Genomic DNA, 115343 nt, shown 5'->3' on the forward strand with positions numbered 1-115343 from the left:
GATCTGGAGAAGGCCGAGCACACCCTGGCCCAGTACCAAACGCAGGCGCACACCGTCGACATCACCCTCGACGCCAAGTCGCTGCTCGACCAGATCGTCTCGCTCGACACCAGCATCTCGCAGCTGCGCCTGCAGCAGGCCGAGGTGACTCGCCGCTACACGCCCGCGCATCCGGCCTACAAGGCCTTGATGGCGCAGATCGGCGAGTTGGAAGCGAGCAAGCAGAAGATCAACGACCGCATCGGCACCCTGCCGCAGACCCAGCAGGAACTGATCGGGCTGACCCGCGAGGTGCAGGTGACCACGCTCACCTACACCAACATGCTCAATCAGGCCCAGCAGCTCGACATCGCCCGCGCCGGCACGGTCGGCAACGCGCGCGTGGTCGACCGCTCGGTGGTCGACACCAGCCAGCCGGTCAAGCCCAAGCGCGCGCTGGCCGTCGCCATCGGCACTTTCCTCGCCGGTTTCCTCGCCGTGGCCTACGTGTTCCTGCGGCAGATGCTCAACCGCGGCGTCGAGCACGTGCAGGAGATCGAGCAGATCGGCCTGCCGGTGCTGTCCTCGATTCCGATGAGCGCCTACCAGCGCGATCACGAGAAGGCCGGCCGCAAGCTGCGCGCCAACGGCAACAACGGCAAGCCGCATCTGCTGGCGCTCGACGCCCCCAACGATCTGGCCATCGAAGCCATGCGCAGCCTGCGCACCGCGCTGCACTTCGCGCGGCTGGAAGCGCAGAACAACGTGCTGATGATCTGCGGCTCCAGTCCCGGCGCCGGCAAGACCTTCGTCTCCACCAATCTGGCCGCGACCATCGCCCAGGGCGGCCAGCGCGTGCTGCTCATCGACGGCGACATGCGCCGCAGCACCTTGCACAAGGTGCTCGGCCAGGATCCGCGCAACGGCTTGTCCGACCTGCTCGCCAGCCGCATCGACGTGGCCACCGCGGTCCGGCGCACGCCGATCGAGAACCTGTTCTTCATTCCGCGCGGCGAAGCGCCGCCCAATCCGTCCGAGCTGCTGATGCGGCCGGAACTGGGCCTGCTGCTGAAAACCGCCGCGCTGCAATACGATCTGGTGATCGTCGACACGCCGCCGATCCTGGCGGTGACCGACTCGGCCATCATCGGCCGCCACGCCGGCACCGCGCTGATGGTGGTGCGCTTCGGCCTGAATCCGGCCAAGGAACTCGCCCTGGCCGTGCAGCGCTTCGAGCAGAACGGCATCGAGCTCAAGGGCGCGGTGTTCAACGCGGTGGAGCGCCGCCACGACACCCACTACGCCTACGGCTACGAGTACCGCTCCGGCGCCTGACCGCGCCGACGCACAAGCAAGTTTCGTTTTCGCGAGAGGAAAGCCGATGATCATTTCCATCGCAACCATCGCCGTCGAACGGAATCGACCGCTCCGCGCACGACGCGCGCGTTCTCGCGCGGGCGTCCGCGCGTCCGTATACGCACACGCGAAATCACGCAAATTAGCGGGAATTTTGCCTTCCGCGTCGAATGCGCAATGCGATGTCAACCGTTCGAGTCGACATCGGAAAATTTCCGATTCGTTGCAATCGCGCAACCACTCACGTTTCCTGAATCCCATCCGCAAACGACTTACGAGCGCACAGTATTTCGCAATCCAGGAGTGGCACGATGCCGTCCGCCGAGAGTGCGCAAGCGAAGCGAAGATTCCCGGCGAGAAACACCGCAATGTTTTTTCCGCGTTCGCAACGCAAGCGCGAACGCACAGGCGACGCACCGGATGACGGCGCATCGCGACGTCCGGCGGCCATCGCGGACCGGCGCCTGAGGGCGCCACAACACACGCATTGACCGAAGGGGGCGGTCGTCGGATGGGTCTACCGAAGACTTACCTTGGAAACAACGGTCATGATGAAAGAACAATTCGTCATTGCGGGCGCGCTCAGCGTCGCCGTCACCGCGTTGTCGATGAGCGCGCTGTATCCCAGCGCCGCCAGGCTCGGCCTGGTCGATCGTCCCAACGCGCGCAAGCAACATAAGGGCGAGATCCCCGTCGTCGGCGGGATCAGCTTCTTCCTCGGTCTGCTCGCAGGCGCGCTGTACCTGCAACTGGGCGACCGCTACACCATGAGCCTGCTGGCCAGTTCGGGACTCATCGTCGCGCTCGGCGCGTTCGACGACTCGCGCGATCTGAGCGTGCGCGTGCGCCTGCTGGTGCAGTCCATCGCGGTCGGATTGATGGTCACCGGCAGCGGCGTATGGCTCGACGACCTGGGCGATCTGTTCGGCACCGGCCCGATCCATCTGGGCTGGCTCGGCGTTCCGGTCACGGTGATCGCCGTGGTCGGCACGATCAACGCCTTCAACATGCTCGACGGCATCGACGGACTCGCCGCCAGCATCGCCCTGGTGTGCATCGGCGCGATCTTCCTGTTCGACCGCAGCAACGTGCTCGACAAGGGCGCGCTGCCGAGTCTGGCCCTGCTGTTCGTCGCGCTGCTGCCGTTCTTGTTCGTCAATCTCGGCGGCATCAACGGACGCAAGGTGTTCATGGGCGACGCCGGCAGCATGCTGATCGGCTACGTCATGGCCTGGAGCCTGATCTATCTGAGCCAGCGCGGCCCGACCCGCATCGACGCCGCCGACGCGGTGTGGTGCATCGCCCTGCCGTTGCTGGAAACCTTGAACTTGATGTACCGGCGCATGCGCCGCGGCCTGTCGCCGTTCAAGCCCGACCGCCAGCACCTGCATTACCTGCTGCTCGACCGCGAGCGTTCGCCCAAGACCGCGTTGCTGACCATCGTCGGGCTGGCCTGCGCCTTCGTCGCCATCGGCTACGCGCTGCGCCATCTGCCGATCCTGCTCGGCCTGATCGCGTTCTTCGCCATGCTCGGCCTGTACTCGCTGACCCTGAGCAGCGGCGACCGCAACAAGCTGCCGGACTGGCTGCCGCGCCCGCCGCGCCAGCTCGAGTTCGCGCCGCAAGCGCCGCTCGGCAGCGGCCGCGGCGCGCGCGATTCCGCACCGGCGGCAGCGGGCAACGCGGGCGGCGCCGCCTATGCGCGCAGCGCTCACGGCGAAGCGGCCGGCGCCGGCGGGTTCGCCCCGCTGCCGCCGCTGGCCGCGGCCTCGGCTCAGCTCGGCGGCCCGGCGATCAAGACCTTGTGCGTGTTCGGCACCCGTCCCGAAGCGATCAAGATGGCGCCGCTGGCCAAGATGCTCGCGCAAGACCCGCGCTTCGACGCGCGCGTGTGCGTGACCGGCCAGCACCGGCAGATGCTCGATCAGGTGCTGCAGCTGTTCGAGATCCAGCCGGACTTCGACCTCAACATCATGAAGCCCAAGCAAGACCTCACCGACGTCACCACGGCGATCCTGACCGGGATGAAGTCGGTGCTGGCCGAGCTCAAGCCCGATGTGGTGCTGGTCCACGGCGACACCTCGACCACGATGGCCGCGACCCTGGCCGCGTACTACCAGCAGATTCCGGTCGCCCACGTCGAAGCGGGCCTGCGCACCGGCAATCTCTACTCGCCGTGGCCGGAAGAAGCCAACCGCAAGCTCACCGGCGCGCTGGCGGCGATCCACTTCGCCCCGACCGAGCTGTCGCGCGGCAACCTGCGCGAGGAAGGCATCCCCGACGATCGCATCGCGATCACCGGCAACACCGTGATCGACGCGCTCAAGGACGTGCTGCTGCGGATCGAACGCACGCCGGAGCTGCGCCGCGACATCGACGCTAAGTTCGAATTCCTTCGGGAAGATCGCAAAGTGGTTTTGGTCACCGGCCACCGCCGCGAAAGCTTCGGCGGCGGCTTCGAGCGCATCTGCGAAGCGCTGCGCGACACCGCGCTGCGCCACCCGGAGATCGACATCGTCTACCCGGTGCATCTGAATCCGCAGGTGCGCGAGCCGGTCAACCGCGTGCTGCGCGGGATCGCCAACGTGCATCTGATCGAGCCGCTGGACTACCTGCCGTTCGTGTACCTGATGAACCGCGCGTACATCATCCTCACCGACTCCGGCGGCATCCAGGAAGAAGCGCCGTCGCTGGGCAAGCCGGTGCTGGTGATGCGCGACACCACCGAACGCCCGGAAGCGGTGGCCGCCGGCACGGTCAAGCTCGTCGGCACCGACCGCGAACTGATCTGCGACGGCATCAGCCGCCTGCTGACCGACCGCGCCGCGTACGAAGCGATGAGCTTCGCCCACAACCCCTACGGCGACGGGCTGGCGTGCCAGCGCATCGTCGCCGCGCTGGCGCAGTTCCGCCGCGAAGACTCGCTGCTGGCCGCTTGATCCCCCACCCGCGTCGCCTGCGCCCGACCCGGGCGCGGCGGCGCGGGTTCATGCATCCCTGAGCAATGCCTCCCCCACGGAGGACCACTGGAGCCTTTATGAGTTTCGACACCGTCTCGGTCATCGGCCTGGGTTACATCGGCCTTCCCACCGCCGCCGCCTTCGCCGCCGTGCGCAAGCGCGTGATCGGCATCGACGTGACCGCCTCGGTCGTGGACACCATCAACCGCGGCGAGATCCACATCGTCGAACCCGACCTCGACGTAGCCGTGCGCGCGGCGGTGGCCGGCGGTTTCCTGCGCGCCAGCACCACGCCCGAGCACGCCGACGCGTATCTGATCGCGGTGCCGACGCCGTTCAAGGGCGACCATCAGCCCGATCTGGCCTACATCGAGGCCGCCGCCAAGGCGATGGCGCCGGTGCTGCAAAAGGGCGATCTGGTGGTGTTGGAATCGACCTCGCCGGTCGGCGCCACCGAGCAGCTCGCGCAGTGGCTGGCCGACGCGCGTCCCGATCTGACCTTCCCGCAACACGCCGGCGAAGCCGCCGACGTCAACGTCGCCCACTGCCCCGAGCGCGTGCTGCCGGGCCAGGTGATGCGCGAACTGGTCGAGAACGACCGCGTCATCGGCGGCATGACCCCGCGTTGCTCGCAGCGCGCCGCCGAGCTGTACCAAAGCTTCGTGCGCGGCCAGTGCATCGTCACCAACGCGCGCACCGCCGAGATGTGCAAGCTCACCGAGAACGCGTTCCGCGACGTCAACATCGCCTTCGCCAACGAGCTGTCGATCATCTGCGACAAGCTCGGCATCAACGTGTGGGAGCTGGTCGGCCTCGCCAACCGCCATCCGCGCGTCAACATCCTGCAACCGGGCCCGGGCGTGGGCGGCCACTGCATCGCCGTGGACCCGTGGTTCATCGTCGACAGCGCGCCGGACGAAGCGCGCCTGATCCGCACCGCGCGCGAGGTCAACAACGGCAAGCCGGGCTGGGTGATGGACAAGATCGACGCCGCCATCGCCGAGGCCAAGGCCGCCGGCAAGCAAGACAAGGACCTGAAGATCGCGGTGTTCGGCCTCGCGTTCAAGCCCGACATCGACGACCTGCGCGAAAGCCCGGCGCTCGGCATCGCGGTCGAACTCGCGCAACGCCACGCCGGCCCGGTGCTGGCGGTGGAGCCGCACATCGAAGTCCTGCCGGCCAAGCTCAACGCGCCCAACGTGGTGCTCTCCGACCTGTCCACCGCCAGCCGCGAGGCCGACATCGCGGTGCTGCTGGTCGATCACAAACCTTTCAAGGAACACGCCATGCCCAAGCACATCAAGATCGTCGACACCAAGGGCATCTGGACCTGAGCGCGATCGCGCCCGGTTCCAGGCCCGACCACGGAAGCCCCGCACGATGATGCGGCGTCTGATCGGCACCGCCAGCCTGTCGGCGGTCAGCGCGATGGCCTCGCGCGGCGCGCTGTTCGCCGGCGTGCTCGCGGCCGCGCATTACCTCGGCCCGGCGGCGTTCGGCCAGTTCACCCTGATCCAGACCACCGCGCTGCTGTTCACCACGTTCTGCGCGCTGAGCCTGGGGCAGATGGCGACCAAGATCGTGGCCGAGGCGGTCGCATCCGGCGAGGGACGCGTGTCGGCCGCGCTGACCGTGTCCTACGGTTCGGCGCTGCTGGCCTCGCTGGTGTTCGCCGCGTTGCTGCTGGCGTGTTCGTACCCGCTCGCGGTCAAGCTCGGCGGCTCCGGCGATCTGGCCGTGGTCTACGCCAGTTCCTCGCTGCTGGTGCTGACCGGCTTCGTCGGCGCGATCCAGAACGGCGTCGCGCTGGCGCTGCACAAGGTCAAGCAGCAGGCCGTGGCGAATCTGCTGACCGCGCCGGTGGTGTTCGCGATCATGTGGGGCGCGTCGACCCAGCGCGACATCGGCTGGGCGGTGTACGGCTCGATCGCCGCGCAGTGGCTGATCGTGATCGGTCAGGAGCGCGTGCTGCGCCGCTACCGGCGCGAGCACGGCGAACGCTTGTCGTGGTCGGCGACCACGCGCGAGGATTGGTCCGTGGTCTGGCGCCTGGGCCTGCCGTCGTCGCTGTCGGGCCTGCTGACCATGCCGGCGATCTGGCTGTCGATGGCGATGCTCGCGCACAGCGCGCACGGCGACGAGGAACTGGGCCATTTCGCGCTCGGCAATCAGGCGCGCTCGATCCTGCTGTTCGGCATGGGCGTGGTCGCCAACGCGGCGCTGCCGATGCTGTCCTCGGCGATCGTGCGCGGCGCGCGCGACGAAGCGGCCTCCACCCTGCGCCAATCCATCGCGCTGCTGGTGATCGTCACCGCCTGCATCGCCGGCGTGCTGGCGATGGCCGCGCCGATCGCGGTGGCGCAGTTCGCGCCGGCCTATGCGCAAGCCATCGTGCCGCTGCAATGGCTGCTGCTGTCTGCGGTCGCGACCGCGCCGACGACGATCCTGATGCGCAAGGCCACCGCCGACGGCCGGCCCGGCGTGCTGCTGATCGGCAACGCCGCCTTCGCCGCCAGCCTGATCGGCGCGGCGGCGCTGGCGCTCAAGCTCGGCGCCGGCGCGACCGGCGTGGCCATCGCCTACGCCATCGCCTCGACCGTGCAACTCATCGTTTTCGCCACCTGCAACCGCCGCGAACTGCGTTGGTCCGCGGCGCAAAGCAATACTCGCTAGGAGCAAGCCCATGAAAGCCTTCCGCCTGCTCAAGAAAGCCGTCGTGCTGAGCCTCATCCGCCTGGGCTGGTTCATCAAGCCCGGTCTGGTCACGCGCCTGTACGCCTGGTTCCTGCGCTCCGAGGGCGCGCAGATCGAGGACCGGCCGAACTATCTGTCGGCCAAGATCTGGTTCGACGGCACCGACTATTCGCTGATCAGGCTCGGCAAGGGCTGCACGATCTCCAGCAACGTGCGCATCCTCACCCACGATTGGGCGATCCACACCGTGGCGAAGGAACTGGGGCTGAAGTTCGACAAGCCGCAAGGCCGGATCAAGCCGATCTCCATCGGCCGCCACGCCTTCATCGGCACCGGTTCGATCATCATGCCCGGCGCCGACATCGGCGCGGGCTGCATCGTCGGCGCCGGCGCGGTGGTGCGCGGCACGATTCCGCCGCTGAGCATCGTGGTCGGCAATCCGGGCCAAGTGGTCGGTTCGGTGGCCGAGTACGTCGAACGCGCGACCCGCGGCGCGGGCGTGAGCCCGGTCGAGCAAGCCGCGCTGAAGCAGGCCGCGCTCGCCCACGCGGCCGCCGCCGGCGCGCGCGCGGGCTGAGCGGACCCAGGCCGGAGCCGACGATGCGGATACCCGCGCCCAAGCTGTTGGCGGCCCCGGCGTGTCTGGGGCTGTTCCTGCTGTCGGGCTGGGCCTCGGTGTTCTTCGCCGTGGACACCGATCTGGTCCAGTACGCGGCCATCGCCGCGACCATCGTGCTCGGCGGTTTGTCGCTGTCCTACAGCGGGCTCAACCGTTTCGCCTGCCTGCTGCCGGTGATCGTGTGTCTGATCGCGTTCGCGCAGATCTCGTACCTGGACACCCACATCGGCCACCGGCCCAAGGAACTCAAGTTCTATCTGATCCTGGTGTTCTGCGCCTACTGCGCCTGCTTCGTGCTGCGCGGCGCGGCGGCCGAACAGTTCGTCAAGATCTACGTCGCGCTGTGCTTCGTGCTCAGCGTGGCCGCGCTGGCGATGAACAAGGGCGCCGACACCGGCGCGCAGCGCCTGATGCAGGGCGACGGCAATCCGATCTGGATCGCGCGCGCGGCCGGCACCACGATCATGTTCCTGGCCTGGCGCCTGCTCACCGACACCCATCGGCGCGGTCTGCGCATCGCCCTGATCCTGCCGTGCGTGGCGGCGCTGGTGCTGGCCGGCTCGCGCGGCCCGATCCTGTCGCTGCTGCTCGGCCTGGGCGTGCTGCTGGTGCTGACCAACCGCGGCGCGCTGCTGCTCTCGCGCAAGGTGTGGGCGGCCGGACTGGCCGTGGTGCTGCTCGGCGCGGCCGCGGCGGTGATGGCGCCGGACGGGATCAAGGACCGCCTGGCGAGCCTGGTGGTCAGCAACTACAGCGGCAGCGACGTGCTGCGCATGAATCTGTACGAAGTGTCGTTCGCAATGCTGCGCGACACCTTGTTCGGCAAAGGCTTCGGCGCGTTCGAGGCCAGCGGCGCGCTGCAGCCTTACCCGCACAACCTGCTGATCGAAACCCTGATCGAACCGGGCCTGATCTTCACCGTGTTCTTCTTCGCCCTGATCGTGTTCGCGATCGTGCGCCTGTACCGCAGCGCCAAGCGCAGCCAGGGCCGCGATCTGGTCGCGACCTTCCTGTGCGCGCTGTCGTTGTACTCGCTGGCCAACGCCATGTTCAGCGGCGACATCACCAGCCCCAAAGAACTCTACCTATGCGTGTTCTACGCCCTGTCCACCGCCTTCGTCCTGCGCACCGCTCCCCAAGCGCAGCGCCGCCCCGCCGCCCCGCAACCCCTCGCCCACTAACGCCCCCCATTCCCCAATCCCCTCATTCCCCTGAATCCCCTGCTCCCATGCAAGCCATCATCCTCGGCCAAGGCAATCCCTATCTGAAGAACCCGTACCTCGCCAAGCTGTCGAAGGTGCTCGACAGCGCGCAGGTGCCGTACGAGTTCTGGATCTGGAGCCGCGACAAGCAAGCCCGCGATCTGCCCAAGGTGCGCGTGCTGCTGAGCTTCGGCTCCTGGGGCGGCGGTGCGGTCAACGCGCTGGGCTACGCGCTGTGGGTGCTGTGGCTGAGCGTGCGCGTGTTCTTCCAGCCGCGCGCCGGCGTGTACTTCTGTTCGCGCCTCGATGCCGCCCTGCCCTGCGCGCTGGTGTCGTGCGTGCGCCGCTGCAGCTACGTGTTCCTCGACCGCGACAAGCTGTCCAAGAGCTACGCGTGGCCGGCGCCGGTCAAGCGCTTCATCGAAACCCTGGAACGCTTCGTCGGCCGCCGCGCCGCGCTGCACGTGGTGCCGGGCGCCTCGCGCGCCGACGGCAACGACGCCGACAACGTGCGCATCGTCCGCAACACCCCGCACACCGACACCATCGCCCGCGCGCGCGCCCTGGTCGCTGCGCAGCCGCCGCGCGACGGCCGCTTGCGCGTGCTGATCAGCGGCCTGATCTCGCCCGAGCGCGGCGCCAAGATGATGCGCGAAGCCATCGAGGCCTGCGCCGGCCGCGTCGATTTCGTCGGCGCCGGCCGCCTGCTCGGCGAGGACGCGCAGCGCTTGGCCGAACTGCTCGGCGAGCGCTATCGCGGCATCGTCAGCAACGAGGACGCGCTGGCGATGCTGCTCGGCGCCGACGTGGTGCTGGCGTTCTACGACCCGGCGCTGGAGATCAACCGCCTGGCCGAGCCGAACAAATGGTTCGACTGCGCGGCGCTGGAGATCCCGTTCTTCACCAACCCCGGTCTGTTCACCTCGGCGCCGTTCGAACAGCGCCAAGCCTGTTTCCTCGCCGATTACGGCGACGGCGCGCAGCTCGCACGCGAGTTGCTGCGCATCGACGCCGACCGTTCGCTGCTCGACGCGCGCCGCAACGGCCTGCGCCAGCTGCGCTACGAAGCCTGGGACACGGCGATGGCGCGGGTGATCGCCGAATGCGCGGAGCTGCGTCCATGAACATCCGTCATCTGACCCTCGCCCTCTCGCTGCTCGCGCTGGCCGCCTTGCCGCCCGCGCAGGCCGGCGACTTCAAGCTCTACAACAACACCAAGTACACCGACGGCAACGACGGCAATCTCGACATCGCCCGCTCCAACCTGCTCGGCGAGCCGCAGTTGCCGGAACTGGCCAAGGGCGTCATGCCCGACGAAAAGCGCTTCAAGGACGCGGTGCGCGCGAGCCTCGCCAATCCCGGCCCGCTGGTGCTGGATTTCGAGCACATCAATCTCTCGCGCGATCCGGAGCTGTCGGCGACCAACCTCGGCAAGCTGCAGACCCTGGCGCGCTGGGCGCGTCAGGCCGCGCCGGGCCGCCAGCTCGGCTACTACGGCTTCCCCGGCTCCATCGACAAGAACGACCCGGTGCGCGGCAAGGAACTGGCCAAATCGGTCGACGCGTTCTTCCCCTCGCTCTACACCGTCGACGACGACCAAGACCGCTGGCGCCGGCGCATGGACAACATGATCGCCGCCTCGCGCAAGCTCGATCCGTCCAAGCCGGTGCTGCCGTTCGTGTGGCCGCAGTACCACGACAAGACCCCGCGCGACGGCGAGTTCGTCGCCTCGGACTACTGGAAATTCCAGCTCGACCAGCTGCACCGCGCCGCCGACGGCGCGGTCATCTGGAGCAAGCGCGTCAGCGGCGGCGAACGCGACTGGGTGCCGGTCACCCGCAGCTTCATCCAGTCCAGCCGCGTGCGATCCGCGCCCAGCGCCCCCGCGCAGCAACGCCCCGCGTCGCGCCCTTGAGCGCTCCCCATCCCCCGCCTCGAAGCACCGGAACCGCCATGCAACAAGTCCTGCAAAACCTGCGCGACGGCAGCACCGAAGTCGCCGACGTCCCCGCCCCCGCGCTGCGCCGCGGGCATCTGCTGATCCGCAGCCACGTCACCCTGGTGTCCGCCGGCACCGAGCGCATGCTGGTGGAGTTCGGCAAGGCCAACATGCTGCAGAAGGCGCGCCAACAGCCGGACAAGGTGCGCATGGTGCTGGAGAAGGTCCGCACCGACGGCCTCGCCACCACCCTCGACGCGGTGCGCAGCAAGCTCGATCAACCGCTCGCGCTGGGCTACTGCAACGTCGGCACCGTCATCGGCGTCGGCCCCGGCGTCACCGGCTTCGAGATCGGCGACCGCGTCGCCAGCAACGGCAAGCACGCCGAAGTGGTCGCGGTGCCGGTCAATCTGTGCGCCAAGATTCCCGACGAAGTCGGCGACGAAGACGCCGCGTTCACCGTGCTCGCCGCCATCGGCCTGCAAGGGATCCGCCTGGTCCAGCCCACGCTCGGCGAAACCGTCGTGGTCACCGGCCTGGGCTTGATCGGCCTGATCACCGTGCAGTTGCTGCGCGCGCACGGCTGCCGCGTGCTCGGCATCGACTTCGATCCGGCCAAGCTGGCGCTGGCGCGCAGCTACGGCGCGGAAACCGTCGATCTGTCCAAGGGCGAGGACCCGGTCGCCGCCGCGCACGGCTTCTCGCGCGGACGCGGCGTCGACGCGGTCATCATCACCGCCTCGAGCAAGAGCAACGAACCGGTCTCGCAGGCCGCGCACATGTGCCGCAAGCGCGGCCGCATCGTCCTGGTCGGCGTCACCGGCCTGGAACTGTCGCGCGCGGATTTCTACGAGAAGGAACTGTCGTTCCAGGTTTCGTGCTCGTACGGCCCGGGCCGCTACGACCCGTCCTACGAGGAACGCGGCAACGATTACCCGGTCGGCTTCGTGCGCTGGACCGAGCAGCGCAACTTCGAGGCGGTGCTGGACATGATGGCCGCCGGCGCGGTGCAGGTGCAGCCGCTGGTCTCGCACCGCTACCCCATCGCCCAGGCCGAAGCCGCCTACGGCGTGCTCGGCGGCGGCGAGCCCTCGCTCGGCATCGTGCTCGACTACGGGCGCGGCGAGGAAATGGCCGATCATCTGATCCGCCGCCACATCCCGCTGCCGGTCGCGGCCGCGGTGCGCGAGAACAGCGAGGCGACCGACCGCAACGCGGTGGCCTTCATCGGCGCCGGCAACTACGCCGGCCGCGTGCTGATCCCGGCCTTCGCCAAGGCCGGCGCGCGCCTGCACACCGTGGTGACCAACAACGGCGTCGGCAGCGTCCATTTCGGCAAGAAATACGGCTTCACCCACGCCAGCACCGACACCAGCGCGGTGTTGCGCGATCCAGCGGTGGGTTCGGTGGTGATCGCCACCCAGCACGCCAGCCACGCCGAGCTGACCTTCAAGGCGCTGCGCCGCGGCAAGCACGTGTTCGTGGAAAAGCCGCTGTGCCTGACGATGGAAGAGCTGCAGACCATCGAGAAGGCGCACGGCGAACAATCCGTGTACGGCCCGCCGCCGGTGCTGATGGTCGGCTTCAACCGCCGCTTCGCGCCGCAGGTGCAGAAGATCCATCAACTGCTGGCCGGCGTGCGCGAGCCCAAGAGCTTCGTCATGACCGTCAACGCCGGCGCGATTCCGGCCGATCATTGGACCCAGGACCCGCAAGCCGGCGGCGGCCGCCTGATCGGCGAGGCCTGCCACTTCGTCGATCTGCTGCGCTTCCTCGCCGGCGCGCCGATCGTCGGCCATCAGCTCACCGCGGTCGGCAACGTGCCGGGCGTCGGCATCCGCAGCGACCGGGTCAGTTTCAATCTGAGCTTCGCCGACGGCTCGTTCGGCACCGTGCATTACCTCGCCAACGGCCACAAGAGCTTCCCCAAGGAGCGCCTGGAAGTGTTCGCCGCCGGCCGCGTGCTGGCGCTGGACAACTTCCGCAAGCTGCGCGGCTACGGCTGGCCGGGTTTCAACAAGATGAACTTGTGGAGCCAGGACAAGGGCCAGGCCGCGTGCGCGCAAGCCTTCATGCGCGCCGCGCGCGGCGAGGCCGCGGCGCCGATTCCGGCCGAGGAAATCTTCGAGGTCGCGCGCGTCACCATCGAACTGGACGCGTCGGTATGACGATGTCCCGCCGCCCGGAGCCGGTTGCATGAGTCTGGCCACGCGCCTGCCGCGGCTGTGGCATACCGTGCGCCATCTGCGCCCGGTGCAGATCTACGGCCGCGCCTGGCATCGCCTGCACCGGCCGCGGGTGGCGCACGCGCCGGCGCCGCAAATGGCTGCGTTCGAGCGCGGCTGGATCGCCTGCGAGCGCGCCGCTTCGATGCTGGGGCCGACGCGCTTCCGTTTCCTCAACGACGAGCACGAAGTCGGCGCCAACGATTGGAACAGCGTGCGGCTGCCGAAGCTGTGGCTGTACAACCTGCACTACTTCGACGATCTCAACGCGCAGGGCGCGGCCTCGCGCGAGCATTGGCACCGCGACTTGATCGCGCGCTGGATCGCCGACAATCCGCCGCCGGCCGGCAACGGTTGGGAGCCGTATTGCCTGTCGCTGCGCATCGTCAACTGGATCAAATGGCGCTGCGGCGGCCAGTTGTTCGGCGACGCCGCGCGCGCGCGGACCGCGCTCGACAGCCTCGCCACCCAGGTGCGGTTCCTGCGCGGCCGGCTGGAACGGCATCTGCTCGGCAACCATCTGTGGGCCAACTACAAGGCGCTGCTGTTCGCCGGCGCGTTCTTCGAGGGCTCCGAAGCGGTGCGTTGGCGCGAGTTGGGCCTGTTCGGCCTGCGCACCGAGATCGACGAGCAGATCCTCGCCGACGGCGGCCATTTCGAACGCAGCCCGATGTACCACGCGATCCTGCTCGAAGACTTGCTGGATCTGGCGCAGCTGGCCCTGGTCTATCCCGGCGCGTTCCCCGAACGCGACGTGCAGAACTGGCGCGACAAGGCGCGTTCGATGCTGGCGTGGCTGGCGGTGATGACCCATCCCGACGGCGAGATCGCCTTCTTCAACGACGCCGCGCACGGCATCGCGCCGACCCTCGCGCAGTTGCAGGACTATGCCCGCGCGCTCGGCATCGAGCCGCCGCCGGCCTCGCGCGAGCCACTGCAGTTGCTGCCGCAATCGGGTTACGCGCGGCTGCAGAACGGCGACGCGGTGCTGATTTGCGACGTCGGCGAAATCGGCCCGGACTACCTGCCCGGCCACGCCCACGCCGACACCCTGAGCTTCGAGCTGTCGCTGCGCGGCCGGCGCGTGCTGGTCAACGCCGGCATCTCGCGTTACGACATCGATCCCGAGCGGCTGTGGCAGCGCGGCACCGCCGCGCACAACACGGTCGAGATCGACGGCGAGGACTCCTCCGAGGTGTGGAGCAGCTTCCGCGTGGCCCGGCGCGCGCGCCCGCGCGCGGTCGCGCAGGGTCGCGAAGGCGAATCGCTGTGGCTCAGCGCCGCGCACAACGGTTATCGCCGGCTCAAGGGCCGGCCGCTGCACCGCCGGCGCTGGGTGCTGACGCCGCGCGGGCTGCGCATCGAGGACCGGATCGAAGGCCGCTTCGGCGAAGCGGTGGCGCGGCTGCGCGTGCATCCGGACTTCGGCGCCGAAGGCCACGAGGTTCGCAGCGACGACGGCCAAGTGAGCCTGCGCTGGCGCAGCGAAGCCGCCGGCGACGCGCTGGTGCCCAGCCGCTTTCATCCCGGCTTCGGCCTGAGCCGTGCTTGCACCGTGATCGAAACCGCGCTCGACCCGCGCGTGGGCACCGCCACGCTGGTGCTGGACTGGGGACATTGAGGCCATGCGCATTCTGTTTCTGACCGACAATTTCCCGCCCGAAGGCAACGCGCCCGCCACCCGCACCTACGAGCACGCGGTGCGCTGGGTGCGCGCCGGCCACGAGGTCACGGTGATCACCTGCGCGCCGAACTTCCCGGAAGGCAAGTTGTTCCCCGGCTATCGCAACGCGTGGCGCAGCGTGGAAACCCTGGACGGCATCCGCGTGGTGCGGGTCAAGACCTACATCACCGCGAACGAAGGCTTTCTCAAGCGCACCCTCGATTACTTGAGCTTCATGGCCGCGGGCACCTTCGCCGGGCTGTTCGAGCGCCGCCACGACGTGGTGGTGGCGACCTCGCCGCAGTTCTTCTGCGCGCTCGGCGGTTGGGCGCTGGCGCGGCTGAAGCGGCGGCCGTTCGTGTTCGAGCTGCGCGACTTGTGGCCCGCTTCGATCACCGCGGTCGGCGCGATGAAGCGCAGCGCGGCGATCCGGGTGTTGGAAAAGCTCGAAATGTTCCTGTACCGCAGCGCCGACGCGATCGTGCCGGTGACCCAGTCGTTCCGCGAGGAGCTCATCCATCGCGGCGTGGACGCCGACAAGATCCATGTCGTGCTCAACGGCGTGGACTTGCAGCGGTACCGGCCGGCGGCACGCGACGAGGCGATGGCCAAGCAGTACGACTTGGACGGCCGTTTCGTGGTCGGCTATCTCGGCACCCACGGCATGGCGCATGGCCTGGAAAAGGTGATCGAGGCGGCCGAACTGTTGCGCGAGGACCCGCGCATCGTGTTCTTCTTCGCCGGCAGCGGCGCCGAACGCGCGCGGGTCGAGCAGATGGCGGCCGAGCGCGCGCTGCCGAACGTGCGCATGATTCCGCGCCAGCCTAAGGAGATGATGCCCAAGCTGTGGAGCCTGTGCGATCTCTCGCTGATCCCGCTGCGCGACACCTCGGTGTTCGCCTCGGTGATTCCGTCCAAGCTGTTCGAAGGCATGGGCATGGGCATTCCGGCGCTGATGTCGCTGCCGCGCGGCGAAGCGGTGCGCATCGTCGAAAGCACCGGCTGCGGTGTGTGCGTTGCGCCGGAGAACGCGCAGGCGATGGCGGCGGAAATCGCCGCGCTCGCCGGCGATCCCGAACGCATGCGCCGCTTGCGCGAGGCCAGCCTCGCCGCCGCGCCGGCGTACTCGCGCGACCGGCAGGCGCGGCTGATGACCGACGCCTTGGCGCGCTTGGTCGACGACGACGGCGCGCACGGCTTGCTGCGTTCTTCGGAGTGACGCGCCCATGTCCGCCGCCCTCGCCGCTTCCTGGCTGACCCAACCGCTCAACGCCAGCGCCGTCGCGCTGGGCTTGGCCGCGCTGATCTGGCTGCTGCACTGGCGCCGCTGCGCGTTCGCGCTCGGCGCGCTGGCGCTGGCGTGGTCGCTGCTGTGGTCGATGCCGGCCGCCGCAGATGCGCTGCGCGATTCGCTGCAACGCGGCTATCTCGGCCAAAGCGCCGAAGGCCTGCCGCAGGCCGACGTGATCGTCGTGCTCGGCGGCGGCATCGGCCGCGTGAGCGGATTCGACGGCGGCGACGCGAACGCGCCGGAGCTGGCGGGCAACCGCGTCGCCGCGGCCGCGCGCGCGTGGCATGCGGGACGCGCGCCCATGATCCTGCTCAGCGGCGGGCCCAGCGCGAGCACGCGCGGGGTCAGCGAGGCGAAGATCATGGCCGAAAGCTTGCTCAAGCTCGGCGTGCCGCGCGAGGCGCTGGTGCTGGAAGACCTCAGCGGCGACACCCGCGGCAATGCCGACCGCTGCGCGCGCATCGCGCTCGATCATGGTTGGAAGCGCGCGATCCTGGTGACCTCGGCGCTGCACATGCCGCGCGCCTTGCAATGGTTCGAGCGCGCCGGACTGCCGGCGCTGCCGCTCGCGCCGGACGTGCCGGCGGCCTCCCCGGCGGGCGAGCCGTGGTCGCCTTCGCAGCGCGCGTTGGACGACAGCGCGCAGGCGTTGCGCGAGTACGCGGGGTTGTTGGCTGCGACGTTCGGCTGAAACCTCCGCCTGCTCAACACCCGCCATCGCCGGCGCGGAAGCAACAACAAAATGGGTTCCGGCTTTCGCCGGAATGACGGCGGGAAAGAGGATCGGCTACTCGTCGCCGCGGACCTCCCACCCCGTCATTCCGGCGAAAGCCGGAACCCATTTCGACGTTGCCTTCAACTAAAGCGCCAATGATGCAGGGAAAGAAGATCGGCTACTCATCGCCGACAACCTCCCACCCCGTCATTCCGGCGAAAGCCGGAACCCATTTTGACTTTGCCTTCAACCAAAGCGCCGCGAGCCATCGGCCCGCGGCGCCCAGCCGCTTACTCGACCGTCACCGCCTTGGCCAAATTGCGCGGCTTATCCACATCCGTCCCGCGCGCCAACGCCGCGTGGTACGCCAGCAACTGCACCGGAATCGCATGCACCACCGGCGACAGCACGCCGACATGGCGCGGGGTGCGGATCACGTGGACCTGATCGGATTCGCCGAAGTGGCTGTCCAGGTCGGCGAACACGAACATCTCGCCGCCGCGCGCGCGCACTTCCTGGATGTTCGACTTCACCTTCTCCAGCAGCTTGTCGTTCGGCGCGATCACCACCACCGGCATCGCCGCATCCACCAGCGCCAGCGGGCCGTGCTTGAGCTCGCCCGCCGGGTACGCCTCGGCGTGGATGTAGGAGATTTCCTTGAGCTTGAGCGCGCCTTCCAGCGCGATCGGGTAATGCACGCCGCGGCCCAGGAACAGCGCGTGGTGCTTGGGCGCGAAACGCTCGGCCCAGCCGGCCACTTGCGGCTCCAGGTTCAGCGCGTGCTGCACGCTGCCCGGCAGGTGGCGCAGCGCGTCGAGGTATTCGGCTTCCTGTTCGTCGCTGAGCGCGCCGCGCAGCTTGGCCAGGGTCGCGGTCAGGGTGAACAGCGCCACCAACTGGGTGGTGAACGCCTTGGTCGAGGCCACGCCGATCTCGGCGCCGGCGCGGGTGTAGTACACCAGCTGGCTCGCGCGCGGGATCGCGCTCTCGGGCACGTTGCAGATCGACAAGGTCTTCTGGTGGCCCAGCGACTTGGCGTACTTCAGCGCTTCCATCGTGTCCAGGGTTTCGCCGGACTGCGAAATCGTCACGATCAGCTGCTTCGGATTCGCCACCGCCGCGCGGTAGCGGTATTCGCTGGCGATCTCGACCTGGCACGGCAGGCCGGCGATGGCTTCGATCCAGTAGCGCGCGGTCAAACCGGCGTAATAGCTGGTGCCGCAGGCCAGGATCTGCACGCCTTCGACCTCGGCGAACACCTCTTCGGCCTTGGCGCCGAACAGCGACGCGCTGAAGCCGTTGTTGTCCATCACCGCCTCGATGGTGTCGGCGATGGCGCGCGGCTGCTCGTGGATTTCCTTCTGCATGAAGTGGCGGTACGGGCCCAGTTCCAGCGAGGCCAGCGACACGTCCGACAGATGCACCTCGCGCTCGATCTCGACGCCCTGCGCGTCGAACACCCGCACCGCGGCGCGGGTGATTTCGGCGGTGTCGCCTTCTTCCAGGAAGATCACCCGGCGCGTGGCCTGCACGATCGCCGACACGTCGCTGGCGACGAAGTTCTCGCCCTCGCCCAGGCCGACCAGCAGCGGGCAGCCCATGCGCGCGGCGATCAAGCGGCCGGGCTCCTTCAGGCTGACCACGGCGATCGCGTAAGCGCCGACCAGTTCGCGCACCGCCGATTGCACCGCCACCCGCAGGTCGTGGCCTTGCTTGAGGTACGAATGGATCAGGTGCGCGATCACTTCGGTGTCGGTCTGCGACTCGAAGCTGTAGCCGGCCGCGCGCAACCGCTCGCGCTGCTCGTCGTGGTTCTCGATGATGCCGTTATGCACCACCGCCAGTTCGCCGAAGCTGATGTGCGGGTGGGCATTGGCCTCGGTCACGCCGCCGTGCGTCGCCCAGCGCGTGTGGCCGATGCCGATCTGCGCGCTGAAGGCTTCCGCCTGCGCCGCCGCCTCCATCTCCGCCACGCGCCCGGTGCGGCGCACCCGGCGCAACGTCGAGCCGTCGAACACGGCGATGCCCGCCGAGTCGTAACCGCGGTATTCCAGACGCTTCAAGCCGTCGATCAGGACCGGCACCACATCGCGATCGGCGATCGCTCCTACGATTCCGCACATGCTGAAAAACTCCGGGGGAAGAGTGTCCGCCAGTCTATCCGGGCGCGCACGCGGCCGTCGCGACTTGCGTCGCGACGGCGCTACGCGCGTCAAGAATCGTTAGCCCACGGTTCAAAAATCCCCGCATTCACGCGCCGGGCGTGACCGGGCGGTTACAGGCGGCTAACTTGCGTTACAGCGCTTCGCGATGCACGACGATCAGCTGCACGGCTTCGCCGCCGCGATAATCGTCCGGCTCCAGGCGATAGGCGATGCGCACCCACGGCGGCGGCTTGTTGCCGTCCCAGCCGCCGAACTCGATGGCGTTGAGGCGCAGGCCGGCGCAGCCCAGTTCCAGCTTGAGGTGGCGCTCGCCGATCACCCGCCACGACAGCACCTCGAACTCGCCGTCGAACTGCGGCTCGGCGAAGCCCTGCCCCCACGGCCCGCCGTCGCGCAGCGATTCGGCGTGGCGGCGGTCGAACTCGGCCGGCGCCAGCGCGCCGTCGCTGAGCACGTCGGCCTGCAGCAGTTCCGGGGTCAGCGCGGCGCGCGCGACCGCGTCGAACGCGTCGCGGAACGGCTCGAACGCGTCGCGGTGCAGCGACAGGCCGGCGGCCATGGCGTGGCCGCCGAAGCGTTCGATCAACTCGGGATGGCGCGCGGCGACGTCGGCCAGCGCGTCGCGGATATGGAAACCGGGAATCGAGCGGGCCGATCCGCGCAACTGATCGCTGCCGGGCTCGGCCGGCGCGAACGCGATCACCGGGCGGTGCAGCCGCTCTTTCATTTTCGACGCGACCAAGCCGACCACGCCGGGATGCCAGTCGGGGTCGAACAGGCACGGCGCCAGCGGCGCGGCGGCCGGATCGAAGGCCACGCGCGCGAACGCGCGCTCGGCTTCGTCGGTCATCTGCTGCTGCACCGCGCGGCGTTCGGCGTTGATCTCGTTGAGCGTGGCGGCGATCTCGCGCGCCTGCCGCGAGTCTTCGGTGAGCAGGCACTCGATGCCCAGCGCCATGTCTTCCAGGCGCCCGGCGGCGTTGAGCCGCGGCGCGAGCGCGTAGCCGATGTCGGCGGCGGTGAGGCGGCGATGATCGCGCTGCGAAACTTCGATCAGCGCGCGCAAACCGGCGCCGCTCTGTCCCGCCCGCAAACGGCGCAGGCCGGCGGCGACCAGGGCGCGATTGTTGGCGTCGAGCGGAACCAAGTCGGCGACGGTGCCGACGGCGACGAGATCGAGCAACTGGCTCAAATCCGGGCCGTTTCCGGCGCCGAACGCGCCGGCCTCGCGCAAGCGCCGGCGCAGCGCCAGCAGCACGTAGAACATCACGCCGACGCCGGCGAGCATCTTGCTCGGGAAGGCGTCGCCCGGTTGATTCGGATCGACGATGGCGTCGGCTGGCGGCAACGCGTCGCCGGGCAGATGGTGATCGGTCACCAGCACTTGCCAGCCGCGCTCGCGCGCCGCCGCGATGCCGGCGTGGCAGGCGATGCCGTGATCGACCGTGACCAGCAGATCGGGTTGCAGCAGCGCCAGTTCTTCGACCAGCGCCGGCGACAACCCGTAGCCGTGCACGATGCGGTTGGGCACCGCATGCGACACCCGCTTCGCGCCGAGCATGCGCAGGCCGCGCACGCCGACCGCGCAAGCGGTGGCGCCGTCGCAGTCGAAATCGCCGACCACCAGGATGTGGCGATCCGCGGCGATGGCGTCGGCCAACAATTCGGTGGCCTTGTCCAGGCCGAGCATGCCGTCGAGCGGCAACAGTTGCGCGAGCTTGGGTTGCGCCTGCTCCAGGCAGGTCGCGCCGCGCGCGGCGTAGATGCGCTGCAGCAGCGGCGGGATCGACTCGGGCCATTGCCCTTCGAACGCCGGCTCGCGCCGGCGCAGGCGCGCGGCCGGCTTCAAGGCCGCGGCTCCGCGAACGCGAGGGGCGCGGTGGCGTTCAATCGAGCAGCGAACGCACGGGCTTGCGCCAGAACCGCCAGCGCTGCGAGCGCGCCAGCTCGAAACGCTCGCCGTCGGCGCATAGCGCGGCCACGCGCGCGAGCGCGCCGCGGTCGAGCGCTTGCGCGAGCGGTTGCAGCCAATCGCGCTGGATCAGCGCCAGATCGCGTTGCGCGCGCAGGTCGAACAAGCGCGCGCCCTCGCCCGCCGGCTCGTTCCAGTTCGCCGGCAAGGCGCCGGTGGCGATGCCGGCCTGTGCGCCGAACGCGGTCAGCGCTTCGTCGTCGCTGTAGACGCCGGCGTAATCGCAATGCACGCGGTCGGGCAGCAGGCCCGCACCCCAGAACCACAGCGAATTGATCGGCGCCAAGCCGGCGGCGGCGCGCGCGGCGCTGTGCGGATGGTTGTGCAGCACCACTTGCGCCTCGCTCAGCAGCGCGCGCCAGCGGCGGCCTTCGGCGCCTTCGCCGATGGGCAAGTGCTGGAACAGGTCTTCGCCGAGCGCTTGCTCGGGCGAAACGAAGCGCGGCAATTTGGTTTCGCGCGGCAACGCCACGTACCAGCGGTCCGGCGCGGGCGCGTCGATCGGAAAACCGGCATCGCCGAACAAGGGCTTGAGCGCGGGCAGCAGCGCCGCGCTGTCGCGTTCGCTCAACGACAGCGCGCGGCCGTAGGCGAGCAAGCGCGCGCCGTTGATGTCGGGCCGCACGTACACCGGATCGGCGCGCAGCCACGCGCCGTGCGCCGCGTCGCCGACATCGCGTTGGCGGGTCGCGGCGGCCACCGGCCAGCCGCGCGGCAGGATGTCGAACGCGCGCGCGGCGAAGTCGGCCGCCTCGACCGTGCGGTCGGCGCGGCCGAAGCGCTTGCCGAGTGCTTCGCCCAGGCGTTGGCCGCCGAAGCGTTCGCGCGCGGGCAGCAACAGGTCGACGCGGTTCATGGCGGCGAGCGCGGCTCAGCCGTCGTAGCTGACGCCGACGATTTCGTACTCGCGGGTGCCGCCCGGCGCTTCGATGACGACGGTGTCGCCCTCGTTCTTGCCGATCAGCGCGCGCGCGACCGGCGAGGAGATCGCGATCAGGCCTTGCTTGATGTCCGCTTCCAGGTCGCCGACGATCTGGTAGCTCTTCTCTTCGTCGGTCTCGGTGTCGGCCAGTTCGACCGTGGCGCCGAACACCACCTTGGAGCCGGCGTTGAGCGTGCTGGTGTCGATGATCTGCGCGTGCGAGAGCTCGGCTTCGAGCTGCTTGATGCGGCCTTCGATGAAGCCCTGCTGTTCGCGCGCGGCGTGGTACTCCGCGTTTTCCTTCAGATCGCCATGGGCGCGCGCTTCGGCGATCGCGTTGATCACGGCCGGGCGCTTGACCGACTTGAGTTCGTCCAGTTCGGCGCGCAGGCGCAGCGCGCCTTTGGCGGTAATGGGTGCTCTCATTCCTTGGTTCCTCTGCGGTGCGACGCCGGGCGGATCCGCTGGCCCGGCGCGAATGTTTCGAAGATGTGTCCAGGGGGCATTGTGCCGGGGAAGCCCGGCGGAAGACACCCCTTGAAAAGCCGCGGGAGGGCCTTCAGGCCCGAGGCGCTCGTCCCGGATCGACGACCCGGACCGAACGCATCGGGGCCGAAGCCCCTCCCTCGAAGACGCGCGGCGCGGCCGCGCCGGCGTCGATCAGCCGGCGCCGATCTGCGCGTGCAGTTCCTGCAGCGACCACACCGGCCCCTGGCCGCGGTAGTCGAGCGAGTTCACCAGCGCGCGCGCGCCCGACACCGTGGTCGAGTAGGTCACGCGCTGCTGCAGCGCTTCGCGGCGGATCGAGAACGAATCCGAGATCGCCTGACGGCCTTCGGTGGTGTTGATGATGTAGACGATTTCGCCGTTCTTGATCAGATCGACGATGTGCGGGCGACCCTCGGTGACCTTGTTGACCACTTCGCAGTCCACGCCGTGCTCGGCGAAGAAGGCCTGGGTGCCGCGGGTCGCGACCAGGGTGTAGCCGCGGCGCAGCAGTTCCTGCGCGACCGGCAGCACGCGCAGCTTGTCCGGATCGCGCACCGACACGAACACCTTGCCCACCGGCGGCGCCTTGATGCCGCCGGCTTCCTGCGCGCGCGCCATCGCCGCGCCGAAGTTCTGGCCCACGCCCATCACCTCGCCGGTGGAGCGCATTTCCGGCCCGAGGATCGGATCGACGCCCTGGAACTTGGCGAACGGGAAGATCGCTTCCTTGACCGAGTAGTAGTCCGGCACGATCTCGTCGACCGCGTCCTGCGAGGTCAGGGTCTGCCCGACCATGCAGCGCGCGGCGATCTTGGCCAGCGCCATGCCGGTGGCCTTGGACACGAACGGCACGGTGCGCGAGGCGCGCGGATTCACTTCGATCAGGTAGATGGTTTCGTTGCCTTCGGCGTCGGTCTGGATCGCGAACTGGGTGTTCATCAGGCCCACGACCTTGAGCGCCTTGGCCAGCGCGACGACCTGCGCGCGCAGCTTTTCCTGCGTCGCCGGCGACAGCGAGTACGGCGGCAGCGAGCACGACGAGTCGCCCGAGTGCACGCCGGCCTCTTCGATGTGCTCCATCACGCCGCCGATCAGCACCCGGCCTTCGCGGTCGGCGATGACGTCGACGTCGACTTCCACCGCGTTGTCGAGGAAGCGGTCGAGCAGCACCGGCGAATCGTTCGACACCTTGACCGCGTCGCGGATGTAGCGGGTCAGGTCGGCGTCGGAGTAGACGATTTCCATCGCCCGGCCGCCGAGCACGTAGCTCGGGCGCACCACCAGCGGATAGCCGATCTGGCCGGCCAAGGCCAGCGCTTCGTCGGGGTTGCGCGCGGTGCGGTTGAGCGGCTGGGCCAAGCCCAGGTCCTGCACCAGCTTCTGGAAGCGCTCGCGGTCTTCGGCCAGATCGATGCTGTCCGGGGTGGTGCCTACGATCGGCACGCCGTTGGCTTCCAGCGCGCGCGCCAGCTTCAGCGGGGTCTGGCCGCCGTACTGCACGATCACACCCTTGGGCTTTTCGAGGTCGGCGATTTCCAGCACGTCTTCCAGCGTCAGCGGCTCGAAGTACAGGCGGTCGGAGGTGTCGTAGTCGGTCGACACGGTCTCCGGGTTGCAGTTGACCATGATGGTTTCGTAGCCGTCCTCGCGCAGGGCGAGCGCGGCGTGCACGCAGCAGTAGTCGAACTCGATGCCCTGGCCGATGCGGTTGGGGCCGCCGCCGAGCACGACGATCTTGTCGCGGTTGGTCGGCGCGGCTTCGCACTCGTCCTCGTAGGTCGAGTACATGTAGGCGGTGGTGGTGGCGAACTCGGCGGCGCAGGAATCCACGCGCTTGTACACCGGGCGCACGCCGAAGGCGCGGCGCAGGGTGCGCACGGCGGTTTCGTCGGTGCCGGTGAGCTGGGCCAGACGCGCGTCGGAGAAGCCCATGCGCTTGAGCGCGCGCATGCGGTCCTTGTCGAGCGCGCCCAGGCCGGCTTCGGCGACCTCGCGCTCGGCCGCGATCAGCTCTTCGATCTGATCGAGGAACCACGGGTCGACGAACGACAGCGCGTGCACGTCCTCGACGCTGAGGCCGGCGCGGAACGCGTCGCCGATGTAGAACATGCGCTCCGGGCCCGGCTCCTTGAGCTCGCGCTTGAGCACGGCCAGATCGCCGTCGCTGCTCAGATCCAGGCCGGTCGGGTCGAGGCCGACCTTGCCGGTCTCCAGCCCGCGCAGCGCCTTGTGCAGCGATTCCTGGAAGGTGCGGCCCATCGCCATCACCTCGCCGACCGACTTCATCTGCGTGGTCAGGCGCGCGTCGGCCTGCGGGAACTTCTCGAAGGCGAAGCGCGGAATCTTGGTGACCACGTAATCGATGGTCGGCTCGAACGAGGCCGGGGTGGCGCCGCCGGTGATCTCGTTGCGCAGTTCGTCGAGGGTGTAGCCGACCGCGAGCTTGGCCGCGATCTTGGCGATCGGGAAACCGGTCGCCTTCGACGCCAGCGCCGAGGAGCGCGACACGCGCGGGTTCATTTCGATCACCACCACGCGGCCGTTCTGCGCGTTGATGCCGAACTGCACGTTGGAGCCGCCGGTGTCGACGCCGATCTTGCGCAGCACCGCGATCGAGGCATCGCGCAGGCGCTGGTATTCCTTGTCGGTCAGGGTCTGCGCCGGGGCGACGGTGATCGAGTCGCCGGTGTGCACGCCCATCGCGTCGAAGTTCTCGATCGAGCAGACGATGATGCAGTTGTCCGTGGTATCGCGGACCACTTCCATCTCGAATTCCTTCCAGCCCAGCACCGATTCCTCGACCAGCACTTCGGTGGTCGGCGACAGTTCCAGGCCGCGGGTGACGATGTCGATCAGCTCTTCGCGGTTGTAGGCGATGCCGCCGCCGCTGCCGCCGAGGGTGAAGCTGGGGCGGATGATGGTCGGGTAACCGACCGTGGCCTGGATCTCGATCGCCTCTTCCAGCGTGCGCGCGACCGCGGCGCGCGGGCATTCCAGGCCGATCTCGCTCATCGCCACGCGGAACAGCTCGCGGTCTTCGGCCATGCGGATGGCCTCGCGCTTGGCCCCGATCAGTTCGACGCCGTACTTCTCCAGCACGCCGTTGTCGGCCAGGTCCAGCGCGCAGTTCAGCGCGGTCTGGCCGCCCATCGTCGGCAGCAGCGCGTCGGGCTTTTCCTTGGCGATGATCTTCTCGACCGTCTGCCAGTTGATCGGCTCGATGTACACGGCGTCGGCCATGTTCGGGTCGGTCATGATCGTGGCGGGGTTGGAGTTGACCAGGACCACGCGGTAGCCCTCGTCGCGCAACGCCTTGCAGGCCTGCGCGCCGGAGTAGTCGAACTCGCAGGCCTGGCCGATCACGATCGGACCGGCGCCGATGATCAGGACGGTTTTGATGTCGGTACGCTTGGGCATGAGGTCCTCAGTAAAGTCGGTCCTGCCACGTCTCGGGGGCGCGCCAGGTGATTTGCTCGGGCGATCGTGCGTCGATCGCGCCGTGATCGACCGCGGCGCGAACCTCGCGCTGCATCGCGGTCCAGGTCGAAGCGGCGGCGCCGATGCGCGCGCCGATCGCGTTGTTGTGGGCGTCCATGGCCCGGCTCGGGTTGCCTTCGCCGCCCCGTTCCATCGTCGCGGTCACCCACTCCACGCACACCGGCGAGGAGGTGTAGGCGACCACGGCGCTGGCCAGGCTGTGGCGGTAGGCATCGGCCGGGCCGTTGCGTCCGCCGGGCAGATTCGCCGCGAACCACTGCGAGTACACCGCGATCATCACGAACGCGGGATACGCGCCGAGCAACGCCAGCGCCGCCAGCAAGCGCAGACGCCAGCGGCGTCGGCGCGGCGGCGAGGCCGGCGTCGCGATCATCAGGCCTTGGCCTGCTCGAGCAGGCTGACGAAGCGGTCGAACAGCGGCGACACGTCGTGCGGGCCCGGGCTGGCTTCCGGGTGGCCCTGGAAGCTGAAGGCCGGCGCGTCGGTGAGCGCGATGCCCTGGTTGCTGCCGTCGAACAGCGAGCGGTGGGTCACGCGCACGTTGCCCGGCAGCGTGGCCTCGTCGACCGCGAAGCCGTGGTTCTGCGAGGTGATCATCACCCGGCCGCTGTCGAGGTCCTGGACCGGATGATTGGCGCCGTGGTGGCCGAACTTCATCTTCAGCGTCTTCGCGCCCGACGCCAGGCCGAGCAGCTGGTGGCCCAGGCAGATGCCGAAGGTCGGGACCTTCTTGGCGATGAATTCCTTGATCGCGGCGATCGCGTAGTCGCACGGTTCCGGATCGCCCGGGCCGTTGGACAGGAACACGCCATCGGGCTGCAGCGCCAGCACGTCCGCGGCCGAAGTCTGCGCCGGCACCACGGTGATGCGGCAGCCGCGCTCGGCGAGCATGCGCAGGATGTTGAGCTTGACGCCGAAGTCGTAGGCGACGACGTGGAAGCGCGGCTCGGCGTTGACGAAGGCGTTGCGGTCGAGGTCGAGCTGACCTTCGGTCCACTCGTAGCGCTCGCGCGTGCAGACTTCCTTGGCCAGGTCCATGCCCTTGAGGCCGGGGAACTTGCGCGCGGCTTCCAGCGCTTTTTCCACGTCGATGTCGCCGGCCATCAGCGCGCCGTTCTGCGCGCCGGTGTCGCGCAGCAGACGGGTCAGCTTGCGCGTGTCGATGTCGGCGATGGCGACCACGCCGCGGTCGGCCAGCCACTGCGGCAGCGCGATCCGGCTGCGCCAGTTGCTGGGGCGGCGCGGCACGTCGCGCACGATCAGGCCGGAGGCCCAGACCTGGCGGGCTTCGTCGTCCTGATCGGTCACGCCGGTGTTGCCGACGTGCGGATAGGTCAGCGTCACCAGTTGGCGCGCGTACGACGGGTCGGTGAGGATTTCCTGGTAGCCGGTGATGGCGGTGTTGAATACGACTTCGCCGACGCTGAGGCCGGGCGCGCCTACGGAAACGCCCTCGAACACGGTGCCGTCTTCGAGAGCGAGGATTGCGGGTTGGGTCACGGGGGTCGCCTTGGCTGCCGGAGGAACTGATCCCGATGCGGCTAACGGCAAAACGCAGTTGCAGCAAAGCGCGGACGCGGTGCTGGACCGGTCCGACGTTGGGATTCAGGCGAGCCGGAATTCTATCCGCGATGGGGGCCGGACGCCAGCCTTAATGTGGCCGGGAGATGACGATCCGGCGGGTTGGCGCGCGATTGGCTGAACGGAATCGGGGCGATGGGCTGAATGCCGCGCGTGAAGGCGCGGCTGAATCGGGCGGGCGCGGCGGCGCGGTCGCGGCTTGCGCCGCTCCTACAGGGGCTTCGGGCGGTTTCGTTCGCGACCGCGAACCTTCGCCGCCCGGCGCAACCGCCCTACCCGGCTCGCCCCGTTACAGATTCGGGAACATCAGCTCCGCCAGCCCGTACCGCCCCGGCGCCTGCTGCGCCACCCGCACCGCCGCTTCCAGCGCGCCGCGGGCGAAGATGTCGCGGTTGGTGGCGCGGTGGATCAATTCCAGGCGCTCGCCGGGCGCGGCGAACTGCACGGTGTGCTCGCCGACGATGTCGCCGGCGCGCAGGCTGGCGTAATGCGGTTCGCTGCCGCGGCCGATCGCCACCGCCGCGCCCAGGTGCAGCGCGGTGCCCGAGGGCGCGTCGAGCTTGCGGGTGTGATGGGCCTCGACCACGTCGCAGTCCCAGCCCGGCAGCGCCGCGGCGGCGCGCCGCACCAGTTCGGTCAGCACCGCGACGCCGAGGCTGTAATTGGCCGCCCAGACCACGGCGATGCGCGCGGCGGCTTCGTTGATCGCCGCGTTCTGCGCCGACGACAGGCCGGTGGTGCCCGACACCAGCGCCTTGCCGCGCGCGGCGCACAGTTCCAGCACCGGGTCGAAGCCGTGCGGCAGGCTGAAGTCGACGGCGACGTCGAACTCCGGCGCGCCGGCCAGTTCGGCGACGGCGAAATGCGGCACTTCGTCGATCACCCGCTGCGCCGGCTGCGAGCGCGAATAGGCGGCGACCACGACCGCGTCGTCGCGTTCGCGCGCCAGCCGCAGCAGCGCCTGGCCCATGCGCCCGCTGGCGCCGTGGATGAGGAGTCGGATCGGGGTCTTGGCGGTGTCGTTCATGCGCGCAGGCTACGGCCGCGATGGTCGCGATACAAGCGCAGCGTGCCCGACGCGCCGTCGTCGCCGCGTGCGCGGCGCGCGCGCGAAAGCGCGCAAAGAAAAAGGGAGCCGAAGCTCCCTCTTTCGTTCGCGATCGCGGCGTGCGGCCGGACTCAGGACGTCATCCGGTCCCAGAAGCCCTTGACCCCGTCGATGAAGGTCGAGGAACGCGGCGAATGCTTGCGCGCGCCTTCGCCGACGAAGGTGGCCTCGAACTTCTCCAGCAGGTCGCGCTGCTCGGCGGTGAGGTTGACCGGCGTTTCCACCGCCACGCGGCAGTACAGATCGCCGGGCTTGCGGCTGCGCACCGACTTGACGCCCTTGTCGCGCAGGCGGAACAGCTTGCCGCTTTGGGTTTCGGCGGGAATGCGCAGCTCGACTTCGCCGCCGAGCGTGGGCACCCGCACGATGTCGCCGAGCGCGGCCTGCGAGATGCGGATCGGCACTTCGCAGTGCAGGTCGTCGCCGTCGCGCTGGAAGATCTCGTGCTCGCGCACGCGCACTTCCACGTACAGGTCGCCCGGCGGCGAACCGGCCGGGCCGGCCTCGCCCTCGCCGGTCAGGCGGATGCGGTCGCCGTTGTCGACGCCGGCGGGGATCTTGACCTGCAAGGTCTTGGTCCGCTCCACCCGGCCCTGGCCGTGGCAGTCGCCGCAGGGGTTGGCGATGGTCTGGCCGCGCCCGTTGCAGTGCGGGCAAGCCTGCTGCATCGAGAAGATGCCGCGCTGGAAACGCACCTGGCCGCGGCCGTTGCACGTGCCGCAGGTTTCGATCTTGCCGTCGGCCGAGCCCGAGCCCTTGCAGGTTTCGCACTCGTCCAGGGTCGGGATTTCGATCTGCTTCTCGACGCCGCCGACCGCTTCTTCCAGCGACAGCTCCATCACGTAGCCGATGTCGGCGCCGCGGCGCGGACCGCGCGCTCCGCCGCCGGCACCGCCGCCGAAGATGTTGCCGAAAATGTCGCCGAAGATATCGCCCATGTCGGCGAAGCCGGGACCGCCGCCACCGCCGCCGCCCATGCCGTGCTCGAACGCGGCGTGCCCGTGCTGGTCGTAGACCCGGCGCTTGGACGCGTCGGACAAGACCTCGTAGGCCTCCTTGCACTCCTTGAACGAGGCCTCGGCGGCCGCGTCGCCGGGATTGCGGTCCGGGTGGAACTTCATCGCGCAGCGGCGATAGGCCTTCTTCAGGTCGTCGTCGCTGGCGTTGCGTTGAACGCCCAGCACTTCGTAGTAGTCGCGTTTGCTCATCGGCGGAAATCGGGAACCAAGAGTGGGAATCGTTGCATCGAAAACTGCGAATACGAGAACGGGGAACCGGGCGTCCGGCAGGCCGCGACGAGGTCGCGCCTACCCTTCCCGATTCCCCATTCCCTGTTCCCGCTCTTACTTCTTATCGTCCTTCACTTCGGTGAATTCCGCATCGACCACGTCGTCGGACTTGGCCGAAGCGCCGGCGTCGCCGGCCGGAGCGTCGCCGCCCGCGTGACCGGCGCCGGCCGCGGCCAGCACCGACTGCGCGGCTTCTTCCAGCGCGCGCGACTTGGCCTCGATCTGGCCCTTGTCGTCGCCCTTCATCGCGGTCTCGAGCTCGGCGATCGCCGACTCGGCGCGGCCGATGGCCTCGCCCGGGATCTTCTCGCCGTGCTCCTTGATCGCGCTGCGGGTGCTGTGGATCAGCGCGTCGGCGTGGTTGCGCGCCTGCACCAGCTCGTGGAACTTCTGGTCTTCCTCGCGGTTGGCTTCCGCGTCGGCGACCATCTTGGCGATCTCTTCCTCGGACAGGCCCGAACCGGCCTTGATCTCGACCTTCTGTTCCTTGTTGGTCTTCTTGTCCTTGGCGCTGACGTGCAGGATGCCGTTGGCGTCGATGTCGAAGGACACCTCGACCTGCGGCATGCCGCGCGGCGAGGGTTCGATGCCGGACAGGTCGAAGCGGGCCAGCGACTTGTTGAAGCGGGCCTGCTCGCGCTCGCCCTGCAGCACGTGCACGGTCACGGCCGACTGGTTGTCCTCGGCGGTGGAGAAGGTCTGCGAGGCCTTGGTCGGCACCGTGGTGTTCTTCTCGATGATCTTGGTGAACACGCCGCCCAGGGTTTCGATGCCCAGGCTCAGCGGGGTCACGTCGAGCAGCAGCACGTCCTTGACCTCGCCGGCCAGCACGCCGCCCTGGATCGCCGCGCCGACGGCGACAGCTTCGTCCGGGTTGACGTCCTTGCGCGGTTCCTTGCCGAAGAACTCGGCCACGGCCTGACCGACCTTGGGCATGCGGGTCTGGCCGCCGACCAGGATCACCTCGGCGATGTCGCTGGCGCGCAGGCCGGCGTCGTTGAGCGCGATGCGGCAGGGTTCGATGGTCTTCTTGATCAGGTCCTCGACCAGCGACTCCAGCTTGGCGCGGGTCAGCTTGATGTTGAGGTGCTTCGGGCCCGAGGCGTCGGCGGTGACGTACGGCAGGTTGACTTCGGTCTGCTGCGAGGAGGACAGCTCGATCTTGGCGCGCTCGGCCGCGTCCTTCAGGCGCTGCAGGGCCAGCGGATCCTTGCGCAGGTCGATGCCCTGGTCCTTGTTGAACTCGTCGACCAAGTAGTCGATGACGCGCTTGTCGAAGTCTTCGCCGCCGAGGAAGGTGTCGCCGTTGGTGGACAGCACTTCGACCTGCATTTCGCCGTCGACCGAGGCGATCTCGATGATCGACACGTCGAAGGTGCCGCCGCCGAGGTCGTACACGGCCACCTTGCGGTCGCCGCCCTTCTTGTCCATGCCGTAGGCCAGCGCGGCCGCGGTCGGCTCGTTGATGATGCGCTTGACTTCCAGGCCGGCGATCTTGCCGGCGTCCTTGGTCGCCTGGCGCTGGCTGTCGTTGAAGTAGGCCGGCACGGTGATGACCGCTTCGGTGACCGGCTCGCCCAGGTAGGCTTCGGCGGTCTTCTTCATCTTGCCCAGCACTTCGGCCGAGATCTGCTGCGGCGCCATCTTCTTGCCGTCGGCGGTCGCCACCCAGGCGTCGCCGTTGTCGTGCGGGACGATGGCGTAGGGCACCAGGCCCAGGTCCTTCTGCACTTCGGCGTCGGTCATCTTGCGGCCGATCAGGCGCTTGACCGCGTAGAAGGTGTTCTTCGGGTTGGTCACCGCCTGGCGCTTGGCCGAGGCGCCGACCAGGACTTCGCTGTCCTTGGTGAAGGCGACGATGGACGGGGTGGTGCGGTCGCCTTCCGAGTTCTCGATGACCTTGGCCTTGCCGCCTTCCATGATGGCGACGCAGGAATTGGTCGTGCCCAGGTCGATGCCGATGATCTTGCCCATAGGTGGTGCTCCCTCTCTCAATGCTGGAATGTTGGGGGCGGCGCGGAACGCTGCGGGCCGCCGATGTTCGTTATTTGGGGCTCGGTGCCGGGCAGTTCAAGCGCCCGTGCCCTGCCCCTGATCGGATCGAAAACTACGCTCAGGCCCCGTTGCGCGCGCCTCTCGCGCGGCCCCCGCCGCGGCGCGCACGGAGCCCGGCTCAGGCGTCCTGAGCCACCACCACCAGCGCCGGGCGCAGCAGGCGCTCGTTGAGCAGCCAGCCCTTCTGGTAGACCTGGACCACATGGTTCGGCGCCACGCCCGGCGCCGGCACCAGGCTCATGGCCTGATGGTGTTCGGGATTGAACGGCTGGCCGACCGGATCGACCGCGACCAGGCCGTTGTCGCCGGCGACCTTGAGCAGCTGGCGCAAGGTCAGCTCCATGCCCTGGCGCAGCGCGCTGGCGTCGCCGCCGGCCGCGGCCAGACCGGCCTCGAGGCTGTCGATCACCGGCAGCAGGTCGCCGAGCAGGCGCTCGTTGGCGAACTTGCGCGCCATTTCGATATCGCGGACCACGCGCTTGCGCTGGTTGTCGAGTTCGGCGCGCTCGCGCAGCGAGTCTTCGCGCAGCTTGTTCAGCTCGGCGCGCAAGGTCTCGACCTCGGACAGGCCGGCGCCGGCGGCGGCCGGGTCCTGCGGCTCGAGGGTCAGATCGGGGTTCGGGTCGTTTTGGTTCATGCTGGTTCCTTGCGGTCGTCCGCGACAGGGCCAGCTATGGGGCCTGGGGGACGGCATTCAAGTGTTGGGGCCGGGGGAACGGCGGTGATCTGCGCCGATCGTGCGGGATCGGCGGGGAGCGTCGGGGTTTGGGGGTGGTTTTGGGACAATGGGCGGGGGCTGGGGGCTCTCGGCTCGAGGGGGCGTTTGAGCGGGGAGCCTTCATAAGCGAGCGCTCTTGGGTCGGGCTTCGGGCGGCGGGGATCAGCCCCAGGCGCTTTCGGTACGTGCGCATTCGCGTTTGAGCGGGGACGTTCGCGAGCGAGCGCTCGCGGGGACGGGCTTCGGGGTTGGGGCGGCGGGGCTTAGTCCCCTTCGGTTGGCTCAAACGCGTCCCCTAACGCGTCCGCGGCGGCCTGCACCACCGGAATGATCCGGTCGTAGGCCATCCGGGTCGGGCCGATCACCCCGAGCACGCCCAGCACCCGGCCGCCGGCGCCGTAGGGCGCGGTCACCAGCGACACGCCTTCCAGCGGCGCCAGCCCGGTTTCCTCGCCGATGAAGATGCGCACGCCCGGCGCGCGCACGGTGCGTTCGAGCAGTTGCAGGATCTCGCGCTTACGGGCGAAGGCGTCGAACAGCTCGCGCAGGCGGTCGAGGTCGGCCAGTTCCTGCACGCCCATCAGCCGGGTTTGTCCGGCCAGGACCATGTCGTCGCCGTCGGGGGCCAGCGCCTGCTCGGCCAGTTCCATCGACTGCGCCAACAGGGCCTGCATCTCGGTCTGCGCGTTGCGCAGTTCCAGCAGCAGCGAGGCGCGGATCTCGGCCACCGGCCGGCCGGCGAAATGGGTGTTGAGGTAGTTGCCCACGCGTTCGAGCTCGCCGGCTTCGAACGGGCGGCGGGTCTGGATGATGCGGTTCTGCACCTCTTGATCGGCGAACACCAGGATCGCCAGCACCCGCTGCGCGTCCAGCGGCACGAATTCGATCCGGCGGAACGCGAACTGCTCGCGCTTGGGCACGCTGACCACGCCGACGAAGTGGGTCATCGCCGACAGCAACTCCGACGCGCTGCCCAGCAGCGCCTGGGTGCCCGAGCCGGACGGCAGTTCGCTGCGCAGCCGCGCGACCTCGCCGTCGGGCAGCGGGCGCACTTGCAGCAGCGAATCGACGAACAGGCGGTAGCCCTGCGCGGTCGGGATGCGGCCGGCGGAAGTGTGCGGCGCGCTGAGCAGACCGGCTTCTTCCAGGTCGGACAGGATGTTGCGGATCGTCGCCGGGCTGACGTCGAGCCCGGCGTGCCGGGCCAGGGTCTGCGAGCCGACCGGCTCGCCGCTGTGGATGTAGCGGCCGATCAGCGCGCGCAGCAACTGGCGGGCGCGCGGGTCGAGGGCGGGGTCGTTGGCTCGGCGGTTCATGGGGGCGATATATGCGCGGTGGGGGCTGGGCGCAAGCGGGGGAGCGAGGCTGGGAATGAGGGGAACCAGGGGAATGAGGGGAATTGGGAGAACGATCGGGAGTTGAGCCCCTTTTTTGCTTGCGGATGAGGGCCGCGCCCTTATCCGCCCCTTCGGGCATCCTCTCCCGCCTGCGGGGGAGGAAAAAGAAAAGGCGACAGGCGTCCGCATTGCCGCGCCGCCGCGACCGCGCGTCATCCGCCGCCGCCATACTGTCGCCCGCCCCACCCCGTCTCACCCTCTGATCCGCCCACCCCTTACGCTCGCTCCCGCCGCGCGCCCATTCCCAGGCGCCGCCCCGCCCAGGCACAATCGCCGCCGCATGCTCGCCCATCTTTCGCTCAAGCAATTCGCCGTCGTCACCGCCGCCGAACTCAGCTTCGGTCCGGGTCTCACCGTCATCTCCGGCGAAACCGGCGCGGGCAAGTCGCTGCTGGTCGACGCGCTCGGCCTGCTCGGCGGCCTGCGCGCCGACAGCGGCGTGGTCCGCCACGGCGCCGACCGCGCCGAACTGGTCGCCGACTTCACCCTCGACGACGCCCCGCTCGCCGCGGTCTGGCTGCGCGAGAACGAACTCGACGAAACCGGCGACGGCGACGCCCCGGTCTGCCAGATCCGCCGGGTGATCCGCGCCGACGGCGGTTCGCGCGCCTGGGTCAACGGCCGTCCCGTCACCCTCGGCCAACTCGGCGAGCTCGCCGGGCGCCTGGTCGAAATCCACGGCCAGCACGAACACCAGGCGCTGCTCACCCGCGCCAGCCAGCTCGACCTGCTCGACGCCTACGGCCGCCACGAGGCCGCGCGTGAGCCGGTCGCGGCCGCCGCGCGCGCCTGGAGCGCGCTGCTGCGCGAGCGCGACGGGCTGGTCGCCCAGGGCGACGTCTCCGACCGCATCGGCTGGCTCGAACACCAACACGCCGAACTCGAACGCGAGGCGCTGGAACCCGACGCCATCGCCAAGCTCAACGCCGACCACCGCCGCCACGCCCACGCCGCCGGCCTGATCGCCGCCTGCGAAAGCGCGTTCGCGCGCATCGGCGGCGACGAAGGCCCGTCGCTGACCCGCACCTTGCAACAGGTGCGCGGCGACTTGCAGCGCGTGGCCGAGCACGAGCCGCGCCTCAACGATGTCGACGCCCTGCTCGACAACGCCGCGATCCAGATCGACGAAGCGCTGTCCCTGCTCGACCGCGTGCGCGACGACCTCGACCTGGACCCGTCCGAATTCGAGCGCATCGAAGCCAAGCTCGGCCGCCTGCACGAACTGGCGCGCAAGCACCGGGTCGCGCCGGAACAACTGGCCGCCACCCGCGACGGCGTCGCCGCCGAACTGGAACAACTGCGCGGCGCCGGCGAGCGCCTGGACAAGCTCGACGGCGAAATCGCCGGCGCGCGCGCGCAGTGGCGCGCCGCCGCCGACGCGCTCGGCCGCGCCCGCCGCGAGGCCGCCGCCTCGCTGTCGGCGCGCACCACCGAACTGATCGGCGAACTCGGCATGGGCGGCGGCCGCTTCGCCGTGGACATCGAGCCGCAGGAAGAAGACCGGCCCGACCCGAACGGCGCCGAACGCGTCGAATTCATGGTCGCCGCCAACCCCGGCCAACCGCCGCGGCCGCTGCGCAAGGTCGCCTCCGGCGGCGAACTCTCGCGCATCTCGCTGGCGATCGAAGTCGCCGCCTTCGGCCTGGACGCGGTGCCGACCATGGTGTTCGACGAAGTCGACACCGGCATCGGCGGCGCCGTGGCCGAGATCGTTGGTCAAAAGCTGCGCGCGCTCGGCGGCAGCCGTCAGGTGCTGTGCGTCACCCACCTCGCCCAGGTCGCGGCCCAGGGCCACGCCCACTACCGCGTCGCCAAGGCCGCCAGCGAAGGCGTCACCCAGAGCGCGGTGCAGGTGCTGGCGGCGAAGGAGCGCGAGGAAGAGCTGGCGCGCATGCTCGGCGGCGTGGAGCTGACGAAGGAAGTGCGGGCGGCCGCGCGGCGGTTGTTGGCCGATGTGAGTTGAGGGTTGCAGCCAGGGGAATGAGGGGAATGGGGAACCGGGAATGGTGAGGGCGCGGGTGGCCGTGCGTTCGCCGCGAGCCGGTTCGATCCGCCTGGAAGCTTGAAACCCCAGCCGCTTCGCCCACAAAAAAGCCCGCTCACGCGGGCTTTTTTCCAAGCCGGTTTCATCGAAGCCGGGATGCCGCCGGAGCCAGGACGATCACCCCATTCCCCGCTCCCTTCCTTCCCCGCTCCCGCTTCACCGCTTCTTACGCACGTACAGCACCAGCGAGTGTTCCTCGATCAGGTAACCGTGCTCGGCGGCGATCTTGCGCTGCAGCTCCTCGATCTCGGAGCTTTCGAACTCGATGATCTTGCCGGTGTCGATATCGACCATGTGGTCGTGGTGGTGGCCGCGGTCGAGCTCGTAGACCGATTGGCCGGCCTCGAAGTTGTGCTTGAGCACCAGACCGGCCGACTCGAACTGGGTCAGCACCCGGTAGACCGTGGCCAGGCCGATGTCCTCGCCCTTCTCCAGCAGCATCCGGTAGATGTCTTCCGCGGTCATGTGCCGCGGCTTGGCGCTTTCCAGCAACTCGAGGATCCGCATGCGCGGATGGGTGACCTTGAGTCCGGCGTTGCGCAGGTCCTGAGATTCCATGGGGGCGTTGTCCCTTCGATGACGTGGACCGGTGGAGCCGGCCCGGGTTAAGACCGGCTGGCCGTCGCCGCGAAGGGCGCGTTGGGCGGGCGGGCCGGAATGGCGGATGAACGCGAGGGGCCGCCCCGCGCCGCGATCCGCCCTTGGTGGGGTCGCCCTTCAGTGTATCATCGGGCCCGTTGCCTTCGACTGCCGACGACACCTCTATCCGATGCGTAAAGTCCTGCTCGTTCTCTCGCTCGCCCTGGTCACTTCCGGCTGCGGCATCATCTACAAGCAGCCCATCTATCAGGGCAATCTGCTGGAGAAGACCGCGGTCGACCAGCTCCAGGCCGGCATGAGCAAGCAGCAGGTGCAGGTGCTGATCGGCACGCCGTCGGTCGAGGACCCGTTCCACCAGAACCGCTGGGACTACACCTCGACCCAGCGCGTCGACCGCCTCGGCCACACCTCGCGCAAGAACCTGACCCTGTGGTTCGAGAACGACGCCCTGACCAAGTGGGAAGGCGACTACTTCCCCGAGCAGGACAAGGAAATCGCCGCGGCCTCGGTCAAGCAGTTCGGCCGCAACCTGGCCAAGGAAAAGGACAAGAAGAAGCGCCGCTGAGGCGCGCCTTGCCCGACCCGACGACAGCCGCCGCGAGGCGGCTGTTTCGTTTGGGGGGATCGCTTCGCGGGATGCGCTTCGCGCCGGCGTCGCGAGGCGGCCGTTTCGCTTTCGGGACGGTTCGCGGGATGCGCTCCGCATCGGCGCCGCGAGGCGGCCGTTTCGTTTCGCGGGCGGGTTCGCGGGACGCGCTTTGCGGCCGGAGCGTTCCGCCCGAGCCGCGGCCTTCGCAACGGCACGCCGACGCAACGGCCGCGCCGCGAGAGCCAGCCGGAACCGGCCTACTTCTTCTTGAGCGGCCGCTCCTCGGCCCGTCGCCGCCGCGCTTCCTTGGGATCGATCTGCAGCGCGCGCAGCAGCTCGACCCGGTCGCCGTCGCGCAGCGCCGTGCCGGCGTCGGCGTGCACGCCGAACACCGCGTAGCCGGCGGTCTGCGCATCGCCGTCGAAACCCGCCGCGGCCACCGCTTGCGCCACCGTCGCGCCCTCGTCCAGCTCCAAGGCGACCGCCTCGAACCGGCGCGGCCACGCGCGCACCACTTCGATCTTCACGCAGGCCTCCCGCCGGCGGCCGGACCGGCCGCGCCGACCGGCGCCGCCGGCTCGGCGCCGCGATCGGCGACGCGGACGAAATCGTCGACCATGCGGTCGGCCAGGCTCTGGAAGCCCAGCGCCATCGCCGGCCCCAGCAGCTTCACCGCCGGCTCGAATTCCAAAGTCAGCGTGACCTTGCACGCCGACTCGTCCAGCGCATGGAACTCCCAGCGGCCGCCGAGCTTGCGGAACGGCCCGTCGACCAGCTTGAGTTCGATGTGGTGCGGCGGCGACAGCGTGTTGTGGGTGGTGAACCACGTGCGCAGCGCGCCCAGCCCCAGATCCAGGCGCGCGACCATGTGCGCGTCGTCGGCTTCCAGGATCTGCGCGGCCTCGCACCAATCGAAGCGGCGCGGATAGGCGGCGACGTCGTTGACCAGCGCGAACATGCGCGCGGCGGAGTGTTCGACCAGGGCGGAGCGGCGGATGGTAGGCATCGTTCTCGCTAATTGGGATCGCGGCGCGGGTTTCAACCGGTGTCGCCCGGATCGCCCGCATCGGCAACGGCGCGCGTCGCCGCGAGGCGATTCTCGGCGATTCCGGGCCGGCAAAGCGACCCGGCGCCGCTCCCGCCCCGCCGGCCGGCTACTCAAACCGCCTCCGGATCGGAGACAATCGCCGCATGGCCAAGACAAACAACAAGACCGCCAAGGATAAAGGAAAGGGCGGCGCTGGCGGCACCATCGCGCAAAACAAGCGCGCCCGCCACGAATACCACCTGGAAGAGAACTTCGAAGCCGGCCTGTCGCTGCAGGGTTGGGAGCTCAAGTCCATCCGCGCCGGACGCGCCAACATCACCGACGCCTACGCCGTGGTGCTGCGCGGCGAGCTGTACCTGATCGGCGCCCAGATCGTCCCGCTGATCTCCGCGTCCACCCACGTCGTCGCCGAGGAACGCCGCAGCCGCAAGCTGCTGCTGCACCGGCGCGAGATCGACACCTTGATCGGGCGGGTCCAGCGCGACGGCTACACCGTGATTCCCACCTCGCTGTATTGGAAGGGCAACAAGGTCAAGGCCGGGCTGTCGCTGGCCAAGGGCAAGCAGAGCCACGACAAGCGCGAAGCCAGCAAGGAGCGCGACTGGGAGCGCGAGAAGCAGCGGGTGATGCGGCGGCACAACCGCGACGCGTGAGCCCGGCGGCCGCGCGCGGCGCGGTCGCGGGCGGACGGTATCGGCAAGCGAATTCGGCGGCGGCGCGGGCGACGCGCTCGCTGCCGTTTTCGTGCGCGTGGGTGCGCGGCGCCCGGGATCGGGGTTATCGATGCGACGAGGGCTCTGCCGGCCGGCGTGCGCAGGCCTTCCGCGATGCGTTCGCGGTTAGCGGAGCGTCGCGGTCGCGGCTTACGCCGCTCCTACATGGGCTGTCTGTACGCGTCGGTGCGGGGTCGGCGCTATCGATGCAATCGGGGCGCTGCCGGCCGGCGCGCGCAGGCCTTCGGCGATGCGTTCGCGGTTGGCGAAGCGTCGTGGTCGCGGCTCGCGCCGCTCCTACAGGGAGCCCATGTAGGAGCGGCGCGAGCCGCGACCGCGCAAATACGAACGCCGGCGAAACCCGCGGCGAACCGCGCACGCAACCGCCCTCACCCGCCGTGCGCACCGCCCGGCAACGTGAAATAGAACGTCGCTCCCTCGCCCTCGCGCCCCTCGGCGCGGATCGTCCCGCCATGGCGCTCGACGATGCGCTTCACCGACGCCAGCCCGATCCCGTGCCCGGCGAAATCCTCGACGTTGTGCAGGCGCTGGAACGGCCGGAACAGCTTGTCGACATACGCCTGCGGGAAGCCGGTGCCGTTGTCGCGCACGAAGAACTCGCGGCCGCCGCCCGGCGCCTCCGCGGTGCCGAACTCGATCGCCGCCGGCTCGCTGTCGCGGGTGAACTTCCACGCGTTGCCGAGCAGATTGCCGAGCAGATTGCGCAGCAGCGAAGCGTCGCCGACCACGCGCAGGCCCGGCTCGATCCGCACCTGCACCGCGCGCTGCGGCTCGCCCATGCGCAGCTCCTCGATCAATTCGCCGGCGAAGCGGCTCAGATCGACGTTCTCGTGCTTGAGCTCGCTGCGGGTCAGGCGCGACATCTTCAACAGCGCGTCGATCAGATCGCCCATGCGCGCGGCGGCCTTGCGCACCCGCGCCAGATAGCTGCGGCCGGACTCGTCGAGCCGGTCGGCGTACTTCTCGCCGAGAATCCGGCTGAAGCCGTCGATCGCCCGCAACGGCGCGCGCAGATCGTGCGAGACGCTGTAGGCGAACGCCTCCAGTTCCTGATTGGCCTGACTGAGCTCGCGCGTGCGCAGCGCCACGCGCGCCTCCAGCGTGCGGTTGAGCGCGTGCACGCGCGCTTCCGCGCGCAGGCGCTCGGTCACGTCCTCGACCTGGACCAAACCGGTGATGTCCTGCCCGACCTTGCCCGGCACCGGCGAATACGTGAGCTGCACCTGCCGCGCCACGCCGTGCTGGCGCAGCAAGCGGCGGGTGGCGCGGTGCACGCCGTCCTCGTCGGTGCGCGGCTCGTCGTGCGCGTGCGCCTCGCCTTCCTCGTCCTCGAGCAGGCTGTCGAAACGCTGGTCCAGCAACTGCGCGCGCGGCAGGCCGACGATGTTGGCCAGCGCCGGATTGGCGTCGACGATGCGGCCCTCGCTGTCCAACAGCGCCTTGCCGATCGCCGAATACTGCATGGCGCTGCGGAAGCGCGCCTCGGAGCGGCGGAAGTCCTCGGTCATGCGCAGCGCGATCTGGCGCGCGCGCGACTCGGTATGCGCCAACACCAGAGCGATGCCGTACAGCAACAGCGCGGTGAAGATGCCCAGCGCGAACATGTTGCGCAGGCCTTCCATGCGCGGCACCGCTTCCTCGATCGGCGGGGATTCGTACTCGATCCGCCAGGTGCGCCCATAGACCTCGAACGTGGTCTTGTGCAGGAACGCCGCCGGCTGCGCCGGCTTCGGCCCCGCGGTCTCGAACAACAAGGCGTTGCCGCCGCCGCTTTCATCGTAGATGCGGAAACGCAGATCCCCATGGCCGTCGTCCAGCGAGGTCTCGACGAACTTCTGCAGGCGGAACGGCACGTACACCCAGCCCTGCATTTCGGCCCGGCGCAGGCTCGGGCTCTGCGGCCGGCCGCCGCCGAGGTACACCGGCAGCACCAGCAGCAAACCGGTGCTCTTGATCCCGTCGTGCTTGTCCTGCAGCAGCTGGATCTGGCCCGACAAGCGCGCCTGCCCCGACTCCAGCGCGGCCTCCATCGCCGCGTGGCGCACCGGCTCGGCGAACATGTCGTAGCCGATCACCTCGACGTTGGCCGCGGTCTTGGGCTCCAGATACAGGATCGGCCCATACACCTCGCGCTGGCCGAACGGACGCACCGTCAGCAAGCCGTAGCCGGCGTCGCGCCATTCGCTCTGCAACTGCACCAGCAACCGCTGCGGCACGTAGCCGGTGAAGCCCAGGCCCAGCGTCGAGGGAAACCGGCGCTGCAGGTTCATGCCTTCGACGTACGCCTTCCACTGCGCCGCGGTCGGCCGCTGCACCGAGGCGAACAGCGACACGCCGCCGCGCGCGACCAACTCGTAATTGACCATGCGCTGCTGCAGCAGCTCGGTGACCTGCGTGGTGCGGCCGATGAACTCGGCCTGGGCCGAACGCTGCTCGCGATCGCGCGCCACCCGCCACGCGGTGAACACCAGCACCAGGGCGACGATAAACACGATGAACGCCAGCACGTAACCGCGCCGCGGCATCAAACCGGAGACATCGGCGTAATCCGGCGCGGAGTCCGGTTCGTTCGGCGGAGCGGCGCGGGCGGCCGGATCGGTCGTCGTCATCCGCCCAAGCATACAAGCCGCACCCGGACAGGCCCATCGCGGCGGCTACACGCCACGCCCGCCGCGCCCGGCCGCTGCGCTAATCCCGCGGCGCCTCCTCGATCATCAAGCGGTTGATGCATTCGAGTTGATCGAGCGCCGCGCGCCGGCACAGCCGCGCCCAATGCCCCGGCATCGCCACCGCCACGCCGTTGACCCGCTGCTGCCACCTCGCCACATCCATCTCGTCGGCCGCCTGCAGCAAGGCGCGGCCGTTGCGGTCCGCGCGCCGCGCCAGCCACGCGCGCGAGGCGCGGCGCATGCCCCACCACCAACCGCCCGCCATCGACAAGCCGACCAGCAGGCCGGCCAGCGCCGCCAGCATCAGCCGCGAACTCGCGACCGGGGCGCCGATCGCGGCGGCCTCCACCACCGCCGCGATCACGGCGCCCCCTGGGTCAAGGCCAGCAATTCGGCCGCTCCGACCCGGAACCCGCAGGCCCGCACCATCCGCAGCGCCCGCTGCCGGGTCGAGACATAGCCGCGCGAACGCATCTTGCGCAGCATCGCCGCCGACACCCCGGCCGCCTGCGCCGCCGCGCGCACCGTCTCGAAACAGGCGATATAGCGTTCGATCGGATTGGGCCGCTCGCTCGGCGGCGCCCGCCGCCGGTCGTGCCCGCTATCACCGCGGGAATCGTTTTCCACCGCACATTCGACCTGCGATTCGGCCGCGTTCGTGACGCGGCTTCCGTTTTGCGGATTCTGTCGCGAGGCCGTGCCCCGTTCGCGCGCGCGGTCGCGGCGCCCATCCGCCCAGGTGTTGCCGTTGCTGCGATTCAGCCCATCCATGGCCCATTCCTTGTCTGCATCCGTGCCCGCTCAAACTACCATCGCAAATTGCTCTTTTCAACAAGCAAAAAGAGTGATGTTTTGGCACGAGAATACGCAACAATGAGTTGCGCTCTCTTTTCGCCCCGGCCGCGGCCAGGGCTCGAAACCGGCGCCCACGTTCTAGCCCTGCAGGATGCTCCGGCGAGACCTATGACCAACGCGCCTCATCAAGAATTCGCGAACCGGCTGCACCAGGCCCTGGATTTCTCCGGCTTCGCCAAGGGACGCGCCCGCACCGGCGCCCTGTCCTCCTATTACGACGTCAGCCGCGAGACCGCGCGCAAATGGCTGGTCGGCCTGGCCCTGCCCGAACTCGAGCGGATGCTGCAGATCGCCGTGCAGCAGCACGTCAGCTTCGAATGGCTGGCCACCGGCCGCGGCACCATCGAAGGCAAATCGCTGTCGGTGCGCGAGAACGCGGCCAAGTACAGCGATCCCGACGAGCTGCGGCTGATGGGCCTGATGCGCAAGCTCTCGCGCAAGAAGCGGCGCGCGCTGATCGAGTTGCTCGACGGCAACTGAGCCGTTTCGCGGGCGGGTTCGCGCCGTCCCGCCTGAGCATCGCCCCACCGCCGCATGCGCCGGGCTTGAGAACCGGCGCGCAGCCCCTATACTGAACAGGTCAGCGATACATGCAGTTCCCGGGGGTGCACTGGCTTCGACGGGGGTCGCGAAATCGCCTGGCGCATGCCGAGGGGGTAGCTTTCCTCGTAAATCCAGCTGCAAAACTCTAGTTGCCAACGACGACAACTACGCTCTCGCCGCTTAAGGCGTAAGCCCCGAAACTGCTTGTGTCCGTGCTCGCAGCGTAGGGTCACTATCACGGAATCGCCGGGAGCGGCCGCCTGCCAGCTCCCGTTCAACCTATAGCAGGCTGGTCCTTGGATGCGCTTCGCGCGCCGTGCTGTCCCGGGACGAGATCTAACGGAGCGCTAAGCATGTAGTGCCGGGGATGGAGTGCCTTCGGACGGCGGTTCGATTCCGCCCACCTCCACCAACAAGCCGCTCTTCCCGGAGCGCAGAACAAGCCGGAGCCCCGCAACGGGCTCCGGCTTTTTCGTTTTCGCGCCGCATGCGCGGGTTCGCGCGAGCGCCGCGTCGCATTTTTTGCCCGCATCGATCGCGCCGTCCGCGCCGCTGCGGATCCGTGCGCGCGGTTGGCTATCGATAACATGCGGCACGTCAAAGTCGAATATGAACGCGGTCGCGATAATGACGCGGCCGGCCTTTGCACAGGCCCGCTTCCCCGGCGGCGGCGCTCGATCGAGCGGCCGCGCGCCCATCGCGCCCTCCCCCAGCGGCACAACGCTACAAGAGACACGCACACCATGCCCCAAAACAATCAAGCCATGCAGCTGGACGAGAAACGGATGTACCGGATCTTGCTGGACAGCGAGACATCGATCTACCCGGACAAAAAGCTCGCGAAAGCGCTGGGCGAAGAAAAAATCAAGCTTGCGGCGTTCAAGAACCACGACCTGAGCGACGATCTGAAGGAGTCGCTTTGCGCGGTGAAGAGCGACAAGACCCGGGTCGCGGTGCTGTCGGCGCTGAAGTTGACCGACAAGGAAGTCATCGAGAAAAAGATTTCGCAGACCTTCCGCCGCGAACACGACGGCGCCGCGGACGTCGCCGAAATCGTCAACAGCGATCTGTTCAAGGACCGGGTCAAGACGCCCGTCGCGCCGGAGACGGCGATGGACAAGATGGCCCAGATTTCCAGCGAAAATCTCCAGCGACTGCGCGATCAGCGCGACGACTACAGCAAGCAGCTCCACGCCATCCCGCGCGGCGCGCAGTACGCGGAGCTCGCGGCGAAATTCCACGACATCGCGGCGGAGAAATACCGCAATGGCGACGCCACCCACGCCACCAACACCGCGGTCGCCAACAACATCCTGTGCACCAGCGATCGCGGCCACATCCGCGATTTCGCGGCGTCGGTGTCCAACAACAAGGAAACGGGCGCGAAGCTGACCAATACCGCGGAAACCAATACCCGCCTGCTGAAATCCCACGACTACGTCTTCTTCAACGTCTATCCCGACCTGTACGACGACAAGAAGAACGAATTGCGCGGATCGACCCGCTACCTGAAGAGCGAGCCGGGAATGAAAGATTCCAAGGAAGCGCCCGACGCGCGCTCCTATTCCTACACCCTGCCCGACCTGATCAAGGACGCCAAGGGCCCGGTGCTGATCGCGCTGCGCGATCCGGTCTATCCGGCCGGCGGCACCACCTCGGGGTCGGAAGAAATCAGCAAGCGCCTGGGTCAGGGCATCGCCGAAGCCGGCAACTACACCCAGTCGCCGGGCAAGGCGGTGCGCGACATCGGCACGGTCAAGGACGTCTACGAATCGCACCAGAACTTCTTCGTCGGCAAGGACGCGGTCGAAGCGCTGGCCCTCAACGCGCAGGTCGGCGTCCTGAAAACCTTCGTCGGCATGCGCGGCCTGTCGAACAACGATCCGAACCGCTACACCGACCAGGAACTCCAGTTCCACGGCAAGGTGAGCGGCGCGGTCAACGGCGATGTACACAAGCCGCACGACGACAAATCGCAAGCCGCTTACCGCGACGACAAGACCCTGGAGGTGCTGAAGATGTACCAGTACCCGCAGCTGATGGTCTCCGGCTCGGTCAACATCGACAAGGCCGTCGTCTTCGATCCCAAGCAGCACGCCAGGAACGCCGAGCAAACCGCGACGTCTACGCAGCAGCAAGAACAGGCGCGGACGCAGGAAAATCGCCAGGCGATGCGGATGTAAAGCGCCGCGAGCCGGAGGCCGCGCCGCGGCGTCCGGTTTTTCGGCGCGGCAACGAAACAGGCCGGCATACGCCGGCCTGTTTCGTCGAGGAACCTATCGTCCGGCCGCCGCGCCCTCGCGGGGCGTCGCGCGCGGACCCGTCGCGAGCGGCGAGCGCTTACTCGTCCTCGCCTTCCTCTTCGTCTTCTTCCTCTTCTTCGTCCTCGTCTTCCTCGTCCTCATACGGCAGACCCAACGAGTACCGCAGCCACGGCTCGCCGCCGGCCTTGGTGCCGGGGGCCACGGCGAGGACGACCCAGCCGTCCTGCAGGCGCTGGTTCACTTCCTGCACGTCGTCGATTTGCACCACTTCACCGATGGTTTCCAGATCCACGTGTCGTTCGCTCCTGAGTGGGAGCGCGAAGCATACGGCAGGCGGCGGCGCGCGGTAAGGCGGCCGGCGGCGCTCAACGCGTTGCGGTGTTCGCGGGTTGCGGCGCGGGGTCTTCGCATTGGCGCTTGAGCGCGGGCAAGGCCAGTTCCCAGTAGTAGGTCAAGTGGCCGTAGATCGCGTAGTCGGACAGGTTGCTCAAGGTCAGCCGCAGCTGCGTGCCGGCGCCGGCGGGTTCGAGGTCGAAGCGGAAGACCGCGTGGTGCTCGGGCGCGTCGGGCAGCGCGCGGCGCGAAAGCGAACTGTAGTGGGTGTATTCGAGCAGAAGCGGCGGCGCGAACGCACGCACGCGGCCGGTGTTGACGAAGCGCAGGCGGCCGTGGAGCGTGCCGGCGATGCGGATCGGGCCGTCGACGCGCCAGTCGGTGTCCAGCTGCAGCGGTTCGTCGGACATCCAGCGCGGGGCGAGATCGCGGTCGGTGAGCGCGCGCCATACCGCCGACGGCGGCGCGGCGATGTCGATGCGCTTGATCACCGGATCGGGATAGTCGGCGGGAGTGGGCTGCATGGGCGATGGCGCGTGGGAGGGTGCATCATCTTGCGCCGATGCGCGGGCTCGGCAAGTGCCGTGCGCTGGACGGAGCATCGCGGAAAAGGAGCGGTAAAACGCTCCATCGGACTGGAGCGTTTTTCCGTCGATGAAGCTCACCGCGATGTCGATCTAAACCGCCGCGACCGGCCGGCCGAACGAACGCTCGTCGCCCGATCGCGAACCCAACGCCCCACCCCACCGCGCCGCTACGATTTCGCGCAGCTCTCGCCCTGCTTGTCGGCGTACCAGATCGATCGCCGCGCGCGGTCGTAGGCCATATCGGCCGAACGCGGCAGCAACTGCTCGGCGTTGACCGGATCGGCGCCGCTGGCGTAGGCGCGCTCGATCCGCTGCAGCTCGTCCAGCCCCGACAAGGCCGGCACCAGCCATTGCCGCAACCGTTCGATTCCGCAGCTGGCGCGGCGCGTTTCCAGATCGCCGATGGCCGCGCGGATGCGCGCGCTGGCGTCGCCGCGCAGCCCGGGCGCGCGCTCGAACGCGATCGGCGCGGCCTTGTAGGCGTCGCCGGTGGCTTCGCTGCCCAGATCGGAGGGGCGCTCGTGCAGCGCGGGATTGAAGCGCACCGGCGGCGGCGGCCGCGCCACGACTTCCTGCACCTGTTTGCGCCCCGGCAGCTTGTCGGCGATTTTCTTCAGGCGTTTGTTGAGGTTGTTGACCAAGGCCTCGCCGAGGGTGCCGTCGCTGACCCAGCCGCCCTGCGGCGGAATCGGATTGACGCGCTCGAACGCGTTCTTGACCTTGAGCGCGTTGGGGTCCTGGTCGCTGCCCGGGATGTAGGTCTTGCGCTTCATCGGGTCGAAGTCGGGATTCGCGGCGAGCGCGACGCGGCCTTCGGCGGTGTAGAGGCGCGCGGAGGGCGCGGGTTTGTCCGGCGCGGTTTTGCCGGTCGCGGATTTATCGGGTGCGCTCTGGTTGTCCGCGACGCGCGCGGCGGCCGGCGCGGGCGTCGTCGGTGCGGTCGACGCCGTCTTCGTGCGCGGCGCCGGCGTGAGCGGCGGCGATGTTTCGCGTTGCGGCGGCGGCGCCTCTTCCGCCGTCGCCGGCTCGGGCTGCGCGCGCGGCGCCGGCGCGATGCGTTCGATCAACACCACGTCCAATTCCGGCGCGGGCGGCAACGGCGGCGGCACGCGCAGCAGCAGCCAGGCCATGAACGCGGTCGACGCCAACGCGACCGCGGCGGCGGCGAGGCGTAACGGCAATTCGGGCGATGACTCGTCGGCGTACATGCATCCTGCTCGGAAAACCGCCGGCGACGCACGCGGCGCGGCGCTCGCGGCCGACTGGGCGGGCACGAGCGCTCGCCGGCGCGCTGCGGCTGCGGCGAAACGGACGCGGGCCGCGCGCTGCGCGATCCGCGGTCCCGGTGCGCGGCGACGGGGGCCGCGGCGAAACGCCGGCGATGAAGAACGCAGTCGCGAAGAGCGCGCTCGTTCGAGCGCGCCGGTCGGCGCGCGTCGAACCGAACGCGCTCGCGAACCTCGCTTCGCGATATCACTCGGGCGCAAGCGCGCAGTGAACCGCATCCGCGACGCTCGCGCTTGCGAACACCGCACCGGCGATGCCGGCGGCTCGCTGCGCGCGCGGATCGGGTCGAGGCGACGATAGCGAGGCGCCTGGGCGCAGGAGAATTAAATTTCCGTTGCTCGCGCGACGACGGCGAGAACGGTGTAGCTCGCGTTCACGAAGCGGCGACGCGCGCCGTCGTGTTGGTGCGCGAATGCCGGCCGCGCGCGTCGCGCGGCCGACTCGTTCGCCGCGCTCAGCGGCGGCGGAACGCCGGCACCAGCGCGCCTTCGGCGAGCTTGCCGCTGGCCTTCCACACCACCGTGCCGGGCGGGAACTCTTCGCTGCGCGCGTACGCGGCGACTTGCGCGCCGAGCACCTTGGTCGCGGCGGCGCTGGCCGGGTTCCAGGCGAACACGCCTTGCTTGCCGTACCAGACCACTGGCGTGGTGACGTCCAGGCGGGTGTCCGGGCACAGCGCGTAGCCGCGCGATTCCAGCACCTTGAGCGCGGCGGCCGGCACCGCCAGCACGCCGGGGCGGGTGCGCGCGTCGGAATGCTCGGGGCAGGTCTCGGCCGAACGCGCCAGCGCGGCGGTGTAGGCCGCGTTGTCCTTGGCCGGCGCGGCACGGCGCTTCTGCGCTTCGGCGTGGGGGGCGAGGATGAGCAACAGCCCCAGGCTGGATCCGAGGATGCGCGACTTGCAATTCATGACGACTCCGAAAGCGAAACGTGAGGGCGCGAAGCAGCGGGGCCGGCGGGACCGCGCCGGCGGCAGGCTGTTCAGCCGCGCAGCATAGCAACCGGGAGTGTGCGATTTCGTGTCCACTGCAAGGTCTGACGGGCGCGGACCGATCCGGCGGCCCGCCGCCGATCCCGCGGCGAGATCAGTATTCCGCACCCCGGTCGCAGACCCCGCGACCCTCGCCCGCCAAACTGAATCCGGGGCGAGCCGACCCGGCGCGCAAGTATCGTTTTGAGCTATGATCCGTCCAGATCCAGACGAACCGACCGACGTGAGCAAAACCGCCAAGCCGTCCGCCCCGGCCAAGGGCGCCGCCAAGACCGCCGCCAAAACGCCCGCCCGCGGCCGCGCCGCGACCCGCGAAGGACACGCCCAACGCGGCGTGCGCGACGCCGCCGCGTACCCGTCCCCCGCCGCCAAGCGCGGGCTGTCGGTGCGCGAAACGCCCTCGCCCGCCTACGCCGAAGCGCCGGCCACGCTCAGCGGCTACGTCGATTACCTGCGCGAGGCCACCCCGCTGCAGCGGGTCGAGGCCGAGCGCGAAGGCGTGCCGGCGCGCATGGTCAAGCACATGGCCAGCGACATGGACCTGCCGGCGGTGCGCATGTTCGACATCCTCGGCATCGCCAAGGCCACCGCCGAGGCCAAGGCCGCGCAGCAGGCGCGCATCACCGGCGCCAGCGGCCAGGCCGCGCTGGGCTTGATCCATCTGCTCGGCATCGCCCGCGACATCGTCGACGACAGCACCGACCCGGCCGCCGCCGGCTTCGACGCGGCGCGTTGGCTGGGCCAGTGGATCGAGCAGCCGCAGGCCGCGCTCGGCGGGCAGAAGCCGGCCGACCTGCTCGACACGCCGACCGGCCTGAGCGTGGTCGCGCGCCTGCTCGGCGCGCTGGCCAGCGGCGCCTACCAATGACCCGCCGCGACGGCGCACGCGCGGAGGCGGGCCGATGGTGAAGCTGTGGCGCATCGCCGGCGAAACCCGCGCCTACCGCGCCGACGACATGAGCGGTGCCGGCGCGGCCAAGTTCCCCGGCCGCTGGAACGACGAAGGCCAGCGCGTGCTCTACACCGCCACCTCGCTGGCGCTGGCCGCGCTGGAAACGGCGGCTTACGTCGACGCCCACGGCTTGCCGTTGAACCGGCACGTGGTGTCGATCGAAGTGCCGGCGTCGGTGTGGAAAGCGCGCATCCAACTCGCCGCGGCCGACCTGCCCGGCGGCTGGGACGCGGTGCCGGCCGGCTTGGCCAGCGTGCGCATCGGCGCGCAGTGGCTGCGCGGCGGCGACTCGGCGATCTTGCTGGTGCCGTCGGTGATCGTGCCGGAGGAGTACAACGCGCTGATCAATCCCGAACACCGCGACGCGAAGAAGCTGCGGGCGACGGCGGGGCGGAAGTTTCAGTACAACGTGGTGTTTCGCGCGCCGTGAGGCGAAGCGAGCCGCAGGCTTCGGCGTCCGCTTTTGTAGGAGCGGCGTAAGCCGCGACCCACCGCAGCGGTTCGGTTCCACACCTCGCTCCGAAGCCCGGCGGTTTAGCGATTTGGCTCCGAAACGACGATTGGCCAAGCTTCGGCAGGAACGCTTTCGTAAATCGCTGCGGTTGGATCGCGGCTTGCGCCGCTCCTACAGGGTGCTGCCGCGGCGTGGTGAATCGCCGATACGTTCCGCCGGCGAAACGTATCGGCGGTCGGATGCCTTCGACTCAACCGCGCATCCGCTGAAACCGCCCTTCCTGATGGAACAACGGCCCGAACCACGGGTGCACGACATCGATGCTGACCTCGAACTGCTCGGCATCCAAATCGCGATGCACCAACACGAACCGGCCCGGCCACAGCGGCTTGGGCAACGGCAGGCGCACCCCGCGCCAATGCAGGAAGAAGCCGTTGTCGACGAACACCAAGCGGTTCGGCAGCACTTCCAAGCGCACGCGCATGCCTAACCCGCCGCCGAAGCGTTCGAGCAACTCGCCGTCGCTGCTCAAGGTCATGCGCGAACGGAAGCTGAAAATTTCCTGGGCGAAGTGGTAGGTGCGGGTCTTGATCCAGCCCAGTTGGCGCTGCAGCGGTTCGACGTCGAAACGGAACGGCACGTCGTCGGCGTTGTGGTGCGGCAGCACCCGCGCGTAGCGGATCAGCCGCGCGAACAGCGCGCCCAGGCGGGTGCAGCGCACTTGCTGCATGTCGCCGACGTATTCGGCCTGAGCCTGGCCGTCGGCGAGCGCGAAGCGCGCCTGGATATGCGGGTGCAGCAGCGCCCAGCGCGGGCCCAGCGCGGCCTTGAGCAGTTCGGCCAGATCGTGCGCGGCGGGGCGTTCGCCGTCGCCGCGGGCGATCGGGCGATCCGCCGCCACGGGCGCGACGGCGCGGGCGCCGGCGGCGTTCGCGCGCGCCGGCAGGTCAATGCGTTGCGACAGTTCCATGGTCTTCCCCCGGGTGTCCTTGAGCCATCGGTTCGAAACGGTTGGCCACGCCCACGCTCGCGGGCGCCGCGCGCAAGGCGCTGGCGAGCACGGGGTGGACGAAGACGAAGCGTTGATCGGTCAGGCGCTGCGGCGCGACGACGGGGCCGTCGAGCAGCATCGTCGCCATCTCGCCCAGCAGCAGTCGCAGCGGCGCGGCCGGCATCGCCAGCCACGCGGGCCGATGCAGCGCGCGCGCCAGTTCGCGGGTGAACTCGGCTTGGGTGCAGCCGCCCGGCGCGACCAGGTTGTACGGGCCGCGCACGCCGGCGTGTTCGACCGCGTGTTCGACGAAGCGCAGCACGTCGTCCAGATGGATCCAGGCGAACCATTGCTTGCCCGCGCCCAGGCGCGCGGCGCCGCCGAGCGCGGCGGCCAGCGCCAGCATCGGCAGCAAGCCGCCGCTGCGGTGCAGGACCAAGCCGAGCCGCAGCGTGGTCAAGCGCACGCCGCGTTCGGCCACCGGCGCGGCGGCGCGTTCCCAGGCCGCGCACAGTTCGCTGGGAAAATCGCCGCGCACCGGCGCGACTTCGCGCAGTTCCGGCCCGCTGAGCGCCTGCGCGCCGTACAGGCCGACCGCGCTGGCTTGCAGCCACAGCGCCGGCTTGCGGGTCGCGCGATCGCACCACGCACGCAAGGCGTCGGTGGTGCCGATGCGGCTTGCCAGCAGCGCGCGCTTGCGCTGCGGCGTCCAGCGCGGGCCGACCACCGGCGCGCCGGCGAGATTGACCACCACATCGACGGCTTCGTCGTCGCGCAACTCGGCGGTGTCGGCGATGCAGCGCGCGCGGCCGCCGAAACGCAATGCGGCGCGGCGCGGATCGCGGCTGAGCACGGTGATGCGGTGGCCGCCGGCGAGCAAGCCTTCGACCAAGGCGGTGCCGATGAAGCCGGTGCCGCCGCTGATCAGGAAGTGCTGCTGCGGATGCTGGGCCAGCAACGGCCGCGGCGCCGGCTCGGCGGCGTTGGCGCGCGCGGCCAGACCGTCGCGCACCGCGCTCAGGCCGATGCCGAGCGCGGCCGCGCTGAGCGCCCACGACATCCAACCGTGCGCGGCCGGCGTCAGCGCGCTCGGCAGCGCCCAGTCGGCGCGCGTGGCTAAGGCGTACACCGCGAACATCGCGCCGCCGTTGACCGCGAGGATGGTGTGCAGCACGCGCTCGGTGTTCGGCAGCAGGCGGGTCGCGTCTTCGACCACGAAGTCCCACAAGGTGATGCCGACTTCGATCAGCACCAGCGCCCACACCGCCGCCAGCCACGCGCCTTGCGGGCGGATCCAGGCGAACACTAGGAACAAGAAGCCGTAAACGAAACCGCGCGCCGCATGCAGCTTCAACTCCAGCGCCGCGCTGCGGCGGTTGGCGAGCTTCTCCATCACTTCGTGGTGGGCGATCGTGTCGAGCGCGCCCATCGCGATCTGCAGCAGCAACAAGCTCAGGAACAAGGTGTGCAGGTCCATGACCGCATCCTCAGTAGTGGGTGGGGCAATGGCCGTCGTCGCAACGCGGCGCCGGTTCTTCGCCGGCTTCGCGGTAACCGAGCCAGCGCGAGACGCGGTGGCGGTTCGGCGCGATCCAGCGGTAGGCGCGCGCGGCGGCGCGGCCGGCGCCGGGCACGCGCAACGGCCAGGTCAGCCAACCCAGACCGACCGCGCGGTAGGCCTCGGCGATGCCGGGCACGCCGATCCGCCACTGACCGTCGGCGCCGCGCACGTGCAATGCGTTGCGCAGCGCTTCGAGCTCGAAGCCCCACTGCGCGGCGTCGAAATCCGGCGCGGCGATATCGACCAGACGCAAACGGTCGTGGCGGTCGCCGGCCTTGAGCCGGTGCATCTCGGTGCGGCACAGCGGGCAGGCGCGGTCGTACAGGGCGACGACTTGCTCGGCGGCCGGGCGTGGGGCGGGATCGTTCTTCATGATCGACTCCTACAGTTATTTCGGTAATTACAGAAATTGATGGATAAAAAAGAGCGCGCTCAGGACGGGCGATCGTCGGGCCGCGCGGCGGCGGCGGCGCCGGCTGCGTCCGCGCCGGCGGCGCCCTCGTCCACGTCGTCCTCGTCGCCGAACAGCACGCCCGCGGCCTGCGCCTGCGGTTCCGGCAGCGGCTTGACCGGTCCGCGCACGAATTGCTGGATGCGCGCGCCCATCTTCAGCAGATTGATCAGGGTCTTGGGGTCGAGCCGGTTCATTTCGTCGATCCAGCTGGTGCCGGTCTCCATGAACTCCAGCACCTCGCGCATGCGCGCCAGGGTCAGGCGGTCGCGCGGGTCGGTCTGATCGGGCGCCACGGCGGCGTTGTCGCCGTCGAGCACGGCGGTGCGCAGCATGCTCAGGGTCGGCTCGATCTCGCGCCGGCGCCGCTCCTGGACCACGGCGCGGAAGATGTCCCACACGTCCTTGTAGGTCTCGAAATGGTCGCGGCGGTCGCCGAGCACATGGGTGACCCGGGCCAGATTCCAGGACTGCAGCTCGCGCAGGCTGGTGCTGACGTTGGAGCGGGCCAGATTGAGCGTTTCGCAGATCTCGTCGGCGGTGATCGCGCGCTCGGACAGGAACAGCAGCGCGTGGATCTGGGCGACGGTGCGGTTGACGCCCCAGCGGCTGCCCATCTCGCCCCAGTGGAGGATGAAGCGTTCTTGCAGAGGGCTGAGGGACATGGGGCGTTCTCTAATTTCTGTTTAGACAGAAATTAATGAAGAAACCGTAGGGCGTCAATAGGTCGCAGCCGCCGTTGGTCGGTTTCCTGCCAGGGCTATCCGTCGCAATCGCTGCGACTGGCGGCGCTCAATCTGCGCCAATCCGCCACCTTCCATCCGTCGGCCACGCGTCGCTCGCCCTATCCGTGTGCCCGGGTTGTTACTAAAATTAGTACATGAGCCTCACCGACCTCCGCCGCGCCCTGCTCGCCTTCCTGCACGAACGCCTCGCCGCGGACGGCCTGCCGCCGTCGCAGCAGGAAATCTGCGCGCGCTTCGGCTTCCGCCAGAACCGCTCCGCCGGCTATCACCTGCAGGCGCTGCACGAGGACGGGCTGATCGAGCTGCTGCCGGGCCGCGCCCGCGGCATCCGCCTGCGCCCGGCCGGCGTGCGCGAGGCGCAGGCGTGGCGCGCGGAACGCGACGGGTGGGACGCGCCCTCCTCCGCGACGCCCGCCGCCAACGACGACGCGCTGCCGGTCCTCGGCCGGGTCGCCGCCGGCGCGCCGATCGGCGCCGATCCCGACGCCGAAGCGCATGTCGTGATCGACCGCGCGCTGTTCTCGCCGCGGCCGGACTACCTGCTGCGGGTCAAGGGCGATTCGATGCGCGAGGACGGCATCTTCGACGGCGATCTGGTCGCGGTGCACCGCACCCGCGAGGCGCGCAGCGGGCAAGTGGTGGTCGCGCGCCTGGGCGACGAAATCACCATCAAGCGCCTGCGCATCGACGCCGACGGCATCGCCTTGCTGCCGCGCAATCCCGACTACGCGCCGATCCGCGTGCCCGCCGATGTCGACTTCGCCATCGAAGGCCTGTACTGCGGCCTGGTGCGCAGCGCCTGAGCGCCGGCCGATGAGCGCGCCCGTCTCGCTGGAAGGATTGCTCGGCTCGCGCCGGCTGTGGCGCGGCCAGAACGCGCAGATCGCGCCGTCCGCGCAGCCCACCGGCCACGCTGCGCTCGACGCGGCGCTGCCGACCGGCGGCTGGCCCGAGGCGGCGTTGACCGAACTGTTGCTGCCGCACGCCGGCGTCGGCGAGCTCGAACTGATGTGGCCGGCGCTGGCGCGGCTTTCGCGCGAAGCGTCCGGGCACGAGGCCGGCATGATCGTGCTGGTCGATCCGCCGCTGCTGCCGTACGCGCCGGCGTGGCGCGACGCCGGCGTCGCGCTGTCGCGCCTGCAGGTGGTGCGCGCGAGCGGCCGCGACGCGCTGTGGGCGGCCGAACAATGCCTGCGCTCGGGCGCCTGCGCGGCGGTGCTGTGCTGGCCGCAACGCGCCGACGACCGCGCGCTGCGGCGCTTGCAGGTCGCGGCCGAAACCGGCCAATGCCTGGGCTTCGCCTTGCGCGATCAACGCGCCGCGCTCAACCCTTCGCCGGCCGCGTTGCGCATCGCCGTCGACGCGGCGCCGCGGCAGCTGCGCGTGCTCAAGTGCCGCGGCGGCAATGCGCCGACGCGGGCGATCGCGTTCGCGGCGGCACAAGCGCGCGACGGCGCGGCCACCCGCGACCGCGAGACGCCGCCGCGCATCGACACCGCGACGCCGCTTCGTCCAGACCTCGCATCGCCGCCCGCGCCCGAGGCCAACGGCGCCGCCGTGATTCCTATGCGTGGAAGAGCCTTCCGGCCCGAAGCATCGCGATCCGTTCGCAGCATCGAAGCCGAAAACCCCGGGCCCGAAGGCGCTCCCGCGTCCGACGCCGTGCCGCCGATGGCCACGGCTCCGTCTCAGATGCCGACTCCGATTCCGGTTCCGATTCCAGTTCCGGCGCTGTCGTTTCCGCCGCCGCATCCCTGATCCGCCGCCATGCGCTGGGCCTGCCTGCTGCTGCCGCAACTGGCGATGGACGTCGTCCTTCGCCAACACCCCGATCCCGACCGCCCGCTGGTCCTGGTCGAAGGCCCGCACGCGCGCCGCCGCCTGCATTCGGTCAACGCCGCCGCGCGCGCGCTCGGATTGCGGCCCGGGCTGTCGCTGGTCGCCGCGCAGGCCATCGTCGACGGCTTCCAAACCGCCGATTACGACCCGCACGCCGCCGAACGCGCGCGCCAGCTGCTCGCCGCCTGGGCGTATCGCTACAGCTCGCAGGTCAGCACCGACTTCGCCCACGCCATCGTGCTGGAAATCGCCGGCAGCCGCCGCCTGTTCGGCGCGTGGCCGCAATTGCGCCAGCGCCTGGACGCGGAACTGCGCGAACTCGGCTTTCGCCACCGCATGGCCGCCGCGCCCAATCCGTTCGCCGCGCGCGCGTTGACCAACGTCGACGACGGTTTGTTCTTCGACGACGACATCCTGCTGCCGGCGCTGGCGAAACTGCCGATCGAGCGCAGCGGCCTGGACGCGGCCGCAGTGCAGGCGCTGCAACGCATGGGCCTGCGCAAGCTCGGCGCGGTGTTCGCGCTGCCGCGCGCGCCGCTCGCGCGCCGCTTCGGCCCCGACCTGCTGCTGCGCCTGGACGCGCTGCGTGGCGCGGCCGAGCCGCCGCTGACGTTCTACCAACCGCCCGATGCGTTCGACGCGCGCATCGAGCTCGGCCACGAAGCCGAATCCAGCCAGGCGCTGCTGTTCCCGCTGCGCCGCCTCACCGCCGATCTGGCCGCCTATCTGTCCGGCCGCGACGGCGGCGTGGCCCGCTTCAAGCTGTTGCTCGAACACGAACGCCACAGCCATCGCGAACAACGCCCGCCGAGCGAGATCGCGGTCGGCCTGCTCGCGCCCGAGCGCGAAGCGGCGATGCTGTTCGAGCTCGCGCGCGGCCGCCTGCAACACGCGCAATTGCCGGCGCCGGTGGTGGCGCTGCGCCTGCTCGCCGAAGAACTGCCGCCGTTCGTGCCGGCCGCGCGCGACCTGTTCGACCCGCGCCCGCAACAAGCGCTGCCGTGGGCGCAGTTGCGCGAACGCTTGCGCGCGCGCCTGGGCGACGAACGCGTGCACGGGCTCGCCGCGCATCCCGATCACCGGCCCGAGCGCGCCTGGAAAACCGTGTTGGGCGACGCGCCTAGAACGCGCGCCGACAAAGACCCCGCGCCCGCGGCCCCAGCCACCCGTCCGGGTTGGTTGTTGAGCGAACCCGAACCGCTGCGCGATCCGGTCGCGCGCATCCTCGCCGGGCCCGAGCGGATCGAATCGGGTTGGTGGGACCAGGACGAAGTGCGCCGCGACTACTACCTGATCGAAACCGCGCGCGGCCAACGCGCCTGGGCCTACCGCGACGCCGGCGGCGACGGCCCATTGATCGTGCACGGGTGGTTCGCGTGATCGTTCCCCTGCCCGCTCGCGACCCGCGATCCGACGGCGCGCTGCCCGATTACGCCGAGCTGCATTGTTTGTCGGCTTTCAGTTTTCAGCGCGGCGCGTCTACCGCCATGGAACTGTTCAAGCGCGCCAAGTCGCTCGGTTACAACGCTCTTGCGGTCACCGACGAATGCACGCTCGCGGGCATCGTCCGCGCGCTGCAAGCCGCGCGCGAAACCGGAATGCGATTGATCGTAGGCAGCGAAATCCAGGTATCGGACGGCCCGAAATTGGTGCTGTTGGTGAAAGATCCGACGGGATATGCATCGCTGTGCGGCCTCATCACCGAAGCGAGAATGCGCGCGCAGAAAGGCGAATACCTCTCTCTGCACGAGGACTTCGACGGCCGCTGCGATGGCCTGCTCGCACTGTGGCTGCCCCGATGCGACGAGCGCGACGACCTGCATGCCGCATGGCTCGAACGCAAATTCGGCGAGCGGCTGTGGGTGGCCGTGGAACTGCATCGCGGCCCAAACGACGACAAACGGCTGGCCGACCTGCAGGCCTTGGCCAAGCGCCATCGTCTTCCCTGCGTCGCCGCGGGCGATGTGCATATGCACGAGCGCGGGCGACGCCGGTTGCAGGACGTGCTGACCGCCGTTCGGCACAGGACCACCGTAAGCGCAGCCGGAGAGCGATTATTCCCCAACGGCGAAAGGCATCTGCGGATCCGCAAGGCATTGGCCGCGATCTATCCGCCGGACCTGTTGGCGGAAACCTTGAAGATAGCCGCGCAGTGCGATTTCGATCTCAAACGGGACCTGAAATACAAGTATCCCCGCGAACTGGTTCCGCAAGACGAAACCCCGACCACCTGGCTGCGCAAGCTGGTCGAAAAAGGTGCCGGGCAGCGATGGCGCCAAGGCGTTTCCCAGCGCGCGCTCGAGCAGATCGACAGCGAGCTTTCGATCATCGCTTTTCACGGATACGAGGCTTACTTCCTCACTGTCCACGACATCGTGAATTTCGCCCGATCCAAGAACATCCTGTGCCAAGGAAGAGGCTCGGCGGCCAATTCGGTGGTGTGCTATGCACTGGGCATCACCGAGATCGACCCGATCAAACAGGCGTTGCTGTTCGAGCGGTTCATGTCGCGCGAACGCAAAGAGCCGCCCGACATCGACGTCGATTTCGAGCATGAGCGACGCGAAGAAGTGCTTCAGTACGTCTTCGACCACTATGGCCGGGATCGCGCCGCGTTGACGGCGGTGGCGATCAGCTATCGCGGCCGCAGTGCCGTGCGCGACGTGGCCGCCGCCCTGGGCATGCCGCAAGACCAAATCAGCGAATTGTCCAAGACGCTGGACCGTTGGAGCGACGGCACCTTGCTGATCCAGGAGCTGATCGAACGCGGTTTCGACCCGGAATCGCCGGTACTGAGGAAGGCGGTCGAGCTCAGCAACCTATTGGTCGAAAACTATTTCCCCAGGCACCTGTCCCAGCACCCCGGCGGCTTCGTCATCTCCGAACAGGCGCTGCATACATTGGTTCCGGTCGAGAACGCGGCGATGGACAAGCGCACGATCGTGCAGTGGGACAAGGACGATCTGGACGAACTCGGGATATTGAAGGTCGATTGCCTCGCCCTCGGCATGCTCACCGCGGTCCACAAGATCTTCAAGCTGCTCAAGTCCCAGGGGCATGGCGAGATGACCATGTCGGGAATCCTGGAACGCGGCGACGACGAGAAGGTCTACGAGATGATCTGCGAAGCCGACACCGTCGGCGCGTTCCAGATCGAATCCCGCGCGCAGATGTCCATGCTGCCGCGATTGCGGCCGGTCAAGTTCTACGACTTGGTCGTGCAGATCGCCATCGTTCGCCCGGGGCCCATCCAGGGCAACATGGTCAATCCCTATCTTTTGGCCAGAAAAAAACAACCCAGCGAGATCGAATACCCGAAGGAAGAACTCGAGCAAGCTCTGGGGCGCACCTTGGGCGTTCCGTTGTTCCAAGAACAGGTCATGCAAATCGCCATGATCGCCGCGAAGTTCAGCGCCGACGAAGCCGATGCGCTGCGCAGATCGATGGCGGCGTGGAAACGCCATGGCGGCTTGGATCCGCATCGGGAGAAACTGACGACACGGATGCTCGGGCGCGGCTACGAAATCGAATTCATCGACCGGATTTTCGAGCAGATCAAAGGCTTCGGCAGCTACGGCTTCCCCGAATCGCACGCCGCCAGCTTCGCGCTCATCGCCTACGTAAGCTGCTGGCTGAAGTATTACCACCCCGCCGCCTTCGCCTGCGGCATCATCAACTCGATGCCGATGGGCTTCTACACCCACGGCCAGATCTTGCACGACGTGCGCCGCAAGGGCGTGACGATCCTGCCGGTGGACGTGCGCTACAGCGATTGGGACTGCACGCTCGAAGCCCTGCCCGGGCGCGGCGAGCGCAAGCATCCGCACGCGATCCGGATGGGGCTGCGGCTGGTCAACGGCTTCGACGAAGCCTCGGCCAACCGGATCAGCGATGCGCGCGCGCAGGCGCCGTGGCGCGACGTGGACGATCTGTGCGAACGCGCCGGGCTGGATGCGCGCGTGCGCGCGGTGCTCGCCGACGCCGGCGCGTTGCGCGCGCTGGCCGGGCATCGCCACCGCGCGCGTTGGGCGGTCGCGGGCGTGGACACGCAGTTGCCATTGTTCGCCGGCGTCGCCCGCGAGGAAGCGCAGGTCGCGCTGCCCTTGCCCAGCGCCGGCGAGGACGTGCGCGCCGATTACGCGCTGCTGGGCACCACTCTCGGCCCGCATCCGCTGGCGCTGCTGCGCAGCGCTTTGCACGCGCGGCGCTGCCGGCGCTCGTCGCAGCTCAAGCTGGTCGATCACGGCCGGCACGTGCGCTTCGCCGGTTTGGTGACGGTGCGCCAACACCCGGAAACCTCCAGCGGCGTGACCTTCCTGAGCCTGGAAGACGAGGACGGCATGGTCAACGCCGTGGTCTGGCGCGATCTGGCCCAGCGCCAGCGGCGGGTGCTGGTGGAAGCGCGGCTGATGGCCATCGACGGCAAGCTCGAACGCGTGGACGGCGTGCAGCACATCGTAGTGTCGCGCATGGAGGATCTCACGCCGCTGCTGGGATCGCTGGCGACGCATTCGCGCGACTTCCATTGAAGACCGGCGCGGCGCGCAGCGACGCCGACGATACCCATCGAACCGCGCCCGCGAAACCATCGCGGCGGCGCGCCGCGCTTCGACGCATGCGACGCACGCTTCGATCTATTGGACGCGTCCGTCTAACCTGGATTTAACCCGCACGAATTTCCGCGCGGCTAGGATGCCCGGACGCAACGAACACAAGGAACCTGTTCATGAACAAGCTCCCCTGCCTCGCGCTTGCCGCGTTTCTCGCCATCGCCAGCGCCCCCGCGCTCGCCGAAGTCGGCACCCTCAGCAACAACGGCACCGGCGCGACCAAGGCCGCCGCGGAAGCCAAGGCCAAGAAAAATCTGGAAGACGCCTGCCAATCGCACAAAGGCCAGGTCGTGGAAGGCTCGTTCAAAGTCACCTTCGACAAACAGATGAGCAATGGTCAGTTTTACGTAGACGCGACCATGCAGTGCGACATTCCGTAAACGGATTCAAGCGATGTCCCACCCGAAGCCCCCGCGCCGCGGGGGCTTTTTCGTTCGCGCTTCGATCCGATGGTCTCGACGGACTCCCGCAACGCCCGGCCCGATGAAGCCTCGCGCCGACACGGGATCGAGATCTGCGTCCAGATCGAACCCAAGGCGCGATCGAACCGGCGCTGAAGTTCGCGCATCCGGCGTTCGAGCATCTGGATCACGCGCCGCGTGCGCCGAACCATCGCCTCGCGCGCCGAAAACAGCTACTCCGGCCGCTCCTTGACCGGCCGCTTGGCCAGCTTGCGCTGCAGCGTGCGCCGGTCCACGCCGAGCACGCGCGCGGCTTGGGAGACGTTGCCGCCGCATTCGGCCAGCACGCGCTGCATGTGCTCCCAACCTTGCCGGCGCAGCGACACCGGTGCGTCCGGCGGCGGCGCGGCGTCTTCGCCGGGCGCTTCGAAGGATTGCGCCAGCGCGTCGATGTCGAACGGCTTGGGCAGGTAATTCCAGGCGCCGCGGCGCATCGCGTCGACCGCGGTGGCGATGCTGGCGTAACCCGTGGCCAGGACGATGCGCGCCTGCGGGCAGCGCCGGCGCAGTTCGCCGATCAGCAGCAGGCCGTTGTCGGCGCCGAGCTTGAGGTCGAGCACGATGCCGTCCGGCGCGAACGCTTCCACCGCCGCCAATGCGCTGGCCGCGTCGTGGCGCGCCTGCGCCTCGATGCCGCGGCGCGCGAGCATCCGCGCCAGCACCTGGCAGAACGCCAGATCGTCGTCGATCAGCAGGATCCGCGCGGGCAGGCTCACGGCGCGCCCTCCGCGATCAGCGGCAGCTCGACTTCGGTGATGCAGCCGCCATCGTCGCGCTCGCCCTGCTTCACCGTGCCGCGGCTGCGTTCGATGCTCGATTTGGAAATCATCAGGCCGATGCCCAACCCCGTGCCCTCGCCGTCGCGGCGCGGCTTGGCGATCCGCGCCGGGCCCGCGCCGCGGTCGCGGATGGCGATGTTGAGGCGGCCTTCGCGCAGCGCGGTTTCCACCTCCACCGGCTCGTCGACGCCGGCCGCGGCGTTGGCGTCGGCGGCGTTGTTGATGAGGTTGATCAGCGCTTGCTGCAGGCCGGCGTCCACCCGCACCCGCCGCTGCGCCGCGCCGGCGAAGAAACGCGCGGTGGCGTTGGGCCGCAACAGCCGCCAGCGGTCGACGCAGGCGTGGACGAAGGCGTCGGCGGCTTCCACCGAACTCTCGCCGGCCGCGCCGCGGCGGGCCATGTCGGCCAGCGCGCGCACGTGGTCGCGACAGTGCGCGAGCTGCGAGCGCAGCAGTTCGATGTCCTCGCGCGCCGGCGGGTGATCGCCGCCGAGCCAGTCGTCCACCAACAAGCCCATCGTCGCCAGCGGCGTATTGAGTTCGTGCGCGGTGCCGGCGGCGAGCGAGCCCAGCGCCGACAGCGATTCGTCGCGGATCGCGCGCTCGCGCGCCTCCGACAGGCGCCGGCGCTGCTCGCGCACGATGGTCATGAAGCGGCTCAGCACCACGGCCATGATTCCGGCCGAGAGCAGGAAGTTGACCCACATCCCGGTGACGTGCAGTTGGAAATCGCTGCCGTGCAAATGCGGCAGATCGACGTGATGGCCCATCAGCCAGGTGTAGAGCGCCGCGGTCAGCACGGTCAGGCCGAGCATCGGCGCGATGTCCAGGCCGATCGCCGCCAGCGCCACCGGCACCAGATACAGCGACACGAACGGATTGGCCGGGCCGCCGGAGAAATACAGCAGCGCGGTCAGCGCCAGCAGATCCGCCAGCACCTGCAGCGCCACCGCGCGCGCGCCGGCGTCGCGATGGGCCAGCCACCACCAGTGGCTGAGCACGTTGAACAGCAGCAGCCCGGCCGAGATCGACAGCAGTTCGCGGGTAGGAATCGGCAGGCCCAGGCGCTGGCTGACGAACACCACGGTCAGCATCTGGCCGGCCACCGCCATGTATCGCAGGTAGATCAGCAGTTGCAGCACGGGCGGGTCTCGGGGGCGGAACAGGCGATTATCGCACCGCCCCGGCGCGGCGGGCTGCGGCAACCCGCCGCGGTGCGCCGCCGCGCGCGGCCATGCTGCGGCGCGGCGCGGAACCCGACCGATGCCGCAATTGCGCGCGCCGCCGCGGCATGAACGCGCGCGCCGGCCTGTCGCTATCGACAGTGCGCTTCGCGCGCGGCCGCGACGGCCTAAGCTGCGGCGGCCAGGAACCCACTGGCGACAGACAAGGAAAGGACGTCATGAAATCGATTGGATGGACGCTGGCCAACGCGGCGCTGTGCGGCGCGCTGGCCCTGGCCGCGATCGGCTCGGCCGCCGCGCCCTCGACCGCGCAGGCGCAGATCGGCAACCGCCCGCGGCTGTGGTGCTTCGTGAGCCCGAACGATCTGCCGGGCGACCCCAACTTCGGCCGCTGCGCCTCGTTCTACCCCGGCGCGAGCAGCTACCGCGCCGACTTCGACGTGCGCAATTTGCCGGCCGGCAGCTACACCTACGTGTGGACCAGCGAACTCGCCGGCGTGCTGCCGTGCACGACCCAAAGCTGCACCCGCACGTATCGCGGCTCGGCGCCGGTGTCGGATCTGGTGACGGTGACTTACACCAACACGGCCACCGGCGCGTCGGCGACGCTTGGGGCGAACGTGCAGATCAACGGGCCGATTTGAGTCGCCTGAGCTTGGAGACGACGTCGAAAAAAAGCGGGCCGTAAGGCCCGCTTTTCGTTTCCGCGTCGCGCCCGCGATTACCAGTCCGCTTGCAGGCTCACGTTCGAATACGCCGAGTAACCGAACACGCCGACGTAGAAATCGCCGGGCGGCGGATTGTTGACCGATGCCCCCTCGTTGCTGCCGGCGATGCCGGTGGCTATGTCGTAGCTGGCCAGGGTCGGCGGCTCGCCGTACTTGACGAACATGTCGGCATCGCCCGCGCCGGCCAGAGTCAACATGAAGTTGGGCGTGTTCGGCGGCACGGTGAAGCGGAAATAGCGGAACGTATTGATCGCGCCGCTGAGGCCGCCGACCGCCACGCCCTTGCTCAACTGCTGCACGGGCGCGCCGCCTTCCATGCGATAGCGCCGCGCCAGCTTGCGGCTCGGCCCGCCCTCGCTCTCGGCCCAGGACACGGTGTAGTGGCCGTCCGGATTCATCGCCACATGCAGCGATCCCGGATAGAGCACCGCCGCGGCCGGCGCGGCATCGACCCGGAACGTCGCGCCGAGCGAGCTGCCGTCGGCGGCGTACTCATGCGCATACACGTTCCACTGCGCGTACTCGTCGGTGAACGACGAGCGCTGCGCCCAAACCGCGAGCGTGCGGCCGTCGCCGGCGATGGCAACCCGCGTGCTGTAAAACGCCGAGCCGGCGGTGCCCGGCGGGTCGCGGCCCAGCAGCACGTTGTCGCCGAGCTTGGCGCCGCTGGCGTCGAAGCGCTGGAAGCGCGCCGAGGTCGAGCGCGGCGTCATGACGAATCCGTCCCAGCCGAAAATGTGCTTCCCGGCCGAGTTCGACGCCAGTTGGACGATTTCGTTGGCGCTTTCGCCGTTGCCGGCCACGTCGGTCACGTCGTTCAGCGCGCCCAACAGCGCGCCGTCGCGGCTGTAACGCAGCAGACGGTGCTGAACTGGAGACTGGTTCGTGCCCGGCCGGCTCATCTGGTTGACGATGAAATTGCCCGCGCCGTCCATCGCCAGACCCCAGGACTGCAGGTTGGTCTGGGGGTTGCCGCTGGCGATCAGCAACTCGCCGGTGCGCGCGGTGCCGTTGCTGTTGAACACCCTGGCATAGGTCGAGAAGATGCTCGGCTCGGTCGGCGTGCTGCTCAGCACGTTGTAGACGATCACGAACAGGCCCGCGTCGTTGATCGCCACCTGTAGGGTCTGGCCGCGGACGCTGGCCTGGAAGCGCGGCACCACGACCGCGCCGTCGCGGTTGAACACTGTGGCGTACACGCCCTGGGCGGTGACGTTGGCGACCACGTAATTGCCCAGCCGGTTGGCGGCGATATCGCTCCACGTGCCGGGCATCGAATGCGATCCCGCCAGCAGGCCGTCCTTGCCGTAGCGGCGGACCGTGCTGCTTTCCAGATCGTTGCGGCTGCTGACGAACAGCATGCCGCCGTCGCCGCCGGCGGTGGCTTCAAGGCTGCCGTCGCCCCATTCGAAGCCTTGCAGCACGTACGGCGCGCTCAACGCCGCTGCGCCCGCCGAACCGCTGACCAGGGTCAGCGCCGCGGCCCAGCCGACCAGCCAGCGCAGCGCGTTACGAACTTCCCTTCGCATATCTGCTCCTTTGAAATACAAAAAGCGCGCACCGCTGGGCGGCGCGCGCCGGCCCGTCGGGCCAGGACCGATTATCGCCCGGCCGGGTCTCGCAGCCTGCGACCGTGCATCGCCGTGCGAACGGTTGCCTGCGCATGAAATACATGCAAAAGGCGGGCCGAGGCCAGCCCTTTGCCGCTAGACCGGTCGCCGGCCGCGCCGATGCGGTTTGATCGAACCGGCTTCAGGCGAACCGCCATCAATCGAACTTGACGTCGTACTCCAGCCAGAACTGACGCCCATACGGATCGTAATTGCCGACCGGATAGAACGGCCAGCCGCCGTTGTTGCGGTCCTGCGGCGGGTTGGAATCGCGCAGGTTGTTGACGATCAGCGACAGCTTGGAGCGGTCGCCGAACCGGTACGACACGCTGCCGTTGTACTTGGTGTACGGGCCGTAGCGGCCGCTGCCGTCGCTCTTGGGCAGGCTGCCGTAGCGGTAGGCGCTGAGGTCGGCGGTCCACGCGCCGATACTCCAGTTCAGGCCGGTGTTGAGCTTGCTGCGCCAGTCGCCGGCTTGCAGCGGGTCGAGCGTGTTGCGCAGGTCGATGCGCGGGTCGTCGGCGAACTGCTGGTAGTCGTGCTTGATCACCAGGGTGTAGGCCAGGCGCGCGGCGAAGTCGCCGAAGCGGCCGGCGCTCCAACGCACGTTGGTCTTCACGTCGACGCCGTCGGTGCGCTCGGACGCGGCGTTGATCGCGTTGACCAGCACGCGGCGCACCTGATCGGGCTGCACCGGCGCGTCGGACGGGTTGCGGATCACCCGGCCCAGCACTTCCTGGCAGTTGGCCGAATTGATGTCGCGCGGCTCGCCGCCGAGGGTGCGGCCCAGGCGGCAGTCGGCTTCCTCGCGCAGGATGCGGGCGCTGTCGAGGTTGGTGACTTCGTCTTCCAGGCGGATCGAGTAGTAATCCACCGACAGGTCGAAGTTCTGCGACGGCGACCACACCACGCCCAGGCCGTAGGACTTGCCGTTCTCCGGCTTCAGACCGGTGTTGCCGTTGCTGGTGTAGTCGATGGCGAGGCCGGAGAAATCGCAATCGTCGTAGGCCTGGCCGGCGGTGCGGCAGCGCCAGTAGTCGGTCATGCCCGGGTTATAGCCGCGGGTTTCGGCGGCGAAGATGTAGTTCATGTCCGGCGCGCGGAAGCTGGTGGCGGCGGTGGCGCGCACCAGCAGGCTGTCGGTCGGACGGTATTCCAGGCCCGCGTTCCAGGTCGCCTTGCCCGACTTGCGCCCGGCGAAGCGGAACTCGTCGTAGCGCGCGGCGGCCGAGGCGGTCAGCGTGCTGAAGATCGGAATGCTGAGCTCGGCGCCGATGGCGTAGCGGTCGCGGTCGCCGCTGGAGCGCGAGCCGGCGCTGGTGTTCCAGAACGTGCCGTCGCCCAGGCGCGGGTCGGGACGGTTGCTGTAGCCCTGGGTGCCCGCTTCGATCACGCCGGCGAAACCGACCGTGCCGGCCGGCAGGTCGAACAGGTGGCCGTTGACGCTGAAGCTCAGGTTTTGGATCCAGGCGGCGTTGACGCCTTCGTAGAAACCGGTGAGGCGCTGGTAATCGGCCGGCGTCAGCGCGGTGTACAAACGCGCCGGATCGGGGTTGTAGATGCCGATGCCGGCCGCGGTCGTGCCCAGGCGCGGGCCGAGGAAGAATTCGTTGACGCCGGCCAGGAACTGGCGGCGCTTGGTCCGGTTCTCGTTGCGGCCGTGGTTGTAGGCCAGCTCGTAGTTCCAGTCGCTGTCGCCCAGCGCGCCGCGCGCGCCGACCGAGAACGCCCAGGAACGCTCCAGGAAGCGGTTGTTGTTGGCGTGGGCCGAGCCGATTTCCTCCGGCGCGATGCGGCGGTACCAGATCTCGTTGAGGCCGGTGGCCTGATTGAGGAAGTAGTTGTTGTCCGAGGTCCAACTCGGCGCGCGGGTATTGTTCTCGATGCTGGCGACGCCGAGCTGCACGTCGGCGAACAGCTCGGTGCGCTCGTTGAGATGCCAGGTCAGCAGGCCGTAGGCGTCGGCGTTCTTCTTCTGCGTCTGCAAGGTCCAGAACGCCGGCGCGGCCTCGTTGCTGCCGCAGTACCAGCCTTGGCGCGGGTTGTTCGAGCGCGTGGTCGAGCCGTGATAGAGCCCGGACAAGCCGCCGCAGGCCGCGCCCGGATCGATGAAACCGTTGGTGCGCGCGTTGCGGCGATAACCGACCTGGGTCGGATTGATCCGCTCGCCGGTCGGGTTGTCGAGCAGCGAATCCATGAAGTCGCGCTGATCGCCCCAGATCGCCTGACGGTGCGAGAGCTCGACGCCGTAGACCGCGTCGAAGCGATCGTTGGAATAGCCGCTGACCACCTGCAAGCGCTGATTCTGGCCGCCGCCCTGCTCGGTCCCGCCGACGCGCACGTTGACCTGGGTGCCGTCGAACTTCTTCTTGAGGATGAAGTTGACCACGCCGGCGACCGCGTCGGAGCCGTACACCGCCGAGGCGCCGCCGCCGAGCACTTCGATGCGTTCGATCAGCGCGCTGGGGATGTTGGCGAGGTTGACGACGTTGACCGAGCCTTCGTAGGCCAGCGGATAGTCGGCCTGACGGCGGCCGTTGATCAGCACCAAGGTGTGGTTGGGGCCGAGGCCGCGCAGGTTGATGACGTTGGCGGCCGGAGTGAAGGTGTTGCCGTAGTCCTCGCCCTGCACCACGCCGGTGTTCTGGCTCAGCGCGGCGAGCGCGTCGAACGCGCTGCGGAAACCTTGCTTGTCGATTTCCTCGGCGCTGATGACGGTGACCGGCGACGGGCCTTCCAGGCTGGCGCGCGGAATGCGCGAGCCGGTGACCACGACCTGATCGAGCGTGGTCGCGGCCCGGTCTTGCGGCGCATCGGCGGCGGCCTCGGCGGCCAACGCGGGCGCGGCTAGCGCCGACAACGCCAGAGCGAGAAACACGGACAGCGGCCGGCGCTGCGGCCGGAAGACGGCTTGCATGGGGGAAATCCTCTGCGGATGGAAGGCCCGGCTCAGCGCTTGGTGGAATCCCCTTATGCGCGCCGCGGCGATGAAGCATCTTTGTTGCCCCGCAACATGAGCAGAAATGAAGCCGCCGCATCTGCTTATGTCGCGCGGGAATTTGCGCAATCGCGCATTAGTCTGCCGCGCGCGCCGCGGCGCGCTTGTGCCGCGCCGCACGGATCGCGAACGCGCGCGATCCGCGCCGAGATCGGCGCCAACCGGCAAATGCGGCAAAGCGCACTGGCTTCGCGACACCGGCTAAGCGCAGCGCGCGTGGCCCGCGTCACGCGCGAGCCGCCACCGATTGCGCGTCCGCGCGGCGAGGCGGCGAGAGTCGCGCGCGAACAGTGACGCCGCGCATCCGCGTTCACGGCGTTCTGTGACCGACCCTCGGCTTTGCCGCTTGCCCGCCCCCTTAAGCTCGCGCACCCGTTCGCCCGCCGTCGTCACGCCGCCTCGACGCCAGCCCAACCGGAGTGCGCCATGTCCAGCCCGCTGTCGAATTCCGAACGCGACTCGCTCCGTCGCCATCTGTTGCAACGCTACGGCGCGCTCGGCCGCGCCACGCCGTCGAAGGCCGCGCGCGCCAAGCTCGCCGGCGCCGCCGCCGCCGCGCCGGAGATGCAAGCCGCGCCGGTCGCGCTGATCCCGAAGGATCTGCCGAAAGCGCCGTTCGCGGTGCGCGCGCTCAACAACCTCAGCTACGGCGCCACCGCGCAAAGCGTGGCCGAGTTCAACGCGCTCGGCACGACCGGCGCGCTGCGTCTGGCCAACTGGATCGACTGGCAGCTCGATTGGGCCGCGATCGACGACAGCGCGCTCGACGCGCGTCTGGCGAGCGCCGGCTACACCACCTTGGGCAAGTCGCTGACCCAGCTGTGGGAAGACCACGTCAAGCCCAATCCCACCTACGACATCCGCATGCGCCCGGCCTGGGAAATCCAGCGCGGCGCGCTGGTGCGCGCGGTCCATTCCAAGCGCCAGCTGCGCGAGGTGATGGTCAATTTCTGGCACGACCACTTCAACGTCACCGTCGGCGACTACGACGCCGGCCCGGTGTACGTGCATTACCAGCGCGACGTGCTGCGTCCGCACGCGTTCGGCAATTTCCGCGCGATGCTCGAGGAAGTGGCCAAGAGCACTTCGATGCTCTACTACCTCGACAACGTCGACAACACCCGCGCCGGTCCGAACGAGAACTTCGCCCGCGAACTGCTGGAGCTGCACACGCTCGGCGCCGAGCATTACCTCGGCTTCATGGATCCGTTCCAGGTGCCGCCGGACGCGGAAGATCCGAACTATCCGTCCGGCTACACCGACATCGACGTGTACGAAACCGCGTCGGCCTTCACCGGCTGGTCGGTCAAGAACGGTCACTGGCAGTATCCCAACGACAACGACGGCAGCTTCGTCTATCGGCAGGCGTGGCACGACGCGGGTCCGAAGTTCCTGCTCGGCCGCATGCTCTATCCCGAGCAGCCGGCGCTGAAGGACGGCCGCGACGTGCTCGACCGCCTCGCCAGCCATCCGGGCGTGGCGCGCTTCATCTGCAAGAAGCTGATCCGCCGCTTCATGTCCGACACGCCCGATCCGGCGCTGGTGACCAGCGCGGCGGCGGTGTTCCGGCAGAACTGGCAGGCGCCGGACCAGATCGCCAAGACCTTGCGCCACATCCTCAACACCGACGCCTTCATCAACGTGTGGGCGGCCAAGGCGCGGCGCCCGTTCGAGGCGGTGGCTGCGGCGATGCGCACGCTCGGCAGCGACTGGACCCTCGCGGTGGGCAATCAGAAGAGCGACGAATTCGCCTGGCGCATGGGCTTCACCGGCCACGCGCCCTACGACTGGCCGGCGCCGAACGGTTACCCGGACACGCGCGAGGCGTGGTCGGGTTCCAGCAGCTATGCGATGACCTGGAAGATCCTCAACTGGTTCACCGAAGCCCAGGACAACGCCGTGCCGCTGGCGCCGATCCTGGCGACCACGCGCAGCAAAGTCGCCTCGTGGACGCCGAACGCGCTGGTCGATTTCTGGTGTCAGCGCATCCTCGGCTATCAGCCGACCGCGGCGCGCAAGCAGACGCTGGTGGCGTTCATGGCCCAGAACGGCGATCCGGCGACCTATGTCGTCACCGACACCAACGTTTGGGCCGCCTCCGACCTCAAGCGCCACTACAACCAGGAACGGCTGCGCAGCATGGTCTCGCTGATCCTGATGTCGCCCGAATTCCTTACCCGCTGAGCAGGTGCCGCCATGACCACCCGACGCGACTTCCTCAAGGGCACCTGCGCGACCGCCGCCGCGACCGCGGTCGGCGGCCCGTCGCTGCTGTTCGCCAACCCCGCCCTCGCCGCCGCCAACGGCCACGACACCATCGTGCATGTGTTCCTGCGCGGCGGCCTGGACGGCCTCAATCTGGTCGTGCCGATCGACGGCGCCGACCGCACGTTCTACGAACAGGCGCGGCCGAATCTGGCCATCGCCGCGACCGGCACCTACGGCGCGCTGCCGCTGACGCTCGCCAGCGGCGGCGGCACCGGCTTCGGTCTGCATCCCTCCGCCGTCGGTTTGCGCGATCTGTGGAACGCCGGGCATCTGGGCATCGTGCATGCCTGCGGCTTGCTGACCAGCGTCACCCGCAGCCACTTCGACGCTCAGCTCTACATCGACCTGGGCACGCCCGGCTCGCAGGGCATCGGCAGCGGCTGGATGGCGCGGGCGATGAACACCCAGCCCAACCTCAACGGCAGCGAGCAATTGCCGGCGCTCGGCGTCGGCGCGCGCCAGCCGGCGGGTCTGCTGTCGTCGGTGCAGGCGCTGACCATGGCCAGCCCGTCGGACTTCGCGCTCAACGCCGGCGCGTGGTCGTGGCAGATGGCGCGCAGCGGTTCGCCGGCTGGCTTTCGCGGCGTCAACGAAACCCTGGCGAGTTTGTGGACCGGCGCGTCCGCGCTGGAACTCGGCGGCCAGCGCGCCGACCGCGCGCTGCAAGTGATCGCCAAGCAAAGCTACAGCGCGGTGCCGGCCGGCTGGCCGACCACGACCTTCGCCCAGCAGTTGTGGACCATCGCCCAATCGATCCAGTTCGGCCTCGGCCTGCACTACGCCACGCTCGACCTCGGCGGCTGGGACACCCACGACGGCCAAGGCACCGCGGGCAGCGGCTACCACTACTACCAGAACAAGATCGCCGAACTTTCGCAGGGCTTGTCGGCGTTCTACGCCGCGCTCGACGCCAGCGGCCACGCCGGGCGCGTGACCGTGGTCGTGCAGTCCGAATTCGGCCGGCGCGTGCGCGCCAACGCCAACGGCGGCACCGACCACGGCTACGGCAATCCGGTGCTGGTGCTCGGCGGCGCGGTCAACGGGCGGCGCTTCTACGGCTCGTGGTCGGGGTTGGACCCGGAAATCCTGTCGCCGCATTTCGGCGACGTGCCGGTCACCACCGACCATCGCCAGGTGCTGTCGGAGCTGTTGGTCAAGCGCATGGGCAACAGCAATCTCGCCAACGTGTTTCCGGGCTACAGCGGCTATGCGCCGATGGGCGTGGTGCGCGACTTCGGCACGCTCGCGCCCAAGCCCGCGCCGGGCGCGCGGCGTTTGCGCGCGGCGCCGGCGCCCGCGGCGAGCGAGCCCGATCTGCTCGAGCGCCTGATGCGTTACGTGCAGGAACTGGTGGATTGATCCGCCGCGCGCGCAGCGCAACGCTGCGCGCTTCCAACGCGGACGCCGGCATCCGCCGGCGTCCGCGCCGCCTCAACCGCGCTGCGATGGGGTGAAAACGCCGCGAAACCGCATGCTGCCGGACGCCAGCCGGTCGTAGGCTTGCACCGCCCGATCCAGGGTGAAAGTCTCGACGATCGGCTTGACCTTGCCCTGCGCCGCCAGTTCCAGCACCTCGCTCAGATAGCGCTGGCCGCCGTGGGTGGAACCGATGACGCGCTGGCGCATCATGTGGAACGGCACGCCTTCCGACGAAATCGAGAACGGCTTGCTGAAGTCCAGCCCGCACAGCACCACGCGCCCGTCCACGCGCAAGCCGGCGACTGCCTCGCGCGCCGAATCGAAATCGTTGCTGGTCACCAGCAGCACGTCGGCGCCGCCGATCTCGCGCAGCTGCTTGCCGTCGGCGACGACATGGTCCGCGCCCAGTTGCCGGGCCAGTTCGTGCTTGTCGGCCGAATGGGTGATCGCGACCGTCTCGTAGCCGCAGGCCTTGGACAGTTGCAGCGCCACATGCCCGAGCCCGCCGATGCCGAGCACGGCGATGCGCTCGTGCGGTTGCGGCTGCGCGTCGCGCAGGCCGCTCCAGGTGGTGTAGCCGGCGCACATCATCGGCGCGGCATCGACATAGGCCAACCCGTCCGGCAGCAGCACCGTACCTTCGGCGGCGATGGCGATGTACTCGGCATGTCCGCCCTGGGCGGCGAATCCGGTGGTGCGCGGCTCGACGCAGTTCATCGCGGTCTGGCCGCTCAGCGGCCGGTTCTGGCGGCAATACGGACAGCGGCCGCAAGCCGACTGCACCCAGGTCGTGCCAACCCGATCGCCGACCCGGCGGCCGCGCACGCCGGCGCCGACCTCGACCACTTCGCCGACCACCTCGTGCCCGGGCGTCTGCGGATAGATATCGCCGCCGTACCCCTGGGTCGCCCACACGTCGGTGTAGCACATGCCCGAGGCGTGCACCCGCACCAGCACCTGCCCGGGCTCGAGCGTGGGCACGGGCACCTCGCGGACCTCCCACGGGCGGCCGGCGCCGGTCATCACGACTGCTTTCATTTTCATGGGTTCGCTCCTGGCTGAATTCGAAGGGGGCGGCGGCGCGGACGGCCGCGGCGCGGGCGGCGCGAGGCGCATGCGATCAGCCTAGGCAGCGTTGACTGGCAAGACAATCTCGCCAATCCTTTATTCCAAGATGAAGAATCCTCACCAATCCAAGAACGGCGATCTGTCGGCCTACTCGGTGTTCCTGGCCGTGGCGAACCAGCGCAGCTTCCGCGCCGCCGCCGCCGAACTCGACCTGACGCCGTCGGCGATCAGCCATTCGATCAAGTCGCTGGAACAGCGCCTGGGCATCCGCCTGTTCAACCGCACCACCCGCAGCATGGCGCTGACCGACGCCGGCGAGCGTCTGTTCGCCCGGCTGCGCCCGGCGCTGGCGGCGATCCAGGAGGCGGTGCTGGAGATCGAGGAGCGCCGCGGCACGCCCAGCGGCACGGTCCGGATCAACGCCAGCGAAGGCGCGATCCGTCTGGTGCTCAAGCCGCTGCTCGCGCGTTTCCTGCGCGAACACCCGCAGGTGCGCCTGGACATCGTCAGCGACGGCCGGCTCAGCGACATCGTCGCCGACGGCTTCGACGCCGGCATCCGTCTGGCCGAAGCGGTCGCGCAGGACATGATCGCGGTCAACGTGCTCGACCGGGTGCGTTTCGCCGCCCTCGCCTCGCCGGCCTACCTCGCCGCGCGCGGCCGGCCGCAGGTGCCGCAGGATCTGCTCGGCCACGACTGCATCCGCTTCCGCTTCGAAAGCGGGGCGATCTATCGCTGGGAATTCGAGCGTCGCGGCATCGTCGAGCGGATCAACGTCGACGGCCCGCTGACCCTGACCGACCAGCCGCTGATGGTCGAGGCCGCGATCGACGGCATCGGCATCGCCTTCGTCCCCGACCACCTCGCCGCCGACGCGCTGCGCGCGGGCCGGCTCGAACGCGTGTTGCAGGACTGGTGCCCGGACTCGCCGGGGCTGTGCCTGTACTACCCGGGCCACCGCCACGTGTCCTCGGGCCTGCGCGCGCTGATCGACGCACTGAGCGAGCAGCGCCCGCACCTGTCGGCGGCGGTCGCTTCGCTGTGACGTCGGCCGCTCAGCGCGGCGCGGCGCCGGCCGGGCCCGCAGCGCCGAACTTGTCGGCGAACACCTGCGCCACCCAATCGACGAACGCGCGCACCCGCGGCGACAGCTGCCGGTGCTGCGGATACATCGCCCAGGCCGGCACGCCGGGGCTGGCGTAGTCGCCCAGCACTTCGACCAAACGGCCGTCGTCGAGATACGGCTCCACCCCGTGCCGCGGCAACTGGATCAAACCGCAGCCGCGCAACGCGGCGGCGGCGTAGCAGGCGGCGTCGTTGACGTTGATCCAACTCTCCAGCTGATACTCGCGCAGCGCGCCGTCGACGGTCAGCTCGAACGGATAACGCAGGTCGCGATCGCTGGCGAAGAAGCCCACGGCGCGGTGCGCGCTCAACTCGTCGGGATGGCGCGGCACGCCGAAGCGCTGCAGGTAATCCGGGCTCGCGCACACCACCTCGGGCATGGTCGCGATCTTGCGCGCCACCAGCGAGGAATCGCGCGGCACGCCCGAGCGCACCACGCAGTCGATGCCCTCGCGGACCAGATCGACGAGACGGTCGCCGCTGCTGACTTCCAGTTCGATGCGCGGATAGCGCGCGTGGAACTCGTCGATGCGCGGCAACACGATGCCGGTGGCGTGGATGCCGTGCAGATCGATGCGCAACACGCCGCGCGGGTCGCTGGCGAGCTGAGTCAGCGCCGCGTCGGCGTCGTCGAGCTCGGCCAGCACGTGCACGCAGCGTTCGTAATAGGCCTGCCCGTCCAGGGTCGGCCGCACCTGCCGGGTGGTGCGTTCGAGCAGGCGCGCGCCGAGCCGCGCTTCCAATTCCTTGATCGCGTGGGTGGCGGTGGCGCGCGGCAGGTCCAGCACCGCGGCGGCGCGGGTGAAGCTGCCCAGTTCGACGATGCGGACGAACAGACGCAGGGTGTCGAGGCGGTCCATCGGCGGGCTCCGGCGGCTCGATTGTTGGCGATTATTGAATTGTATTGCCAATCCAGCCTGATTTATCCACCCAGGGTCAACGCGCACACTGCCGCCACCCCGACAGACCGGGGCTTCCCTCACCCGAACCGGAGTCCGCCATGTCCGCTCAGACCGCTCTTTCCACTCAGGCCGCCCTCGTCACCGGCGCCTCGCGCGGCATCGGCCGCGCCATCGCCCTGCGCCTGGCCGCCGACGGCTACGCCGTGGCGGTCAACTACGCCGGCAACGCCGCCGCGGCCGAGGCGGTGGTCGCGCAGATCCAAAGCGAGGGCGGCCGCGCCGTCGCGCTGCAGGGCGACGTCGCCGACGCCGAAGCGATGCAGCGCGTGTTCGCCGAAGCCAAGGCCGCGTTCGGCCGCCTCGACGCGGTGGTCAACAGCGCCGGCGTGATGCCTTACGTGCCGGTGCAAGGCGGTGATTTGGCCGAGTTCGACCGGGTGATCTCGACCAATCTGCGCGGCAGCTTCATCGTGCTCGGGCTCGCCGCCGAACACCTCGGCGACGGCGGCCGCATCGTCGCGCTGTCGACCAGCGTGATCGGCAAGGCGTTCCCGAACTACGGCCCGTACATCGCCTCCAAGGCCGGCGTCGAAGGCCTCGTGCACGTGCTCGCCAACGAACTGCGCGGCCGCAACATCACCGTCAACGCGGTCGCGCCCGGCCCGGTGGCGACCGAGCTGTTCCTCAACGGCAAGACGCCGGAGCAGATCGCCCACTTCACCGCGCTGGCGCCGCTGGAGCGCCTGGGCACGCCGGAAGAAATCGCCTCGGCCGTGTCCTTCCTCGCCGGCCCCGACGGCGCCTGGGTCAACTCGCAAGTGCTGCGCGTCAACGGCGGCTACGTCTTCTAAGCCCACGCGCCCCCTTCCCTTCTTTCCCCCCTTCCCTTCTTTCCCCCCTTCCCTTCTTTCCCCCCTTCCCTTCTTTCCCCTCTTTCCCTTCTTTCCCTTCTTTCCCCTCTTTCCCTTCTTTCCCTAATTCCCTAACCGGCGCCCCACGCCCGCCACCGGAGCCGCAATCATGCCCAACCATATCGTCCTCATCACCGGCGCCTCCAGCGGTTTCGGCGCCCTCGCCGCGCGCGCCCTCGCCCGCGCCGGCCACACCGTCTACGCCAGCATGCGCGAGACCCAAGGCCGCAACGCCGCGCAAGTCGCCGCCGCGGCCAACTACGCCCGCGAACACGGCGTGGACCTGCGCACGCTCGAACTCGACGTCGCCTCGCAAGCTTCGGCCGATGCCGCCATCGCCGCGGTGATCGCCGCGCACGGCCGCCTCGACGCGCTCGTGCACAACGCCGGCCACATGGCCTTCGGCCCGGCCGAAGCGTTCACGCCGGAACAATTCGCCCAGCTCTACGACAGCAACGTGCTCGGCGCGCAGCGGGTCAACCGCGCCGCGCTGCCGCACTTGCGCGAACAACGCCGCGGCTTGGTGCTGTGGGTGTCGAGCAGCAGCGCGCGCGGCGGCACGCCGCCGTATCTGGCGCCGTACTTCGCGGCCAAGGCGGCGATGGACTCGCTCGCGGTCAGCTACGCCGGCGAACTCGCGCGCTGGGGCATCGAAACCTCGATCCTGGTGCCCGGCGCCTTCACCTCCGGCACCAACCACTTCGCCCACGCCGGCGCGCCGGCCGACAGCGCGCGGCTGGCCGATTACGAACGCGGCCCCACCGCCGGCTTCGGCGCCGAAATCCTGCAAAAACTCGCCGCCGGCGTACCCGTCGACGCCGATCCCGCCAGCGTCGCCGACGCCATGGTCGCGATCCTCGACCGCCCCTACGGCCAACGCCCGTTCCGCGTCCACGTCGACCCCGCCGACGACGGCTCGGCGACCGTCAGCGCCGTCGCCGACCGCATCCGCGCCGAATTCCTATGGCGCAACGATCTGGCCGATCTGCTGCATCCGCGCATCGTGTAGTTCGGTTCGGCTGTAGGAGCGGCGTCAGCCGCGACCGCGAAACTTCAATCTCGCGCCGCACGCCCAATGCCGCGGTCGCGGCTTGCGCCGCTCCTACAAGTCGGACCTCGCGGCTGCGCGCACCAACGCGATGCCACGCACGCCCCCTGTAGGAGCGGCGCAAGCCGCGACCGCGAAACTTCAATCTCGCGCCGCACGCCCGATGCCGCGGTCGCGGCTTACGCCGCTCCTACAAGTCGGACCTCGCGGCTGCGCGCACCAACGCGATGCCACGCCCCCCTGTAGGAGCGGCGCGAGCCGCGACCGCGAAACTTCAATCTCGCGCCGCACGCCCGATGCCGCGGTCGCGGCTTACGCCGCTCCTACAAGTCGGACCTCACGGCTGCGCGCACCAACGCGTTGCCACGCACGCCCCCTGTAGGAGCGGCGCAAGCCGCGACCGCGCCAACCAAACCACGGCGCAAGGTCCAACGCCGCCGCCCCTCACCCCCAATCCCCCGCCTCAAAACAAAAACCGACGACGGCCATCCTGGCCGCCGCCGGCGGCGGGAGGTCGGCGCACAGCTTGGCCGCAACGCGCGCCGACGCCAATCAGACCTGTCAGAAACCGCAGTCGCCCGGCCGCCGCGCTCCGCCCCGCACTCCCCGCGGAATCTGCTTATGATTCGGAACCGCCGTCGCCACCCGCCGCAACGATGACCGCAACGCTCAAGCATGGACGCTCGCTGATCTGGATCGCCGCGCTCGCCGCGACCGGCGTCGGCATGTATTACTGGGGCCGCCGCAGCAGCGCCGACGCGCCGCCGCCGGCGGTCGCCGCGGCGGCGCCGGCCGCCTCCGCGGCCCAACCCGCGACAGGCGCCGCGACGCGCGCGCCGGCCGCGATCCCGCGCTACGACGCCGGCACCGCCCGCCCGCTGCCGTCGGTCGACACTCCGCTGCGGCTGATCCTGCCCGAGCTGCAGCGCCGCGCCGCCACCGAGCCCGCCGCCGCCTGCCGCCTCGCCGCCGAGATGGAATACTGCGACGGCCTGCGCATGCGTCTGGCCGGCGCCGAAAACAATCTGGACATGTTCGAGCACCAGCTCGAGCGCATGCCGCAGGATACGCAGCAGCAGCGCGAGCAGCGCCAGCGCATGGCCGAGAGCTACCAGAGCATGACCGACCGTCTGCTCACCCAGTCCGAGCACTGCGCGCAGGTGCCGCCGATCAGCGCCGAACAACGCGCCGCGTACTGGCGCCGCGCCGCGCTGGCCGGCGTGCCGGCGGCGATGCGCCATTACGCCAGCGGCAACGCGTTCCGCTATCAGGACACGCTCGACAACTTGTCCGGCTTGTCGACCTACCGCAACGAAGCCGAATCCATCGCCCGCGCCGCGGCGCAACGCGGCGACGCGCGCATGATGGCCTCGCTGGCGTTCGCTTATTCGCCGCAGCGCGACGGCATGCGCCGCAGTTTTCTCGGTCAAGCGGTGCAGGCCGATCCGGTGGAATCGCTGGCGCTGTTCTTGCAATTGCGCGATTCGCTGCCGGCGCAGGACGCCGCCGCCAACGCGGCGACTCCGCCCGCGCCGGTCGGCCCGGGTCCGCGCGGCCCGCGCGGGTTCGGGCGCGGCGATTTCAATCCGCGCGATATGGTCGATACCCAGATCCGCTCGCTGACTCGCGACCTGTCGCCCGAACAAGCCAGCCAGGCGCGCGAACGCGCTGCGGACCGCGCGCAGAATTGGTCGCCTCCCACGATGCCGGCGGCGCAGACCGGCGCGCCCGGCGCGGGGACGCAATCGAACGTGCCGGCGATGTTTCTGATGCAGGGCGGGTATGTGCCCGATGCGCAGCGGCAGGATTGCGAAGGGGCCAATTGAGCGCGAGGTGCGCGTGGTGCCGTTAGCGCGCGATGCGACGATGGGGCTCGGCGGGGTTTTCGGAATGCGGGGTTGCGACGGCGGTTGAAGTGGCGCGGTCGCGGCTTGCGCCGCTCCTACAGGGGCTTCGGGGACGTTTGTCGGAGCTGAAAGTTCGTGCGGTGCGCGATGGTTTCGACGTGCGGAGTTGCGACGGCGGTTGAAGTGGCGCGGTCGCGGCTTGCGCCGCTCCTACAAACGTTCTTCGGTTCCGGGAAGCGCGCCGTTTTCGGGGACGGGTTTGCGCTGCCGCCGCAACGGTTTGGCGGGTTACAGGTTCGAGGGGACTTCGCGGTCGAAGCAGAATTCGCCGACGGGGTGGCGCCATTCCTCGCTCGATGCGCTTTCGGAACGGCGCGCGGCGTCGCGTTGGCCGCTGTCGGTGTCGAAGCGCGCACACAGGCGGTAGGCGCGCGCGGCGCCCGGCAGGTAGCGGTAGGTCGCGCCGGTCAGCGGATCGGCGACGACCAGCGACAGCCCGGGCTGCGACGCCAGTTCGGTGAGGTCGGCCGGCAAGCGTTGGTGCTTGGGCCAGTAGCGGTTCATCTCGGTCTCGATGCGGTCGAGGTCGTGGGTGCGGCGCAGGTCCATGCGCGCCAGGCGCTGGTCGCCGGGGCCGCCCATGACGGCGATCGCCAGCGCCGAACTGGCCAGGATCGCCGCGCCGGCGGCGAGGATCAGAGTGCGTCCGAAGCTGAGGGTCATGCCTGCGTCTCCTCGCGGCGCAAGTCGCGGATGTAGTAGCAGAACGCGCTGGCGGCGACGGTCGCCACGGCCAGGCACTTGAGGCCGAAGCGCAGGCTCAGTTCGCCGCCGAGCCAGTGGTACAGCAGCGCGGTGGCGTCGCAGATCAACGCGGTCGCGGCCAGGAACAAGGTCAGGTAGGTCAGCCAGCGGCGTACCGGCGACAGGCGCTTGCCGGGATTGCGGCGCACGTCCGCGTCGATGACGTGGCACAGCCACGCGAACAGCGGGAACGCCACCGCCAACGACGCCACCGACCAGCGCAGCGAGGCGTCGAGCTGCTGGCTCCAGAACGGCGAGCTATCGATCGCGTCGGGCAGATAGAACCCGATCAGGTCGAACCACAGATCGCACAGGTGGAAAGCGACCACGTACAGCGCGCTGAAGGTCAGCAGGTAGACGAAGGTTTCCCGCGCCGACAGCGATACTCGCGGACGCGGGACCGGCAAGGGAAAGGCGCTGTCGGCGTACGCGTCGAGCGCGCCGCGCACCTGCGATTCGCTCCAGCCCGCGGCGATCAGCGCCTGCCCGGTGGCTTGGCGCGACTGTCCGCTCGACAGGGATTGATGGACGAACCGCTCCAAGGCCGAAATGCCCGCTGCCATGATCGCCGCTCCGTGGGAAGACGGGCCGACTCTAGCCGCGGTCGCGCGCGCGCGGCATTGCGTTGCGCGGGCGACGCGCGAGGTCTAGCCAAACGCTACCGGCCGGCGCGTTCGGGGCGACGTTCGCCGGCTTGCGCGGGGGCGTTGCCGCCGCAAGTGGGGGCGTATGCGCGCGAGGCCGGGCGGCGCGTTTCGTGAAAGCGCTTCGGACTCGCCGCCTGTCGCGCAGACGTCGCTCGACGACTGCGGAAACGTTCCCTCGACGCATCGCCACGGGTGCGCGGCGCACGGGCGAGGATCGTCTTCTGCAACGGCCAGCCCGGCTCCACCGTCGACTTGATTCAGAAGAAGGGCGGCGAAGAGCCCGACGGCAACGTGCGCCTGGGCCTGGGCAGCGACAGCTTCCGCCTTCGGCGCCTCCATCGAGCGACGCGGCGATCCGAAGAGCCGCATCCGGTCGCCCGCCCCTTTCCGCGAAGCCCGAGCATCCCGCCCTGCCCGCCATCCAGACCCACGCGGCGGACCGAAAAGCCCACGGCGCTTGCCATTCAAATTATACCCGGGTAATAATTACCACCTCATCCAAACCCGGCCTCCACCCATGAGCCCCACCCCCGGTTACACCGCCTTCGCCGGCCAGCGCCTACTCGCCCGCGGCCGTCTGGCCGAGGTCGCCGTGGCCGTGCACGCGGCGGCCGCGCGCGGCGGCGAGGCCGAGTTGCTGGTGTTCGACGACCGCAGCGGGCAGCAGGTCGACCTGCACCTCGGCGGCGACGCCGCCGAGGTCGCGGCGCGTTATCGCGACCTGCCGGCCGCCTCCACCGACGATGAAGCGTCCGAGGCCGAGGAGACGCAAGCCGCCGAAGCGCCGCGCGGCCGCGGCCGCCCGCGCCTGGGCGTGACCGCGCGCGAGGTCACTTTGTTGCCGCGGCATTGGGACTGGCTCGCCGCGCAACCCGGCGGCGCCTCGGTGACGCTGCGCAAGCTCATCGATCAGGCGCGCAAGCACGGCGAAACCGGCATGCGCCAACGGCTGGCGCGCGAAGCCGCCTACCGCTGCCTCAACGCCCTGGCCGGCAACGCGGCGGGCGCGGAGGAAGCCACCCGCGCATTGTTCGCCGGCGACCGCGACGGCTTCGCCCGCCGCATCGAGGCGTGGCCGGCCGACGTGCGCGAGTATCTGCACGTGCTGGCCGCGGACGCATTCCCCGCCTGAGCCGCCGCGTGCGGCGCAGGCGGCGAGCCGCGGCCTGCTTCGCCGGATCGATGCGTTTGCTGTAAGCGCCGCGAGTCGATCCGCCCGCGCCGGCCGAATGGTTTTGCCCCGCGCCAGTCGCGGCTTAGTGCTTGTTCGTTCGACCCGGCCGATGCCGCTCGACCGGAGCGCCGTTCCGAGCCGAAGTTTCCAAGCCGTCGTACGTCGATCCGGTCCGACGTATTGCGTTCCGGCTCGCGACGCATCCGTCCCGACGTATCCGGATCGTCTCGCCTCACTCGCCACACCCGCTTCGCTCGACTCACGCCGCGGCATCCGCTCCGGCGCCGACACCCAACCCCGCCCGTCCGTCCCTTTCTTCGCCCCCACTACGCCACAGGATCCGCCATGCGCGACCTCACCCAGGGATCGATTCCCAAACATCTGATCTCGCTCGCCGTCCCGATCGGCATCGGCATGCTGTTCCAGATGCTGTACGTGCTGATCGATCTGTACTTCGTCTCGCGCCTGGGCGACGCCGCCATCGCCGGCGTCGGCGCGGCCGGCAATCTGCAATTCCTGGTCATGGCGATGAGCCAGGTGCTCGCGGTCGGCGCGATGGCACTGATCGCGCAAGCCTGCGGCCGCAAGGACGCCGACGACGCCAACCGGGTGTTCAATCAGAGCCTGGTGCTGGCGGTCCTCGCCGCGGTCGCGACCTTGATCGCCGGCTACGCGCTCAGCGGCGCCTACATGCGCGCGATCGCCGCCGACGCCGCCAGCGCCGCGGCCGGCGTCGCCTACCTGCACGCCTTCCTGCCCGGGCTGGCGCTGCAGTTCGCGCTGGCCACGCTCGGCGCGGCCTTGCGCGGCACCGGCATTTCCAAGCCGACCATGCTGGTGCAGATCGTCACCGTCGTGCTCAACGCGATCCTCGCCCCGGTGCTGATCGCCGGCTGGCTGACCGGCCGCGCGTTCGGCGTCGCCGGCGCGGGCTGGGCCAGTTCGATCTCCATCGCCGTCGGCGTGGCGTTGATGCTGCTGTATTTCCTGCGCCTGGAGCATTTCGTCGGCGTCGATGCGCGCGAGCTGCGGCCGCAACCGCCGGTGTGGCGGCGCATCCTCGCCATCGGCCTGCCGCCGGGCGGCGAATTCGCGCTGATGTTCGTGTTCATGGGCGTCACCTACTGGTGCCTGCGCGGCCTCGGCACCGACGCGCAGGCCGGCTACGGCATCGGCATGCGGGTGATGCAGGCGATCTTCCTGCCGGTGATGGCCATCGCCTTCGCGGTGGCGCCGGTGGCCGGACAGAACGTCGGCGCCGGCCGCGCCGAACGCGTGGCGGCGACGTTCCGCAGCGCGGCGCTGATCGGCGCCGCGGCGATGTTCGCGCTCACGCTGCTGTGCCAGTGGCAGCCGCAGTGGTTCATGCGGCCGTTCGCCGACAACGCTCAGGCCGCGGAGATCGCCACCGGTTTCCTGCGCATCGTGTCGTGGAACTTCGTCGCCTCGGGCTTGATTTTCACCTGCTCGGGCATGTTCCAGGCCTTGGGCAATACCCGTCCGTCGTTGTACGCGAGCGCGTCGCGCTTGCTGACCTTCGCGCTGCCGGCGATCTGGCTGTCGCAGCATCCGGGCTTCGAGGTGCGGCAGTTGTGGTTCTTGTCGGTCGGCACGACGGTGTTGCAAGCGCTGACGGTGTGGTGGCTGTTGCGTCGCGAGTTGCGGCGGCGCTTGCCGCTGATGGGGACGGCCGCGGCGTGAACCGTAAGCGAGCGCCTCGCGTTCGCCCTGGGCTCGCGGAATCGGCGAACGCCGCGACGAGCGAGCGGATGTCCGCGCGAAAAGAAGCAGAGCGGGCCTAAGCCCGCTCTGCTTCGCGCCTCGCTTTGCGCGATCCTCGCAACGCCTCGCTTTCCGCGACTATCGCAACGCCCTGCGCTTCCCGCCGTCGCCGCGATCAGCGGCGACGGCGGCCGTTTCGCGGCTCAGCGCTGCACGGCGCAAGTGAAGCTCAACGTCGCCGTCGCGCCCGCCGCCAACTGGCCCAAGGTCACCCCGTTCGCCAGATCGCCCACGGTGATCGCCCCGGACGGACACGCCGCGCCCGCGCACGTCACCGCATTCGCCGCCGGGCAATCCAAACCGGCCTGCGGCGTATCGCGCACCACCGCACCGGTCACCGCCGTCGCCGCGTGGTTGGTCACCACCACGCTGTAGGTGGTGTCCGTGCCGCCCACCACCGTATCCCCGGTCTGATCCGACGCTCCGCTCGCCGGCGTGTTGGTCTTGGTGATCGACAGATCCGTCGTGCGCTGCGTGTTGGTGAACGTGCACACGATCGCACCGTCGCCTGCGGCGATGGTGAGCCCATCGTCGGGATCTGTGTCGGCCGCGCCGGTGCACGCCAACGCGCTGTCGTACTGGCCCGTGTTGGCCCCCGCCAAGGCTTCCTGCAGCGTCAGCGTTTCGCCCGCGAACACCGTCACCGGCGTCGCCGAGGCGTCCACCTCGTTGGAAGTATCGGCGCGCGAGTCCAGCGTCCCGACTGCGGCGCCGCCGCGCGACACCGACACCGTGGCGTTGTCGCCGACCGTCGCGCCGGACCATTGCTTGCGCAGCGTCAGCGTCGTCGTGCGCGGGGTGTTGGTGTAGGTGCATTCCGCCGCGTTGGTGCTGGTGATCGTCAGCGTGTTGGCTTGCTGACCGTCGGTACCGGACAGCGTGTGATTGCCCGTACACGCTACCGTCGTGGTGTAGTTCGCCACGTCGGTGCCGCCTTCGGCCGGCAGCGTGATCGTATTGCCGACCGTCACCACCACCGCCGCGCCGCTGTTGGCCGCCGTCGGCGCGGTCGCGTTGAACGATGCCGTGTTGTTGGTCCCGCCCGTGGTCGCGCCGATGGTCACTTGATTGCCGGTCACGCTGCCCGCCGCCCAGGCCTTCGACAGCTGCAGCGTCGTCGTACGCGGCGTGTTGGTGTAGGTACATGTCGCCGGGTTGGCGCTGGTGATCGTCAGCGTGTTGGCTTGCTGGCCGTCGGTACCGGACAAGGTATGGTTGCCCGTACACGCCACTGTCGTGGTGTAGTTCGCCACGTCGGTGCCGGTTTCGGCCGGCAGCGTAATCACGTTGCCGATAGTTACATCGACCGCCGCTCCACTGTTGGCCGCCGTCGGCGCGGTCGCGTTGAACGATGCCGTGTTGTTGGTCCCGCCCGTGGTCGCGCCGATGGTCACTTGATTGCCGGTCACGCTGCCCGCCGCCCAGGCCTTCGACAGCTGCAGCGTCGTCGTGCGCGGCGTGTTGGTGTAGGTGCACGTCGCCGGGTTGGCGCTGGTGATCGTCAGCGTGTTGGCTTGCTGGCCGTCGGTGCCGGACAAGGTATGGTTGCCCGTACACGCTACCGTCGTGGTGTAGTTCGCCACGTCAGTGCCGGTTTCGGCCGGCAGCGTGATCGTATTGCCGAAAGTCACATCCACCGCCGCGCCGCTGTTGGCCGCCGTCGGCGCGGTCGCGTTGAACGATGCGGTGTTGTTGGTGCCGCCGGTCGTCGCGCCGATGGTCACTTGATTGCCGGTCACGCTGCCCGTCGCCCAGGCCTTCGACAGTTGCAGCGTCGTCGTTCGGGGAGTGTTGGTGTAGGTGCATTCCGCCGGATTGGTGCTGGTGATCGTCAGCGTATTGGCTTGCTGGCCGTTCGTGCCGGACAGCGTGTGATTGCCCGTGCACGCCACCGTCGTGGTGTAGTTCGCCACGTCGGCGCCGGTTTCGGCCGGCAGCGTGATCACATTGCCGACGGTCACATCCACCGCCGCGCCGCTGTTGGCCGCCGTCGGCGCGGTCGCGTTGAACGATGCCGTGTTGTTGGTCCCGCCGGTCGTCGCGCCGATGGTCACCTGATTGCCGGTTACGCTGCCCGTCGCCCACGCTTTCGCCAACTGCAGCGTCGTCGTGCGCGGCGTGTTGGTGTAGGTGCATTCCGCCGGGTTGGTACTGGTGATCGTCAGCGTGTTGGTTTGCTGGCCATTCGTGCCGGACAGCGTGTGATTGCCCGTGCACGCCACCGTCGTGGTGTAGTTCGCCACGTCGGTGCCGCCTTCGGCCGGCAGCGTGATCGTATTGCCGATCGTCACCGCTACCGCCGCACCGCTGTTCGCCGCCGTCGGCGCGGTCGCGTTGAACGACGCGGTGTTGTTGGTGCCGCCGGTCGTCGCGCCGATGGTCACTTGATTGCCGGTCACGCTGCCCGTGGCCCAGGCTTTCGACAGTTGCAGCGTCGTCGTTCGGGGGGTGTTGGTGTACGTACACACGGCGGCATTACCGCTGGTAATGGTCAGCGTGTTGGTCTGCTGGCCATTCGTGCCGGACAGCGTGTGATTGCCCGTGCACGCCACCGTCGTGGTGTAGTTCGCCACGTCGGTGCCGCCTTCGGCCGGCAGCGTGATCGCGTTCCCCACTGCCACCGTCACCGCCGTCCCGCTGTTGGCCGCCGTCGGCGCGGTCGCGTCGAACGACACGGTGTTGTTGGTGCCGCCCGTGGTCGCACCAATGGTCACCTGATTGCCGGTAAGACTGCCTGTCGCCCAGGTCTTGGCCAGCTGCAACGTGGTCGAACGCGTGTTTGTGAAGGTGCAAACGAAATCGGCACCGGCCGTCACACTGCCCGCCGGAATCGTATAGGTCGTGCCGGTCAGCGAGCCGACCGTGGAACCGTTGTTGACGCAGGCAGCGTCGGTCAACACGAAGTTGGCGGGCAGCGCGGTCTCGCCGATGGTGATTGCCGTGTCTGCGGTGGACACACCGAACGGCTGCAGGCCGGCAGCGCCGTTTCCGTCCACTTGCTGCGCGGCGCCGGCGGTGACGGTGGTCGCGGTACCTGTGGTTTGAGTCGTATTGGTTAAAGTGAAATTGAACGGACCGCCCACGCCGCTCTGCGTGGTTTTGTTCAAGGTCAGGCACCCCGGGTCTACCGTGACAGAGGCCGTGTTGTTGTCGCTGCCGCCGGGATTGGGCGTAGTGAAGTCCGCCTGCGCCCCGGTCGCTTCGGCCAACGGCGTAACGACCGTGATGGTGGAGGTGTTGACAGTGGCCGCGCATTGGCCCGCCGCGACCGTGCCGGTGACCGTATACGTCAAGGTCGCACCCGCCGCGCCGTTGCTGCCCGCCGCCAAAGTCACAGGCGTGGCGTTGATCGCGCCCGTGCCCGTGGCGGCCGGACACGTGGCCCCACCGGTGCCGGCGCAAGTCCAGCTGAACGCGGTGAAGCCGGCCGGCAAGGCATCGGCGAGGGTCGCTGTGGCATCGTGCGCGTTCAGATCAGTGCCGGTGCCGACCGTCGGACGCGCGGTATTGTTCCGGTAGGTAACGGTGAATACGGCGCTGCCGCCCGGCGCGGGATTGGCATTGGCGACGGTCTTGGTGGTCGCCAAGTCGACGTCGTTGTCGATGATGGTCACCACGCCCGGCGTGGCGGCATTGTTGCCGCAAGTCTGCGTTGAGCCCACCACGTAGGCGCCCTGCCTCGCCACGATGCGCAGATCGATCGTCTCGTTGTTCTCGATGATCGTATCGTTGTTGACGGTAACGAGATTGGTCAGGGTGAGTGTCGTCGGCACCTCGTAGCGGCCTGCCGGGATAGTGACCGAGTTGATCGTGTAGTCGGTGCCCTGCGTCGCGGTCGCCGTAGCGGCGTTCTCGAAATCCAACACCAGACCGCCAGCCGGAACGGTACCCACGATGCGGATTTGAGGACTGAGGGTATTGGCCGCTGCCCCCTCCCGGCGGGTACCGGCGATGGAACCGGTGAATTCGACGACAGGATTCAGAATGATGTCCACGCTGTCGAGAAAGTTGCCGACGCTTGTGCCGCCGGAACCCGTCGAAATCGCGCCGAAACCGAAATTGTGCGTGCCATTGGCACCGCCATAGACGAATGTTCCGTTGTAACGGCGCCACCCGTTCGTCGACGCCGAAGTGGAGCAGGACGCGGACTGCACCAAGCCGTCGGTTGCGCCGCTCACGGTGTTGGTTTGCGCCGCCGAGAACATCGTGCCGCCGCAAGCGACCGTACCGCTGTTGCTGTCGTTGCCGACGTTGGTCGTACTGACGCGCACCACGGTATTGCCCGCACCGTCGATATTGAACTCGGCGACATCCGCCACCGTGGAGCTGCCGCGGCCACGATGCAGCATGCTGTAGCCGACCTGTTCGTTATTGAACAAGCAAACCGGTTGCGACAAGCGGCCGTTGCTATAGGCATTGAGTTCGGCGAACTGACTGCCTTCCGCGGCCGACACGCCGCTGAAAGCCGTGTTCCAGATTTCGATGGTGCCCGCACCGGTTCCGGGGTTTCCCTGCGGGCAACCGCCCGCGCCGCCATTCGTTTGAACGGGCTCAGTGGTCGCCCAGCCAGGCGCGTCCTCGATCCGGGTGATCAAGAAGCAGTTAGGCGGAACGTCGAACGTAGGCGGCGCCTCGAAACCGAGATTACGAAAACTGCGTTGAATCTGCGCTTCGGCCGGCAGAGCGACCAAAAGAAGCGCCAATACCGCCAGCCCCAGCGCGACGATGCCGGACCAGCTGCGAGAACGCTTTTTTGCGTGAGCGGCTCCCCAAACCGCAGGCGCCCGCTTTCGGGCAGTCCTCCTCCGCGCCAATGGCCCCGCATCCGCCGATGGGGAGCCGATCACGGCCCGCAGCGACTTCCCTCGTGCAGCGACGGCCCAGGCATGGATGGCGGCGGTGACGCTCATACGGCGAAATTCCCAGTTAATCGCATTCGTTATTAGCGGTTATCGGCGCAGGCACACGAAAGCGGACAGGTCGGTGCAGCCATTGCGCCCCCAGTGCGGACAGGTCGGTGCGGCCATTGCGCTCCCCCTGCGGACAGGAAGGCGGCAGCAGTGAAACGCCCGTTGCTGGGCGATCGGGCCGAGGCACCGGGGTGCCTTACGGCGGCAGCGCGTATACCCCGATGGTTGCCGGGTCGCCGGCGGACACGTTCGCGGCCCCGCATGGCGTCGGCCGGCCGCTGCTTGAGCCGCGCAGTTCAGCAAAGCGGACTCCTGGTCGCCATAGCATGCCGACATCGGGCGCGGCGCGGCTCCGCGCGACAGGTGTGCCCGCCGCGTATCGACGCCCGGGCAGCGACGCCGCGAACTCGACGATCGGCGATATTTGAAGGCCGGATTCGAGTACACGCGATCTCAAGATCGCCCCCCCCTTGGCCCGCGCTTCGTGCGGCCGCCGCTGTCGCGCGCGGCGGCGGAATCGGGCCATTACGCGACCGGGCGCCGCGCATTCCCCCCACGCAAAGAAAAAGCGGGCCGAAGCCCGCTTTTTCTTGATCCGACGATGGCACGGAGGCTTACGCCGCCGGCACGCCCCCGCTGTCTTCCACGCCCTTCATCGACAGGTGGATGCGGCCCTGCATGTCGATTTCCAGCACCTTGACCTTGACCACCTCGCCTTCCTTGAGCTTGTCGGAAACCTTTTCGACGCGTTCGTTTCGGAATCGCCGGGGGAGCTGCCCAGCTCCTCCTAGAGCGCCTTCATCAACATACGGATGCGGCCTTGGCTGCCTGCCGCCTTCAGTGCCCCCAGCCTTAGCGCTGCACGGCGCAAGCGAAGCTCAACGTCGCCGTCGCGCCCGCCGCCAACTGGCCCAAGGTCACCCCGTTCGCCAGATCGCCCACGGTGATCGCGCCTGGCGGACACGCCGCGCCCGCGCAGGTCACCGCATTCGCCGCCGAGCAATCCAACCCGGCCTGCGGCGTATCGCGCACCACCGCACCGATCACCGCCGTCGCCGCGTGGTTGGTCACCACCACGCTGTAGGTGGTGTCCGTGCCGCCCACCACCGTGTCTGCGGTCTGATCCGACGCTCCGTTCGCCGGCGTGTTGGTCTTGGTGATCGACAGATCCGTCGTGCGCTGCGTGTTGGTGAACGTGCACACGATCACGCCGTCGCCTGCGGCGATGGTCAAGCCGTCGGCCGGATCGGTATCGGCCGCGCCGGTGCAAGTCAGCGCGCTATCGTATAAGCCGCTATTGCTTGCGACCAATGTTTCCGCCAATCGTACTGTCTCACCTACGAGGACGTCCGCCGCAATCGGATCGGTATCGATTTCATTCGCCGCGTCCGCATTCGAGTCGAACGTCCCAAATACCGAACCGGCGCGCGAGATCGTGATCGATGCATCGTCCCCCAACCGCGCGCCGGACCATTGCTTGCGTAGGGCCACCGTTTTGAGGATCGGTGTATTGGTGTAGGTGCAGGTCGTCGCGGTAGCGCTGGCCGCAATGGTCACGCTACGGCCGACCGCGCCGCTAGGCAACTCGCTACCGCCAGCACAGGCCACTGCAACGTTGTAGTTCGCAGAGATCGCACCGCCACCGAACGTCTCCGCCGGAAAGGCCACCACATCGCCTGCGTACACCGTCACAGCCGTGCCCGTCGTCGCCGCCGGCGCGGTCGAACTGAACGCCGGATTCGCCGTGCCGCCAGTAGTGGTGGCGCTCGCAGTGTGGCCGTCGACTGCACCGGGCTCCCATCTCTTGGCCAGGTTCAACTGCTGCGCGATGCGGCTATTGGTGTAGGTGCACGTCACTGCCGTCGACGGCACCGTGATCGTCCGCGACATCCCTGTTCCGCTCACCGTCACCGCAGAATTGTTCGCGTCGGCACATTCGATGGTCGTAGTGTAGTTACCCGCCACGCCGGTCGTGAACGCCTCGGTCAAGGTTACCGTCGCGCCCACGTTCGCCGTCGCCGTCGCATTCGTCGATGCGCCGCCAGCCACCGAACTGCCCGTGGTCGCGCCGCTGCCTCCGGCGATCGACAGACTCACCGCGTCATTGGCCTTACCGTTGACCCATGCCTTCCTCAAAGTCACGGGCGCCGTCAGCGTGTTGGTGAACGTACAGGCGATGTCGGCCGTCGCGGTCATCGCCGAGCTGGGGAGTACGACGGAGCCTCCGCTGGCGCCATTGACCGAATAAGTGGGAGTGCCGGATGGCAGGCCGGTACAGCGGATGCCGCTCAACACAAAGCCGGTAGGCGGAAGCGTCTCGGTCAGCGTCGTCGCAGTGTTGGTCGCGCCCAGCCGCTGAGTCGCGGCGGTGACGGCGGTGCCCGCGGTGGCGGTCGTGATGTTCTGCGCGCTGAAGCCGTTGGTTCCGGTGAAGCTAAATGTGCCTGTGCCGCCGTTCGACAATTTTGTCACCGTCAACGTAGGCAACGGGCAGGTCCCGGTGCCGATCTGGAAGTCGTCAAAAAAAGCGGCGGCGAAAGGAGGATTTCCGGGATAAGGATCCTGGGTTTGGTTGAACAAGTACACCCGGATGAAATAAGTGGTGTTGGCCCGCAAGAAAGGAAACGCGCCGGTATCGGTCGCAACGAAGGCGTATCGGTCGAGTGCGCCGCCGCCATTGACCGTTGCAGCGTTAGTGATAGTAGTCACATTGCTGCTGAAATCGGCCACCGTGGAAACCTGGACGGTGTATTGCCATCGTTCCAACCCCCACCCGCCGAAACCGGTACGTTTGAAGAACGTACGCGGGGACAAGTCGGCAGGGGTCGTGAAGCTGTAAGTCAAAAATCGGTTATTGGCGACCGCGTCGGCGAAAGTCGAGTTTCGCAACGTGCCGCTGGCTGCCTGATAGATGAAGCGCGTGCCCCAGCTCGAAGTGCCGTTCGTCGCCGAGGCCACCAAGCCGGAACCCACGACTTCCGGACCAGCAGCGCTCACAACCGCGGCATCCGCGGTCGGCGGACCATAAATGAGGCTGCCGGCAGGCGCGTTCGGCCAGTAACCGTCCTGACCGCGGCCTTGCGCGGGATTGTTGTGGAACCACCCCGCGACGAACGTTCCGGATACCGTTGCGCCTTGCGAGCATGTCGGCTCTTGCGCGGATGCGTGTCCCACCACGCACATCAACAACAGCGCCGCGCAAGCACGCAACCCAAGAACTCCATAAGACTTCCGCATCGACTCGACGCTCCTGATCAAGCCGCTCACGACAAACGACCACGTTAAGCGCAGGCCAATACCAAGCCGAGCCTTCAAGCCGGTACCAGCGAACTTTTCGGGGCAGACGCCGGGCCAGGCACCTGAGTCGCGCGCGAAGATACTCATTATTTAGTTCGGTCCTGAAGAGCGTAGCGCTCTGTTTCTTTGCTCTTTGTGCAGCGCTGGGCACGGACAGCCTCCCCAATACGCCCCCTGCCGCCCCATATGCCTTGTAACGAAATGCAGCACATGCTCTATCCAACGCAATCGAAGTTCGCGGCAAAAAGCGGACGTTCGCGACCAAACCTCGGTTCGCCCGCAGGGGCGGACCGCGTCGCACGCGGAAAGTCGCTCGTCAACGCGGCGGCAAGAAACCGTTGAGGCCGCAGAGCTTACGGTCACTCGTCTGCACCACCTTCTGATCGATGCGCGCATGTACGAAACCCGCAGTGATCTCACCGTGCCGCAACCCCAAGGAGAAAGCGGGCCGAAGCCTGCTTTTTCATGGTCCAGTGATAGCCTGAAGGCGGGTCGTTGCCCCTCGTCCTCTTCTTCAACCTTCATCGGTAGGCGGCAGCCTTGGCCTGCTGGCTGACGATACCGACTCCCTTCCAGCTTCAGCGCTGCACGGCGCAGGTGAAGCTCAACGTCGCCGTCGCGCCCGCCGCCAACTGGCCCAAGGTCACCCCGTTCGTCAGATCGCCCACGGTGATCGCCCCGGACGGGCATGCCGCGCCCGCGCACGTCACCGCATTCGCCGCCGGGCAATCCAAACCGGCCTGCGGCGTATCGCGCACCACCGCACCGGTCACCGCCGTCGCCGCGTGATTGGTCACCACCACGCTGTAGGTGGTGTTCGTGCCGCCCACCACCGTGTCTGCGGTCTGATCCGACGCTCCACTCGTCGGTGTGTTGGTCTTGGTGATCGACAGATCCGTCGTGCGCTGCGTGTTGGTGAACGTGCACACGATCACGCCGTCGTCCGCGGCGATGGTCAAGCCATCGTCCGGGTTGGTATCGGCCGCGCCGGTGCACGCCAACGCGCTGTCGTACTGGCCCGTGTTGGCCCCCGCCAAGGCTTCCTGCAGCGTCAGCGTTTCGCCCGCGAACACCGTCACCGGCGTCGCCGAGGCGTCCACCTCGTTGGAAGTATCGGCGCGCGAGTCCAGCGTCCCGACTGCGGCGCCGCCGCGCGACACCGACACCGTGGCGGTGTCGCCGACCGTCGCGCCGGACCATTGCTTGCGCAGCGTCAGCGTCGTCGTGCGCGGCGTGTTGGTGTAGGTGCATTCCGCCGCGTTGGTGCTGGTGATCGTCAGCGTATTGCCGTTCTGCTGGCCGTCGTTGCCCGACAACGCATGGCCGCCGGTGCAGGCCAACGTCGTGGTGTAGTTCGCCGCATCGGCACCGGTTTCCGCCGGCAAGGCGATTACGTCGCCCACCATGACCGTCACAGCGTTTCCGCTGTTCGCCGCTATCGGCGCCGTCGCGTCGAAGGTCGTCGTATTGTTGATGCCGCCGGTGGTCGCTCCGATAGTCACCCGATGGCCATCCACGCTGCCGCTCGCCCACGCCTTGGCCAATTGCAGCGTCGCGGTACGCGGGGTGTTGGTGTACGTACACACCGTCGCCGTCGCGCTGTCGCTGACCACGATCGTCTGCGGCGGCGCGCTTGCCGCCAGCGTGGTGCCGCCCGTGCAAGCCACCGTCGTGTCGTACTGCGCTTGGCTCGCTCCGCCGGCGAAGGTTTCCACCGGCAACGTGACGCTTTCGCCGGCGAACACGGTCGCGGCGACGCCGGTGGTCGCAGTGGGAGCGGTCGAGGCGAAGCCGGCGTTGTTGGTCGCACCGGCGGTCGTCGCCCCGGCGGTGTGGCCCGCTGGGCTGTTCGCGCCCCACTCCTTGGCCAGGCTCAATTGCTGCGACAGCCGGTTGTTGGTGAAGGTACAAGCGATCGCATTGCCCGTCGCGGTGTCCTGAACCGACAGATTGAAACTCGAGGTCGCCGCATCGAAGGTGCCTGTGGCGGACTGCGCCGCGCCGCCGGGAGCGGTCACGGTGCAATTCGCGCCGGTCAACGCCCAGCCCGCCGGCACGGTCTCGGTCACCCTGGTCGCTGTCGCCACGGCCGTCAGCGTCTGTTGCGTGCCGCTCGTGCCCGCTCCGCCCGCCGCTGTCGTGGTGATCGTTTGATTCTCGATACCGTTCGTTCCTGCGAACTGGAACGCACCGGTGCCGCCGTTCGACACCTTAGTCAGCGTCAGATGCACGGGTTGGTCGTCGTTGGTGATCGTGCAGATCACGGTGTCGCCCGCCGCCAAGCTCAGATTGTTCCCGACCACCGCAGCGGCGCCGTTCACCACGCAGCTGTATTGCGAGGCGGTGTAACCGGTCGGGCCGTTGGTTTCGGCCAGCGTGTACGCGCCGGGGTTCACCGTCGCATTGGTCACCGCCGCAGCGCCTTCGGTGCCGCTCAGATTGGTAGGTCCCGTGGCGGTCAGCGTCCACGCGGTATCAAGCGCAGTGCCGCCGTTGTCGTTCACTACCGTCTTCAGCAAGGTCAGCCGCGACGGCGTATTGGTCAACGTGCACGAAATCGCCGCGCCGCGCACGGGCGTGATCGCCAGCGAACCGTTGAATGCCACGCCGCTCGGCAGACCGGCCTGCAGGCCGTTGGCGTCCGTGCAGGTGATTCTCGCCGCGTAGTTCGCCAGCTGCGCGCCGCCGGAGCCGGCTTCGGTGAGGAAATACTGCGTGCCCGACGTGGCATTGAAGGTTCCGGTCGTGCCCGTGCCGGCGGTAACGGTCGAGCCCGTTCCCGTCGTCGTCGCGTTCGCGGTCGAATTCACCACCGTGCCGGTTGCGCTGCCAGTGCGGATGGCGACGGTGAATTGGTCGGTATTAGCCACACGGCCGCCGCCCAGGGCCTTGGACAATCGCAACGTAGTCGGGCAAAGCGCTGTTCCGATCTGGAAATCGTCGTAATAGACCGAATTCGGTGCGACTCCCCCATCGACGATACTCCCAGTGCGGTTGTACAAATAGACGCGAAAATAGTAGGTCGTGCTTGGCGCCAGATACGGATACTCGGCGGTGGGATATGGCTTGTATTGATAGCCCCCGGTGGTGGTGCTAACGGTCAGATCCTGGGCAAGTGTCGTATAGCTCGAGAAATCGGCCTTGGTGGAAGCCTGCACTGCAAACTGAAACACGCTTGTTCCGGTGGAGCCAAGCCCAACCAAATCAAAGAACGTGGCGGTATTGAGTGTGGCAGGGGTCGTGATCTGATACTGCGCATACACCTGATTGGTAATCGCCTGAGCGTAGGTGGAGCCCACTCCCACCCCCCTGCAAGCCCAGCCATCCCTCGCATATAAGGAACAGCCCAGCCCAGGGCCGGTGAAGAAATTTGCAGCGCTGGCAACCACCGCTTGATTGGCGCCGGGAGGGCTGGTATCCCAATAATTGATCGTCGCTGCCGACGGGTCATTCGCCGGATCGGGCCACACGCCATCCTGCTTGAGCGTACCTGCCGGGCGATTGCTGAACCAGCCCGCCACAAATCTGCCGTTCGTCACGCTACCGCCGGCCCCGCAAGTACTCTGGGCATGGGCAGAAAATGCGGCCATCAGAAGCACAAAGGCGACAAGCACAAAGGCGACAAGCACAATCCCGCGTGGCTTGGACCGGTTCTTCGCCGCTAATAGACACATATCAATTGACCGCGCAGTTGAAGGTCGTGGCGGTCAGCGTCTTGCAGGTATCCCCCTGCCGCACCGCGCCGCAGCGCCCCATGGGAATCGCCCTGTTATCCGTGCCGAACACCTCGCGGTATTGGGCCCGGGCGACGGAAAACGGCAGCACCGAGCCGAGCACCAAGGCAACCATGCCCATGACGCGGCGCAGGGTGGAACCGGCAGACCGCGCCAAGTGGTGTTTTGCTTTCATCGCTGAACCCTGTGTGAGATGACCCTACGCTTGCGATGGCTAGCCCTTTGTGTACCGGCTCACCGTGCAATCGAAGGTCCGGAGGGCGCTTTCCCCGTTTTCGATTCGCCCACACCGTGATCACTCGCCCATCGCCCGCAAATCAGGACATCGCACATAGGAACCGGAGTCCTGGCCGGTCATGAAGGTAGCGGCCAGCGCGGTTTGCGCATTGCCTGCGGCGCATTGGTGCGTCGCCTGCGCCCGCGCCGGAGTCGCCGAACACAGGCTCAGCGCCGCGATGTCTGCCGCGATGTCTGCCGCGAAGGCGACACGCAAACGCGACTCTCGTCCAGGCTTTTCGCCTTGTCGCATGCGAACCGCGGTGCCCCGCGGTCACCGCCATCTGGCATTTCGTTCCGTCCGATGGCGGGCTACCGCCGGCCAGACGTTTGGCCGGCAACCGGCCAGCCCGCGTCCACCCCGTCTCTGCCTGGGCGGCGGCGCCCAGGCCCCAGCCCGAGCGCCCACGGCAAGGCACCACCGACGGTCTCGAACTTGCACTACGCGGCATTGGATCAGTGGTCTGAAGACCCACGTCCGGCGAGGCTCCCGCCATCGTGTCCGCGCCGGCGACAAAACGAGCGCATCGTTACCCGACCCCAAGCCGCGATTTTTCGCCGCGCAAAGAAAAAGCGGGCCGAAGCCCGCTTTTTCATGATCCGACGATGGCGCGGAGGCTTACGCCGCCGGCACGCCCTCGCCTTCTTCCACGGCCTTCATCGACAGGCGGATGCGGCCCTGCTTGTCGACTTCCAGCACCTTGACCTTGACCACGTCGCCTTCCTTGAGCTTGTCGGAGACCTTCTCGACGCGCTCGTTGGAGATCTGCGAGACGTGCACCAAGCCGTCCTTGCCCGGCAGGATGGTGACGAACGCGCCGAAGTCCATGATCTTGGCGACCTTGCCTTCGTAGATCCGGCCCGGCTCGACGTCGGAAACGATCTGGTCGATGCGCGCCTTGGCGGCCTGCGCGGCGGCGGCGTTCACCGAGGCGATGACGATGGTGCCGTCGTCCTGGATATCGATCTGGGTGCCGGTTTCCTTGGTGATCGCCTGGATGGTCGAGCCGCCCTTGCCGATCACTTCGCGGATCTTGTCCGGGTGGATCTTCATCGTCAGCAGGCGCGGCGCGTACTCGGACAGCTCCGAGCGCGAGGTGGTGATGGCGTGGGCCATCTCGCCGAGGATGTGCAGGCGGCCGGCCTTGGCCTGCTGCAGCGCGACCTTCATGATCTCTTCGGTGATGCCCTGGATCTTGATGTCCATCTGCAGCGCCGAGATGCCTTCCGACGTGCCGGCGACCTTGAAGTCCATGTCGCCGAGGTGATCTTCATCGCCCAGGATGTCGGACAGGACGACGAAGTTGTCGCCTTCCTTGACCAGACCCATGGCGATGCCGGCGACCGGCGCCTTGATCGGCACGCCGGCGTCCATCAGCGCCAGCGAGCTGCCGCAGACCGAAGCCATCGAGGACGAACCGTTCGACTCGGTGATTTCCGAGACCACGCGGATGGTGTACGGGAATTCTTCCATCGTCGGCATCACGGCGAGCACGCCGCGCTTGGCCAGACGGCCGTGGCCGATTTCGCGGCGCTTCGGGCCCATCATGCGGCCGCACTCGCCGACCGAGAAGGGCGGGAAGTTGTAGTGGAACAGGAAGTGTTCCTTGTACTCGCCCGAGACGGCGTCGATGATCTGGCCGTCGCGCGCGGTGCCGAGGGTGGCGACCACGATGGCCTGGGTCTCTCCGCGGGTGAACAGCGAGGAGCCGTGGGTGCGCGGCAGCACGCCGACCTTCGAGGCGATCGGGCGCACGGTGTCGAGCGCGCGGCCGTCGATGCGGATCTTGGTGTCGAGCACCGAGCTGCGCATGGTCTGGTATTCGAGCTCGCCGAATTCCTTCGACAGTTCGCCCGCGCTCCAGCCTTCGGATTCGGCGCGGCCGGCCAGCGACAGCAGCACGTCCTTCTTGATCGCCGAGATGGCGTCGCGGCGCTGCAGCTTGTCGCGGACCTGGAAGGCCTGCGCCAGCTGGCCGCCGACGGCGTCCTTGAGCGCGCCGATCAGCGCGTCGTTCTTGGCCGGGGCTTCCCAGCTCGAGGGCTTGGTGCCGGCTTCCACGACCAGTTCGTTGATCGCGTTGATGACCTTCTGCATCTCGCGATGGCCGAACATCACCGCGCCGAGCATGACGTCCTCGGACAGCATCTTGGCTTCGGATTCGACCATCAGCACGGCGTTGGAGGTGCCGGCGACGACGAGTTCGAGTTCGGAATCGGCCAGTTCGGCCGCGGTCGGGTTGAGCAGGTACTGGCCGTTCTTGTAACCGACCTTGGCCGCGCCGATCGGACCCTGGAACGGCGTGCCGGCCAGCGCCAGCGCGGCCGAGGCGCCGATCAGCGCCGGGATGTCGCCGTCGACTTCCGGATTGAGCGACATCACCGTGGCGATGATCTGCACTTCGTTACGGTAGTCTTCCGGGAACAGCGGGCGGATCGGACGGTCGATCAGGCGCGAGATCAGCGTTTCCTTCTCCGTCGCGCGGCCTTCGCGCTTGAAGAAGCCGCCCGGGATGCGCCCGCCGGCGTAGAACTTCTCCTGGTAATCGACGGTGAGCGGGAAGAAATCCTGCCCCTCGCGCGCGCTCTTGGCGGCGACGGCCGACACCAGCAGCACGGTGTCGTCCATCTTGACGATCACGGCGCCGCTGGCCTGACGGGCGACTTCGCCGGTCTCCAGGGTCACCTGATGGTTGCCGTACTGGAAGGTCTTGGTAATTTTTGCCACGTTGGGTTCCTTCGGTATCTATGCGTTCCGGTCGGGGCCCGTGCCCCGCTCCGGTCGGCCGCCGGCGCAAGCGACCTGAGGATGGTTGTGTCGCGCGCGCGCTCCGCGCCGCGTCGCACGTGGCCCGAAGGCCGGTCCAGTTCGACGACCGCGCTCGCGCTTCGTCGCTGGCGGCGCTGCGTCCTGCATCGCCAAACGGGGTTTTCGTCCCCGCCAAAACAAACCGCGGCGCATCGCTGCGCCGCGGTTGGGTGTCCGATTAGCGGCGCAGACCGAGCTTCTCGATCAGGGCCTTGTAGCGCTCGTTGTCTTTGCGCTTGAGGTAGTCGAGCAGACTGCGGCGGCGGTTGACCATCATCAGCAGACCGCGACGGCTGTGGTGATCCTGCTTGTGGGCCTTGAAGTGGCCGGTCAGCTGTTCGATGCGGGCGGTCAGCAGGGCGACCTGGACTTCCGGCGAGCCGGTGTCGTTGGCGCCGCGCTTGTTGTCTTCAATGACTTTCTGGGTGTCGATCGACATGGTGTCTTCTCTATCTGGATGCGCGGCCCGCAGAAGCGAATCGGCGCGGTCATTGCCGCTCCGACGCACCGCCTGGCCCGCCGCTTGCTATGGTTGGGAATCGCTCTTCGCGCCGCTCGCGCAACCGCTTAGGGTTGGAAGTGCTTGAAAAGCGGCGAGATTGTAACAGCCCGCTGCGACGATTGCGACCTTTGGCCGATACGAATCGGAACCGTCCGGGCGATTCGCGGGCACCTTCGCGGTGCCGGACGAATGCCTGTTCAGTTTGTCGCCGCGATCAGCCGCCCTGCGCGGCCCAGCGGAACAGCCGCTGCGGCTGCAGGCGTCCGCCCGCTTGGCGCAGGCCCAGCCCCAGGCAGCGCCCGGTTTCGCCGTAGATCGCGACCAGCCCGGGCTCGCCCTCGGCGCAGGCCACGGCCTGGCCGTGACCCAGGCGCTGGGCGGCGGCGGCGTCCAGGGCGACCTGTTCGAATCCGCTCAGGCCGGCCTCGATCGGCAGCAGCAAGGCGTCGAGGATGCGGTCGTCGCCGCGCTCGGCCAGCTCGCGCAGCTGGTCCAGGGTAAGCATCGCCGGCTGCAGGAAGGGTTCGACCCACAACCGCCGCAGGGTCGCCACGTGGGCGCCGCACCCCAGCGCCTCGCCGAGGTCGCGCACGAGGCTGCGCACGTAGGTGCCGGAGCCGCATTCCACGTGCAGTTCCAGGCGCGGGCCGTCGCGGCCGGTCAGGGTCAGCGAGTGCACGGCGACTTCGCGCTCGGGCGCCTCGATGGCCTCGCCGCGGCGGGCCTTGGCGTACAGCGGCTCGCCGCCCTGCTTGAGCGCGGAAAAGATCGGCGCGCGCTGCAGGATGACGCCGCGCAGCGGCGCCAGCGCGGCTTCGATGGCCGCATCGTCGAGTTCGGGCACCGGCCGCTCGCGCAGCGGGGCGCCGTCGGCGTCGTCGCTGTCGGTGGTCAGGCCGAGCACGGCGGTGGTCGTATAGGCCTTGCGCGCGCCGAGCAGCAGGCCGGCGATCTTGGTCGCCTCGCCGAAGCACAGCGGCAGCAAGCCGGTCGCGAGCGGATCCAGGCTGCCGGTGTGGCCGCCCTTCTCGGCGCGGAACAGATGGCGCGCCTGTTGCAGCGCCTGGTTCGAGCTCAGCCCTTGCGGCTTGTCGAGCAGCAGCAGGCCGTCGACGTTGCGCCAGGTGCGTTTACGCGTCGTGGTTAAGCGCGTGGTGTTCAAGCAGGCCTTCGCCCCAGGATGGCGGCCGGGATGCCGGCGCGCGGGTCAACGTCTCGGGATGCTCGCATACTGCGCCGGAACGGACGCGTGAAGCGCGCCGCGGACACGAAGCGGCCGCCGGAGCCGACCGGCGGCGGGATGCGAGAACCAATGGGGACCGCGGAGCCGGCGGTCGCGCCCCGCGAACGAGCGGGCGGCCGCGCGGTCCGGCAGGGCGGATCAGTCCTTGCCCTGCTCTTCTTCGCCGTCGGACGCGTCGTCGGCGTCCGCATCGGTTGCGGCGTCTTCAGCGGACACCGGCGCCTCGCGCAGCAGATGCTCGATGCGCTCGCCGCGGTCGACCGAATCGTCGTAGTGGAAATGCAGCTCCGGCACGTGCCGCAGCTTCATCGCCTTGCCGAGCTGGAAACGCAGCTCGCGCGCGAGTTCCTTCAGCGCCTTGACCGCTTCGGCCGAACGCTCCGGCTGCAACGCGGTCACGAACACCTTGGCATGGGCTAGATCGCGGGTGATTTCGACGTCGGACACGCTGACCGACGGCAGGCCGTGCTCGCGCACGGCCTCGCGCACCAGCGTGCCCAGCTCGCGACGGAGCTGAGCGGAGACGCGGTCGGTGCGGTGGAACGATTTGCTGGGCATTAGGAGCGAAAGCGGGAATAGGGAAAAAGGGGAACCAGGGGACTGCGGGAACTCGGGGAACCGAAAACCGGGATCGCTCTCGCCATTCCCCGTTCCCCACTCCCCTCATTCCCGCTCCATCGCCTTACAGCGTGCGCTGAACCTCGATGCGCTCGAAGCACTCGATCTGGTCGCCCGGCTTGACGTCGTTGTACGCCTTCACGCCGATGCCGCATTCGGTGCCGTTGCGCACTTCGTCGACGTTTTCCTTGAAGCGGCGCAGCGATTCGAGTTCGCCTTCGAAGATCACCGCGTTGTCGCGCAGCACGCGGATCGGCTTGGAGCGCTTGACCACGCCCTCGATCACCATGCAGCCGGCGACCGCGCCGAACTTGGAGCTGCGGAAGACGTCGCGGACCTGGGCGGTGCCGATGATCTCTTCGCGGATCTCCATGCCGAGGATGCCCGAGGCGACCTGCTTCACCTGATCGATCACGTCATAGATGATCGAGAAGTAGCGCAGATCGACGCCGTTGGCCTCGATGATGCGGCGCGCGGAGGCGTCGGCGCGGACGTTGAAGCCGATCACCGTGGCCTTGGCGGTCGCCGCGGCGTTGGCGTCGGATTCGGTGATGCCGCCCACGCCGGAGCTGATCACGTTGATGCGGATCTGATCGTTGGACAGCGCGACCAGCGCCTGACGCAACGCTTCCACCGAACCCTGCACGTCGGCCTTGACGACGAGGTTGAGGCTCAGCTGGCCCTCGCCCTTGCCCATCTGGGCCATGATGTCTTCCATGCGGTTGCCGGCGGCGGCGACCAGGCGCGATTCGCGGCGCTTGGCGTCGCGCTGCTGCGCCACGTCCTTGGCCAGGCGCTCGTCCTCGACCACAACGAAGTCGTCGCCGGCGTCGGGCACGCCCGACAGGCCGAGCACCTGCACCGGAATCGACGGACCGGCCTGTTCGACCTGCTTGCCGGTTTCGTCGAACAGCGCGCGCACGCGGCCGTAATGCACGCCGCACACGAGGTAATCGCCCTTCTTGAGCTGGCCCTGCTGGACCAGCACGGTCGCGACCGGACCGCGGCCCTTGTCGAGCGCGGATTCGATCACCGTGCCGGTGGCGCGGCCGACCGGAGCGGCCTTGAGTTCGAGCACTTCGGCCTGCAGCGAGATCGCGTCGAGCAGATTGTCCACGCCCGCGCCGGTCTTGGCGGAGAGTTCGACCATCTGGGTGTCGCCGCCGAAATCTTCGGCGACCACGTCTTCGCTCAGCAGTTCGTTCTTGACCCGCAGCGGATCGGCGTCGGACTTGTCGATCTTGTTGATCGCCACGATCAGCGGAACGCCGGCGGCCTTGGCGTGCTGCACGGCTTCCTTGGTCTGCGGCATGACGCCGTCGTCGGCGGCCACGACCAGCACCACGATGTCGGTCAGCTTGGCGCCGCGCGCGCGCATCGAGGTGAAGGCGGCGTGGCCCGGGGTGTCGAGGAAGCTGATCACGCCCTTCGGCGTTTCCACGTGGTACGCGCCGATGTGCTGGGTGATGCCGCCGGCTTCGCCGGAGGCGACCTTGGTGCGGCGGATGTAGTCCAGCAGCGAGGTCTTGCCGTGGTCGACGTGGCCCATGATGGTGACCACCGGGGGGCGCGGCGCCTTGTCGCCCTGCGCTTCCTCGGCGTGGGCCAGCAACGCGTCCTCGGCGTCGTTGCCGAGCGCCTTGACCACGATGTGGCCGAGTTCCTCGGTCACCAGCGCGGCGGTGTCGTGGTCGATGCTCTGGTTGATGGTCGCCATGACGCCCATCTTGAACATCGCCTTGACCACGTCGCCGCCCTTGAGCGCGAGCTTCTGCGCGAGGTCGGCCACGGTGATGGTCTCGCCGATGGCGACTTCGCGCACGATCGGCGCGGTCGGACGCGAGAAGCCGTGCTGGCCGCCGCCGGAGCGCGACTGCTCGGACTGGCGGCGGTTCTGCTGCGGACGGCCGCCCTTGCCGCGGGTGTTGCTGTTGCTGCGGCGGGCGCGGTCGGACGGCGACAGGTGCAACTGGCCGGCGAAGCGGTTGGCCGCGTCGTCGTCCTCGACGCCGGCGACCATCGCGTGCGAGCCGCGGGTCTTGTGGCGCGCGGCGGCGGCGTTGCGGTCGTCGGCCGGACGCGCGGGTTCGGCGCGGGCCGGCTTGGGATGGCCGTGGCCGTGGGTCGTGGTCGGCGGCTTGCGCACCGAGTCGGCGCCGGCCGGAGCGGCGGCGCCGGTCGCGGCGGCGGCGGCGGCCGGGGTCGCGGCGGCCGGAGCGCTGGCGGCCTCGGCGGCGCGGCGCGCGGCCTCGTCCTCCTCGGCCTTGGCGCGCACGGCGTCCTCGGCGGCGCGGCGGACCGCGTCGGCGGCATCGGCGCGGCGCTTGTCGTCGGCGGCCAGGCGCTGCTGCTCGGCGAGATTGCGCTGCTTGGATTCCTCCAGCTTGCGCAGGATCTCGGCGCGCTCGTCGTCCTCGCTCACCGGCGCGCCGGAGTCGTTCGGCTTGACCAGGGTCACCTTCTTGCGCACCACCACGTCGACCGTGGTGCGGTTCTTGCCGCCGCCGACGGTGATTTCCTGCTTGCGGCTGCGGTTGAGGGTGATCTTCTTCGCCGCCTCGTCGCTGTCGGCGGGCTTATCGGCCTTGCCGTGCGAGCGCTTGAGGAAGCCGAGCAGCTTGACTTTCTCGATGCTGGTCACGACCTGATCGGGGCCGCTGAACTTCATGCCGGCCTCGGCCAGCTGTTCCAGCAACTTCTCGACCGGCGTGTTCACCAGTTCGGCCAGCTTGCGGATGGTGGTTTGCTGCGACATTCGGTTTCCGTGTCCTCTTGGCGCGGGACGCATCCCGCGCGTGATGGCGCCATTCTAGCTCCGCGCGCGCCGCAGGTCCGGCTCGCGCAGGCCATCGCGGCCTGCTCGCGGACCGGGCCGATGCCCGGTCCTGCGAATCCGGCGGGGCCCCGAGGGCCGTGGCCGGCTTGCCGCAAGACGCCCCTGTGGACCTCTTGCGGCCTTCCTCACCTCATTCGAACCAGTGCTTGCGCGCTTCCATGATCAGGGCGGCGGCACGTTCCTCGTCCACGCCTTCGATGTCGGTCAACTCGTCGGAGGCCAGATCGGCCAGATCGTCGCGGGTGACCACCCCGCGCGAGGCCAGCGTGAACGCCAGCGCTTCGTCCATGCCCGCCAGTTCCAGCAGATCGGCGGCGGGCTGATGTTCGTCGAGCTCTTCCTCGGCGGCCAGCGCCTCGTTGAGCAGCGCGTCGCGGGCGCGGGCGCGCAGTTCCTCGACGATGTCCTCGTCGAAGCCTTCGACCGCCAGCAGCTCGCCGACCGGCACGTAGGCGATTTCCTCGACCGTGCTGAAGCCTTCCGAGACCAGGATGCCGGCGATTTCCTCGTCGACTTCCAGCTTGTCCTGGAACAGCTGGCGCGCGGCGTTCTGCTCGGCCTCGGACTTGGCGGTGACCTGGTCCTGGGTCATGACGTTGAGCTGCCAGCCCGACAGGCGGCTGGCCAGGCGCACGTTCTGGCCGCCCTTGCCGATCGCCTGGGCCAGTCGGTCCTCGGCCACGGCCAGATCCATCGAGTGCTTCTCTTCGTCGACGATGATCGACTGCACTTCCGCCGGCGCCATCGCGTTGATGACGAACTGGGCCGGATTGTCCGACCACAGCACGATGTCCACGCGCTCGCCGTTGAGTTCGTTCGACACCGCCTGCACGCGCGAACCGCGCATGCCGATGCAGGCGCCGATCGGATCGGTGCGGTTGTCGTGCGCGAGCACGGCGATCTTGGCGCGGTCGCCCGGATCGCGCGCGCAGGCCTTGATCGAGACCAGGCCCTGACCGACTTCCGGCACTTCCAGCTTGAACAGCTCCATCATGAATTCCGGCGCGGCGCGGCTGATGAACAGCTGCGGGCCGCGCGGCTCGGTGCGCACGTCGAACAGGTAGCCGCGGACGCGGTCGCCGGCGCGCAGCACGTCGCGCGGGATGCCCTTGTCCTTGGGAATGATCGCCTCGGAGTTGCCGCCGAGGTCGACGTAGATGTTGCCGCGCTCCACGCGCTTGACGATGCCGGTGACCAGCTCGCCGACGCGGTCCTTCCACGCGTCCACGACCTGGGCGCGCTCGGCCTCGCGCACGCGCTGCACGATCACCTGCTTGGCGGCCTGGGCGGCGATGCGGCCGAATTCGGGGTTCTCGATCTGCTCTTCGATGTAGTCGCCGACTTCCACGCCCTCGACTTCGTCGACCGCGTCCATCAGGCGGATCTGGCGGTCCACCGAATCCATCACCACGTCGTCGGCCACGACTTCCATGCGGCGGAAGGTTTCGTAGCTGCCGTCCTTCTGATCGATGGACACGCGCACCAGCACGTCCTCGTCGTGGTAGCGCTTCTTCGCCGCCGACGCCAGCGCGGCCTCGATGGCCTCGAAGATGACCTCACGCGGCACGCCCTTTTCGTTGGCGACCGCGTCCACCACCAGCAACAGTTCCTTGCTCATCTCGTCACTCCGCACGGTTCGGCGTGGGCCGCCGGCTCTCGGGTTGGTAATTAAAGGTTTCGATGCTTACTTCTTCGAAGCGTCCGGCTTCGAAGACTTGTCCTTGGCCGGCTTGGCCTTGCCGGGCTTGCTCGGAGCGAAGCCCAGCGCTTCCCAGTCCGGCACGATCCGGCCCTTGTCGATGTTCGCGAACGGCACCGCGAAGCGCGCGCCGTCGACGGCGAAGACCACTTGCTCGCCTTCCACGCCGACGATTTCGCCCTGCAGGCGGCGGCGGCCTTCGTGCGGCAGCTTGAGGCCGACCTTGGCGCTCTCTCCGGCGAAACGGCGGTAATGATCCAGCGTGAACAGCGGGCGGTCGATGCCCGGCGACGATACTTCCAGGGTGTAGTTGCCGCTGATCGGATCTTCGACGTCGAGCTGGGCGGAAATCTCGCGGCTCACCGCTTCGCAGTCTTCGATGCTCACCGAACGCGGCTGCTCGCCTTCCGGCGTCGCGTCGACTTCCGCCGCCGGCACGTCGATGTAGACGCGCAGCGTCGCGCTGCCCGGCGCGGGCAGGTATTCGATGCCGAGCAATTCCACGCCCAGCGACGCCACCGTGGGCGCCAGCAATTGAGCGATTTGCGTTGCCTTGTCCGTCACGCGCCTGAACTCCTAAAGGGTTGCGACCGGCGCAACCCATCATCGGGATGCAATGTTTCCGCGATCCTTCCGCGTCCGCGGCGACGGCCGGTTCGCCATCGATGCCGCACACGCGAAAAAACGGATCGCAACGCCGGTTTACGGAAAGCCGAAAACAACAAGGGGCCCATCGGGCCCCTTGTCCGTACAACTGGATTTCGGCGTATCGGCGCGAGCAGAGCGCTGATACAAAGCCCGACTTTCGATCGAAACGGCCGCTGCTAAGAGCGCGGCCGCGACAGCCAAAAGTGGTAGCGGGGGTAGGATTTGAACCTACGACCTTCGGGTTATGAGCCCGACGAGCTGCCAGACTGCTCCACCCCGCATCAGGCCGACCATTGTAGCGATCGGCTAAACTTTCTGCAAGCCTGCAATCAAAGTTTCATGATCGCCGCTTACCTGCCGAACGCGCCCGGTGTTTCCCGGTGTTTCGCGAAAATCCGTATCGCGTTCGCAGGCCGGCAATCTTAGGCTGTGTTCAAAATAATTCAAGCCCCTGAACGCGATTATTTTTCTCATGACTCATTGAGCATGGTTCGGCGGAGGTTGGATCCCCCATTCCACCGCGATCTTCGGCGGCGCGGCGATGAATGCCGGTTCAGACGCGCCGCGCTTTCGCCGCAGGCTCCTGAGGCCCGATGCGGACGCGCCGGGGCATCGCGAAGGCGTCGCGCGCGAAAGCCCTGCTGCGGGCCCGTGCGCCCGCAGCGCCGACGGCAAAGAAAAAGGGCCGCGTGAGCGGCCCTTTCTCGCAACGTAGTGGCCGCGGCCTCAGGCCGCGAACGCGCGCTGGCACCACTCCATGATCGGGTTCCAAGCGATGCCCAGCGCCAGCAGCGCCAGCGCGTTGACGCCGAACACCACGCGCAGCGGACGGTCTTCGCTCGGCGGCGGCAGCTTGCCTTCCGGCTCGTCGAAGTACATCGCCTTGATCACGCGCAAGTAGTAGAACGCGCCGATCACCGCGAACACGATGCCGACGATGGCCAGCCACAGCATGTCGCCGTGCAGCGCGGCCTTGAGCACCGCCAGCTTGGCCCAGAAGCCCAGGAACGGCGGCAGGCCGGCCAGCGAGGCCATCACGCACAGGATCATGCCGGCCAGCCACGGATTGCGCGCGTTGAGGCCCTTGTAGTCGTCGATCTGGTCGGCCTCGAAGCCGCGGCTGGACATGACGATGATCGCGGCGAACGCGGCCGAGGTCATGATCGCGTAGCTGATCGCGTAGAACATCGCCGAAGCGAAGCCCTGCGCGCCGCCGCCGGCCATGCCGATGAACAAGAAGCCGACGTGCGAGACCGTCGAGTACGCCAGCAGGCGCTTGAGGTTGGTCTGCAGCAGCGCGCTGAGGTTGCCGATCGCCAGCGACAGCACCGCCAGACCGGCCAGCAGCAGGCGCCAATGATCGTCCAGGCCGTGCGCGCCGACTTCGAGCAGACGGTAGGTCATGCCGAACGCGGCCAGCTTCGGCGCGGCGCCGATGAACAAGGTGATCGGGGTCGGCGCGCCCTGGTAGACGTCCGGCAGCCACATGTGGAACGGCGCGGCGCCGAACTTGAAGGCGATGCCGGCGACCACGAACACCACGCCGGTGATCAGCAGCAGCGAGCGCGGGCCGACCGAGGCGGCGAGCGCGATCTGGTCGAGCATCAGGCTGCCGGTGGCGCCGTAGATCAGCGACAGGCCGTACAGCAGCAGGCCCGAGGCCAGCGCGCCGAGCACGAAGTACTTGACCGCCGCTTCCGAGGCCAGCGGGCTGTCGCGGTCCACCGCGACCAGCGCGTAGGAACACAGCGCCAGCATTTCCAGGCCGACGTAGACCATGGTCAGGCTGCCGGCGGAAACCAGGAACATCATGCCGGCGATGGCGAACAGCATCAGCACCGAGACTTCGCCCTTGTACAGGCCGCGCGCGCGCAGGTAAGGCCAGGTGTAGATCAGCGACAGGATGCCGACCACGCCGATGGCGAGCTTGAGCACGTCGGCGGCGGTGTCGCGCACGAACATGCCGCTGAGCACCACGCCCTGCCCGCCCACGTCGAAGGCGATCAGCGCGGTGGCGAGCGCGACCACCAGGATCGAGAAGACGTGGGAGACGATGCGGTTTCGCTCTTCCACGAACAGGTCGAGCATCAGCAGCGCGAACGCGCCGACGACGACCACCAGTTCGGGCAGCAGGGGCATGATGTCGGCGAGAGAGCGTACGGGCATGTTCATTAAGTGCATCTCGTGGCGGATCCGGCCCGGGTGCGAGCCTTGTCTTAGAAGCGAGCGGAGAGGAGCGAGAAGCGAGCGGCGGACTTCCGCGCTGTTCTCCCGTGCCTCACTCCTCGCTGCTACTCACTTCTCTTCTTGCGGTGGCGCGGGCGAACCCGCGCCGCCTTTACAACTTGCTGGCGACGATCTGGCTGGCCAGATTCGCGATCGCCGGCTCCATCAGATCGGTCAGCGGCTTGGGCCACACGCCCAGGATCAGCACGCCGGCCGCGAACACGCCCAGCACCAGCGCTTCGCGCGGGTTGATGTCTTCCATCTCCGCCACGTGCGCGTTGCCGACTTCGCCCCAGATCACGCGCTTGACCAGCCACAGGGTGTAGCCCGCGCCGACGATCAGGGTGGTGGCCGCGCCGACCGCGATCAGCGGGTGCTGCTGGAACGAGGCCAGGATGACCATGAACTCGCCGACGAAGCCCGAGGTGCCCGGCAGGCCCGAGTTGGCCATCGCGAACAGCACCACGAACGCGGCGAACCAGGGCATCACGTTGGCGACGCCGCCGTAGTCTTTGATCATGCGGCTGTGCATGCGGTCGTAGAGCACGCCGACGCAGGTGAACATCGCGCCCGACACGAAGCCGTGGCTGATCATCTGCACCATCGCGCCCTGCAGGCCCAGGCGCGCGGCGTCGGCGCCGTGGGCGTCGCCGCTGTGGACCAGACCGAAGGCGATGAAGGTGCCCAGGGTGACGAAGCCCATGTGCGAGACCGACGAGTACGCGATCAGCTTCTTCATGTCCTCCTGGACCAGCGCGACCAGGCCGACGTAGATCACCGCGATCAGGCTCAGCGCGATCACCAGCCAGGCCCACTCGTGGCCGGCGTCCGGCACGATCGGCAGGACGAAGCGCAAGAAGCCGTAACCGCCGATCTTCAGCATGATCGCGGCCAGGATCACCGAACCGGCGGTCGGCGCTTCCACGTGCGCGTCCGGCAACCAGGTGTGCACCGGGAACATCGGCACTTTCACCGCGAAGGCGATCAGGAAGCCGAAGAAGATCCACATCTGCTCGACCGCGCTGAGCTGCACGCCGTACATGTCGGCGATCTGCCAGCTGCCGCCCTTCAGGTACAGGTAGATCAGCCCGACCAGCATGAACACCGAGCCGAGGAAGGTGTACAGGAAGAACTTCACCGAGGCGTAGACGCGGCGCGGGCCGCCCCACACGCCGATGATGATGAACATCGGGATCAGCATGCCCTCGAAGAACACGTAGAACAGCATCGCGTCGAGGGCGGAGAACACGCCGACCATCAGGCCTTCGAGGATCAGGAACGCGGCGTAGTACTGGCTGACGCGCTTGTCGATCGAGGTCCAGGCGCTGATCAGCACCAGCATCGAGGTCAGCGTGGTCAGCGCGATCAGCGCCGCCGAGATGCCGTCGACGCCGAGGTGGTAGCGGATGTCGAAGCTCGTAATCCAGGCCTTTTCCTCGACCAGCTGCATGCCCGCCCCGGAGAAATCGCCGTGGGTGAACATGAGCAGGCTCAGGCCGAGCGTGGCGATGGCCACGATCAGAGCGAACCAGCGCGCCGAGTTGGCGCGTTGGCCGAAAGCCAGGGTGGCGAAGCCGCCGAAGATGGGCAGCCAGATCAGGAGGCTAAGCAAGGGCACGGGGATCACGTCGGGTGTCCTTGTCGTTTAGTGCCAGAACTTGATGACGACGGCGAGCAGAGCGATCAGGCCGACAATCATCGCGAAGGCGTAGTGGTAGAGATAGCCGGACTGGACGTGGCGGGCCAGGTTGGCGACGAAGCCGACCACGCCGGCGCTGCCGTTGACCACCGCGCCGTCGATCAGCTTGGTGTCGACCGCGCGCGAGGCCTTGCCGAGCTTCACGCCGCCGCCGGCGAAGCCGTCGATCCAGAGGTTGTCCATGCCGTACTTGTTTTCCAGGATGCGGATCGGCAGCGCGAACAGCTTGGCCGCCTTGGCCGGAAGTTCCGGCTTCCACAGGTACATGACCGTGGCCAGGGCGAAGCCGGCGAAGGCCAGCCAGAACGCCGGGGCCATGAAGCCGTGCAGCGCGAACGCGATCGGGCCGTGCCAGGCTTCGGCAGCCATTTCCGCGACGGTGTCGCGTTCGGGCAGCAGGTCGATCGCGCCGAGGAAGTACGGCAGCTGCTTGACGTGGCCGGACCAGTCGGTGCCGAACAGCATCGGGCCGGCGGTGAAGAAGCCGATCAGCACCGACGGGATCGCCAGCAGCATCAGCGGCACGGTCACCACCCACGGCGACTCGTGCGGCTCGTGCGCGCCGTGGTGGCCGTGGTCGTCGTGGGCGTGGTCGTCGTGCTTCTTGCCGTGATCGTCGTGGGCGTGCGCCGCGTGATCGTCGTGGCCATGATCGTCGTGGCCGTGCGCGTCGCGGAAGCGCTCCTTGCCGTGGAAGGTCATGTAGAGCAGGCGGAAGCTGTAGAACGAGGTCACGAACGCGCCCAGCAGCACCGCCCAGTAGGCGTACTGCGACACCCAGGTCGCGTGCTCGCCGTGAGCGACGTGCGCGGCCGCCTCGATGATCGTGTCCTTCGAGTAGAAACCGGCGAAGAACGGCGTGCCGACCAGGGCCAGCGTGCCGAGCAGGCTGGTCCAGTAGGTGATCGGCATGTACTTGCGCAGGCCGCCCATCTTGCGCATGTCCTGCTCGTGGTGCATGCCGATGATGACCGAGCCGGCCGCGAGGAACAGCAGCGCCTTGAAGAAGGCGTGGGTCATCAGGTGGTACACCGCCGCCGAGTACGCCGACACGCCGAGCGCGACGGTCATGTAGCCCAGCTGCGACAGGGTCGAGTACGCGACCACGCGCTTGATGTCGTTCTGCACGATGCCGATCAGGCCGGTCCAGAACGCGGTGGTGGCGCCGATGAACAGCACGAAGTTGAGCGCGGTCTGCGACAGCTCGAACAGCGGCGACATGCGCGCGACCATGAAGATGCCGGCGGTCACCATCGTCGCGGCGTGGATCAGCGCCGAGATCGGGGTCGGGCCTTCCATCGAGTCCGGCAGCCACACGTGCAGCGGCACCTGCGCCGACTTGCCCATGGCGCCGATGAACAGACAGATGCAGATCACCGTCGGCAGCGACCACACGATCGGGTCGGCGCCGCCCCACACGGTGAGGGTGCGCTCGGCCAGGGTCGGCGCGTTGGCGAACACGGTGCCGTAATCCAGCGAGCCAGTCGCCCACAGCACCGCGCAGATGCCGAGCAGGAAGCCGAAGTCGCCGACGCGGTTGACCAGGAACGCCTTCATGTTGGCGAACACCGCGGTCGGCTTCTTGAACCAGAAGCCGATCAGCAGGTACGACACCAGACCCACCGCTTCCCAGCCGAAGAACAGCTGCAGGAAGTTGTTGCTCATGACCAGCATGAGCATGGAGAAGGTGAACAGCGAGATGTAGCTGAAGAAGCGCTGGTAGCCCGGGTCCTCGGCCATGTAGCCGATGGTGTAGACGTGGACCAGCAGCGAGACGAAGGTGACGACCACCATCATCATCGCGGTCAGCTTGTCGATCATGAAGCCGACGTGGGCCTCATAGCCGCCGATCTGGAACCAGGTGTAGACGTTCTCGTTGAACGGCGCGGCGCCCTGCCCGACCAGCTGCCACAGCACGTACATCGACATCGCGCAGCTCGCGGCGACGCCGAGGATGGTGACGGTGTGCGAACCGGCGCGCCCGATCTTGCGCCCGAACAAGCCGGCCAGGACCGCGCCGAGCAGCGGCGCGAGCACGATGGCGAGCAGGATTGACTTGGAGATTGCGGATTCCATGCCGGATCAGCCCTTCATCGTGTCGATTTCGGCGACGTTGATCGTGCGCCGGTTGCGGAACAGCGTGACCAGGATGGCCAGGCCGATGGCGGCCTCGGCCGCGGCCACGGTCAGGATGAAGAACACGAACACCTGACCGGCCGGATCGGCCAGCTGGCGCGAGAACGCGACGAAGTTGATGTTGACCGCGAGCAGCATCAGCTCGATCGACATCAACAGCACGATCACGTTCTTGCGGTTGAGGAAGATGCCGGCGACGCTGATGCAGAACAGCACCGCGCCCAGGGCGAGGAAGTGGCCGAGGGCGAGGCCCGACCCGAAGAATTCGCTCACGGCTTGGCCTCCTGCGCCGCGTCGGCCGGCGCCGGTGCGGCGGCGGGCTTGACGGCGTCCATCTTGATGATGCGGATGCGATCGGCGGCGCGGACGCGGGCCTGTTCGCTGGGATTCTGGTGCTTGGCGCCCGGGCGGCGGCGCAGGGTCAGCATGACCGCGGCGATCACCGCCACCGTCAGGATCACCGCGGCGATCTCGAACGGCAGCAGGAAGTCGGTGAACAGCGCGGTGGCCAGCCACTTGGTGTTGGAGCCGCCGGCCGCGTCGGCGGTCAGCGGCGCGGCGAGCGCGGCCTTGACGCCGATCAGGGTCAGCATCTCCACCAGCATCACCACCGCGACCAGCAGGCCGACCGGCAGGTAACGCACGTAGCCCTCGCGCAGCGGGGCGACGTCGATGTCGAGCATCATCACCACGAACAGGAACAACACCATCACCGCGCCGACGTAGACCAGGATCAGGGCCACGCCGAGGAACTCGGCGCCGGCGATGATCCACACGCAGGCCACCGAGAAGAACGTCAGCACCAGGCTGAGCGCGGCATGGACCGGGTTCTTGACGCTGATCACGGCCACGGCCGAAAGCGTGGCCAAGGCGGCGAAGACGAAGAAGGCGATCTGAGCGAGATCCATGGCGTGTACTCAGCGGAAGGCGGCGTCGGCGGCGCGGCGCTCGGCGATCTCGGTTTCGAGACGGTCGCCGATCGCCAACAGCTGCGGCTTGGTGACGATGTTCTGTCCGCGCTGGTCGAAGTGGTACTCGTGGATGTGGGTTTCCACGATCGAGTCGACCGGGCAGGATTCTTCGCAGAACCCGCAGAAGATGCACTTGAACAGGTCGATGTCGTAGCGCGTGGTGCGGCGGGTGCCGTCGGCGCGCTTCTCCGAATCGATGGTGATCGCCAGCGCCGGGCACACCGCCTCGCACAGCTTGCAGGCGATGCAGCGCTCTTCCCCGTTGGGATAGCGGCGCAGCGCGTGCACGCCGCGGAAGCGCGGCGACTGCGGCGTCTTCTCCATCGGGTACATCAGCGTGTACTTGGGCTTGAACAGGTACTTGAGCGTCAGCCCGAGGCCCTGCGCGAGCTCGATGAGGAGCAGGCTCTTGAAATAGGAAACGATGCGATTCATGAGTTGCTCCGCCTCACTGTCCCGGCAGGAAGACGCCGTAATACGACATCAACGCGACCACGACGATCCAGGCGATGGTCAGAGGGATGAACACCTTCCAGCCCAGACGCATGATCTGGTCGTAGCGATAGCGCGGGAAGGAGGCGCGGAACCAGATGAAGCAGCTGGCGAAGAAGAACACCTTCGCGAGCAGCCACCACCAGCCGTCGACCGACAGGAACGGAATGCCCAGGCCCTGGAACGGGCTCAGCCAGCCGCCGAGGAAGAAGATCGAGGTCAGGAAGCTGATCAGGATCATGTTCGCGTATTCGGCGAGGAAGAACAGCGCGAACGCCGAACCCGAATACTCGACCATGTGGCCGGCGACGATTTCCGACTCGCCCTCGACCACGTCGAACGGCGCGCGGTTGGTCTCGGCCACGCCGGAAATGAAATACACCACGAACAGCGGCAGCATCGGCAGCGCGAACCACTCCAGCGCGCCGGCGTTGCCCGACTGGGCCATGACGATGTCGGTGAGGTTGAGGCTGCCGGCGCCGACCATCACGCCGACCATGGCGAAGCCCATCGCGATTTCGTACGACACGACCTGCGCGGCGGCGCGCATCGCGCCGAGGAAGGCATACTTCGAGTTCGACGCCCAACCGGCGAGGATGATGCCGTACACGCCCAGCGAGGTCATCGCCAGCAGGTACAGCAGGCCGGCGTTGGCGTTGGACAGCACCAGCTTGGCATCGAACGGCACCACCGCCCAGGCCGCGAACGCCGGCGCCAGGGTCAGCAGCGGCGCGAGCTTGTACAGGAAGGACTCGGCCTTGGCCGGCTGGATCACTTCCTTGAACAGCAGTTTGAACACGTCGGCGAAGGCCTGCAGGATGCCCATGCCGACGTACATCGGCCCGTGGCGCACGTGCATCCAGCCGATCAGCTTGCGCTCCCAGACCACGTAGAAGGCCACGGTGATGATCACCGGCATGGCGATCAGCAGGATCTTGAGCACGATCCACAACACCGCGCCGACCATGCCCAGCGACAGGAAGAAGTTGTGCAGGGGATCGACCACCTGGGTCATGAACATTCCGTCCGTCATGGCTTAAGCCCTCCCCGCCTGGACGCGGCCCGCGCCCAGCGGCGCGGTGGCGCCGTGGCCGCTTTCGATCCACACCGTGCCCGGCGCGACCTTGGCGCTGATCGCGACCGGCAGGGTCGCGGTGCCGGCGCCGGCGCCGAACTTGCCGACCGCGCCGTCGCTGAAGCCCAGCGCTGCGGCGTCGGCGGGATTGAGCACGGCGCGCGGCTCGAGGTTGAGCGGATGCGACTGCAGCGCGGGCGCGCGGCGCACGGTGGCGTCGCTGCGGTAGATCGCGGTGGAGACCGCGAGCTCCAGCCCCTCGCCCGCCACGTTCGGCGCGCGGCCAGCGGCCGGCGTCACCGCGCGCGGCGCGATGCTCGCGCGCAGGCCGGCGAAGTCGGTGAACTCGAAGCCCTTCGCGCCCAGCTCGCCGCCGAGCGCGCGCAGCACGCGCCAGCCGGCGCGGGCCGAACCCGGCAGCTTGCCGCCGGCGATGGCCTGCTGGTCGCGGCCGTCGAGGTTGGTCAGGGTCGCGTCGATTTCCGGCAGCAGCGCGATCGGCAGGATCACGTCGGCCACGGCTTTGGTCGAACGGCAGGCGTAATGGCTGAACGCCACCACCTGGGCCGCGCCGAGCGCGCGCAGCGCGCTTTCGGTGCTGGCGAAATCCAGGCCCGGCTCGATGCCGTAGATGACGTAGGCGCCGCGCGCTTCGTCGAGCATCGAACGCGCGTCGCGCGCGGTCGGCAGCACGCCGTGGCGGGCCAGACCGACCGCGTTGGCGCCCTGCGGGATGCGGCACAGCTTGGCGCCGGTGGCTTCGGCGAACGCCTTGGCCGCGGCGCGGATCGCGGCCGCGTACGGGCCGTTCTCGGCCACGCCGCCAAGGATCAGGGCGACGTGGTTGCCGGCCTTGGCGATCTCGCGCAGCGCTTCGTCGCCGAGCGCGGCGGCGAGCTGCGACGGCGCGACGATGCGCTTGCTGGTCAGGTCGAAGGTGAAATCGAAGTCGACCGGATTCACCGCGTGCACCTTGGCGCCGCGGTTGTAGGCCTTGCGCACGCGCTGCTGCACCAGCGGCAGTTCATGACGCAAGTTGCTGCCGACGATCACGACCACGTCGGCCTGATCGATCTCGGCGACCGGCATGGTGAAGGTTTCGGCCACCGCGGCGTCGGACAGGTCGTGCTGGGAAATGCGGTGATCGAGGTTGCCGGTGCCCAGGGCCTCGGCCAGACGCGCCAGCAGCGCGCCCTCTTCGTTCGAGGTCGCCGGGTGCGTGAGCACGCCGAGGTTGTCGCCGCCGTTGTCGCGCAGGATCTTGGCGGCGCGGCTCAGCGCCTCTTCCCAGGACGCTTCGCGCCACTCGCCGCCATCCTTCACCAGCGGACGCTGGGCGCGGTCTTCCGCGTACAGGCCCTGGTGCGAATAACGGTCGCGGTCCGACAGCCAGCACTCGTTGACCGCTTCGTTGTCGCGCGGCACGGTGCGC

Annotated in this window: 87 protein-coding genes, 1 tRNA gene, 1 other RNA gene and 2 pseudogenes (2 of these 91 cut by a window edge); 35 read left to right on the forward strand and 56 right to left on the reverse strand. The window is 68.5% G+C overall.

Annotation, left to right across the window (positions count from 1 at the left end; translation table 11 throughout):
- From J5226_RS18310 to J5226_RS18365, 12 genes are all read left to right on the forward strand, one after another.
- Positions 1-1314, forward strand: the 3' portion of a protein-coding gene (locus tag J5226_RS18310) for a polysaccharide biosynthesis tyrosine autokinase (RefSeq protein ID WP_215835919.1). Its footprint begins 906 nt before the window's first position; the window shows 1314 of its 2220 coding nt (coding positions 907-2220); its start codon lies beyond the left edge, outside the window; the stop codon is at positions 1312-1314.
- A gap of 569 nt (positions 1315-1883) precedes the next feature.
- Positions 1884-4274: a UDP-N-acetylglucosamine 2-epimerase (non-hydrolyzing) gene (gene wecB, locus J5226_RS25590; RefSeq protein ID WP_215835920.1), complete on the forward strand. Its 2391-nt coding sequence runs from the start codon at positions 1884-1886 to the stop codon at positions 4272-4274.
- A 98-nt stretch (positions 4275-4372) separates the two neighbouring features.
- The gene (gene wecC / locus J5226_RS18320; protein ID WP_215835921.1) at positions 4373-5629 is read left to right on the forward strand and encodes a UDP-N-acetyl-D-mannosamine dehydrogenase; all 1257 of its coding nucleotides are present in this window, start codon (positions 4373-4375) and stop codon (positions 5627-5629) included.
- 46 nt (positions 5630-5675) lie between these two features.
- On the forward strand, positions 5676-6968 hold the full coding sequence (locus J5226_RS18325) for an oligosaccharide flippase family protein (protein WP_215835922.1): 1293 nt from the start codon (positions 5676-5678) through the stop codon (positions 6966-6968).
- Positions 6969-6978: 10 nt separating this feature from the next.
- The gene (locus J5226_RS18330; protein ID WP_215835923.1) at positions 6979-7566 is read left to right on the forward strand and encodes an acyltransferase; all 588 of its coding nucleotides are present in this window, start codon (positions 6979-6981) and stop codon (positions 7564-7566) included.
- A 23-nt stretch (positions 7567-7589) separates the two neighbouring features.
- The gene (locus J5226_RS18335) at positions 7590-8789 is read left to right on the forward strand and encodes an O-antigen ligase family protein (protein WP_215835924.1); all 1200 of its coding nucleotides are present in this window, start codon (positions 7590-7592) and stop codon (positions 8787-8789) included.
- A gap of 47 nt (positions 8790-8836) precedes the next feature.
- Positions 8837-9934, forward strand: a complete 1098-nt coding sequence (locus J5226_RS18340; protein WP_215835925.1) for a hypothetical protein — start codon at positions 8837-8839, stop codon at positions 9932-9934.
- Entirely contained in the window at positions 9931-10725 is a 795-nt protein-coding gene (locus J5226_RS18345; RefSeq protein WP_215835926.1) for a hypothetical protein, read from the forward strand. Before J5226_RS18340 ends, J5226_RS18345 begins: the two co-directional genes overlap by 4 nt.
- 38 nt (positions 10726-10763) lie before the next feature.
- Entirely contained in the window at positions 10764-12917 is a 2154-nt protein-coding gene (locus tag J5226_RS18350) for a bi-domain-containing oxidoreductase (protein ID WP_215835932.1), read from the forward strand.
- Between the two features lie 28 nt (positions 12918-12945).
- The gene (locus tag J5226_RS18355) at positions 12946-14595 is read left to right on the forward strand and encodes a heparinase II/III family protein (RefSeq protein WP_215835934.1); all 1650 of its coding nucleotides are present in this window, start codon (positions 12946-12948) and stop codon (positions 14593-14595) included.
- Between the two features lie 4 nt (positions 14596-14599).
- On the forward strand, positions 14600-15856 hold the full coding sequence (locus J5226_RS18360) for a glycosyltransferase family 4 protein (protein WP_215835940.1): 1257 nt from the start codon (positions 14600-14602) through the stop codon (positions 15854-15856).
- 7 nt (positions 15857-15863) lie between these two features.
- Complete coding sequence (locus J5226_RS18365) at positions 15864-16619, forward strand: YdcF family protein (protein ID WP_215835941.1); 756 nt, start codon at positions 15864-15866, stop codon at positions 16617-16619.
- 314 nt (positions 16620-16933) lie between these two features.
- On the opposite strand, the gene glmS is transcribed toward J5226_RS18365, so the two are convergent.
- The 12 genes from glmS to hrcA form a co-directional block, all read right to left on the reverse strand.
- Positions 16934-18766 carry a glutamine--fructose-6-phosphate transaminase (isomerizing) gene (gene glmS, locus J5226_RS18370; protein ID WP_215835943.1) on the reverse strand — a complete coding sequence of 611 codons (1833 nt, stop codon included), beginning with the start codon at positions 18764-18766 and terminating at the stop codon, positions 16934-16936.
- 172 nt (positions 18767-18938) lie between these two features.
- A complete protein-coding gene (gene recJ, locus J5226_RS18375; protein ID WP_215835951.1) occupies positions 18939-20657 on the reverse strand; it encodes a single-stranded-DNA-specific exonuclease RecJ in 1719 nt (572 codons plus the stop codon).
- A 37-nt stretch (positions 20658-20694) separates the two neighbouring features.
- The gene (locus J5226_RS18380) at positions 20695-21636 is read right to left on the reverse strand and encodes a phosphoglycerate mutase (RefSeq protein ID WP_215835952.1); all 942 of its coding nucleotides are present in this window, start codon (positions 21634-21636) and stop codon (positions 20695-20697) included.
- A 15-nt stretch (positions 21637-21651) separates the two neighbouring features.
- Positions 21652-22128 carry a transcription elongation factor GreA gene (greA, locus tag J5226_RS18385; RefSeq protein WP_215835953.1) on the reverse strand — a complete coding sequence of 159 codons (477 nt, stop codon included), beginning with the start codon at positions 22126-22128 and terminating at the stop codon, positions 21652-21654.
- A 234-nt stretch (positions 22129-22362) separates the two neighbouring features.
- On the reverse strand, positions 22363-25608 hold the full coding sequence (gene carB / locus J5226_RS18390; protein ID WP_215835954.1) for a carbamoyl-phosphate synthase large subunit: 3246 nt from the start codon (positions 25606-25608) through the stop codon (positions 22363-22365).
- Between the two features lie 7 nt (positions 25609-25615).
- On the reverse strand, positions 25616-26062 hold the full coding sequence (locus tag J5226_RS18395) for a hypothetical protein (protein ID WP_215835955.1): 447 nt from the start codon (positions 26060-26062) through the stop codon (positions 25616-25618).
- Complete coding sequence (gene carA, locus J5226_RS18400; protein ID WP_215835956.1) at positions 26062-27189, reverse strand: glutamine-hydrolyzing carbamoyl-phosphate synthase small subunit; 1128 nt, start codon at positions 27187-27189, stop codon at positions 26062-26064. The genes J5226_RS18395 and carA overlap by 1 nt, the downstream gene beginning before the upstream one ends.
- A 370-nt stretch (positions 27190-27559) precedes the next feature.
- Positions 27560-28297 (reverse strand): 4-hydroxy-tetrahydrodipicolinate reductase, encoded by a 738-nt coding sequence (dapB, locus tag J5226_RS18405; protein ID WP_215835957.1) that lies wholly within the window; start codon positions 28295-28297, stop codon positions 27560-27562.
- 152 nt (positions 28298-28449) lie between these two features.
- Entirely contained in the window at positions 28450-29586 is a 1137-nt protein-coding gene (gene dnaJ / locus J5226_RS18410; RefSeq protein WP_215835958.1) for a molecular chaperone DnaJ, read from the reverse strand.
- Between the two features lie 135 nt (positions 29587-29721).
- Positions 29722-31641 carry a molecular chaperone DnaK gene (dnaK, locus tag J5226_RS18415; protein WP_215835959.1) on the reverse strand — a complete coding sequence of 640 codons (1920 nt, stop codon included), beginning with the start codon at positions 31639-31641 and terminating at the stop codon, positions 29722-29724.
- Positions 31642-31840: 199 nt separating this feature from the next.
- Positions 31841-32416 (reverse strand): nucleotide exchange factor GrpE, encoded by a 576-nt coding sequence (gene grpE, locus J5226_RS18420; RefSeq protein WP_345778187.1) that lies wholly within the window; start codon positions 32414-32416, stop codon positions 31841-31843.
- Between the two features lie 287 nt (positions 32417-32703).
- A complete protein-coding gene (gene hrcA / locus J5226_RS18425) occupies positions 32704-33756 on the reverse strand; it encodes a heat-inducible transcriptional repressor HrcA (protein ID WP_215835961.1) in 1053 nt (350 codons plus the stop codon).
- Between the two features lie 361 nt (positions 33757-34117).
- On the opposite strand from hrcA, the gene recN reads away from it, so the two are divergent.
- Positions 34118-35800 carry a DNA repair protein RecN gene (gene recN, locus J5226_RS18430; RefSeq protein ID WP_215835962.1) on the forward strand — a complete coding sequence of 561 codons (1683 nt, stop codon included), beginning with the start codon at positions 34118-34120 and terminating at the stop codon, positions 35798-35800.
- A gap of 237 nt (positions 35801-36037) precedes the next feature.
- Here the strand turns inward: recN and fur are convergent, their stop codons facing one another.
- Complete coding sequence (fur, locus tag J5226_RS18435; protein ID WP_091801269.1) at positions 36038-36439, reverse strand: ferric iron uptake transcriptional regulator; 402 nt, start codon at positions 36437-36439, stop codon at positions 36038-36040.
- 211 nt (positions 36440-36650) lie between these two features.
- Here fur and bamE point away from each other — a divergent pair, with 211 nt between their 5' ends.
- Positions 36651-37046 carry an outer membrane protein assembly factor BamE gene (gene bamE / locus J5226_RS18440; RefSeq protein ID WP_215835963.1) on the forward strand — a complete coding sequence of 132 codons (396 nt, stop codon included), beginning with the start codon at positions 36651-36653 and terminating at the stop codon, positions 37044-37046.
- Between the two features lie 281 nt (positions 37047-37327).
- On the opposite strand, the gene J5226_RS18445 is transcribed toward bamE, so the two are convergent.
- Both J5226_RS18445 and J5226_RS18450 read right to left on the reverse strand, forming a co-directional pair.
- Positions 37328-37597: an RnfH family protein gene (locus J5226_RS18445; protein WP_215835964.1), complete on the reverse strand. Its 270-nt coding sequence runs from the start codon at positions 37595-37597 to the stop codon at positions 37328-37330.
- Positions 37594-38076 (reverse strand): type II toxin-antitoxin system RatA family toxin, encoded by a 483-nt coding sequence (locus tag J5226_RS18450; RefSeq protein WP_215835965.1) that lies wholly within the window; start codon positions 38074-38076, stop codon positions 37594-37596. Before J5226_RS18450 ends, J5226_RS18445 begins: the two co-directional genes overlap by 4 nt.
- A 185-nt stretch (positions 38077-38261) precedes the next feature.
- Between J5226_RS18450 and smpB the strand changes: the two genes are divergently transcribed.
- Positions 38262-38771, forward strand: coding sequence for an SsrA-binding protein SmpB (gene smpB / locus J5226_RS18455; RefSeq protein ID WP_215835966.1), 510 nt, complete (start codon positions 38262-38264; stop codon positions 38769-38771).
- A gap of 449 nt (positions 38772-39220) precedes the next feature.
- Here the strand turns inward: smpB and J5226_RS18460 are convergent, their stop codons facing one another.
- The 3 genes from J5226_RS18460 to J5226_RS18470 all read right to left on the reverse strand — a co-directional run bounded on the left by J5226_RS18460 (position 39221) and on the right by J5226_RS18470 (position 42292).
- Complete coding sequence (locus tag J5226_RS18460) at positions 39221-41461, reverse strand: CHASE domain-containing protein (protein ID WP_215835967.1); 2241 nt, start codon at positions 41459-41461, stop codon at positions 39221-39223.
- 79 nt (positions 41462-41540) lie between these two features.
- Positions 41541-41885, reverse strand: a complete 345-nt coding sequence (locus tag J5226_RS18465; RefSeq protein ID WP_215835968.1) for a hypothetical protein — start codon at positions 41883-41885, stop codon at positions 41541-41543.
- On the reverse strand, positions 41882-42292 hold the full coding sequence (locus tag J5226_RS18470; protein ID WP_215835969.1) for a hypothetical protein: 411 nt from the start codon (positions 42290-42292) through the stop codon (positions 41882-41884). The genes J5226_RS18465 and J5226_RS18470 overlap by 4 nt, the downstream gene beginning before the upstream one ends.
- A gap of 192 nt (positions 42293-42484) precedes the next feature.
- On the opposite strand from J5226_RS18470, the gene J5226_RS18475 reads away from it, so the two are divergent.
- The 3 genes from J5226_RS18475 (at position 42485) to J5226_RS18485 (ending at position 45102) form a co-directional block, all read left to right on the forward strand.
- On the forward strand, positions 42485-42856 hold the full coding sequence (locus J5226_RS18475; RefSeq protein WP_215835970.1) for a helix-turn-helix domain-containing protein: 372 nt from the start codon (positions 42485-42487) through the stop codon (positions 42854-42856).
- A 121-nt stretch (positions 42857-42977) separates the two neighbouring features.
- Positions 42978-43331: a transfer-messenger RNA gene (gene ssrA, locus J5226_RS18480) on the forward strand.
- A gap of 160 nt (positions 43332-43491) precedes the next feature.
- Entirely contained in the window at positions 43492-45102 is a 1611-nt protein-coding gene (locus tag J5226_RS18485; protein WP_215835971.1) for a hypothetical protein, read from the forward strand.
- 157 nt (positions 45103-45259) lie between these two features.
- Here the strand turns inward: J5226_RS18485 and J5226_RS18490 are convergent, their stop codons facing one another.
- The 3 genes from J5226_RS18490 to J5226_RS18500 all read right to left on the reverse strand — a co-directional run bounded on the left by J5226_RS18490 (position 45260) and on the right by J5226_RS18500 (position 46876).
- Positions 45260-45475 carry a hypothetical protein gene (locus J5226_RS18490; protein WP_215835972.1) on the reverse strand — a complete coding sequence of 72 codons (216 nt, stop codon included), beginning with the start codon at positions 45473-45475 and terminating at the stop codon, positions 45260-45262.
- A 73-nt stretch (positions 45476-45548) separates the two neighbouring features.
- Positions 45549-46040 carry an SRPBCC domain-containing protein gene (locus J5226_RS18495; protein WP_215835973.1) on the reverse strand — a complete coding sequence of 164 codons (492 nt, stop codon included), beginning with the start codon at positions 46038-46040 and terminating at the stop codon, positions 45549-45551.
- 230 nt (positions 46041-46270) lie between these two features.
- Positions 46271-46876 carry a hypothetical protein gene (locus J5226_RS18500; protein ID WP_215835974.1) on the reverse strand — a complete coding sequence of 202 codons (606 nt, stop codon included), beginning with the start codon at positions 46874-46876 and terminating at the stop codon, positions 46271-46273.
- Positions 46877-46949: 73 nt separating this feature from the next.
- Here J5226_RS18500 and J5226_RS18505 point away from each other — a divergent pair, with 73 nt between their 5' ends.
- Positions 46950-47690: a hypothetical protein gene (locus J5226_RS18505; RefSeq protein ID WP_215835975.1), complete on the forward strand. Its 741-nt coding sequence runs from the start codon at positions 46950-46952 to the stop codon at positions 47688-47690.
- Between the two features lie 154 nt (positions 47691-47844).
- Here J5226_RS18505 and J5226_RS18510 read toward each other — a convergent pair whose 3' ends face one another.
- Entirely contained in the window at positions 47845-48300 is a 456-nt protein-coding gene (locus J5226_RS18510; protein WP_215835976.1) for a hypothetical protein, read from the reverse strand.
- A gap of 304 nt (positions 48301-48604) precedes the next feature.
- On the opposite strand from J5226_RS18510, the gene J5226_RS18515 reads away from it, so the two are divergent.
- A complete protein-coding gene (locus tag J5226_RS18515) occupies positions 48605-49249 on the forward strand; it encodes an antitoxin Xre/MbcA/ParS toxin-binding domain-containing protein (protein ID WP_215835977.1) in 645 nt (214 codons plus the stop codon).
- A 34-nt stretch (positions 49250-49283) separates the two neighbouring features.
- Positions 49284-49763, forward strand: a complete 480-nt coding sequence (locus J5226_RS18520; protein ID WP_215835978.1) for an RES family NAD+ phosphorylase — start codon at positions 49284-49286, stop codon at positions 49761-49763.
- A 274-nt stretch (positions 49764-50037) separates the two neighbouring features.
- Here J5226_RS18520 and J5226_RS18525 read toward each other — a convergent pair whose 3' ends face one another.
- The 4 genes from J5226_RS18525 to J5226_RS18540 are packed head-to-tail and all read right to left on the reverse strand — an operon-like array spanning position 50038 to position 53455.
- Entirely contained in the window at positions 50038-50757 is a 720-nt protein-coding gene (locus J5226_RS18525) for a DUF4166 domain-containing protein (protein ID WP_215835979.1), read from the reverse strand.
- Entirely contained in the window at positions 50735-52255 is a 1521-nt protein-coding gene (locus tag J5226_RS18530) for a TIGR01777 family oxidoreductase (protein WP_215835980.1), read from the reverse strand. The genes J5226_RS18525 and J5226_RS18530 overlap by 23 nt, the downstream gene beginning before the upstream one ends.
- A gap of 10 nt (positions 52256-52265) precedes the next feature.
- Positions 52266-52712 carry a DUF393 domain-containing protein gene (locus tag J5226_RS18535; RefSeq protein WP_215835981.1) on the reverse strand — a complete coding sequence of 149 codons (447 nt, stop codon included), beginning with the start codon at positions 52710-52712 and terminating at the stop codon, positions 52266-52268.
- Between the two features lie 59 nt (positions 52713-52771).
- Positions 52772-53455, reverse strand: coding sequence for a MarR family transcriptional regulator (locus tag J5226_RS18540; RefSeq protein WP_215835982.1), 684 nt, complete (start codon positions 53453-53455; stop codon positions 52772-52774).
- Positions 53456-53670: 215 nt separating this feature from the next.
- Between J5226_RS18540 and lexA the strand changes: the two genes are divergently transcribed.
- The 5 genes and pseudogenes from lexA to J5226_RS18565 all read left to right on the forward strand — a co-directional run bounded on the left by lexA (position 53671) and on the right by J5226_RS18565 (position 60365).
- Positions 53671-54339: a transcriptional repressor LexA gene (gene lexA / locus J5226_RS18545; protein WP_215835983.1), complete on the forward strand. Its 669-nt coding sequence runs from the start codon at positions 53671-53673 to the stop codon at positions 54337-54339.
- A 10-nt stretch (positions 54340-54349) separates the two neighbouring features.
- A pseudogene (imuA, locus tag J5226_RS25490) lies at positions 54350-54940 on the forward strand (translesion DNA synthesis-associated protein ImuA); the annotation flags it as partial.
- A gap of 363 nt (positions 54941-55303) precedes the next feature.
- The gene (locus J5226_RS18555) at positions 55304-56755 is read left to right on the forward strand and encodes a DNA polymerase Y family protein (RefSeq protein ID WP_215835984.1); all 1452 of its coding nucleotides are present in this window, start codon (positions 55304-55306) and stop codon (positions 56753-56755) included.
- On the forward strand, positions 56752-59904 hold the full coding sequence (locus tag J5226_RS18560; RefSeq protein ID WP_255322849.1) for an error-prone DNA polymerase: 3153 nt from the start codon (positions 56752-56754) through the stop codon (positions 59902-59904). The genes J5226_RS18555 and J5226_RS18560 overlap by 4 nt, the downstream gene beginning before the upstream one ends.
- 197 nt (positions 59905-60101) lie before the next feature.
- Positions 60102-60365 (forward strand): hypothetical protein, encoded by a 264-nt coding sequence (locus J5226_RS18565; RefSeq protein WP_215835985.1) that lies wholly within the window; start codon positions 60102-60104, stop codon positions 60363-60365.
- Positions 60366-60619: 254 nt separating this feature from the next.
- On the opposite strand, the gene J5226_RS18570 is transcribed toward J5226_RS18565, so the two are convergent.
- Positions 60620-61162, reverse strand: coding sequence for a response regulator (locus tag J5226_RS18570; RefSeq protein ID WP_255322850.1), 543 nt, complete (start codon positions 61160-61162; stop codon positions 60620-60622).
- Positions 61159-62367, reverse strand: coding sequence for an ATP-binding protein (locus tag J5226_RS18575; RefSeq protein ID WP_215835986.1), 1209 nt, complete (start codon positions 62365-62367; stop codon positions 61159-61161). The genes J5226_RS18570 and J5226_RS18575 overlap by 4 nt, the downstream gene beginning before the upstream one ends.
- A 260-nt stretch (positions 62368-62627) precedes the next feature.
- Between J5226_RS18575 and J5226_RS18580 the strand changes: the two genes are divergently transcribed.
- The gene (locus J5226_RS18580) at positions 62628-63053 is read left to right on the forward strand and encodes a hypothetical protein (RefSeq protein WP_215835987.1); all 426 of its coding nucleotides are present in this window, start codon (positions 62628-62630) and stop codon (positions 63051-63053) included.
- Between the two features lie 77 nt (positions 63054-63130).
- On the opposite strand, the gene J5226_RS18585 is transcribed toward J5226_RS18580, so the two are convergent.
- Entirely contained in the window at positions 63131-64666 is a 1536-nt protein-coding gene (locus tag J5226_RS18585) for a PPC domain-containing protein (RefSeq protein ID WP_215835988.1), read from the reverse strand.
- Positions 64667-64904: 238 nt separating this feature from the next.
- A complete protein-coding gene (locus tag J5226_RS18590) occupies positions 64905-67664 on the reverse strand; it encodes a TonB-dependent receptor (RefSeq protein WP_215835989.1) in 2760 nt (919 codons plus the stop codon).
- A 507-nt stretch (positions 67665-68171) separates the two neighbouring features.
- Between J5226_RS18590 and J5226_RS18595 the strand changes: the two genes are divergently transcribed.
- Together J5226_RS18595 and J5226_RS18600 are read left to right on the forward strand one after the other, a co-directional pair.
- On the forward strand, positions 68172-69929 hold the full coding sequence (locus J5226_RS18595; RefSeq protein ID WP_215835990.1) for a DUF1800 domain-containing protein: 1758 nt from the start codon (positions 68172-68174) through the stop codon (positions 69927-69929).
- A 12-nt stretch (positions 69930-69941) separates the two neighbouring features.
- Positions 69942-71372, forward strand: a complete 1431-nt coding sequence (locus J5226_RS18600) for a DUF1501 domain-containing protein (protein ID WP_215835991.1) — start codon at positions 69942-69944, stop codon at positions 71370-71372.
- 72 nt (positions 71373-71444) lie between these two features.
- On the opposite strand, the gene J5226_RS18605 is transcribed toward J5226_RS18600, so the two are convergent.
- A complete protein-coding gene (locus J5226_RS18605) occupies positions 71445-72476 on the reverse strand; it encodes an alcohol dehydrogenase catalytic domain-containing protein (RefSeq protein WP_215835992.1) in 1032 nt (343 codons plus the stop codon).
- 130 nt (positions 72477-72606) lie between these two features.
- On the opposite strand from J5226_RS18605, the gene J5226_RS18610 reads away from it, so the two are divergent.
- Complete coding sequence (locus J5226_RS18610) at positions 72607-73545, forward strand: LysR family transcriptional regulator (RefSeq protein ID WP_215835993.1); 939 nt, start codon at positions 72607-72609, stop codon at positions 73543-73545.
- Between the two features lie 10 nt (positions 73546-73555).
- Here J5226_RS18610 and J5226_RS18615 read toward each other — a convergent pair whose 3' ends face one another.
- Positions 73556-74485, reverse strand: coding sequence for a LysR family transcriptional regulator (locus J5226_RS18615; RefSeq protein WP_215835994.1), 930 nt, complete (start codon positions 74483-74485; stop codon positions 73556-73558).
- Positions 74486-74625: 140 nt separating this feature from the next.
- Here J5226_RS18615 and J5226_RS18620 point away from each other — a divergent pair, with 140 nt between their 5' ends.
- From J5226_RS18620 to J5226_RS18630, 3 genes are all read left to right on the forward strand, one after another.
- A complete protein-coding gene (locus J5226_RS18620) occupies positions 74626-75378 on the forward strand; it encodes an SDR family oxidoreductase (RefSeq protein WP_215835995.1) in 753 nt (250 codons plus the stop codon).
- A gap of 169 nt (positions 75379-75547) precedes the next feature.
- Positions 75548-76447, forward strand: coding sequence for an SDR family NAD(P)-dependent oxidoreductase (locus tag J5226_RS18625; protein WP_215835996.1), 900 nt, complete (start codon positions 75548-75550; stop codon positions 76445-76447).
- Between the two features lie 695 nt (positions 76448-77142).
- Positions 77143-78312, forward strand: coding sequence for a hypothetical protein (locus tag J5226_RS18630; protein WP_215835997.1), 1170 nt, complete (start codon positions 77143-77145; stop codon positions 78310-78312).
- A gap of 309 nt (positions 78313-78621) precedes the next feature.
- Here the strand turns inward: J5226_RS18630 and J5226_RS18635 are convergent, their stop codons facing one another.
- Positions 78622-79056: a hypothetical protein gene (locus J5226_RS18635; protein WP_215835998.1), complete on the reverse strand. Its 435-nt coding sequence runs from the start codon at positions 79054-79056 to the stop codon at positions 78622-78624.
- A complete protein-coding gene (locus tag J5226_RS18640) occupies positions 79053-79700 on the reverse strand; it encodes a DUF5671 domain-containing protein (protein WP_215835999.1) in 648 nt (215 codons plus the stop codon). Before J5226_RS18640 ends, J5226_RS18635 begins: the two co-directional genes overlap by 4 nt.
- Before the next feature lie 601 nt (positions 79701-80301).
- Between J5226_RS18640 and J5226_RS18645 the strand changes: the two genes are divergently transcribed.
- Both J5226_RS18645 and J5226_RS18650 read left to right on the forward strand, forming a co-directional pair.
- A complete protein-coding gene (locus tag J5226_RS18645) occupies positions 80302-80916 on the forward strand; it encodes a DUF2239 family protein (RefSeq protein WP_215836000.1) in 615 nt (204 codons plus the stop codon).
- 387 nt (positions 80917-81303) lie between these two features.
- Positions 81304-82659, forward strand: coding sequence for an MATE family efflux transporter (locus tag J5226_RS18650; protein ID WP_215836001.1), 1356 nt, complete (start codon positions 81304-81306; stop codon positions 82657-82659).
- 224 nt (positions 82660-82883) lie between these two features.
- Here J5226_RS18650 and J5226_RS18655 read toward each other — a convergent pair whose 3' ends face one another.
- The 22 genes and pseudogenes from J5226_RS18655 to nuoG all read right to left on the reverse strand — a co-directional run.
- Positions 82884-87650 carry a DUF11 domain-containing protein gene (locus J5226_RS18655; RefSeq protein WP_215836002.1) on the reverse strand — a complete coding sequence of 1589 codons (4767 nt, stop codon included), beginning with the start codon at positions 87648-87650 and terminating at the stop codon, positions 82884-82886.
- A gap of 614 nt (positions 87651-88264) precedes the next feature.
- A pseudogene (locus tag J5226_RS18660) lies at positions 88265-88402 on the reverse strand (S1 RNA-binding domain-containing protein); the annotation flags it as partial.
- Positions 88403-88502: 100 nt separating this feature from the next.
- On the reverse strand, positions 88503-91034 hold the full coding sequence (locus tag J5226_RS18665) for a DUF11 domain-containing protein (protein ID WP_215836003.1): 2532 nt from the start codon (positions 91032-91034) through the stop codon (positions 88503-88505).
- A gap of 491 nt (positions 91035-91525) precedes the next feature.
- Positions 91526-94246, reverse strand: coding sequence for a DUF11 domain-containing protein (locus J5226_RS18670; protein ID WP_215836004.1), 2721 nt, complete (start codon positions 94244-94246; stop codon positions 91526-91528).
- Between the two features lie 376 nt (positions 94247-94622).
- A complete protein-coding gene (locus J5226_RS18675) occupies positions 94623-94856 on the reverse strand; it encodes a hypothetical protein (RefSeq protein WP_215836005.1) in 234 nt (77 codons plus the stop codon).
- Positions 94857-94976: 120 nt separating this feature from the next.
- The gene (locus J5226_RS18680) at positions 94977-95210 is read right to left on the reverse strand and encodes a hypothetical protein (protein ID WP_215836006.1); all 234 of its coding nucleotides are present in this window, start codon (positions 95208-95210) and stop codon (positions 94977-94979) included.
- A gap of 366 nt (positions 95211-95576) precedes the next feature.
- Positions 95577-97685 (reverse strand): polyribonucleotide nucleotidyltransferase, encoded by a 2109-nt coding sequence (gene pnp / locus J5226_RS18685; RefSeq protein ID WP_215836007.1) that lies wholly within the window; start codon positions 97683-97685, stop codon positions 95577-95579.
- 259 nt (positions 97686-97944) lie between these two features.
- Positions 97945-98205 carry a 30S ribosomal protein S15 gene (rpsO, locus tag J5226_RS18690; RefSeq protein ID WP_057947342.1) on the reverse strand — a complete coding sequence of 87 codons (261 nt, stop codon included), beginning with the start codon at positions 98203-98205 and terminating at the stop codon, positions 97945-97947.
- Positions 98206-98482: 277 nt separating this feature from the next.
- A complete protein-coding gene (truB, locus tag J5226_RS18695; protein WP_255322851.1) occupies positions 98483-99430 on the reverse strand; it encodes a tRNA pseudouridine(55) synthase TruB in 948 nt (315 codons plus the stop codon).
- 219 nt (positions 99431-99649) lie between these two features.
- The gene (rbfA, locus tag J5226_RS18700; protein WP_215836008.1) at positions 99650-100069 is read right to left on the reverse strand and encodes a 30S ribosome-binding factor RbfA; all 420 of its coding nucleotides are present in this window, start codon (positions 100067-100069) and stop codon (positions 99650-99652) included.
- A 124-nt stretch (positions 100070-100193) separates the two neighbouring features.
- On the reverse strand, positions 100194-102884 hold the full coding sequence (gene infB, locus J5226_RS18705; protein WP_215836009.1) for a translation initiation factor IF-2: 2691 nt from the start codon (positions 102882-102884) through the stop codon (positions 100194-100196).
- Between the two features lie 211 nt (positions 102885-103095).
- A complete protein-coding gene (nusA, locus tag J5226_RS18710) occupies positions 103096-104583 on the reverse strand; it encodes a transcription termination factor NusA (RefSeq protein WP_215836010.1) in 1488 nt (495 codons plus the stop codon).
- 66 nt (positions 104584-104649) lie between these two features.
- Positions 104650-105228: a ribosome maturation factor RimP gene (rimP, locus tag J5226_RS18715; RefSeq protein WP_215836011.1), complete on the reverse strand. Its 579-nt coding sequence runs from the start codon at positions 105226-105228 to the stop codon at positions 104650-104652.
- A gap of 288 nt (positions 105229-105516) precedes the next feature.
- Positions 105517-105593, reverse strand: a tRNA-Met gene (locus J5226_RS18720).
- Positions 105594-106038: 445 nt separating this feature from the next.
- A complete protein-coding gene (nuoN, locus tag J5226_RS18725; protein ID WP_255322852.1) occupies positions 106039-107484 on the reverse strand; it encodes an NADH-quinone oxidoreductase subunit NuoN in 1446 nt (481 codons plus the stop codon).
- A 166-nt stretch (positions 107485-107650) separates the two neighbouring features.
- The gene (locus J5226_RS18730) at positions 107651-109165 is read right to left on the reverse strand and encodes an NADH-quinone oxidoreductase subunit M (protein WP_215836013.1); all 1515 of its coding nucleotides are present in this window, start codon (positions 109163-109165) and stop codon (positions 107651-107653) included.
- 18 nt (positions 109166-109183) lie between these two features.
- On the reverse strand, positions 109184-111313 hold the full coding sequence (gene nuoL / locus J5226_RS18735; RefSeq protein WP_215836014.1) for an NADH-quinone oxidoreductase subunit L: 2130 nt from the start codon (positions 111311-111313) through the stop codon (positions 109184-109186).
- Positions 111314-111319: 6 nt separating this feature from the next.
- Positions 111320-111646 (reverse strand): NADH-quinone oxidoreductase subunit NuoK, encoded by a 327-nt coding sequence (nuoK, locus tag J5226_RS18740; RefSeq protein ID WP_123647868.1) that lies wholly within the window; start codon positions 111644-111646, stop codon positions 111320-111322.
- A complete protein-coding gene (locus J5226_RS18745; protein WP_215836015.1) occupies positions 111643-112281 on the reverse strand; it encodes an NADH-quinone oxidoreductase subunit J in 639 nt (212 codons plus the stop codon). The genes nuoK and J5226_RS18745 overlap by 4 nt, the downstream gene beginning before the upstream one ends.
- A gap of 9 nt (positions 112282-112290) precedes the next feature.
- Positions 112291-112779, reverse strand: coding sequence for an NADH-quinone oxidoreductase subunit NuoI (gene nuoI, locus J5226_RS18750; protein ID WP_057947332.1), 489 nt, complete (start codon positions 112777-112779; stop codon positions 112291-112293).
- A gap of 13 nt (positions 112780-112792) precedes the next feature.
- A complete protein-coding gene (nuoH, locus tag J5226_RS18755; RefSeq protein ID WP_255323129.1) occupies positions 112793-113857 on the reverse strand; it encodes an NADH-quinone oxidoreductase subunit NuoH in 1065 nt (354 codons plus the stop codon).
- 15 nt (positions 113858-113872) lie between these two features.
- Positions 113873-115343: the 3' portion of an NADH-quinone oxidoreductase subunit NuoG gene (gene nuoG, locus J5226_RS18760; protein WP_215836016.1), read on the reverse strand. The gene runs 773 nt beyond the window's last position; the window shows 1471 of its 2244 coding nt (coding positions 774-2244); its start codon lies beyond the right edge, outside the window; it ends in the stop codon at positions 113873-113875.

The organism is Lysobacter sp. K5869, assembly GCF_018847975.1.
Lineage (GTDB): Bacteria > Pseudomonadota > Gammaproteobacteria > Xanthomonadales > Xanthomonadaceae > Lysobacter.

Bases quoted from the DNA above. Each gene is read 5' to 3' on its own strand.
- J5226_RS18335 (WP_215835924.1), top strand. From the start codon at position 7,590: ATGCGGATACCCGCGCCCAAGCTGTTGGCGGCCCCGGCGTGTCTGGGG.
- J5226_RS18645 (WP_215836000.1), top strand. From the start codon at position 80,302: ATGAGCCCCACCCCCGGTTACACCGCCTTCGCCGGCCAGCGCCTACTC.
- J5226_RS18510 (WP_215835976.1), bottom strand. From the start codon at position 48,300: ATGAATTGCAAGTCGCGCATCCTCGGATCCAGCCTGGGGCTGTTGCTC.
- J5226_RS18555 (WP_215835984.1), top strand. From the start codon at position 55,304: ATGCGCTGGGCCTGCCTGCTGCTGCCGCAACTGGCGATGGACGTCGTC.
- rpsO (WP_057947342.1), bottom strand. From the start codon at position 98,205: ATGTCGATCGACACCCAGAAAGTCATTGAAGACAACAAGCGCGGCGCC.
- J5226_RS18380 (WP_215835952.1), bottom strand. From the start codon at position 21,636: ATGAACCGCGTCGACCTGTTGCTGCCCGCGCGCGAACGCTTCGGCGGC.
- J5226_RS18635 (WP_215835998.1), bottom strand. From the start codon at position 79,056: ATGACCCTCAGCTTCGGACGCACTCTGATCCTCGCCGCCGGCGCGGCG.
- dnaJ (WP_215835958.1), bottom strand. From the start codon at position 29,586: ATGAGCAAACGCGACTACTACGAAGTGCTGGGCGTTCAACGCAACGCC.
- J5226_RS18500 (WP_215835974.1), bottom strand. From the start codon at position 46,876: ATGAAGCGCAAGACCTACATCCCGGGCAGCGACCAGGACCCCAACGCG.
- dapB (WP_215835957.1), bottom strand. From the start codon at position 28,297: ATGAACGACACCGCCAAGACCCCGATCCGACTCCTCATCCACGGCGCC.
- J5226_RS18745 (WP_215836015.1), bottom strand. From the start codon at position 112,281: ATGGATCTCGCTCAGATCGCCTTCTTCGTCTTCGCCGCCTTGGCCACG.
- J5226_RS18580 (WP_215835987.1), top strand. From the start codon at position 62,628: ATGAAATCGATTGGATGGACGCTGGCCAACGCGGCGCTGTGCGGCGCG.
- hrcA (WP_215835961.1), bottom strand. From the start codon at position 33,756: ATGAACCGCCGAGCCAACGACCCCGCCCTCGACCCGCGCGCCCGCCAG.
- J5226_RS18590 (WP_215835989.1), bottom strand. From the start codon at position 67,664: ATGCAAGCCGTCTTCCGGCCGCAGCGCCGGCCGCTGTCCGTGTTTCTC.
- wecC (WP_215835921.1), top strand. From the start codon at position 4,373: ATGAGTTTCGACACCGTCTCGGTCATCGGCCTGGGTTACATCGGCCTT.
- smpB (WP_215835966.1), top strand. From the start codon at position 38,262: ATGGCCAAGACAAACAACAAGACCGCCAAGGATAAAGGAAAGGGCGGC.
- bamE (WP_215835963.1), top strand. From the start codon at position 36,651: ATGCGTAAAGTCCTGCTCGTTCTCTCGCTCGCCCTGGTCACTTCCGGC.
- J5226_RS18630 (WP_215835997.1), top strand. From the start codon at position 77,143: ATGACCGCAACGCTCAAGCATGGACGCTCGCTGATCTGGATCGCCGCG.
- J5226_RS18620 (WP_215835995.1), top strand. From the start codon at position 74,626: ATGTCCGCTCAGACCGCTCTTTCCACTCAGGCCGCCCTCGTCACCGGC.
- J5226_RS18615 (WP_215835994.1), bottom strand. From the start codon at position 74,485: ATGGACCGCCTCGACACCCTGCGTCTGTTCGTCCGCATCGTCGAACTG.
- J5226_RS18495 (WP_215835973.1), bottom strand. From the start codon at position 46,040: ATGCAGCCCACTCCCGCCGACTATCCCGATCCGGTGATCAAGCGCATC.
- infB (WP_215836009.1), bottom strand. From the start codon at position 102,884: ATGTCGCAGCAAACCACCATCCGCAAGCTGGCCGAACTGGTGAACACG.
- J5226_RS18460 (WP_215835967.1), bottom strand. From the start codon at position 41,461: ATGACGACGACCGATCCGGCCGCCCGCGCCGCTCCGCCGAACGAACCG.
- grpE (WP_345778187.1), bottom strand. From the start codon at position 32,416: ATGCCGTCCCCCAGGCCCCATAGCTGGCCCTGTCGCGGACGACCGCAA.
- J5226_RS18470 (WP_215835969.1), bottom strand. From the start codon at position 42,292: ATGGATGGGCTGAATCGCAGCAACGGCAACACCTGGGCGGATGGGCGC.
- J5226_RS18525 (WP_215835979.1), bottom strand. From the start codon at position 50,757: ATGGAACTGTCGCAACGCATTGACCTGCCGGCGCGCGCGAACGCCGCC.
- J5226_RS18365 (WP_215835941.1), top strand. From the start codon at position 15,864: ATGTCCGCCGCCCTCGCCGCTTCCTGGCTGACCCAACCGCTCAACGCC.
- J5226_RS18675 (WP_215836005.1), bottom strand. From the start codon at position 94,856: ATGAAAGCAAAACACCACTTGGCGCGGTCTGCCGGTTCCACCCTGCGC.
- J5226_RS18595 (WP_215835990.1), top strand. From the start codon at position 68,172: ATGTCCAGCCCGCTGTCGAATTCCGAACGCGACTCGCTCCGTCGCCAT.
- recN (WP_215835962.1), top strand. From the start codon at position 34,118: ATGCTCGCCCATCTTTCGCTCAAGCAATTCGCCGTCGTCACCGCCGCC.
- J5226_RS18665 (WP_215836003.1), bottom strand. From the start codon at position 91,034: ATGAGTATCTTCGCGCGCGACTCAGGTGCCTGGCCCGGCGTCTGCCCC.
- J5226_RS18625 (WP_215835996.1), top strand. From the start codon at position 75,548: ATGCCCAACCATATCGTCCTCATCACCGGCGCCTCCAGCGGTTTCGGC.
- J5226_RS18325 (WP_215835922.1), top strand. From the start codon at position 5,676: ATGATGCGGCGTCTGATCGGCACCGCCAGCCTGTCGGCGGTCAGCGCG.
- nuoI (WP_057947332.1), bottom strand. From the start codon at position 112,779: ATGAATCGCATCGTTTCCTATTTCAAGAGCCTGCTCCTCATCGAGCTC.
- J5226_RS18535 (WP_215835981.1), bottom strand. From the start codon at position 52,712: ATGAAGAACGATCCCGCCCCACGCCCGGCCGCCGAGCAAGTCGTCGCC.
- greA (WP_215835953.1), bottom strand. From the start codon at position 22,128: ATGAGAGCACCCATTACCGCCAAAGGCGCGCTGCGCCTGCGCGCCGAA.
- J5226_RS18585 (WP_215835988.1), bottom strand. From the start codon at position 64,666: ATGCGAAGGGAAGTTCGTAACGCGCTGCGCTGGCTGGTCGGCTGGGCC.
- carB (WP_215835954.1), bottom strand. From the start codon at position 25,608: ATGCCCAAGCGTACCGACATCAAAACCGTCCTGATCATCGGCGCCGGT.
- J5226_RS18340 (WP_215835925.1), top strand. From the start codon at position 8,837: ATGCAAGCCATCATCCTCGGCCAAGGCAATCCCTATCTGAAGAACCCG.
- J5226_RS18565 (WP_215835985.1), top strand. From the start codon at position 60,102: ATGAACAAGCTCCCCTGCCTCGCGCTTGCCGCGTTTCTCGCCATCGCC.
- J5226_RS18640 (WP_215835999.1), bottom strand. From the start codon at position 79,700: ATGGCAGCGGGCATTTCGGCCTTGGAGCGGTTCGTCCATCAATCCCTG.
- J5226_RS18600 (WP_215835991.1), top strand. From the start codon at position 69,942: ATGACCACCCGACGCGACTTCCTCAAGGGCACCTGCGCGACCGCCGCC.
- J5226_RS18345 (WP_215835926.1), top strand. From the start codon at position 9,931: ATGAACATCCGTCATCTGACCCTCGCCCTCTCGCTGCTCGCGCTGGCC.
- nuoN (WP_255322852.1), bottom strand. From the start codon at position 107,484: ATGAACATGCCCGTACGCTCTCTCGCCGACATCATGCCCCTGCTGCCC.
- J5226_RS18350 (WP_215835932.1), top strand. From the start codon at position 10,764: ATGCAACAAGTCCTGCAAAACCTGCGCGACGGCAGCACCGAAGTCGCC.
- J5226_RS18655 (WP_215836002.1), bottom strand. From the start codon at position 87,650: ATGAGCGTCACCGCCGCCATCCATGCCTGGGCCGTCGCTGCACGAGGG.
- rbfA (WP_215836008.1), bottom strand. From the start codon at position 100,069: ATGCCCAGCAAATCGTTCCACCGCACCGACCGCGTCTCCGCTCAGCTC.
- J5226_RS18520 (WP_215835978.1), top strand. From the start codon at position 49,284: ATGGTGAAGCTGTGGCGCATCGCCGGCGAAACCCGCGCCTACCGCGCC.
- J5226_RS18650 (WP_215836001.1), top strand. From the start codon at position 81,304: ATGCGCGACCTCACCCAGGGATCGATTCCCAAACATCTGATCTCGCTC.
- J5226_RS18355 (WP_215835934.1), top strand. From the start codon at position 12,946: ATGAGTCTGGCCACGCGCCTGCCGCGGCTGTGGCATACCGTGCGCCAT.
- J5226_RS18450 (WP_215835965.1), bottom strand. From the start codon at position 38,076: ATGCCTACCATCCGCCGCTCCGCCCTGGTCGAACACTCCGCCGCGCGC.
- nuoL (WP_215836014.1), bottom strand. From the start codon at position 111,313: ATGGAATCCGCAATCTCCAAGTCAATCCTGCTCGCCATCGTGCTCGCG.
- J5226_RS18360 (WP_215835940.1), top strand. From the start codon at position 14,600: ATGCGCATTCTGTTTCTGACCGACAATTTCCCGCCCGAAGGCAACGCG.
- J5226_RS18395 (WP_215835955.1), bottom strand. From the start codon at position 26,062: ATGATCGCGACGCCGGCCTCGCCGCCGCGCCGACGCCGCTGGCGTCTG.
- J5226_RS18605 (WP_215835992.1), bottom strand. From the start codon at position 72,476: ATGAAAATGAAAGCAGTCGTGATGACCGGCGCCGGCCGCCCGTGGGAG.
- fur (WP_091801269.1), bottom strand. From the start codon at position 36,439: ATGGAATCTCAGGACCTGCGCAACGCCGGACTCAAGGTCACCCATCCG.
- J5226_RS18610 (WP_215835993.1), top strand. From the start codon at position 72,607: ATGAAGAATCCTCACCAATCCAAGAACGGCGATCTGTCGGCCTACTCG.
- J5226_RS18475 (WP_215835970.1), top strand. From the start codon at position 42,485: ATGACCAACGCGCCTCATCAAGAATTCGCGAACCGGCTGCACCAGGCC.
- J5226_RS18530 (WP_215835980.1), bottom strand. From the start codon at position 52,255: ATGGACCTGCACACCTTGTTCCTGAGCTTGTTGCTGCTGCAGATCGCG.
- lexA (WP_215835983.1), top strand. From the start codon at position 53,671: ATGAGCCTCACCGACCTCCGCCGCGCCCTGCTCGCCTTCCTGCACGAA.
- nusA (WP_215836010.1), bottom strand. From the start codon at position 104,583: ATGAGCAAGGAACTGTTGCTGGTGGTGGACGCGGTCGCCAACGAAAAG.
- dnaK (WP_215835959.1), bottom strand. From the start codon at position 31,641: ATGGGCAAGATCATCGGCATCGACCTGGGCACGACCAATTCCTGCGTC.
- J5226_RS18680 (WP_215836006.1), bottom strand. From the start codon at position 95,210: ATGCGACAAGGCGAAAAGCCTGGACGAGAGTCGCGTTTGCGTGTCGCC.
- nuoH (WP_255323129.1), bottom strand. From the start codon at position 113,857: ATGTTCATGACCCAGGTGGTCGATCCCCTGCACAACTTCTTCCTGTCG.
- glmS (WP_215835943.1), bottom strand. From the start codon at position 18,766: ATGTGCGGAATCGTAGGAGCGATCGCCGATCGCGATGTGGTGCCGGTC.
- wecB (WP_215835920.1), top strand. From the start codon at position 1,884: ATGATGAAAGAACAATTCGTCATTGCGGGCGCGCTCAGCGTCGCCGTC.
- J5226_RS18540 (WP_215835982.1), bottom strand. From the start codon at position 53,455: ATGTCCCTCAGCCCTCTGCAAGAACGCTTCATCCTCCACTGGGGCGAG.
- J5226_RS18330 (WP_215835923.1), top strand. From the start codon at position 6,979: ATGAAAGCCTTCCGCCTGCTCAAGAAAGCCGTCGTGCTGAGCCTCATC.